Below are 112,650 nucleotides of genomic sequence, written 5' to 3' on the forward strand. Positions count from 1 at the left end.
GATGTTGGGGACTTCACGCACCAGCCCCAGCGATTCGCGGGCCAGAAAAGACGTTCCCCACAAGCTGGCGCCGGCGACCACGGGGCCAAGCGTCAGCACCGCCCAATACACCAGGGCCCGCTGCGATAGCGGCCGCTGCCGCGTGACGTGCCAGATGTCGTTGAACGTCTTGTCGATCGTCATGATCAGCAGGATCGACGTCACCAGCAAGAGCCCCCCGCCTATCGCCGTCAGGCGGCTGGCCTGGCGTGCGAACTGGTTCAGGTAATTCATGATGTTGTCCGACACCGCCGGCGGCATCAGGCTGTGCGTCAGGAAATCTTCCAAGGCAACGCGGAATTCCTGGAACACCGGAAAGGCGGTGAATAGCGAGAGCACCACGGCCAGCATGGGCACGATGGCCAGGACGGTGGTGAAAGTCAGGCTGGAGGCGACCTGGAGCAACTGCTCCTCGCCGGCGCGGTGCGAGGCAAAACGCAGCACCTTCGCCACCCGGCTGAGCCACGAGGCGCGGTAGTTCTGGGATTCCGGCGCCGAGTCCGCGGCGGCCGTATCGACGAGCGGTTTCATGCGGCGATAATAGCAGTATGGAAATTGAACTCAACCGTAACCTTCGCCTGGCTTGCGTCATCACGCTGCTCGCTCTCACGCTGCTTTGCGTGCTGTGGGAAACCGTACTGGCTCCCGTCCGGCCGGGCGGTTCCTGGCTCTTTCTGAAAGCCTTGCCGCTGGCCTTTCCCCTACGGGGCATATTGCGCGGCAATCTATATACCTACCAGTGGGCTTCCATGCTGAGCCTCTTGTATGTGATGGAGGGCGCGGTGCGGGTCATGTCGGATACCCGACCCTTGTCGGCGATGCTCGCCGGCGTGGAACTTGCGTTGTCGCTGCTGTTTTTCGCCTGCGCGATCCTGTACGTGCGGCCCGCCAAACAGGCCGCGCGCCGCCGCCGGTCCTCGGCAACCTGAACGCCCGCCAGGGCAGGAACTATGTCAGCCGTCTCCGGAACGTCCCCGCTCACCCCGCCGGCCTCTACGCTGGCGGAACTGCCGATGAGCAATTCCTTCGCCGCATTGCCGCCGGCCTTCTACACGCGCTTATCGCCGCAAGGCCTGAATGCCCCGCGGCTGCTGCATGCGAACGAAGACGCCGCTGCCCTGATCGGCCTGGCGCCTGAAGTCCTGTACACCCAGGCTTTCCTGGATGTGTTTTCGGGACGGGCGCCGTTGCCGGGCGGCGATACGCTGGCGGCGGTGTATAGCGGCCACCAGTTCGGTATCTGGGCCGGCCAGCTCGGCGATGGCCGGGCGCACTTGCTCGGCGAGGTCGACGGCCCATCAGGACCCTGGGAATTGCAGCTGAAGGGGGCGGGGATGACGCCCTATTCACGCATGGGAGACGGGCGCGCCGTGCTGCGTTCGTCCGTCCGTGAATACCTGGCCAGCGAGGCCATGCATGGGCTGCGCATTCCCACGACGCGCGCGCTGGCGCTGGTGGCGTCGGACGATCCTGTCATGCGCGAAACGGTGGAGACCGCGGCCATCGTGACGCGCATGTCGCCCAGCTTCGTGCGTTTCGGGTCCTTCGAACACTGGGCCGCGCGCCGGCAGCCGGAAATGGTGCAGACGCTGGCAGACTACATCATCGACCACTTCTATCCGGAATGCCGCGGCCCGCGGCCTGGCGAAAAAGACGCCCCGCATGCACCCCTGGTACGCCTGCTGGATGCCGTGACCGCGCGCACCGCCAGGCTGATGGCCGACTGGCAATGCGTGGGCTTTTGCCATGGGGTGATGAACACGGACAACATGTCCATCCTGGGCTTGACCCTGGACTACGGCCCCTACGGTTTCATGGATGGCTTCCGGCTGGATCACGTCTGCAACCACTCGGATACCGAAGGGCGCTATGCCTGGAACCGGCAGCCCTCGGTAGCGCTGTGGAATCTTTACCGCCTGGCGGGCAGCCTGAACAGCGTCGTGCAGGATGCCGACGCCTTGAAGGCCGTACTGGACGGGTACGAAGGCATTTTTACCCGTGCGTTCCACGACGGCATGGCGGCCAAGCTTGGCCTGGAGGCCTGGCGCGCGGAAGACGAGGGGCTGCTGGACGACCTGTTGAAACTCATGCACGAGCAGCGCGCGGACTTCACCCTGGCGTTTCGCCGCCTGTCCTCCGCCGTGCGTGGGGCCTCCCAGCCATTCCTGGATATGTTCATCGACCGCGAGGCGGCCCGGGCCTGGCTGCAGCGGCTGCTGCAACGGCACGAGGCCGTGCCGCGCGACGCAGCGCTGCGCGCCGGGGCCATGGACAAGGTCAACCCTTTGTACGTGCTACGCAACCACCTGGCCGAACTGGCCATACGGGCAGCGTCGCAAGGCGATGCCGCGGTGATCGATGACCTGCTGCGGGTCCTGCGGGATCCTTATACCGAACGACCGGAATACGCGCGGTATGCCGGCCTGCCCCCGGATTGGGCGAGCGACCTGGAGGTGAGCTGCTCATCCTGAAACGCGGCACGCACGCGACGTAATCCGCACAAAGCGCCCAGGCGGGGACAGGGAATGTATCGTTTGTTGCAATGTGTGGAAATTTGGTGCATCCTCGCCCCGTGGGAAACTACGGCAACTATGAGATAGGAATCCTTATATTTGCTGTATTTTGGGGCCGCTTTCGCATTGTTACCAATGATAGAATTGCGCCGCTGCCTGGGCAGCGTCATGCCAGTTCACAGCGGTTAGGACACTGAGCCGACCAGGGGCCAGGGCCGATTTCCGGGGAAATATCGTGCAAACGCAAGCAGCAGACGGCGTGTTATGTATCGGTCTGTTAGAAGATGATGCGGACTTTCGAGAAGAACTCAAGCTCGGATTGGGCGGCTACGGCTTTCGCGTCAACTTCGCGTGCGCCAGTGCCCCAGATTTCTATCGCCACATGGAAAGCCAGCCTTGCGACGTGGTTATCCTGGACGCCAATGTGCAGGGCAGCGAGGACGGCTTTTCGGTAGCCACGCGCCTGCGGGCCCTGCACGCCGTGGGCATCGTCATGCTGACAGGGCGTGGGGCCCTGGAAGATCGCGTGCGCGGCCTGGAAGGGGGCGCCGATATCTACATCACCAAGCCGGTCGACCTGCTCGAATTGAGTTCCGTGATCCGCAGCCTGGCGCGGCGCATGCGGTTGTCGCGCAGTCCCGCCCCGCAACTGGCCGCCGATCGTGGCACCCAGAACTGGAGCTTGCAGGATGGCGGTTGGATTTTGGTCTCGCCCGACGGCAGCAGCCTGCATCTCAGCGCGCAGGAACGCGTCTTCCTGAATGCCCTGATCGAGGCCAGCGGCAATGTCGTCAGCCGCCAGGCGCTGTCCGAATTGTTCAGTCCGGCGAATCCCAGCGAATTCGAACTTCGGCGTATCGACGTGCTGGTCAGCCGCCTGCGCGCGAAGGCACAATCCAGCGGCATGAAGTTGCCTGTGCTGTCGGTGCGTGGGCAGGGCTACGTTTTCGCCGCCTAGCGGACTTTGCTCACGGGCAGCGCGATCGTGAAACGCGCTCCCTCGCCCGGTTCGCTTTCGACCGTGAGCGTGCCACCCTGGCGTTCGCAGATCTTGCGTACCAGGAAGAGACCCAGTCCCAATCCCTTGGTTTCGCGGTGCGCGGCCTGGCGGAAATGCGGGTCGAAGATCCGCGCCTGATCTTCCTTTGCGATACCCGGCCCGCGGTCGGCCACCGCGATCCATGCCGTGCGCTCGCCCGGCGCGGTCAATGTGCCGACCTGGATCACGATGGGCTGGTCGGCCGGTGAATATTTCACCGCGTTGTGGATCACGTTGCGCAGCACCACGCCGGTAAGGGGGCCGTCGCACCAGGCCGGCGAGGGCTCAGGCGCTTCCAGCTGCAGCCGATGGGCCACGTCATGCTGGATGGAGGCCACCACGTCGGCGGCCAGGCGGGCCAGGTCCACCACTTCATGACGCGGCGCCAGTGCCTCGTCGTAGGTGCTTTCCTGGACCAGCAACTGGTCCATCAACTCGTTGATCCGGGCGACGGCGCGTCCAATGCGTTGCAGGCGACTGTCGACTTGCTCGTCGCTGCCTTCCAGCACCATCTGCAGCGATTGGACCGCGGCGCTGATGGTCGCCACCGGTGAGCGCATTTCGTGCGACAGCAGTGCGTTCATTTGACGCTGTCGTTCCAGTACCTCGTTCAGCATGGACAGCCGCGCTTCGATCTCCCGCTGGCCGGAAGCCAGCGCGGCGGGGGCCAACTGGGCCCTCGCGCGGGCGGCGGCGCGCCTGGACTGGCTCGGCGCGACATTTCCCAGCGCCAGGCGACGCGCCGGCGTGGCGGCCTCCGTCAGCAAAACCAGGAACGCAATGCCGCCGGATATGGTCGCGACCACCGCGAGCAATGGCACGAGGCTGGCCGCGTCGACACCCGCGTGCAGCGCCAGCCTGTCGCCCGCCACCGCGATGGCGCACGACACGATGGCCGCCAGCCATGCCGCCAGGCGAAAAAATGCCGCCCATGCCGCCGCGCGCCGGCGGCGCAGCGCGCCGCCCGCCATCCACAGCACCGCACTGGCGCCCAGGCCCAGGAGTCCCGCCGATACGCCCGCTTGCGCGGCAGCCGGCACCCACGGCGCCAGCGCGCCCGTGAGGAGCGCGGCCCGCGCCGCCTGGGACATCAGCAGCAATAGCGCGGCAAGCCCGGGAAACCCGGTGCGGCGCCGGGCCGCGGCCAGCAGGAGGATGACCAGGATGGCGGCAGCCAGGCCAGCCACGCTGGCCCGGAAGGAGTGCAATAACGCGCTAGTGGCGATCGGATACCAGAGGTCGGGATTCATGCAGACAACAATTAAGCCGATGCGCCACGCGGGCGGCGTGGCGAGGGTACGTGGAGGTGCCCCGGCGATACGTTGCGCGGAAGTATAGCGGCATGGCTGCGCCAGTGCGCCGCGGCAGGGGCGATGGCGACGCAGGCATGCGCCGCCGCGCAGATGTCAGGCCTGCAGCGCTTCGGCGGAATAGCCCACGGCGGCGATGCCCACGCGTTCCAGGAACGCACCGGTTTGCGCGTCCGTGGGCCCATCCGCGTAGACCTCGACACCCAATCCCTTGGCGGTTTCCCGCACCGAGGCGGCCAGGTGGCGGCTGCCCGGGCTGCGTCCCATGGCGTCGACGAAGGCCTCGCCCAGCTTGACGTAGGCAATGGGCAGTTCGTGCAGGCGCGTCATGGCGCTGAAGTCGTCGGCCAGCCGGCGTACGCCGATCCCTGCGCCCGCGTCGCAGACCACTTCGCATAGGGAACGCACGTTGACGAAGTTCTCCACCAGCCCGCGGGCGTCGACCTCGAATACCATCCGGCCGGCCTGCGCGGGCCGGTCGCGCAGCATCTGGCCCAGCCGCGGCAGGAAATTGGAATGGCCCAGCGACGGCAGGGCGACGGTGACGGCCAGCTTGCCCCCATGCGAGACCAGCCAGTCCAGGGCCAGCCGGACGGCCTGGATATCGCATTCGGACGACATGCCCAGGCGGACCGCGGCTGGCATGAAAACCGGCGCCGGGATGGGCGCCTGTGCCTCCGCATCGTGCAGCATCAGCATCGCTTCCGCGCGCAGCACCTCGCCGCTCGGGCTCTGCAATGCACGGGCGGACAGGGAAAAACGGTGCTGTTCCAGCGCCATTACCAGGGTATCTCGCCACTGCAGCTCCCCGGCCGCCTCCGAGGTGCCGGGCGCTTCCGCGCGCACCGGGGCATCCGTATCGGCGCTTTCCGCGCGCATCAGGGCGTGATCGAGCAGGGCGAGGAGTTCGCTGGCGTGGTCGCCGCGCGAGTACGGCCCCAGCGCCAGCGCCCAGCGGCACCACCGGTCTTCCCCGAGCGATACGCGCAGTGCCCGCAGCTCGTGGCGCAGCTGTTCGGCCAGCGCATCGGCCTGCGCGGCAGGCACGCCATGCAGCAGCAGGGCGAAATCCGAGCCGTTGAGCCGCGCCAGCAGAAACGCGGGGATATGGCGCCGGCCCAGCTTCTGGTCCAGCCGCAGGGCCACGGAACGCAGCCATTGGTCCGTGAATTCACGCGGCATATGGCGGTTGATGGTCGCCAGATCGCGTTGGCGGAACATCAGGACGTGGCCGGACTCCCCTTCCGATTCCTGCGTCCCGCTGTTCAGCGCGCGCCGCAGCTCGTTGAAGAAGTATTTGCGATTGGGCAACCGCGTCACGGCATCCAGGTTCAGTTCCAGCTGCAGCGATTCGATCCGGGCATTTGCCTCCTCGGCCGTCATGCGCAGGCGTTCACGCGCTTCGGCCAGGGCATGCGCGACGTCGGCGATCTCGGGCCACGGCGGCAGCGCGGCGGGGGGATCCGCGTCGTTCTGCGCCAGCGCGCGCACTTGGGCGCTGATGCCTTGCAATAGCCGCTTTTGCAGCCAGCGCACCAGGCCGCCCGTGTAGATCAGCCAACAGATCCCCGCGCCGGCCACCAGCAGCGCCAGCCCGACGGAGTGCCGCCAAAGCGCCTGCACGGCCGCCGTGTCGTCGGCGACGGCCGTGACCGTGCCTTGCATGCCGTGCGCCGCCTGGAACGGCCGCACGGCCGCGGGCGGCGTCAAAGCGATCAGCGAAACGAACCAGGCAGGCGCGGCGTCGCTCCCGCCTCCCTTGTGGAAGTCGAAGGCCAGGCTGCCCTGGACATCGATTCGGCGAAACGCGCCGCTGGCGAAGACGTCCTGGGCCACGGCGCGCCAGGCGGCCGCATCGGGGGCGGGATCGCGCGCGTAGACCGCGGCCAGGGTGGCCGCGGCGGTTTCTCCGCGTGTTCGCAGTTCCTCGTTCAGGTAGCGGCGGGCCGTATCGATGTTCAGCATCTGCGAGCCGATCAGAAGCAGGATCGTGACCACGGCGACGCTGACGAGCAGTTGGCGCAATAGGGACATAGGCAGGTAGGCTGCGTGTTCCATTGTGGGCGGGCCGGCCCGTACCGGCCGCCGTACCGCGTTGCTGTGAAAAGGCGCGCATAGTTTATGGCGTTTTGGCCACTTGCTGGCCATGCATCGCGCCTGGAGGGGACGGTCCGGGTCCCGGCGCGGGCCGTCATGCAGGAATAAGGGTGGCCTTATTGCGCGATTTCTTCGCGTTCGCGCCCGTAGACTTCGACGCGGTTGCGGCTGCCGCTCTTGGCCCGGTACAGCGCCATGTCGGCGCGCATCAGCAGTGTATCGAGCGATACGCCCGGCTCGTGCATCGCCAGGCCCAGCGAAATCGTCATGCTCAGAGGACCGCCTTCCAGCAGGCCGATCTTCATGCCGGCGACGGCCTGGCGCAGCCGTTCGGCCGCCACCAGGGCCGCCGGCAAGTCGGTGTGGGGCATCAGAACGGCGAATTCCTCGCCGCCGAAGCGGCCGATGATGTCGCTGTCGCGCAGGGTGTTGGTGATGGTGTCCGTCACGCGGCGGATTGCCTGGTCGCCGACGTGATGCCCATAGCGGTCGTTGATGGACTTGAAATGGTCGATGTCGATCAGCAGGGCGGCCAGCGGGTGCGGATAGCGCCGGCATTGCAGGATCTGCGCCTCCGCGGTTTCCATGAAGGCGCGCCGGTTCTTCAGGCCCGTCAGCGGGTCCGTGTTGGCCAGCCAGACCAATTGGCGCGTGCGGTGGGCCACGGCCGACTCCAGGCGGGCGTTCGCCTGTGCCATGCGCTGGTTGAAATGGCGCGCATGGCGATTCAGCACCAGCAGCCATATCGCCAGGATCCCGCTGCAGGCCAGCAAGCCGACGAAGGCCCACTGCAGCCGTCGGAAGCCTTCGGCGACGGCCGTATTGTGCTGGGCGGTGTCGCCGCGTTGGGCCTGGTGGACGGCCCCGCCCAGCCGGTCCGCCAGCAGGCGGGCCTCGTCCGCGTGATCGGCCAGGTCCCGCGCGGCCGCCCGTATGCGCGCGGCGTCGGCGGTGTCCGCGGCCTCGCGCCACGTCCGCAGGCGATCATCCAGCATCTGCACGTCGACGCGCGCCGCCGGCAGGGAACGCACCAGGGCCACGCCCGGCGCGCTTTCCGCCGTTCCCGGATTGACGAAGGTAGAAAGGGCCTGCAGGTCCCGGACGAATTGCTTGTGGTCACCACCGGCCGCGGTTTTCTGCGCGTCGGCGATGAGGCGGTTCATTTGCGAGACCAGGCGATAGCTGTACAGCCCGATGTCGGCCCCCGCGGGCTGGGATACCACCCGCGACTGGGTGAACAGCGTCGCGCCTGTCACCAGTGCCAGCAGCGCCATGGCCACCAGCAGCGTGATCAGCGCGGCCGCGAGCCCGCGCCGCCGGGGGGCCGGGGGCGCGGCGTGCCAGGTCTCGTCCTGCGGAAGGTCGGACGCTTTGGCGGTCGCGGGGTGGGGGGGCGTCATGTCGGGATGATGCGGGGCGGTCAGCCCAGCGCGGGGCGCGGGCCAACAGGGTGCACCGTCCGGCATGGGCCTGCGGTCATGGCTGCGCCGGCTACTATGTCAGGCTGCGCGGGCAAACGATCGTACATGCGGTCTCTCTCCTGCCTGGATGGTCAGCGCAGCGTAACGAAACGGCTCGACACCGGCTATGGATGACGCCGGTATGGGGGCTACGCATGCGAAAAGACATGGATGCGGGACGTTAGAGGGCGCAACGAAGGCCACCTGATACAAAAAGCATCCGGGATTTTCAGCGGGTTAACATTTTGGATCCGCCGTGCCGATGCATCAACAACGAAGAATCGCGTTGCATTGCCGAATATCCAGATTTTATTGCCGTCCGTCTCTTTGTATGCAGCGTCTATCGCTGTTTAACCGCTGGGCGGTGAAAGGCTGCGCCATGCGCCACCGGTGTCATAATCCGCTTCGGCTCCTTCGCTCCCATTCCACGCGCCCTGTGTAGAACATCATGTCCGGCAACACCTTAGGCAAGCTTTTCACTGTCACCAATTTCGGCGAGTCGCATGGCCCTGCCATCGGCTGCGTGGTCGACGGCTGCCCGCCGGGCTTGCCGCTGGCGGCGCAGGACATACAGGCCGAGCTGGACCGCCGCCGCCCCGGTACCTCGCGCCATGTTACCCAGCGCCAGGAAGCCGACCAGGTAGAGATCCTGTCCGGCGTCTTCGAAGGGGCGACCACCGGCACGCCCATCGGCCTGCTCATCCGCAACACCGATGCGCGCAGCAAGGACTACGCCAATCTGGTCGATACCTTCCGGCCGGGGCACGCGGACTATACCTACTTCCAGAAATACGGCGTGCGCGATCCCCGCGGCGGTGGGCGGTCCTCCGCCCGCCTGACGGCACCCACGGTGGCGGCCGGGGCCATCGCCAAGAAATGGTTGGCCCAGACCCACGGCGTGCGCGTACGTGGATACATGAGCCAGCTAGGACCGATCCCTATCCCCTTCGACAACTGGGACGCGGTGCCGCAGAACGCCTTTTTTGCCCCCAACGCCGGCATCGTGCCTCAGCTGGAAGCCTTCATGGACGAACTGCGCCGCGACGGCGACTCCGTCGGCGCGCGCATCGAAGTCGTGGCCGAGAACACGCCGGCGGGCTGGGGCGAACCGCTGTACGACCGTCTGGACGCCGACATTGCCCACGCGATGATGGGCCTGAACGCGGTGAAGGGCGTTTCCATAGGCGCGGGTTTCGACAGCGTGGCCCAGCGCGGGTCGGTGCACGGCGATGAAATCACGCCGGACGGATTCCTCAGCAACCATGCCGGCGGCGTGCTGGGGGGCATTTCGACGGGCCAGGACATCACCGTCTCGCTGGCGATCAAGCCGACGTCCAGCATCCGCATCGAACGCCGTTCCGTCGACCGTGCCGGCCGGCCGACCATGGTGCAGACCCTGGGCCGCCACGATCCCTGCGTCGGCATCAGGGCGACGCCCATCGCCGAGGCGCTGCTGGCGCTGGTGCTGATGGATCATGCGCTGCGCCATCGGGGGCAATGCGGTTGACCGGCGGCGGCAGCGCCGCGTTGTCATTCATGGAGACCAGACATGATTGATCACAAAAATCATGGGCGGCGCCGACGGGTTTCGCTGCTGGGCGCCGGTGTGCTGTCGCTGGCCATGCTGGCGAGCTGCGCCAACGTGCAAACCACGCAGGGTGGCACGGTAGGGGTGGACCGCGCGCAATACATGACCAGCCTGGTGTCGTCCCAAGACCTGCAACAGGAAGCCGACCAGCAATACGCCACCATCCTCGCCCAGGCCAAGGCGAAGAACCTGCTGGACGTGGATCCGCAGCAGGTCGCGCGGGTGCGCACCATTGCCCAGCGCCTGATCGCCCAGGTGGGGGTATTCCGTCCCGATGCCACGTCCTGGGCATGGGAAGTCCACGTCCTGTCCACCCAGGAAATCAATGCCTGGTGCATGCCCGGCGGCAAGATGGCCGTCTACACGGGTCTGCTGACGCAGATCAAACCCACCGACGACGAATTGGCGGCCGTCATGGGCCACGAGATTTCGCATGCGCTGCGCGAGCATGCGCGGGAACGGGTTTCCCAGCAGATGGCCACCAGCGTGGGCCTGTCGGTGCTGTCCGTCGTGACGGGCTCGCCCGCCGTGTCGGACCTGGGCGGCAAGCTTTCCGATGTCATGTTCACCTTGCCGAACAGCCGCACCCACGAGGCGGAGGCCGATCGCATGGGCGTGGAGCTCGCGGCGCGGGCCGGCTACGACCCCTCGGCCGCCATCTCGCTGTGGCGCAAGATGGCGCAGGCCTCCGAGGGCAAGGAGCAGCCGGAAATCCTGTCCACGCATCCGTCGGCCGAATCGCGCATCGCCGATTTGCAGGCCGCATCGCAGCAGGTCATGCCGCTGTACCAGAAGGCCAAGAACGCGAAATAGCGGCTCGCGGGACGCCAGCATGGTACTGCTTGTACCAGTATGTCTGGTGCCGTTGTACTAGGTTCAGCGGCGGCGCATAATTCCTGTTCCCGGTCGGATGTTCCCGCCGGCCCCTATCTTGCGGTTTCCCTGTTCGGTGAGTTTTCATGGCCCAAACCCTTTACGACAAGCTCTGGGACGCGCACGTCGTCCACCAAGAATCCGACGGCACCTGTTTGCTCTATATCGACCGGCACCTGGTCCATGAAGTCACCAGCCCGCAGGCCTTCGAAGGCCTGGCGCTCGCCGGCCGCAAGCCCTGGCGTCTGGACGCCAACCTGGCGGTCGCCGACCACAACGTGCCCACCATCAACCGCGAGCAGGGCATCAGCGATCCGGTGTCGCGCCTGCAGGTGGATACGCTGGACGACAACTGTGCCAAGTATGGGATCACCGAGTTCCGGATGAACGACCTGCGCCAGGGTATCGTTCACGTCATCGGACCGGAGCAGGGCGCGACGCTGCCCGGCATGACGGTGGTTTGCGGCGATTCGCACACCAGCACCCATGGCGCCGTCGGCACGCTGGCCTTCGGCATCGGCACGTCCGAAGTCGAACACGTGCTGGCCACGCAGACGCTGCTGATGAAGAAAAGCAAAAGCATGCTGATCAAGGTGGAAGGCGAGTTGCCGTTCGGCTGTACCGCCAAGGACCTGGTGCTGCATATCATCGGCGTCATCGGCACCGCGGGGGGCACCGGCCACGCCATCGAATTCGGTGGTTCGACGATCCGTTCGCTGTCGGTGGAAGGCCGCATGACGGTGTGCAATATGGCCATCGAAGCCGGTGCGCGGTCTGGCATGGTCGCCGTCGACGACAAGACCATCGAATACTTCCGTGGCCGTCCTTTCGCGCCGGTCGGCCCGCTGTGGGACCAGGCCGTGCAGTATTGGCGTACCTTGCATTCCGATCCGGGCGCCACGTTTGACCGCGTCGTTGAAATCGACGCGCGCCAGATCAAGCCGCAAGTCACGTGGGGCACCTCGCCCGAAATGGTGCTGTCCGTGGACAGCCGCGTGCCCGATCCCGATCGCGAAAAAGACGACGTGCGACGCAGCGGCATGGAGCGCGCGCTGGACTACATGGGCCTCAAGCCCAATACCCCCATCACGGATATCCGCGTGGACCGCGTCTTCATCGGCTCCTGCACGAATTCGCGCATCGAGGACCTGCGTGCCGCCGCCGCGGTGGCGCGCGGCAAGCGTGTCGCCTCCAACGTGAAGCAGGCCATGGTGGTGCCGGGCTCCGGCCTGGTCAAGCAGCAGGCCGAACGCGAAGGACTGGACAGGATCTTCCGCGAAGCGGGATTCGAGTGGCGCGAGCCGGGCTGTTCGATGTGCCTGGCCATGAACGCCGACCGGCTGGAGCCCGGCGAACGCTGCGCGTCCACGTCCAATCGCAATTTCGAAGGCAGGCAGGGGCAGGGTGGGCGTACCCATCTGGTCAGCCCCGCCATGGCGGCCGCCGCGGCCATCGCCGGCCATTTCGTTGACGTCAGGAATTTCCGCTAAAGATCATGCAAGCATTCACCCATCACGAGGGCCTGGTGGCCCCGCTCGACCGCGAAAACGTCGACACCGACCTGATCATTCCGAAACAGTTCCTGAAGTCCATCAAGCGTTCCGGTTTCGGTCCCAACCTCTTCGACGAGATCCGCTATCTGGATCACGGCGAACCCGGCATGGACAACAGCAAGCGGCCGCTGAATCCCGATTTCGTGCTGAACCAGCCGCGCTACCAGGGCGCCTCGATACTGCTGGGGCGCAAGAACTTCGGCTGCGGCTCCAGCCGCGAGCATGCGCCATGGGCGCTGCAGCAGTATGGTTTCCGCGCCATCATCGCGCCGTCGTACGCCGATATCTTCTTCAACAACAGCTTCAAGAACGGGCTGCTGCCTATCGTTCTGTCGGAACTCGACGTCGCGCGCCTGTTCGACGAAGTCAAGGCGTTTCCGGGCTACAAGCTGCGCATCGATCTGGAACAGCAGGTTGTCATGACGCCGGAAGGGCGGGGCATTCCCTTCGATGTCGAACCGTTCCGCAAGTACTGCCTGGTCAACGGCTTTGACGATATCGCCCTGACGCTGCGGCAGTCGGACAAGATTCGTGCGTTCGAAGCCGAGCGCCTGGCACGCCATCCGTGGCTGCAAAGCCGTCCGTTGGCATAATCCGCGGCGCTGATTTTTTGCCACAGTGCCGCCTCGAGAGAAATCACCTCGTGTGCGGCAGCAAGCCGGTTCGCCGGCGCGGCATGGTTTTTTTGGAATGCATAAATGACACACAAGATTGCGGTCCTTCCTGGCGATGGCATCGGCCCCGAGATCGTCGACCAGGCCTTGCGCGTTCTGGGCGCGCTGAAGCTGGACCTGGTTACCGAACAGGCCGCCGTCGGCGGCGCGGCGTTCGATAAATTCGAGCACCCCTTGCCGCCCGCCACGCTGCAGCTTGCGCAATCCGCGCGCGCCGTGCTGTTCGGCGCCGTCGGGGACTGGAAGTACGACAGCCTGCCGCGCGAATTCCGTCCTGAGCAGGCCATCCTCGGCCTGCGCAAGTCGCTGGCCCTGTTCGCCAACCTGCGTCCCGCCATTCTGTATCCGGAACTGGCCAACGCATCGTCGCTGAAGCCCGAAGTCGTTTCCGGCCTGGACATCCTTATCGTGCGCGAGCTGACCGGGGATATTTACTTCGGCACCCCGCGCGGCGTACGCAGCGCGCCGGACGGCAACTTTGCCGGCGAACGCGAGGGCTACGACACCATGCGCTACAGCGAACCGGAAGTCCGCCGCATCGCGCGCATCGGCTTCGAGGCCGCGCGCAAGCGCAACCGCAAGCTGTGCAGCGTGGACAAGGCCAACGTGCTGGAGACTTCCCAGTTCTGGCGCGAAATCGTCATCGAGGTGGCGCGCGAGTACCCCGATGTGGCGCTGTCCCATATGTACGTGGACAACGCCGCCATGCAGCTGGTGCGGGCGCCGCGCGAGTTCGACGTTATCGTCACGGGCAATCTGTTCGGCGACATCCTGTCCGACGAGGCCGCGATGCTCACCGGCTCGATCGGCATGCTGCCGTCGGCCTCGCTGAACGCCAGCGGCCAGGGCCTGTACGAACCCAGCCATGGTTCGGCCCCCGACATCGCCGGCAAGGGCGTGGCCAATCCCCTGGCCACCATCCTGTCCGCCGCCATGATGCTGCGTTACTCGCTGGACCTGCCGGCACAGGCCGATCGCATCGAAAGCGCCGTTCGTGCCGTGTTGGCGCAGGGCCTGCGTACCGCCGACATCCACGAACCGGGCACGACCAAGGTCGGTACGGCCGAGATGGGTGACGCGGTCCTGAAAGCGCTGGCGTCGTAAATAGCCTTCATTGTGTATCGGGGACGCCCTCTCCCCTCCGTGCAAGGAGGGGAGAGGGCGCGCTTTCTGATAAATTGTTGGTTTTGTCCAGCGAAAAAGCGTCATTCCGGACGCCTCTCGCTATTTTTCTTCTTTTCTCCGTTTATCCCTGACATCAAGAGCGTACGAAATGAGCAATGCTGTGGGCCTCGTCGGTTGGCGTGGCATGGTCGGATCGGTACTCATGCAACGCATGCGCGAAGAAAACGACTTCGCGCTGTTCGAGCCGGTCTTTTTCTCGACTAGCAACGCCGGCGCGGCGGCCCCCAAATGGGCCGAAGGCGCGGGCGCCCTGCAAGATGCCTACGATATCGACGCGCTCAAGAAACTGCCCATTATCGTGACGGCCCAAGGCGGCGACTACACCAGCGCGGTCTATCCGAAACTGCGCGGCGCGGGCTGGAAAGGCCTGTGGATCGACGCCGCCAGTACGCTGCGCATGTCCGAGGACGCCATCATCGTGTTGGATCCGGTGAACCGCCCGGTCATCGACGCGGCGCTCAAGCGCGGCGTGCGCAATTTCATCGGCGGCAATTGCACGGTCAGCTGCATGCTGATGGGGCTGGCGGGCCTGTTCAACAACGACCTGATCGAATGGATGACGTCCATGACCTACCAGGCGGCATCCGGCGGCGGCGCGCAGCACATGCGCGAACTGCTGACGCAGTTCGGCCTGTTGAATCAATCGGTCAAGTCCCAGCTGGAAGATCCGGCCTCGGCCATCCTGGATATCGATCGCGGCGTGCTGGCCAAGCAGAAGGATGCGGCCCTGCCGCGCGAGCATTTCGGCGTACCGCTGGCGGGCAGCTTGATTCCGTGGATCGACAAGGACCTGGGCAATGGCGTCTCGCGCGAGGAATGGAAGGGCGGGGCCGAAACCAACAAGATCCTGGGACGCGGCGAAGGCTTCGGCACGCCGGCCACGCCGGTGGACGGCCTGTGCGTGCGCATCGGCGCGATGCGTTGCCACAGCCAGGCCCTGACCATCAAGCTGAAGCGCGACGTGCCCCTGGACGAGATCAACGACATCATCGCCAGCGGCACGCAATGGGCCAAGGTCATCCCGAACACCAAGGAAGCCACTGTCGAGGCCCTGACGCCGGTAGCCGTTACCGGCACGCTGGACATCCCGGTGGGCCGCTTGCGCAAGCTGTCCATGGGTTCCGAGTACCTGGGCGCCTTCACCGTCGGCGATCAGTTGCTGTGGGGCGCGGCCGAACCCCTGCGCCGCATGCTGCGCATCGCGCTGGCCGAAGCTTGAATGCATGAGCCGCCGCGGGTCGGCGGCGTGCAGCCATCAAGGGCACCCGGGGTGCCCTTGTCGTTTCAGGAAACCCCGTAGGTAAGTTACACTTTTGAATGCGGCACTGCCCGCTTTTGCGGAAAACAGGCTTATGACGCTACGCTCGCTGCGCCCCACGTCCATTTCGAGCCGATACGCAACGCGCCTCGCGGTCGCGCTCACGCTTGGGTGCGCGGCCAGCGCTCCCGCGTACGCGCTTCGCCTTGCGCACAGCCGCATCGTATCGACGCCCAATGCCCCGCTTCAGGTCATCGTCGGCATCGCGGAGCTCACCCCGGACGAACAACGCACGCTGATGGCTACGCTGGCGGATCCCGCGGCCTGGCAGCAGGCGGGGGTGACGCCGCCTGTGCCGCTGTCCAGCATGACTTTGCGCCTGGAAGGCGGCGGCAACCCGACGCGCCGGAACCTGCGCATTTCCTCGACCGAAGCCGCGCAGGGGCCTGTCGTGGACCTGCTGCTGAAGCTGGGTACCAGCGAAGGGCAGCGGCAGGTGCAGGTCAGCATGACGCAGAGCAGCGGCGGTTTCCCCGGGCTGACGTCACAGGCCCAGGTGGGTAGCGGTGCCCGAACCGCGCGCGGCGCCGGCGCAGTGGCGGTGCGGCCAGGCGATACGCTTTACGGCATCGCGCAAAGCAACGCGGTGGCCGATGCGACGCTGTACCAGATGCTGGTGGCTTTGTGGCGTGCCAATCCACGCGCGTTCATCCAGAACAATATGAACCTCGTGAAGGCGGGCGTGACGCTGGTCGTGCCCGACGCCGCGACGGTGCGCGCCATCGACCCGGCCGAGGCCCGCCGCATCTTCATCCAGCAACAAGAGGCCTACGCGCGCTATCGCGCCAGCCTGGCGGGCGCGGCGGCGGCAGGCGCGGCGGCAACGGCGGGGTCTGCCACCGCGGGCCAGCTGGGTGGCGCGCCATCGACCGCGGTGCCTGAAACTCCGCCGCAGGACCGGCTGCGCCTGTCCAGTGGACAGCCGGGCGAGGGCGGCGCCGACGCCCAGGCGCAGGCCGATGCGCAGACCTCCATAGCCAAGGCAACCGAGGACGCCCAGCAGCGGGTCGACCAGCTCGAACGCAACGTCAAGGAACTGAACGACGCCCTGGCCGCGCGTGCGGCGCAGGGTAGCGGCCCCGGCGCCGGGCGGGAGGGCAGCGGTGCCGCCGCGGGTGCCGATCGCCAAGGCGGCGGATTGGCGGTGCCGGGTCTGGGCGGCGCAGACGGCGCTGCCGCGCCGGCCGCCAATGGCGGAAGCGCCGCGTCCGCGCCCCGAAGCGCGCTCGCGCAGGCAGGTCCCCCTTCGCCATCGGCCGGCGCCGCCCCGCAAGGCGCTGCGGGATCGTCATCGGCAGGTGCGGCGCAGGGTGGCGCGTCTCAGCCCGGTGTCGCCTCGCAATCGGGTATCCCGCAAGGTGGCGCGTCGCAGCCCGGTGTCGCCTCGCAGTCGGGCGCCCCGCAACCGGGCGCCGCATCTCAACCCGCTGCCGGCGCGCCGCAAGGCGCGACGCCACCGGCTGGTACGGCAGCTGGCTCTGCCGGCGACGCGGCGCTTGGCGGGTCGCAGAATGGCGGCCAGGCCGGCGCCTCGACCACCGATATGGCCAAGCCGGGCATATCCGGCGACGCATCCGCCCTGGGCGGAACATCCGGAACCAGCGGAACGCCAGGCTCGCCGGGCGCCACCACGGGCGGTGCGTCCGCCCAGGCCGGGGGCGCGGCGGGCGGTACGGGACTTTCACCGTCCGGCGCGGGAAGCGCTGCCTCGCCTTCGAACGCAGGAAGCGCCGCCTCCGCATCGGGGCCAGGAAACGCCGCATCGGCCTCGGGCCCATCGGCCAACCCGGACCAGTCCGTGGCCAAACCCGAGGGCGCTGCGGTGGTCAGCCCCGGCGCCACCGACGACACCGGCACAGGCGCCAAGACACCGGACACCTCCGGGCTGCCTTCGTGGCTATCCGACAACCTGTTGATCATCCTGACCGCCGTCCTCGCCGTCGTGGCCTTCGTCATCGCATGGTTGCTGCGCCGTGCCGCTGTGCGGCGCGACGAAGACCAGGACGATCTCGACGACGAACTCTATATGTCGGAGATCGACCAGAGCGCCATCGATCGCCGGCTTGACGGCATCAACCTGGATCTGGACGAGCCCCCCGCGGAAGCCGATCGGCCCCGTCCCGGCCCGGTGCGGACCTGAGCGATGCCGCGTGTGGCCCTCGGGCTGGCATATGAGGGGTCGGCCTGGCAGGGGTGGCAGACCCAGCCGCATCGCCAGACCGTCCAGGACACCCTGGAATCCGCCCTGCGTCAGTTCCTTGCCGCCCCCACAGCGACCCTATGCGCGGGGCGCACCGATGCGGGCGTGCATGCCGCCATGCAGGTCGTGCATCTGGACAGCGACGTCCAGCGGCGCCCCGAATCCTGGGTGCGCGGCCTGAACGCGTTATTGCCGCCCAGCATCGCCGTACGGTGGGCGCAGCCCGTTCCGGAGACTTTCCACGCCCGGTTTTCCGCCTTGTCGCGCACCTATACCTACCTGTTGTGGAACGACCGCGTCCGCCCCGCGCTCTGGGCGGGCCGCGCGGGCTGGTGCTTCCAGCCGCTGGATGTAGACGCCATGCGCACGGCCGCCGTCGCGCTGATGGGCGAGCACGATTTCAGCAGCTTCCGTTCTTCCCAATGCCAGGCGCGCCATCCTGTGCGTACGCTGCATCAGCTCGATATCGCGGCGCAGGGCCGCTTCCTGGTATTCACCTTGAGGGCGAACGCCTTCCTGCACCACATGGTGCGCAACATCATGGGCGCCCTGCTGCAAGTCGGGCAGGGCCGGCAGCCGGCTTCATGGATGCAGGATCTGCTGGCCGCGCGCGACCGTACCCAGGGCGCGCCCACCTTCATGCCGGACGGCCTGTATCTGTCTGCCCTCGAGTACGCGCCCGAATTCGGCCTGGACGACCTGGACGGGCGCAGGCATCTGCTTTCGCCCTTCGCCTGAACGCGCGCGGATCTGCGCAGAACGGGAAGGCAGGCGTGGTGCTAGATACATCGGGGAAGATGCTCGGCCAAGTTGATGCACCCGCAAGGGGATGCGCGGCGAGGGGATAGACGGCGGGCAGATGCAATGCAGGTGCATGCATGGCAAGGGCTGCACTGCAAGTAGATGCCAGGCGCCTGCCTGCGCCGCAGTGGCGCCGACGGCGGGTTACACTGGGTGCTTGTCTGTCGGCGCCCAACGGCGCGCCATTCTGATCTTCACCATGCGCACGCGCGTCAAAATCTGCGGGATGACCCGCCCTGAAGACATCGCCGCCGCCGTCGATGCGGGCGCCGATGCGGTCGGCTTGATCTTCTATCCCAAGAGCAAGCGCTATGTCTCCCTGGAACTCGCGGCACGGCTACGGCGCGACGTGCCCGCGTTCGTCGATGTGGTCGCGCTCTTCGTCAACGCCGACGACGACACGGTAAGGCAAGTGCTCGACGTCGTGGGCCCCGACCTGCTCCAGTTCCATGGCGATGAAACGCCGGATGCCTGCGAACGCCACGGCCGGCGCTATATGAAAGCCTTTCGCGTCGGTGGCCCCGGCGCCGAGACGGCAGGGCAGTTGGCGCGCACCTGCGCTGCCTATCGCGGCGCCGCGGGCTGGTTGTTCGACAGCTATTCCGCCGGTTACGGCGGCAGCGGCCTCGCCTTCGAGCATGCCTTGCTGCAGGACGTGCGCGCGGACAGCCAAGGCGCCCCGGTCATCCTCTCCGGAGGTCTCTCGCCCGACAACATCCAGGCGGCGATCACCACGCTGCGCCCCTACGCCGTGGACGTCAGCAGCGGGGTCGAGGAGTCACCCGGCATCAAGGCAGCCATGCGCATCCGCGCTTTCCTGCAAGCCGTCCGCCGCGCCGACGATGCGGCAATCTAAGGCGTTGCCCACGTCGCCAAAGCGCGAAATCAGGCATCGCCGGCACGGCCCCCAAGGGGCAGCCGGCTTACCGAAATGCGGCCACGAAGGTGCCATGCGCACGTTCAGCAAGACGGGTTGGCGATTTGACTCGGCTTATACATCTCTATATAATTTTTCTTCTTCGCAGGCGGTTAGCTCAGCTGGTTAGAGCGCTACGTTGACATCGTAGAGGTCGTTGGTTCGATTCCAATACCGCCTACCACCGAACCTGGCATGCGTGCCAGGCACCGTGCAAAAAACAAATCTGAATGAACCCGCGTAAGCAATCAGGCACGCGGGTTTTTTGTCGTCCAGCATTGGGCAATCTGCACGGTTTTCGAATCACCACGGCAACGCGCACATCGCCTCGGATCTGAACTTGAAGCCGTTGAAAGCGCTGCGAACCTTTATAGGCACGCACAGCTCCTGATGGAATACTAAGGGTAGACGCATCACGCGACGTTGGCTCGCTCGTACCTGCAAGGCGGGGAAGGCCGTCGCTATTTGCTTTACGGGTTGGATGAATGTGAGCATCCCGCAATAGCGGGCTGTCCAATACATTACCTGTGTAGAGGGTCCCCGCAAGCGGCGGCGAGTTCGCGAGCCAAGTTGCTTGGTCTTGGCTAGTGGGGGGTTGTTCTCCCGCCAACCGCCGGCCCATCTCCCTTACATGGAACCGCATCATGAGAATCCTTCGATCAACTTTGTCGCTCATCCTGCTGTCTGCCGCGGGCATGTCGCTCGCTTCTTGCGCGGATATGCCCTCCCGGCGCTACGGCCCGGATGCAGCAGAACCCACCAACCCGGCAGCGAATGACGATCGCGGTGCTTCCAAGCCGGCCCTTACCATCCAGGCCGGCGAGGGTGAGAAACTGAATCTCCCGTGGTTCGTCAGGGATGTGCGTGACTGGGTGAATGAGGGTAGCGGCCCCGCCACGGGTGATCGCCCACCGGGCGGATCATGAGTACGGTTCTTTCAACGGAACCGGCGCACGCCGGACCCGGGCAACCCGGAGGGGGCCGGGATACGGTAAGGTCTTCCGGCAGTTGCCCTATGCGAGCCGTTTCTCGTTAATCAGCGACTTCCGTGAATTGAATATAAGGAAGCTCAGTGCTTTCTTTCTGTGTCGGACCGGCGATGCAGCTTCTCAACCTGAGGTTGCTCGTCTCGCCCGTCGTAGTTCCGCTTACGCACCGCGGCGGCTGCCGCGATAACGCCGTATTCGCGGAGTCATATTCCGCGGCCACGTGCGTTACCAGCGAAGAACCGGGGTTGAAAGAAACCTTGTCGCCGTTGTCCGTGCCGAATACGCGGGTACATAGACCGCATTTGCTGCGGCACCTTCCGTTTTCAGGCAGGTGCTGCCGTCGCCGGACCATCCGTCGGGACACGTTTTTCCGCCGTAATTGTTTATCCAATATACGATGAACATCCGGGCTGAACCCGGGCCAAACAAATCCGATTGATAGCCAAACTGCTGCCAGATCTGGCAGCCTTTGCGCCCGGTGCAAAGCGGTGTCGGCGGGTCGGTGAAGTAGTTGGTGTTCAGCTGCAATGAATAACTATCCAGTCCATCGTTTTCTCCATCCGTCGATTTTGCCCATTTCACCCCTTTCACCTGCGGAAAAGAACCGATTACTCTCTTGAGGCGAACGCCATCCGGGGCTTTCAATATATAGTCGGCAACAGTGCTCGCGCGTTTTGATCTGCTTTCCTTGAGTTTTGATGGTGGCGGGCTTCCAAGGGCGTGGCAGGGCTCGCTTTGCCATGTCGTGCTGGGATATTTCATGTGAAAGCACCCCTTCAGGGAAGGCGCGCTGTTGATGATTTGCTGGGCCCATGTATGCTGCGCTGCTTCCATGGATCAAGCGCTTGCTTTTGCCGTCCTCGCGGCAGGTTCGGCGCCGGCAAACGCCGCGGAATGGATCGCAAGCGCGAGCGGCCCGGCAAGAAACGCGTATTTCCAGTTTTTGTTGGTGCCCATATTGGTGGGCTTGGTCAACGTTGTCCTGCGTTTCAGGCTCATCATGGTTTGTCTCCTCGAAGCGGCGATGACATTCCCCGTTTGTTGCAGGGGTCAGGCTTGCCCGCATGCGCGGCGAGATATGCCGCGGCCCTATCGGCGGGTAGCAGGGTCCGCATCGGGTATGGGGCCGTGGGGGGCCTTTCGTCGGCAGGATGCGCCCAGGCCATAAAACGCACTTTTATTTTGGTGGCGAACGCTTTTGCATTCGTGGTCGACAGGCAGCGGCGTGGTGCTGGGCGATACGCGAGACGAGCCAAAAGGAAATGCCGCGCGCATTGCGGCTCCATGGGGAGCGGCAAGCGAAAAACCACGCATTCCACCGTTACGAACGCATACAACTGGCGCCCGCCCCGGCCCCTAAACTCTGCGTCCTCATCAACCCTTGGGCTGACCCATATGAAGCTTCTGCTCGGTTTGCTGTTCGTTGCTACCTTCGCCACCATGTTGAGCGCTTGCGCCGTCTATACGCCCAGCGGGGCGGTGGTGGTCGATCCTCATGGCGGCGGTGGCGGCGGCGGCGGGTTCTGCCCTCCGGGACAAGCCAAAAAGGGAAATTGCTAAGCCCACGCCTCTCACTACGACACGGTGAATAGGTCCGCTTTTTAGTTCGCTACCCTGCGGCACGCGCGGCGGCCTATTCAGAATCCCAAGTCTACGTCCCGCGATCGGCCGTTCCGTCGGCCGATATCGCGGGCGTTTCACTGTCCCGAAGTGAGAGGCTTATCCGTGCATCGTTCGGCGCAGCGCGCGCGCTTTACCCTGTGGCACATGGTGTACCTGCTCCTGGCTGTCGCGCTGCCGTTTCTGCTGGCAATACCGGTGATCCATCACCAGGCCGAACGTCGCGCGCAGGACCAGTTGCGCATCGTCGAAAACCTGGTCATTTCCCAGTCGGAAAACATCGTCGCGCATGCCATCCAGGTCGCCTCCGAGATCGATCCCCTGGCCGGCAAGCCGTGCAAGACCATCGCGGATGTCCTGCGCGAAGCCGGTTCCTTGCGTCCATACTTCCGCACGCTGGCCGTCATCGATCGCAATACGCTTTACTGTTCGTCTGTCAGCGGCGCGCTGGACCGCCCGTTGGCGCAGGTCGTGCCCGGCATGATCAAGCTACCGCCTGGCGTGACACTGTATGTCGTGCCCGGAACGCCGCTGGTCCCGAACAGGGCCGCCTTGTTTGTCTTTCTCGGCATCGACGATGGGCGCGGCGTACTTGCCAGCGTGGATGGCCAATACCTGCATGACCTGATCGCGGCCGTGGACCAAGAAGGGCATTACTCCGTCCAGTTGCGCATCGGTACCGGGTACGCGCTGAATGCCGCCGGAATACACGACTGGATTGCCGCGCCGGCCAGAAACGACGGTGGCCTTACCGACGAGGGCGTTACCGTCACCAGACGGTCCGCGCTGTATCCCATCGAGGTCAGCGCGACGCTCAGTCAAGCGCGGCTGGTCGCGTATCACCATGCCCTGTGGCTGCAATACATTCCCTTCCTGGCGATAGCATCCGCGTTGCTGGCGTACCTGGCGCATCGCCTGAACACTCGCCGGATCGCCATGGCCACCGAAATCCGCCGCGGCATGCGCCGTAGGGAGTTCTGTGTGCTGTACCAACCCATCGTGGACCTGTCCACGGGGGCCTGCGTGGGCGCCGAGGCCTTGCTGCGGTGGCGCCATCCGATCTACGGGACCGTGCCGCCTGAATTGTTCTATCCCCTGGTGGGCGAAAGCGCGCTGGCCATGCGCCTGACGCGGCACCTGCTGTGCCTGATACAGCGCGATCTGGGCGCGGCATCCTTGCCGGAAGGCTTTCACTTGAACATCAACCTCAACGCCGAACATCTGTGCCGGCGGGAACTCGTGGGCGACGTCGAGCGTTTTCTGCATGGGTTCAAGGCGGCCAATCCGCGACTGATATTCGAGTTGACGGAACGTAAAGGCTTCCCGGACACCGCGGCCGTATTGAGCAATATGCGCGCCTTGCGCGCCATCGGCGTCGCCTTCGCCATCGACGATTTCGGCACGGGCCATAGTTCCCTGGCCTGTCTTGAGAAAATCACCGTGGATTATCTGAAGATCGCGAAAGGCTTTGTGTCGGTCATCGATACGGACGCCGTCAACGCGCCCGTGCTGGAACTGATCATTTCCCTGGGCGGACGGTTGGGGGTGGCCTTGATCGGGGAAGGGATCGAAACCGAAACCCAGGCTGCCTATCTGCGCGCGAAGGGCGTCAACCTGGCGCAGGGCGGGCTTTTTTCTCCGCCGGTCCCGGCGATTTCCCTGCTGGCAGGGTTGTAGCGCAGGCCGGGGTGCCTAATCCGCCTGGATCTCCTGTTCAATCGCGGATTCCAGCGCCATGAGGTGGCTCAGGGCGGTGGCCAGTGTGTCCTGCGCCACCGTAGCCAGGCCTTTCCTGGCCGCCTGTTCCAGAGGCACCAGTATGGCGGCACATTGTTCAGGGTCGCCCGTGAGGAACGCCGCCGAACCCTGAAGGCGATGGGCGAGTTCGCCAGCCTCTGCATAAGCGTGGCGCTCAAGCGTATCCCGCAAGGCCTGGCGGTCTTCCCGCATGATTTCCAGCGCGCGCTGAAGGAATTGGCGGCGTCCTTCGCGCCCGGGATACAGCTCGGTCAGCGTGGAAAGGTCAAGCAGCATGGGCATGTGCGTTTATTCGTCCGGGGGTGGGGGAGCGGCCGAGGGCAGATAGCCCGTGCGCCGCAAGGCTTCCTGCAGCTTGGCGCGCGTCGTCGGCTTGGGCACGTAATCGTCCATGCCCGCGGCCAGACAGGCGCGGGCATCCGACTGGGTGGCGTTGGCGCTGAAGCCGATCAGGGTCGTGCGAGGCCAGCCATGGATCATCTCGTGGGTGCGGATACGCCTGGCCAGTTCGTACCCATCCAGTTTCGGCATGTGGCAGTCCACCAGCATGGCGCGCGGCCGCCTGGCAAGCCATGCCGTCAGGCCGGCTTCGCCGTCATCCGCGGAATGGGCGCTGATTCCCAGCAATGCGAGTTGCCTCAGCGTGATGTCGCGGTTGATTTCGTTGTCTTCCACCAGCAGGACGTCCGCCGCGGTGTCCGCCGGGGTGATGTCATCGCCAGGCGGGCGGTACGGTGCCCGTTGCACGGAGGTCAGCGGGGCCACGCCGGAATCCGTGGTGACATCCGCGGGACGATCCAGGCTGCGTTCGGGTGGCCCGATATCGCGGATGGGCCTCCACAGCGTTTCCAGCGTGCGCAGGAACGGATACACCGAATGCATGGGACCGCAACGCGTGGTGGCTGTCGCTACCCAGAAGCCGTCGCCGCCGTCGGTCAGGATACGTATATCGGCGGGCGCGTCGGGCGGCAACACGTGTAGGCGGGACTTGCTACACCACGCGCGCAGCATGGGAAGCATCTCGGGATTCGACACATGTATGGTGGCGGTGCGTCCGGGGTAGCAGGGCCAGGTGAAGGCATGGGGTTGCCAATGCGCGGGTATGCGCACGCAGGCGGACGTGCCCACGCCGCGCTGGCTGCGTATCGTGATGAGGCCACCCATGCGTTCCACCAGGTGCTTGACGATGGACAGGCCCAGTCCCGTGCCGCCATGGCGCCGCGTGGTGGACGTGTCTTCCTGGTGAAACGGCGCGAATAGGCGCTGTTGGTACTCCTCCGACATACCGGCGCCCGTATCGCAGACGGATATCTCCAGTTCGTCGCCGTGGCGCGCAAGCCGCCGCCGCGCCGACAGCGTGACGACCCCGCGGTCCGTGAATGCGATGGCGTTGCTGAGAAGGTTGGCGACGACCTGGCTTATCCGGATCTCGTCACCCACCAGCCGCCTATCGAAGTGCGGCATGATGGCCACGGTCAGCGTCAGCCCTTTGCGGCGAGCCAGGGGCAGGTACAGCTCGGCCATGTTCTCCATGGCGCGGTAGAAGTCGTAGGGGGCGTTGCACAGTGGCAAGGCCCCCGATTCGATCTTGGCGTAGTCCAGGATATCGTTGATGACGCGAAGCAGCAGGCGCGCCGACTGCATGGCGGTGCCCAGGTAACGCTGCTGCTCCGCGCTGAGGTCCGTATCCTGCAAGATATCCAGTACACCGATGACGCCGTTCATCGGTGTCCGGATTTCATGGCTGACCGTGGCAAGAAAGGCCGATTTGGCGGAATCCGCCGCTTCGGCCCTTTCCCTCGCTAGTATGGCTTCCGCGCGGGCTTTTTCAGCGGTGTGCCGCACGATACGCATGCGCCGCTGAGTCCACAACAAAATGCCTATGGCAAAAATCGTCAGAAGGACGCCAAGCACAGCCAGGAGTATCGGGATGCTTCTATCCGGTATCACTGGCGGAAATCCATCATGGAAGAACTCAGTCGCCTATCGACTGTTCGAACTTTTCTTTCAGGTAGAGCGCCAGCGCGAGGTCGTCAGCCAGCTCCAGCTTTTTCATCGCCCGGCGCTTGTGGGTGCTGATGGTTTTCTTGCTGCGCAGCAGCTTGGCCGCGATCTGCGTTACCGACAGCCCCAGCGCGATATTGCGCAGGATTTCCAGTTCGGCGTTGGTGAGCCGTTCCTCCGGCCGTTTGGGACGGCAATCGCGCACGTGGCCCTCGCTACAAGAGTAGAAGGCGCGGGGCGTATTGACCGCCAATCGGATCATGTCCGCCAGGAAGGGAAGACGTTCTCCCTTGGGCACGTAGCCGTTGGCGCCGGCCTTGAACGCCGCGTATTCGGTATCCATGATCTTGCCCGCGGAAAACGTGATGATGATGAGTTCCGGGTGCAGGCGCCGTATGCGCTTGATGAAATGGATGCCTTCCCACGGCTGGCGCGGCAGGTAGAAATCCACGATCACGACGTCGCACGGAACTTTCTTCAGGCTTTCGAGGAACCGTACGGCCGAGGTTTCGGTATGGACGACTTCGAAATCCGCTTGGTGCTGCAGAAACGAGGCCATGCCGAGCGCGATGACGGGGTGGTCGTCCAGCACCGATACGCGGATGCGGTGACGGGGGCGCGAGGTAAGCAGATAGCGCCGTACGGAGGGTTCACCGGAGATCAGCATCTGCGAGGCGCCGGGGGGCGGGGAGGGAAGGCTGGGAGCGAGCGGCATGCATTTCCTTGCTTGCAGGGCGCGCGCCGGCCGCAGGCGCGGCGCGGCGGCTTGCCAGTGGATAAAAGCGGGACACTGGCGGCGGGTCGTTACGCAGTTTATGGAGGGCATTCCCATATCAGCCATTCCTTGGACGAAAATAAGACCGGCCTGAGGAGTGCGGATACAGTCGCTTTCATGGCCGGGATAGGTGCGGTGTCCGTAACCCGTTCGGCCGTTTTGCTCCCGAAGGGTGATACAATCAGAAAATTCCAATTCGTTTATCCTCCCGAGTACCACTGGATAACCCCCGCTGGATAACACCCGCCTGGATAACCCATGCACGCGCAATACCCTGTTCCGGCAGCACGAACGCCGACGCGAACCGCGACCTGGAGTCATCGCCCGTTACCGCGTTGAACGCCGTTTCGTGTTTCGCCCGTCGATCGGGATCGCAGCACCAAGCAAAAACACCAAACGCGGCCGAAAGCCGCGTTTTTATTTTCAGGAAGACTCAGATGGTACAAATCACCTTGCCCGATGGCTCCCGACGCGAATTCCCGGGCCCTGTCACGGTGGCGGAAGTTGCCCAGTCGATCGGGGCGGGGCTGGCGCGCGCCGCGCTGGGCGGGAAGGTGACGGTGGACGGCGAACCCGCCCGCTTGGTGGACACGAGTTTCCGCATTGAACGCGATGCGCGGCTGGGCATCGTCACGGCCAAGGATGCCGAAGGCCTGGACCTGATCCGGCACTCCACGGCGCATTTGCTCGCCTATGCCGTGAAAAGCCTGTTTCCAGACGCCCAGGTCACCATCGGTCCGGTCATCGACAACGGCTTTTATTACGACTTCTCGTACAAGCGTCCCTTCACGCCGGAGGACCTCCAAGCCATAGAAAAGAAAATGGCGGAGCTGGCCAAGAAGGACGAACCGGTCACGCGCGAAGAATGGAAGCGGGATGATGCCGTTGCGTTCTTCAATGGCATCGGGGAAAAGTACAAGGCCGAAATCATCGCTTCCATCCCGTCCAACGAGACACTCAGCCTGTATCGGGAAGGCGATTTCATCGACCTGTGCCGGGGCCCGCACGTGCCGTCCACCGGCAAGCTGAAGGTCTTCAAGCTGATGAAGGTGGCGGGTGCTTATTGGCGCGGCGACAGCAAGAATGAGATGCTGCAGCGCATCTACGGCACGGCGTGGGCCACGAAGGAAGAGCAGGACGCCTATCTCCATATGCTGGAGGAAGCGGAAAAGCGCGATCACCGCAAGCTGGGCCGGGAACTGGACTTGTTCCACTTCCAGGACGAGGCGCCGGGGCTGATCTTCTGGCATCCCAAGGGCTGGCAGCTGTGGCAGCAGGTAGAGCAGTACATGCGCGCCGTCTATCGGGACAACGGCTACCACGAAGTCAAGGCGCCTCAGATCCTGGACCTGTCGCTATGGAAGAAAACGGGGCACTGGGACAACTACCGCGAGAACATGTTCACGACGGAGTCCGAAAACCGCGTCTATGGCCTGAAGCCCATGAACTGCCCCGGCCACGTGCAGATCTTCAACGCGGGATTGCATTCCTATCGCGATTTGCCCTTGCGCTATGGCGAGTTCGGGCAGTGCCACCGCAATGAGCCCTCGGGTTCCCTGCACGGGATGATGCGGGTGCGCGGCTTTACCCAGGACGACGGCCATATTTTCTGCACGGAAGACCAGATGCAGGATGAATGCGCGGCGTTCACGGCCTTGTTGCAGAAGGTCTACCGCGATTTCGGATTCGAGCACGTGCTCTACAAGGTCGCCACCCGTCCCGAGAAGCGCATCGGCGACGATGCGACCTGGGACGCGGCGGAACAGGCCCTGATGGACAGCCTGAAACGTACCGGTTGCGAATTCGAGATTTCCCCCGGCGAGGGCGCGTTCTATGGCCCCAAAATCGAGTACACGCTGAAGGACGCCATCGGTCGCCATTGGCAGTGCGGCACCCTGCAGGTGGACTTCTCGATGCCGGTGCGCCTGGGTGCGGAATACGTGGACGCCGACGACCAGCGCCGCCCGCCCGTCATGCTGCACCGGGCAATACTCGGTTCGCTGGAGCGTTTCATCGGCATGCTGATCGAAAACCACGCCGGCGCGATGCCTGTCTGGCTCTCGCCCGTGCAGGCCGTTGTCTGCTGTATTTCGGAGCCATCCGCCGACTATGCGGCGCAAATCACGCAAACCCTGAAAAAACAAGGCTTTAGGGTTGCATCGGATTTGCGCGGGGAAAAAATCACTTATAAAATTAGAGAGCACAGCCTGCAAAAGGTCCCGTACATCCTTGTCGTGGGTGACAAAGAACGGGAAGCCGGGTCGGTTGCCGTCCGCGCGCGCGGGGGGCTGGACCTGGGAACACTCGGATTGGACGACTTTGTCGCCCGTCTGACGGACGAAGTCACGCAACGCCGCGATATCGGACGCCCCGAGCAGGTTTCGTAAACGTTTTAGGAGTCGTCAACATCGCCACTGAAAAAGCCAACCGCATCAACGGTGAAATTCGTGTTCCCGAGGTGCGTCTGATAGGTCTGGACGGAGAACAGCTCGGTATCGTCAAAACCCCCGATGCGCTTCGTCTGTCCGAACAAGCCGACGTCGATCTGGTGGAAATCGCGCCCAATGCCGAACCCCCGGTCTGCCGCCTGATGGATTACGGCAAGTTCAAGTACCAGGAACAGAAGCGCCAGTCGGAGGCGCGTGCCAAGCAGAAGGTCATCCAGGTCAAGGAAGTCAAATTCCGGCCAGCGACCGATGAAGGCGATTACCAGGTCAAGCTGCGCAATCTGCGGCGCTTCCTCGAAGAGGGTGACAAGGCCAAAGTGACGCTGCGTTTCCGTGGACGCGAAATGGCGCACCAGGAACTGGGTATGCGGGTGCTTGAACGGGTACGCGACGACCTGACGGAACTGGCCATGGTGGAATCCATGCCCAAACTGGAAGGTCGCCAGATGATCATGGTGTTGGCGCCGCGCAAGAAAGCGACGCAGGGTAAGGAAGCGGCGGGCGCCTGAAGGCCGGCCAGTCCGTCGTCAAACTCGCCGCCCTCCTGACGGAGGGCGGTGCACGTTCCGGGTGTCGCAATGCATGTCTTGTTCATTATCGATCCCTTGCCGCTGCTGAAGGCGTACAAGGATAGTTCCGTCGCCATGATGCAGGGCCTGACGGCCCGGGGCCATACGCTGAGCGTCGCGCTGCAGGGCGATCTCTACATCGACGAAGGCAAAGTGCTGGCCAGGTCGACCCCCATCGCCCTGGTGCAGGGAGCCGACCTGCACGAGCACGCGTGGTGGCGCGAAACAGGCGCGGCGGTCGAGCAGCCGCTTTCGGCCTTCGGGGCGGTGCTGATGCGCAAGGATCCGCCGTTCGACATGGAATACGTCTACGCGACCCACCTGCTGGAATACGCGCAGGCGCAGGGCGCGAAGGTGTACAACCAGGGCGGCGCCATCCGCAACCATCCCGAAAAACTGGCCATCACGGAATTCTCCGAATTCACCGCGCCCACGCTCGTCACGCGCGACATGGCGCGCATCAAGGCCTTTCATGGGCGGTATCACGACGTCATCGTCAAGCCGCTGGATGGCATGGGCGGGACCGGCATCTTCCGCCTGCGCCAGGAGGAGCCCAACCTGAACGCGATCCTGGAAACGCTGACCGATAACGGCACGCGAACCATCATGGCGCAGCGCTATATCCCGGATATCGCCAAGGGCGACAAGCGCGTGCTGCTGATAGGCGGCGAGCCGGTACCTTATTCGCTGGCGCGCATCCCCCAGGCGGGCGAGACGCGCGGCAATCTGGCGGCCGGCGGCCGCGGGGTGGCGCAGCCGCTGTCCGATCGCGATCGGCAACTGGCAGCAGCGCTGGGGCCGCGCCTTGCAGCGCGCGGTTTGCTGTTGGTGGGGCTGGACGTGATTGGCGACTACGTGACCGAAATCAACGTCACGAGCCCGACCTGCTTTGTCGAGATCACCGAACAGACGGGTTTCGACGTGCCGGGCATGTTCGTCGACGCGCTTGAACGCGCCGTCGGCGCGTAAGCGTATCTCCATGACCGGCATCGTCATCGTCGTCCATACGCCGCTGGGCTCGGCGATGATGGACTGCGCCAGTCATGTGATGGGCAAGGTCAAGGAGGTCGCGGTGCATGATATCCGCGCCGACGATATGCCGGAGGCCATGATCCCCGGCGTCGTGGCCGATATCCTGCGGCAGGGACAGGATGGCAACGGGGTGCTGGTGTTGACCGACCTGGTAGGCGCCACGCCCGCGAATATCGCCAAGCAGGCCGTCATCGAAGCGCAGGCCCAAGGCGTCCAGTGCGCCGTGCTGGCCGGGCTGAATACCCCCATGCTGCTGCGGGCCTTGACCTATCGGAGCCTGCCACTGACGGAAACCCGGGAAAAGGCGCTGGCCGGCGGGGTGCAAGGTGTCTTGCGTGTAGACTGAAGGAAAATTTATCCTATCATGTCACCTGGTATCTTCAGCCCCATCGCCAGCGATTCCGCGCTCGATTCCCCTTATGCCTATCTCCGAAATCACGATCAGCAATAAACTCGGCCTGCACGCGCGCGCAGCGGCCAAGCTGACCCAGCTGGCCAGCAAATTCAATAGCGATATCTATATTTCCCGGGGCGCGCAACGCGTGAACGCGAAAAGCATCATGGGGGTCATGATGCTGGCCGCTGGCCTGGGTGTGACGGTGAAGCTGGACGCGTCGGGTCCGGATGCGGAACATGCGCTGAAGGAAATCGAATCCTTGTTCGACAGCAAATTCGGTGAGCTCGAATAACTCGATCCTCGTGCAAGGCCTGCCCGAACCCGCGCGGACGCGGGTTCGACGGGCTGCTGCCGCCCGGCGGGACGGCGACGCGGACCAGCCCAACAGCGTCATTTGCCTGTACGGCCAGGGTGTGGCGCGCGGCTACGCGATCGGCCGCGCGGTCGTCATGGGCGCGGCGGCCTTGGAGGTCGCGCACTATCGCATTGCGCCGGAAGAGGTGCAGGCAGAGTGCGAACGCCTGACGGCGGCCTTGACGGCCGCGCAGGCGGATCTGCTGCAGATGGCCGACACGCTGCCGGACGATGCGCCGCGGGAACTGGGCGCCATGCTGAACGTCCATCGCCTGCTCCTGGCCGATCCCTTGCTGGCCGAACAGGCCTTGTTGCTGATCAAGGAACGGCACTACAACGCCGAATGGGCGCTGACCATGCAGGGCCAGCTGCTGGGCGAGCAGTTCGACGCGATGGAAGACGACTACCTGCGCGAACGTGGCGCGGACGTTCGCCAGGTCATCGAGCGGGCTTTGCACGTGCTGGCCGGCACGTCCGGACTGCGCGATCCCGACGAGCTGGACGGCGACGATCCGCTGGTCGTGGTGGCGCATGATATTTCCCCCGCCGACATGCTGCGCTTGCGCGGCGGCCGGTTCCTGGCTTTCGTCACGGACCTGGGTGGGGCCACTTCGCACACAGCCATCGTGGCGCGCAGCATGGGCGTGCCCGCCGTGGTGGCGCTGGGCAACGTGCGGGAACTGGTGCGCGACGGCGACATGCTGGTGGTGGACGGCGCGACCGGCGCGGTGATCGTCAATCCATCGCCGGCGATTCTTGCTGAATTCCGCGAGCGTCAGCGCGCCTATGCCAGCGAGCGCGCGGAACTGGAACTGCTGCGGGACGAACCTGCCATTACCCTGGACGGCATAGGCATCGTACTGCACGCCAATATCGAATTGCCTGACGAGGCCGAGCCCGCGCTGGCCGCCGGCGCGGAAGGCATCGGCTTGTTCCGTAGCGAGTTCCTGTTCATGGGACGGCCGGGCCTGCCCGGCGAGGAAGAGCAGTACCAGGCGTATTCGTCGGTGGTGAAGGTCATGGCCGGCCGCCCGGTCACGATCCGTACGCTGGATATCGGCGCCGACAAGACGCTGGACGATGAAGCCACGGTGGCCACCAATCCGGCCCTGGGGCAGCGCGCGATCCGCTACTGCCTGGCGCATCCCGAGATGTTCGCCACGCAGCTGCGCGCCATTCTTCGGGCGTCCGCGCACGGGCCGGTGCGCGTGCTCATTCCCATGATCGCGCACATGCATGAAGTCGAGGCCACCCGCCTGGCCCTGGACGCCGCGCGGCGCGAACTGGATGCACGTGGCCAGCCGTATGCGGCCCACATCGAACTTGGCGCGATGGTGGAGGTGCCGGCCATCGCCATCGCCATCGAACCCTTCGCCCAGGCGCTGGATTTCCTGTCCATCGGCACGAACGATCTCATCCAGTACACGTTGGCCATCGACCGCGGCGACGGCCAGGTCGCGTCGCTGTACGATCCCCTGCATCCGGCCGTGCTGCGGCTGGTGGCGCATACCATCAATGCGGGAGAGCGCGCCGGCAAGCCTGTCGCCGTCTGCGGCGAAATGGCGGGCGACGCCAATCTGACACGGCTGCTGCTCGGCCTGGGGCTGACGGAATTCTCCATGCATGCGCAGCAGCTGCTGGATGTGAAGCGCGAGGTCCGCCGTGCGCATTCGAACGCGCTGCGCGTGAAAGTGGCCTCGGTGCTCAACCGCGCGCTGCCCGTCGATCTGGCGACACTCAATCAGCCCTGAGGACCGGCACGCCGGCAACGGATGGCTGCACCTCAGCGGGATAAAGATGGCAGGCGACGCACGCCTGTCCTCGCGCCACCAGCGCCGGCCGCTGCTCCCTGCAGATGGGCATGGCGTGGCTGCAACGAGGATGGAAGGGGCAGCCGGCAGGTGGGTTGACCGGGTCGGGAAACGATAGGCCCAAGCCCATGTCCGGGATGCCCAGGCCGGGTTCCGGCGTCAGGACAGAGGCCAGCAGCGCCTGCGTGTACGGGTGGCGGGGCTCGCGGAAGATCCGGGCCGCGGGACCGGACTCGACGATTCTTCCCAGGTACATTACCGCCACTTCGGTCGCGATATGTTCGACCACGGCCAGGTTGTGGCTGATGAAGATATAGGTCAGGTTGAATTCCCTGCGCAGGTCCATGAGCAAGTTCATGATCTGCGCTTGCACCGAGACATCGAGCGCGGACGTGGGTTCGTCGCAGATGACGACTTCCGGCCGCATCACCAGGGCGCGCGCGATCGCGACACGCTGGCGCTGGCCGCCCGACAATTGGCCGGGCGTGTTGTCCGCAAGTCGGGCCGGCAGGCCGACACGTTCCAGCATATCGATGGCCTTGCGCTGTCGCGGATTGTCCACGCCGTGTACCTCCAGCGGCAGGGACACGATGGAAGCGATGGAGCGGCGCGGATTCAAGGACGAATAGGGATCCTGGAACACCGGTTGGACGCGCCGCGCCAGGCGTCGCCGTGGCATGTCGCGGATATCCTCGCCGTCCATCATGATGGTGCCGCTGCTGGGTGCGATCAATCCCAGCAGCATGCGGGCCAGCGTGGACTTGCCGCAGCCGGATTCGCCGACGATGCCCAGTACGCCGCCGCGCGGCACGGACAGGTCGACGCCGTTGACCGCGTGGAGGGTGCGCCGGGGCTTGAAGATGCCCGCCTGCACGGAAAAGCTGCGGGTGACGGCCTGGGCCTGGATCAGGGGTGGTCTCATGGCGACACCAAGGCGCTTTCCGCCTGCAGGACGCAGCGCCAGGCATGCTGGTCGATCTTGCGGACCGGCACGTGATGGGCGCAGGCGGGCATGGCGTAGGGGCAGCGGTCGCGGAAGGCGCAGCCGTGCAGGTCCCCCGTCAGGGCGGGCACGACGCCCGGTATCGTGCCCAGTGGCTCGCCCGGCGGCGTGCGGCCGGGGACGGGAATACAGGCGAGCAGTCCCTGGGTGTAGGGGTGTCCGGGTTGCGCGAAGATGGCCTGCACGGGGCCTTCCTCCACGATCTGTCCGGCATACATGACGGCCACCTTGCGGGCGATGCGCGCCACCACCCCGAGGTCATGCGTGATCAGCACCATGGCGATGCCCAGCTCGGCCTGCAGGTCGGCCAGCAGCCGCAGGATCTGCGCCTGGATGGTCACGTCCAGCGCCGTGCTGGGTTCGTCGGCGATGAGCAGTTCCGGCCCGCACATCAGCGCCATGGCAATCATCACGCGCTGGCGCAGGCCACCGGATAGCTGGTGCGGGTACTGGCCCAGCCGTTCGCCGGCCGCGGCGATGCCGACTTTTTCCAGGAGTTCGACGGCGCGATCGCGGGCCTGGGCGGCGTCGGCGCGGCGGTGATGCCTGTAGTGTTCCGTCAACTGGTCGCCGATCGTGTAGGCGGGGTTGAGGGCAGTCATCGGCTCCTGGAAGATCATGGCCATCTTGCTGCCGCGCAAGGCATTCAGCTGGCGGGCGGGCATGGCGGCGACATCCTGGCCCAGCACCGCCAGGCGTCGCGCGCGGCGGCGTGCCGTCTTGGGCAGCAGCCCCATGATGGCCAGCGACGTCATGGATTTGCCGCAGCCGGATTCACCGACCAGGCAAAGCGTGTCGCCGCGCGCCACCTGGAACGACACGTCGCGTACCGCGTGCAGGGGCCCGCGCGGGGTGTCGATGTCCACATGCAGTCCCTGGACATCCAGCACGATATCGCCATGGGTCGCCATGTCAGTCCCGGTCCTGCGGCGTGAGCAGCTGATGCAGGCCATCGCCCGCCAGGTTGATCGCGAAGATCAGCAGCGCGAGCGCACTGCCGGGGATGGCGATCAGCCAGAATGAAAAAAACATATAGGCCTTGGCTTCGGAGATCATCAGCCCCCAGGACGGCGTGGGCGGTTGCACGCCCAGGCCCAGGAAGGACAGCGCGGCTTCCAGCATGATGGCGCTGGCCGCTTCCAGGGTGGCAATGACGATGAGGTGGGGAATGACATTGGGCAGGACTTCGCCGCGCACGATGCGCCAGGTGGAGGCGCCGGCCGCCTGGGCCGCGGCCACGTATTCGAGGGCGCGTACCTGCTGCGTGGCGCTGCGCATGACCACGGCGAAGCGGTCCCATTTGAGCAGGCCCAGCACCACGATGATGACCCACAGGGAGCCGCCCAGGAGCGCCACCGTGGCCAGCGCCACCAGGATCACCGGCATGGCCAGGCGGGTCGAGATCAGGAAGGACACCGCCATGTCCGTCTTGCCGCCGAAGTAGCCGGCCGCCATGCCGAGGGCCGTTCCGATCAGCCCCGATATGCCGGCCACGCACACGCCGATCAGCAGCGAGATGCGCGCGCCGAAGAACAGGCGCGACAGGTAGTCGCGGCCCAGCGGGTCGGTACCGAAGGGATGCAGCCACGAACCCTTGGCGTACCACACCGGCGGGATGTTGCGCGCTGCCAGGTTTTGCGCGTAGGGATCGTGCGGCGCCAGCCAGGGGGCCAACAGCGCGACCAGCACGATGGCCAGCAGGATGCCGCCGCCGGTCAGCAGGGCGGTGTTGCGGCGGAGGCGCCGCCACCCCGGCCAGGTGCCGGCCGGGTCGACCGCCGTGGGCGGGACTTGCGCAACCACATGGAGCGTGGGCGTGGCCATGGTCAGGACACCCGGATGCGTGGATCCAGCCACGCGTTGGCGATGTCGGCCGCCAGCGTCAACAGGACGTAGATGACGGACAGCAGCAGCACGATGAGCTGCATGACGGGGAAGTCCTTGAACGTGATGCTCTGGTAGGCCAGGTAGCCCAGGCCGTCGAGCGCGAAGATGGTTTCGATCACGACCGAACCGCCCAGCAGATAGCCCAGCTGTACCGCCGCCAGCGCCACGACCGGGACGATGGCATTGCGCAGCGCGTGCTTGAAAATGACCTTGCCGGCCGGCAGGCCCTTGGCGCGCGCGGTGCGGATGTAGTCCGCGCCCAGGACTTCTATCATGCCCGCGCGGATGAGCCGCATGAACGCCGGCGCCACGTAATAGCCCAGCGCGATGGCGGGCATGACGAAGTGCTTCCAGGTGCCGCTGCCCGATACCGGCAGCACGCGCAGCGTCAGCGAGAACAGCATGATCAGCAGCAGCGCGAAGAAGAAGTTCGGCAGTGCCTGGCCCAGGACCGCCAGGGCCAGGCAGAGGCGGTCGACCACGCTGTGCTTGTACAACGCGGCCAGCACGCCGAAGGGTACCGAGATCAGCAAGGCCACGCCGAGCGAGTACAAGCCCAGCAGCAGCGTGGTCTTCAACTTGGACAGGATGAGCGGCCCGGCGTCGGTCTTGAAATACACCGACGTACCGAAGTGCCCCCGCAGGACATCCCACAGCCAGCTCATGTACTGCACCGCGATGGGCCGGTCCAGGCCGTAGGCCTTGCGGATCATGTCGATGTCGGCTTGGCGCGCGCCTTCGCCGGCCAGCGCGACGGCGGGATCGCCGGACAGGTGCAGCAGCATGAAGGCCAGGATGGAAACCGTCAGCGCCACCAGTATGGCCAGTCCCAGCCGGCGGATCGTGAACCCCAGCATCTCGTCTCCCCAAATCCGGCGGATCGCGGGTCGGCCGCGCGCGCCGTGCACTCCGCGACCGCCTGTCGCGGCATCCCTGTCGTTGCCGCCGCGCGGGGCGGCGGCGGTGCTATTTCCAGCTCATCTCCCAGAAACGGACGAGTTCGTCCGGATAGGGCTTGAAGTTCACGTCCTGGCCGGCGACGTAGTAGACCGGTAGCGACCATAGCGGGACGGCATAGGCGTGAGCCGAGATCAGGTCCAGCGCCTTCTGGTAAATATCGTCGCGCTTCTGCGGGTCGATGGTGCGGTCGCCTTCGTCCAGCAATTCCTTGACTTGCGGATCGCGGTTGACGTCGTCCGAGCCGAAGGCGTAGTAGACGGGCGTCGATGCCGACACATCGTTCACCAGGTTCGAGCCCCAGGTCTGGTGCGTCAGCGACGCCTTGCCGGCGCGGATCATTTCGCGCATCGCGGCGTATTGCAGGAAGTTCAGCTTGGCGCGGATGCCTACCGCGCGCAGGTAGTTGATGATTGCCTCGGTCTGGTTGCGTTCGCGATACGCCACGATGTCGATGTCGAAGCCGTTGGGATAGCCGGCCTCTGCCAGCAGCTTCCTGGCCTGTGCCGGATCGTAGTTGTAGACGGTCGCTCCCTTGTCCGTGCAGCCTACCTGCGATGGCGTGCAGATGGTGTTCAGGATCTTCGCGTCTCCGCCGACGATGTTCTTGATGATGGATTCGCGATCGATGGCGTGGTTGATCGCCTTGCGGACGCGCTCGTCCTTCAGTTGCGGCGCCGGCGTATTCGGCAAGGAGTTCATCTGCATGAACACGATGCGCATGGTGTTGCCGCTGACCACCTGCAGGTTGGGCACGCCGGCAAGCTGCTCCGCCTGGTCCTTGGGCACGCTCATGATGAAGTCTTCCTGGCCCGACATCACTTCCGCCACCTGGGTCTGGCGATCGGGGATGAAGCGGATCACCACCTTGCCGATTCGGGGCTGGCGCTTGGGAGAATCCTTGAAGTAGTCGGCGTTGCGCTCCAGCGTGATGGATTTGCCGGGCTGGTAGTCGGTCACCTTGTACGGCCCCGATCCCACCGGCTTGGCATTCATGCCGGCCGGGCCGACTTCCTGGTAGTACTTGGCGGGATGGATCGCGACGGTCGTGGACAGGTATTCCTTCGCGGCCGGAAAGGGCTCCTTGGTATGGATGCGCACCGTGTACGGGTCGATCTTTTCGACGTGGTCTATCCACTGCACGTTCTGCTGCGTCGTGGCCTTGTTCTTCGGGTCCGCGACGAAGTTCAGCGTGTAGACCACCGAATCGGCATCGAAATGTTCGCCGTTGTGGAAACGGACGTCCTTGCGCAGCTTGAATTCCAGCGTCTTGTCGTCGATCTGCTTCCAGCTTTCGGCGAGCTGACCCTTGTACTCGTTGGTGAGCGGATCGCGGTAGAGCAGGGTGTCCCAGACGTTGGCCGCGATGATGACGCCGATGCGGACGTTGTTGAAATACGGATCGACGCTTTCCGGTGCCTGGTCGTAGGCCATGCGCAGCGTATCGTCCTGCTTGGCAGCCCAGGCCGGCGCTGCCACGCACAGCGCGATGGCGGCAGCGACCGCGGCCACGGCACGGACGAGCGACGCAATGGACAGGGCGGACGGCAGGACAACCGGAACAGCGCGACGAGCGGCCATATTGGCTCCTATCAGGATCACGAACGGTTGCGGCAAGATGCCGCGGTGCTGCGTGTATCGATTTCGTTGCTGCATGTCCCGGGAGGGGCCGCCTTCCATGCGCCTGAGCATGGGGAATGCCCTAAATCACCGTGCCCGGAGTATGGGATAGAGTGACTTTGTATAACAGAGCGTACGCCAGCCCCATCCATGTTTTCCCTGAACAGGGCTCCGGCGCCCACGCTGCCTCCATCATCCCGCGGATATCTCCATGACCAACGCGCTCATGCAAAACGCCATTCAATTCGCCGAAGAACACGAATCCGCATGGGACCGTACGGTCGACGGCGTCTGGGGGGTACATCAGAACGATCCGCCGCCCTGGAACCGGCTGCTCGGGCCGGTGCACGACCGCGGGCCGGTCTCGGGCACGGTGGTCGTGGACGGCAGGACCGTGGCGTCGTGGGGCGAACCGCGGCGGGCGGACCTGACGTTCAGCGTGGCCAAGATGTACCTCGCGCTGCTGGCCGGTGTGGCGCATGACCGGGGCCTGCTGCCGGACGTGGATGAGCCGGTGCGTGCGCGCGTGCCGGGCATCGGCTTCGACGAAGGGCGGAACGCCCGGATTACGTGGCGCCAGCTCCTGCAGCAGACCAGCGAGTGGGAAGGGGAGCGCTTCGGCGTTCCGGACCAGGTGGACCGCTATCGCGCCGTCACCTTCGGCGATCCGCCGGGCGGCAAGAAGGGCGATGCGCGGCCGCTGCGCGAGCCGGGCACGTACTGGGAGTACAACGACGTACGCATCAACCAACTGTCGTTCGCCTTGCTGCACCTGTTTCGCCGGCCCTTGCCCGAGCTGTTCCGCGAAGCCATTACGCGCCCTGTCGGCGCCAGCGAGGACTGGCAGTGGGTGGGCTATGACAATGCCTGGGTCGACATCGACGGCCAGCGCATGCAGTCGGTGCCCGGCGGCTCACACTGGGGCGGCGGGATGTCGATCAGCAGCGTGGACCAGGCGCTCATCGGCCGCATGCTGCTGGACGGCGGCCGGGCGAATGGCAGGCAGGTGCTGTCGGCGGAATGGATACAGGCCATGCGCACGCCTTGCGCCATCGCGCCTTACTACGGTTTCCTGATCTGGCTGAACCACGAACGGCGGGTATTTCCCAGCGTGCCGGCGTCGAGCTTCTTCGGCGTGGGTGCCGGCAGCTCCTTTACCTGGATGGAGCCGGAGCGGCGCATGGTGGTCGTGGTGCGCTGGCTGAATTCCACATACGCCGATGCCTTCTTCGGCAAGGTGCTGCAGGCGGTCGATGCGGCATGAGCGCCGCCGCGCGGCCGCGCGGCCGCCCGAAGGCGGCGCGCCCAGGAGGGTACCTCAGTGAGGCGCCTGGCGCGACGGGCAAGGGCGCCCCGCGCCGGGTGTCGTCCGTCGCAGCGCCGCCGCCAGTCGCCTGTCGGCGCGCTGCATCGATCGCGTGGCGCTGACCAAGGACGCGAAGGCGGGCGCGGGCGGGGCCGAGGGGGTGCCGTCCGATACGCGCGGCGATGCGGCGCCGTCATGCGCCGCATCGGTGAAGGTGTCACCGCCCAGCGTCCGGTCCGCCAGCGCCGCGCCATCGCGGCAAGCGGCGGGCAGGGGCGCGCCGCCCTGTGAGCGGCGCCATTGGGCCAGCGCGGCCACGGCGGCGATCATCAGATTGCACGCGGCCAGCCACATGCCGATCTCCGCGGTGAAACGCCGCTTGGCCGGCGGTTCCTGCGCCATGCGCTGATGCGACGCCGCCAGTGTGCGGACGGCGCCCAGGGCGTCGCGGCGGGCCAGGCGATAGCGCGACATCTCGAAGTCGTCCGCGAACACCGCGGCGGCGTAGGCGCGGCAGGCTTGCCGGGCCGCGGCGAGCCTGGCATCCAGACCCTGGTGTTCCCATGCGGGCAGCACGAAGGCGCCCAGGGCGCCGATGACGCCGCCGATGAAGGTATCCACGCCGCGCTGCTCGATCATGGACCAGCCGGGCACCAGCAAGTGGTAAAGCAGCAGCACGGCGATCGTGCCGAAGAAAACGCTGGCGGGATAGCTTGCCGGCCGGGCCAGCGCGAAGCAGACGCCGTAGCAGATGACGATCAAGGTAGCGAGCAGCCATGGCGCCTGTACGCCGCACCACAGAAGCACCGCCGCGGCCAGGCAGCCCAGCAGCGTGCCGGCGATGCGCTGGCGGCTGCGCTGCTGGCTGGCGCCGAACGTGGGGCTCATCACGATCATGATGGTCAGGATCACCCATGTGCCGTGGCCGCCTATCCATTTTGCGACGAGGGTTCCCACGGCAATGGCGGCGCTCAGGCGCATGGCGTAGCGCAGCGCATCGGGCGAGCCGCGCAGCGCTTGCCATGGCATCAGCCATTTGCCTGCGCGGTTCCAGGCCTGCACGGCAAGCGGGATGTCGGACGGCCACGAGGCGGCTGGCGCCGCAGGCGGCGCTCCCCGCTTGCCGGCACCCGCATTGGCTACGCTGGCCAGCCCGGCCAGCGTGTCGGCCAGCACGGCGAGTCGCGCCTTGAAGGCCTGCGCCGGCCCGGTATCGAGTCCGCCGTCATCCAGGCGGGCGGCGACCGGCGGCCCGACGGGCCTACCCAGGACGTAACGGGGTACCAGGTCCTCGATCCATTGCGCCATCTCGCGGATCGTATCGTGGACCTGGCGTGCCCCCTGGCTTTGCGCGCCGCCGCCGCGCAGCGTCGTGAAATCGCCATGCAGGGCCAGCGAGACATCGTGGATGTCGATCGCGCCGACGAGCATGGCGAACAGCCGGGCCTGGCGCGGGTCATGGCGGCGGCTGGCGGCCAGTTCGCGCAGCACGACATCCCGCGCGACCTTCTGCGCGTCGATCACCGCGGATTGCGCCTCGGCGAGATGGCGGTGGCATTGATCCAGGGGAATCCCCGGGACGAAACAGTCGGCGCGCCGCCGCAGGTGCGCGGCGGCCGCCATCAGTGATTCGCCGACCGCGCGTTTGGCGATCTGGCGCGGGAACAGCGCGCATACCGCCGTGGCGAAGGCGGCATACCAGAGGCCACCGCCCACCATCCAGCCCAGGAAAGGCCATGGCGCGCCCCCCGCATCGTGCTGCGCCAGCATGAGATCCACCCCGATCAACGCGCATATGCCGATCAGCGTGCCGGCCGGACCATACGCCACGGCCAAGCCTGCGCAAAACGCGACGGCCAGCAGCACCAGCCACATGGCCAGCGGATGGTGCATGACCAGCGCGATCGACGCCGCCGCGCAGGCCAGCACCAGCGTGGCCGCCAACATGCGCCTGGGTTTGCGGGGGAGGGCCTCCGGGATGTCGGCCAGGGAGACGCAGAAGGCGCCCAGCGCCAGGCCGATGGCCACCTCCATGTTGCCGTACAGGGCCAGCGCACAACCAGCGGGCAGGACGACGCCAAGCAGCGTTCGCAAGGCGGTGAACGCGTGCTGGCCATGGAGGAACGGCGTGATGATCGGGGCGGCGGGCATGGACAGGCGACGAAGCCGGGAGGCTGGATGGCAACTGTACCGCGCGGCCGGACGCGGGCGTGTACAAATCATGAAACAACAAAAAAGCGCCCTTGCGGGCGCTCGTGGACACGGCAGGTGGACGTATCAGCTGTGATACGCGGATTCGCCGTGGCAGGTGGTGTCCAGTCCTTCGCGTTCGATGTCTTCCGGCACGCGCAGCCCGCAGACCATGTCGGCGATCTTGTAGGCGATCCAGGCGACCACGCCGGACCATACGAGCGTCAGCACGACGCCTTCGAATTGCACCCACAGCTGGCCGCCGATTTCACCGGCGGTCTTCAGGCCGGGGCCGCCCAGCACCTGGGCGTTGAACACGCCGGTCAGCAGGGCGCCGGTGATGCCGCCCAGGCCGTGCACGCCGAAGACGTCCAGCGCGTCATCGGCCTTGAGCATACGCTTCAAGCCGTTCACGCCCCACACGCAGAGGGTGCCGCCGACGATGCCGATGATGAACGCACCGACCATGCCGACCAAGCCCGCCGCGGGGGTGATCGCCACCAGGCCGGCAACCGCGCCCGAGGCCGCGCCCAGCATGGACGGCTTGCCCTTGAGCGCCCATTCCGTGAACAGCCAGGACAGCACGGCGGCCGCGGTGGCGATCATGGTGTTGAAGAAAGCAAGCGTGGCCTGCTCGTTGGACATCAGCGCCGAGCCCGCATTGAAGCCGAACCAGCCCGTCCACAGCAGCGAGGCGCCGATCATGACCATGGGCAGGTTGTGCGGCTGCATGGCCTCGCGGCCGTAGCCGACGCGCTTGCCGATGACATAGGCACCGACCAGGCCGGCGATACCGGCGTTAATGTGCACCACCGTGCCGCCCGCGAAGTCCAGGGCGCCCTTGGCGTTCATCAGGCCGGGCGCGGTGGGCGAGGCGAACCACACCATGTGCGCGATGGGTACGTAGGCGAAGGTGAACCAGATGACGGTGAACAACAGCACCGCGGAAAAGCGCGCGCGTTCGGCGAAGCTGCCCACGATGAGCGCGCAGGTGATGCCGGCGAACGTCGCCTGGAAGGACGCGAACAGAAGCTCCGTCAGCGATCCCGTCATGGCGTACTTGCCGTCGGCCGGCGAGAACATGCCGGAAAAGAAGACGCGGGAGAAGCCACCGATGAAGGCATTGCCCTCGGTGAAGGCAAGCGAATAGCCGTAGATGAACCACAACACCAGGCCGACGACGAAGGTGCCCATGACCTGCATCAGCACCGACAATACGTTCTTGCTTCGTACCAGTCCGCCGTAGAAGAGGGCGAGGCCCGGCACTGCCATCATCAACACCAGCAGTGTCGAGACCAGCATCCACGAGATATCTGCTTTATCCATTTGTTATGGCTCCAGTAGCGTCTTTATTGGTGTTCACAATGCCGCTTCGCCGGCTTCGCCCGTACGAATGCGTATGACCTGTTCCAGCGCGGCGACAAAAATCTTGCCGTCGCCGATCTTGCCGGTACGTGCCGCGTGTTCGATGGTCTCGATGGCCTGTTCGACCAGGCTGTCCGGCACGGCGGCTTCCACGCGCAGCTTGGGTAGGAAGTCCACGGCATATTCAGCGCCGCGATAGAGTTCGGTGTGGCCCTTCTGCCGGCCGAAGCCCTTGACTTCCGTCACCGTCAGTCCCTGGACACCGATACCGGACAAAGCCACACGCACCTCGTCGAGCTTGAACGGCTTGATGATGGCGATGATGAGTTTCATGGCGGGTTCCTTTCATGGTTGCACCTTGGCCCTGCGGTTAAAGCAAAATCGATGCCATATTTGCTTGCTGGGCTGCGGAGCCTGCGCCGCCGTACGAGGTCGCGAGCCGGGCCGGCGGGCACCGATGCGGTGCGCGCCGCCGGGCGGCGTGCGCGATCCTGGTGCATTTCCGGGTGCGGCAAGGGGCGCCCCTACGTCCCTTTTTTTGCCGGCGCGGCGGTCTGCCCGGCTGGCGTCATTCGCGCCATGCAGCGCAACGCTCTACACTGGGAGCTGTCGAAGTTTCGGTGTGAGGAAGCCATGAACGCCACGCAATGGATGGAAGACCTGCAGAAGAACATTTCCGATCTCATCGCGCGCAGTCCCGCCGCGGACCTGGAGCGCAATGTGCGGGCCATGATGGCGCAGGGATTTTCGCGTCTGGACCTGGTGACCCGCGAGGAATTCGACGTGCAGGCCGACCTGCTCGCGCGCACCCTTGCCCGGGCTGACCAATTGGCTGCTCAGGTGAGCCAGCTGGAAGCGCGCATCAATATGCTGGAAGCGGGGCAGGGCAAGGCGGCGGGGGCGCCGACCGAACTGTAAACCGGCCTAGGGGCTGTTAACGCGAGTTAACAAGCCCTAGCGGCCGTCATTCGCCTGGCGCGTCAGGAACTGCCGCGTCAGGAACTCCAGCAGCGTGCGCGCCGATGCCGACAGGGTGTCCTCGGACCGGTAGGCAATCAGGATGCGCTTGTTCGCCCAGGCGTCCGAGAGCGGCACCGCGGCGATATTCAGGATGTCCGCGTACATATCGGCCAGCTGCTTGAGCACGAAGGAAATGCCCAGGCCCGCGTGGACCATGCGGCACAGCGCGTCGAAGCTGTTGACGCGGACCTTCATGTGTATTTCCTTGCCGATCAGCGCGGCCTGTTGTGCCAGCTTGGCGTTGTAGGCGCTTTCCGCGTGCAGCCCGATCAGCGGTTCGTCCAGCACGTCGGCAAACCGCAGCGTGTGCCGCCGCGCCATGGGATGCGTACGGGGAAAGATGGCGACCAGGCTGTCTTCCCGATAAGGCCGGCTGACCGCGGCGGCTTCGCCCAGGTACCAGTCATTGCCGATGCCGAGATCCGCGGTGCCGTCTTCCACGCACTTGAGGATTTCTCCGCCGCGCTTTTCCTCCAGTTCGATGCTGACGTCCGGATAGGTCTGCGAGAAGGCCGCGAGATCCTCGGGCAGGTACTGGTCGATAGAAGAGATATTGGCGACGACGCGCACCGTGCCCTGCAGGCCGGAAACGAAGCGCTCCAGCGCCGTGCCCATGTGCTGCAGTTCCGCCAGCGCGGCCGAGGCATACCGCAGCACGGTCTCGCCGGCCGCGGTGGGCGTTATCCCGCGCGGCGAACGGTAGAGCAGCGGCACGCCCACCGACTTTTCCAGGTCCGAGATCCGGCGGCTGACGGCGGACGGCACGATGCAGGCCCGCGCGGCCGCCGCCGCGATGCTGCGCGTTTCACAGGCATCGACGAAGAGCCGCAGGGAGGTCAGGTCCAGCCTGCGCATCAAGGGATCCATCGTCCCGCCCGCCAGCGGCATGCCGTGTGGGTCCATGTTTGCTCCTCTCGTCTGCATGGCCCGGGAAGTGTCATGCCGAACCGGCATGTCCCCCCTCTCGAATGATCGCTTGCCGCGCGGCGCTCCAGGAACGAAAGTGCGAGGCTGCCGCGCGACCAGCCGACATCATTCCACAAAATCCGCGGGAGGTAGACACATGGCGAACGAAGTACGGATGGTTTCCGCGAGCGGGATCCTGGGTTATGGATTCCCCGAGGCCTCGCTGGCGACGGCTTTGAAGGCGCGCCCGCATATGATCGGCGTCGACGGGGGCAGTTCGGACCCCGGTCCTCACTACCTGGGTTCGGGCAAGACGCTGAATTCCCCGCTGCAGATGAAGCGCGATATGCGGCTGCTGCTGCGCGGGGCGATCGCGCTGGACATCCCGATGATGATCGGTACCTGCGGCGGTGCCGGCGGCGAGCCGCACCTGCAGGCCTGCGCGGCGCTGGTGCGCGAGATCGCCCGCGAAGAAGGCATGCACTTCAAGATGGCCTTGATCCATGCCGAACAGGACAAGGAAAGCCTGAAGGCCGGCATCCGCGCCGGCCGTGTGCGGCCGCTGGGCAAGGCCGCGCCCTTGAGCGAGGAAACCGTCGATCGCGCGGAACGTATCGTCGGCATGATGGGGCCCGAGCCGCACCTGGCGGCGCTGCGCGCCGGCGCGCAGGTCATCCTGGCCGGCCGTGGCACCGATCCCGCGCCTTGGGTAGCGCTGGCCGCCCACCATGGCATACCGCCCGCGCCCGCGTGGTATGCGGGCAAGCTGCTGGAGTGCGCCTGCAACGCCGCCTTGCCCAAGAAGCACGATTGCCTGATCGCCACGGTCGGATCCGATTACGTGGAAGTGGAACCCGCGAATCCCGAACTGCGGTGCACGCCGCTGTCGGTGTCCGTGCAGGCGCTGCATGAAAGCGCCAGTCCTATCGTGCGCTACGAACCCGGTGGCGTGCTGGATACGAGCGCCTGCGTGATGCACGCCGTTTCAGACCGGCGCGTGCGGATATCCGGCATGCAATGGACCCCGGCGCCTTACACCATCAAGCTGGAAGGCGCGGCCTGCTCGGGCTACAGCGCGATCGCCTTCGCCGGCACGCGCGATCCGGGGCTGATCGGCCAGCTGGACAGCTTCATTGCTGCCGTGACCGAGTCCTCGCACACCAAGATAGCGGCGCTCGGCATTGCGCGGGACCGCTACCGCATCGTTATCCGCCTGTACGGCAAGGACGGCGTGATGGGGGAATGGGAGCCTCTGCACGGCGCGCGCAGCCACGAAATCGGCATCCTGGCGGAAGTGGTGGGGGAAAACCAGGAAATCGCCAATGCCGCGCTGGCGCTGACGCGCGTGACGCTGCTGCACAGCGACTTTCCCGGCCGGCTGTGCCGGGAGGGCAATATGGCTTTCCCGTTCTCGCCTTCCGACATCGAACGGGGCGCGGTGTACGAGTTCACCCTGCAGCACGTCATTCGCACCGATGATCCGCTGGCGATGTTCCCTATCGAGTACGAAACCGTTTAACGCCACGCGGCCGCCCGCCTGCGCCGGCGAAAGTCGCGCGGCGGCGGTACGGCCATCCACGGAGGGAGTCCGCAATGATCAAACTGAGAGATATCGCGAAGGCCTGCAAGAGCAAGAATGCCGGGCCCTTCGAACTGACGCTGGACATCATGTTCGACAGCGAGGAAATGTTCGAAAAGGTGCGCCGCACGGGCGTGATCACGCGCGAGCGCATCGCCGCCCTGTACGGCGTTGCGCCGGCCGACGTCCTGTTCACGGAATATCCTCCGGCGCTGGCCTACAAGGCCACCTTGCCGCGGCGCATCGTATCGGGCGCCATCGGCGACACCGATGTCTACGGCGCCCAGCAGCATGCCCCGCTGCTGGACCTGGAGTTGCCGCTGTAGCCCACGGGCCCGCGCCCGGCGCAAGAAAAGGAGACCGCCATGTATGCCGCACCGCCGGTCATGAAGACCGAGGTTTTTACCCGCATTCCCGATCGATACCGCAAGGCCGGCCAGCTGTCGGAAGAGCGCCTGCGCGCCGGCAAGGGCACGCGCGCCACCGACAGCTACATCGAAGGCCCGTCGTTCGACAAGGACGGCAACCTCTACCTGGTCGACATCGCCTTCGGCCTGATCTTCCGGGTGTCCCCATCCGGCGAGGTGACGCAGCTGATCGAATACGACGGCGAGCCCAACGGCCTGAAGATCCATCGCGACGGCCGCATCTTCGTCGCCGATCACAAGAACGGCATCCTGCTGCTGGATCCGGATGCCGGGCGCGTGGCCCCGTACATCCGCCGGGCGCGCACCGAAGGCTTCAAGGGTCCCAACGACCTGTTCTTCGCGTCCAACGGCGATCTGTATTTCACCGACCAGGGCCAGACCGGCCTGCAGGACCCGTCGGGACGCGTGTACCGGCAGGGCGCCGACGGCTACCTGGAATGCCTGCTCGATAACGTGCCAAGTCCCAACGGCATCGTCATGAACCCGGCCGAGAACATGCTCTATGTGGCGGCCACGCGTGGCAACTGCGTGTGGCGCGCGATGGTGCTGCCCGACCGCTCGCTGACGCGGGTGGGGCTGTTCGTGCAGATGTCGGGCGGCAGCGGGCCGGATGGCATGGCGGTGGACCAGGCGGGCAACCTGTACGTCGCCCATGCCGGCATGGGGGCCGTGTGGAAGTTTTCGCCGCGCGGCGAACCGCTGCTGCGCATCGACTCCTGCATGGGACACATGACCACCAATATCGCCTTCGGCGGCGCGGACAACCGCGACCTGTACATCACCGAATCCGAGAGCGGCTGCGTCCTGGTCGCCCGCATGGATGTCCCGGGACAGCCCATGTATTCGCACGCCGCATGACGCGCAACTTCACAGGAATATCCATGGAAGACACTCTTTCCCCCCAGCCGGGCGCACAAGGCCTGGACCCCGCACGGGTGCGCGCACTGGCCGCGGCCGTCTACGAAAGCGCCGGGGTCCCGGCCGAAGATGCCTTGCTGGCGGCCGATACGCTGGTGCAGGCCGACCTGTGGGGCCACCAGTCGCATGGCATGCTGCGCCTGGGCTGGTACTACGCCCGGCTGCGTTCGGGCGCCATGAAGGCGGTGACCGAGACCCGCATTGCCGTGGACGCGGGCGCGATCGCCGTCATGGATGGCGGCGACGGCGTGGGCCAGGTGGTGGCGCGTCGCGCGGTGGACGAAGCGGTGGGACGCGCGCGCAAGCATGGCGTGGGGGTGGTGTCCATCCGCAACTCGAATCACTTCGGCACCTGCATGTATTACACCCGCATCGGCGCGCAGCAAGGCTGCGTGATGATGCTGATGAGCAACGCGGGGCCGAATATGGCGCCATGGGGCGGCCTGAAGAAGAAGATCGGCACCAACCCTTGGTCGATCGCCACGCCCGGCGGCAGCCATCCGCCGGTGGTCATGGACATGGCCAATTCCGGTGTCGCGCGCGGCAAGATCTATCTGGCCAACAAGCGTCGCGAGCCCATTCCGCCGCATTGGGCGATCGATGCGCAGGGCAACCCGACCACCGACCCGAAGGCGGCGCTGGAAGGCTTCATCCTGCCGATGGCCGGCCACAAGGGCTATGTCATGGGCGTGATGGTGGATGTGTTGTCCGGCGTGCTGTCGGGCAGCCAGTTCCTGGACGGCGTGCATGGGCCCTACGACCCGGTCAACCGCAGCGGCGCCGGCCATCTGATGATCGCCCTGAACGTGGCGGCGTTCCAGCCCATCGAGGAATTCAATTCCCGCATCGACGCCTATATCGCGTCGCTCAAGGACGTGCCGGTGGCGCCGGGCCATCGCCAGGTCTATTACCCCGGCGAGATGGAAGTCCAGGCGGATGCGGAGAACCGCGCGCATGGCCTGCTGCTTCCCGCCGATACGCTGGCCGACGTCGAGCGCGTCGCCCGCGAGGCCGGCGTGCCGTTTCCATTCTGATTTCTGGCCGCGCGAGCGGCCGCCACGCGCTAGGCCGGGGCGCGGGCCCCGGCAAGAGAGGAGACCTTCAAATGAACCGCAAATTGATCATCCAGGCCGGCGTTGCCCTGTGCGCGCAGGCCATCCTTGCATCGGCATCGGCGCAGAGCGCGCATGAGTTTCCGACCAGGACGGTGCGCGTCGTTTCCGGCCTGGCGGCCGGCAGCAGCATGGATCTGGTCGCGCGAACCATCAGCCCCAAGCTGGCCGAGCTCTGGGGCCAGGCCGTCATCGTCGAGAATCGCGCCGGCGCGGCAGGCAATATCGCCGCCGAACACGTGGCGCGTGCGGACGACGGGCACACGCTGCTGATCGCGCAGAACGCGATCACCGTCAGCGCCTCCCTGTATCCGCGGTTGAAATACAGCCTGCGCAAGGACCTGAAGGCGGTCTCGCAGGTGACGGCAATGCCGCATGTGGTGGTGGTGACGCCCAGCCTGCCGGTCAAGAACCTGCAGGACTTCATCAACCTGGCGAAGTCCAAGCCCAACCAATTGAATTTCAGCAGTGCCGGCATCGGCAACGCCGACGACATGGCCGCGGAGCTGTTCGCCACCATGGCGCACCTGCAGATGATGCATGTGCCTTACACCGGCGGCTCGCAGGCCCTGACGGCCGCCGCGGCGGGCGATGTGCAGCTGTACTTCCCGGGGCTGCCCGTCAGTCTTCCGCTGGTGAAGGCAGGCAAGGTGCACGCGCTGGCGGTGACCAGCAAGACGCGCTCGCCCGCCTTGCCGGACGTGCCCACCATGGAAGAGGCTGGCCTGCCCGGCTATGAAACGGTGTTGTGGTATGGGCTGTATGCGCCCGCGTCCATGCCCGATGCGACAGTCAAGCGTATTTCGGCCGATATCCAGAAGGTCCTGCAGATGCCGGACGTGAAGGAAAAACTGGGTGGCGCCGGCATCGACGTGGTGGGCAGCACGCCGGAGCAATTCCAGGCGTTCACCAACGCGGAGATCGATCGTTGGGCCACCATCGTGCGCGAGCGCAACCTGAAGGTGGATTGATCGGCGCGAGCGTATGCCCGGCCGTCCCCGGTGCGATGGCGGGGCGCGCTACAGCACGGCTTCCGCGACCAGGCGGAACGCCGGGGCCAGCTTGACCGAGGCCTCCGGACGCTCGAGCGCGTAGTCCAGGTTCATCTGGGCGATCTGCACGTGCTCGGATGCGATGGCCTGGGCCCGCGTGCCCTCGCCGCGTTCCATGGCCTGCACCAGGCTGTGGTGCTGCCGGTGGGCGATATACAGCCACTGGCGGCCTTCTCCTATCGTCGACTGCATCGGCAGCATGGCGCTTGCGGCGGCAAAGGGAAGGCGATTGTTGACCTCGATGGCCCGTATCAAGGCCGCGTTTCCCGACGCTTCCACGACCAGCTGGTGGAAGCGCGTGTTCATGTCGGTGTAGGCGGCGTAGTCGTCCAGGTCGAGTTCCGGTTTGTTCAACGCGCGATCCCCGGCCTTCAGGCATTCGTGCAGGCCCAGCGCCAGTTGCCGGGACACCCCGTGTTCGGCCACCAGCCGGGCCGCCATGCCTTCCAGGTGGCCCCGTACCGCGATCGCGTCGGCGATCTCCGCCGCCGTCAGGCGCCGCATGACGTAGCCGCCCGCCGGGGACGGCTCGACCAGCCCCTCCTGTTCCAGCGTCGTCAGCGCCAGCCGCACCGGTGTGCGCGAGGCCTTCAAGCGCTCGGCCAGCGCCACTTCCCCCAGCCGTTCGCCCGGCGAAAACTCGCCTTTCAGGATGAGGTCGCGCAGTTGCACCAGGACGCGTTCCTGTTGCGATTCCATGTGGGTTCTCCGGGACGGTGGGTCGTCGATATGCCCACCATTCTAGTGCCTGGCGGTGTCGTGGCGTAGGCGTCGACCAAAATATGTTCGTCGATGTATGCAACATAGGTCTGTGGTGCGCCTTTCACCTAGGATTTTCCCTTAGTCATGCATCCCCGTTTTATCAAATAAATCAAGCAAAAACAACGATATAACCACTATTTCTCACCTGCGGTCGCAGTAGGTCAACGCGAGGTGCTGCATACATCGATTGAAAAACTGAATTCACTCCTTTAACGTTGCATGCAAGGACGGAAGGCGTGCATACGCGCCCGCAGCGTCTGCATCCTGGAGGAGTAGCGATCATGATGAGCGCCCAGCAAAACGAATTGATTACCCGCGTCGGGCCCGGCACGCCGGCCGGCCGCCTGCTGCGGAACTATTGGCAACCTGTTGCCCTGGTGGAGGAACTGCCGTCCATCCGGCCGCTGAAGGCGGTTCGCCTGATGGGGCAGGACTTCGTGGTGTTCCGCGACGAGGACGGCCGCTACGGCATGCTGGACCGCGACTGTCCGCACCGGGGCGCGGACCTGGCCGGCGGGCGCCTGGAGAACGGCGGCCTGCGCTGCGCGTTCCATGGCTGGCTCTTCGACGTCAAGGGATCGTGCCTGGCCACGCCGGGAGAGCCGGCGGGCAGCACCTTGTGCAAGAAGATCCGCCAGCGCGCCTATCCGGTCGTCGAACGCAGCGGCATTCTGTTCGCCTACATCGGCGAAGGCGAGCCCCCGGCGTTTCCCCATTTCGATTGCTTCGCGGCGCCGGGCGAATACACCTTCGCGTTCAAGGGGCTGTTCGAATGCAATTGGCTGCAGGCCCTGGAGGTGGGCATCGACCCCGCGCATGCTTCCTACCTGCATCGCTTTTTCGAGGACGAGGACACCGGGGCCAGCTACGGCAAGCAGTTCCGCGGGGCCTCGGCGAATTCCGAGATGCCGATCACCAAGGTGCTGCGCGAGTATGAAGCGCCCGAAATCCTGGTGAACCCGACGGAATATGGGCTGCGGCTGATCGCCAAGCGGCCCCTGGACGAAGCGCAAACCCATGTGCGGGTGACGAACCTGGTGTTTCCACAGGCCTTCGTCATACCGATGAGCGCCGAGATGACCATCACCCAATGGCATGTCCCGGTGGACGACCGGAACTGCTACTGGTATGCCGTCTTCACCAGCTTCACCACGCCCACGGACAAGGTCAAGATGCGCGCGCAGCGGTTGGAGCTGTACGAGCTTCCCGACTATACGTCGCGCCGGAACAAGCGCAACAACTACGGATTCGACCCGCAGGAACAGCAGACCCAGACCTACACCGGCATGGGCTTCGACATCAATGTGCACGATCAATGGGCCGTCGAGTCGCAGGGCGACATCCAGGACAGGACCCGCGAGCATCTGGGCACCACCGACAAGGGCATCATCGCATACCGGCGCCTGCTGGTGGACGCCATTGAAAAAGCGCAGGCGGGGCAGAAGACCCTGATGGTGATCGACGAGGCGCAGGCATCGCAGATGACGGGGCCGGCATCGATAGACGGCATCGGCCCGGCGGACCGCTGGGACGACTATTGGAAGGAGTCGGATGCGGCGCGGCGCGAACGCGCGCCCTGGTGCGCCAAGTAAGGTCCAGACCCTTTCCCGATATCCTGAGGAGGCGCGTCCACGGCGATACCGTCGCCGGCACGGCGCGATAACACCATGTCCTTCGTCGAAATCCACGGACTGTGGAATGCCGAGCAGCATGCCGCCCATGCGGCGCATCTGGAACGCCTGAAAGGCAGCGGCGTCCAACTTGTGCGTTTTTCGTTTCCCGACCAGCACGGGCTCTTGCGCGGCAAGACCCTGGTGCTGGACGAGGCCATCAAGGCTTTCAAGAGCGGCGTCACCTGCACGACGACGCTGTTTGCCAAGGACACGTCCCACCGGACTGTCTTTCCCGTTTTTTCCCATGGCGGCGGCTTCGACATGCCCGAGATGCAAGGCGCCTGCGACACCTTGCTGGTGGCGGACCCGCTGACGTTCCGGGTGCTGCCCTGGGCGCCGCACACGGGCTGGGTCCTGTGCGACGTCTATTTCGCCAATGGCAAACCGGTGCCCTTCGCCACACGCCATCTGTACGGACGCGCCCTGGCGGAGCTGGACCAGCGCGGCTATGAATTCATCTCGGGCCTGGAGGTGGAGTTCCATGTATTCAAGGTGAACGACGCCCGCATGAAGCCCGAGCACGCGGGCCAGCCTGGGGAGCCGCCGGACGTCGACGTGCTGACGCATGGCTATCAATACCTGACGGAGCTGCGCTACGACGCGGTGGATTCGGTCATCGAGATGATCCGCCGCGGCATCGACGGGCTGGAGCTGCCGGTGCGCACGCTGGAGGTCGAGTACGGGCCCAGCCAGCTGGAGTTCACCTTCGCCCCGTCGGGCGGGATCCGCAGCGCGGACGACATGGTCCTGTTCCGCAGCGCGGTCAAGCAGATCTGCCAGCGCAACGGCTATCACGCGACCTTCATGTGCCGCCCGCGGATTCCCAATGTGGTGTCCAGCGGCTGGCACCTGCATCAGTCGCTGGTGCGCAAGTCCGATGGCAAGAATGCCTTCATGCCGTCGGCAGAGGGGCCGATGCTGTCGGAAGTCGGCCAGCACTACCTGGCCGGCCTGCTCGCGCATGCCCAGGCGGCGACCGCCCTGTCCACGCCCACCATCAACGGCTACAAGCGATATCGGCCGTATTCGAACGCGCCCGACCGGGCAAGCTGGGGCAGGGACAATCGCGGCGTCATGGCGCGCGTGCTGGGCGGCAGGAACGATCCCGCCACGCGGATAGAAAACCGCGTGGGCGAGCCGGCGGCCAACCCCTATCTATACCTTGGTTCGCAGATCCTGTCCGGCATGGATGGCATGGACCGGAAACTGGCGCTGGGCCCGTCGGCGGATGTGCCTTACGAAGCCGAGGCGCCGGCGCTGCCCCATACCCTGGCGGACGCGATCGAGGCGCTGCGCGGCGATGCTTGCCTGCGCCGCGGCCTGGGGTCGCAGTTCATCGACTATTTCTGCAAGTTGAAGGAAGCGGAAATCCAACGCTTCAACCTCGAAGTCACCGAGTGGGAACACCGCGAGTATTTCGGGACCTTCTGACGGCGCGTCGCCGTTCATCCCTGTGCGGAGCTGAATCATGCCTATCATCACTTACATCCTGCGCGACGGCGCCCGCCGAGAGGTCGACGTGCCCGAAGGCACGAGCGTCATGGAGGCCGCCGTACGCGAGAACATACGGGGCATCGACGCCGAATGCGGCGGATGCCTGTCCTGTGCGACCTGCCATGTCTATATCGATGCTTCTTCCACCGGCGCGATTCCCGATCCCGAGGACGAAGAGACCGAACTCCTGGAAGGCGTCGCCGCCGAACGCCGCCCGGAAAGCCGGCTCAGCTGCCAGATCATCGTGACGCAGGCTGCCGCCGGGCTGGTCGTGCGTATCCCGGACCACCAGGGGTGATGCCATGCAAGCGAACCTAGTGGTGATAGGGGCGTCCTATGCCGGCGTGCAGATCGCGGCATCGGTGCGCGAGCAGGGTCATGAAGGGCGCGTCGTCATGGTCGGCGACGAGCATGCCGAGCCCTACCATCGTCCGCCGCTGTCCAAGGCCTTCCTGGCCGGCAACTACGACCCCGGCCGGCTGCAGCTGCGGTCGCCGGCCTTCTTCGAGGAGGCGCGCATCGAACTGCGGTCCGGCGTGCGCGCCGTGCGGGTGGACCGCGCTGCGCACACCGTCGAACTGGACGACGGCAGCCGGCTGCCCTACGACAAGCTGGCGTTCGCGACGGGTGCCCGGCCACGCAGGCTGGACTGCGACGGCGCCGGGCTGCGGGGCGTGCATTATCTGCGCAGCCTGCGCGACGCCGCCGAGCTTGCCATCGAGATGCTGTCGGCGCGTAGCGCGGTCGTGGTGGGCGGCGGGTATATCGGCCTGGAAGTCGCCGCCTCGCTGGTCAAGGCCGGCGTCGCCGTGACGGTGGTGGAGGCCGCCGAGCGCGTACTGGCGCGCGTGTCCTCGCCCTGGATGTCCGCGTTCGTGGACCAGGTGCACCGGGACCAGGGTGTCCGGTTCGCGCTGGGACGCAAGGTCGCCGCCGTGCGTGGAGAACAGGGGCAGGTGCGCGGCGTCGAACTGGATGACGGCACGTTGCTGGCGTGCGACCTGGTCGTTGCCGGCATCGGCATCGAACCCAATGTGGAGCTTGCGGCGGATTGCGGCCTGGCCGTGCAAGGCGGTATCCTCGTCGACCAAATGGCCCGCACCAGCGATCCCGATATCGTGGCTGCCGGGGACTGCGCGTCTTTCCGGTGCGTCTGGATGCCCCCCGGCACGCCGGCGTGCCGGATCGAATCGGTGCAGAACGCGAACGACATGGCAAGGACCGCGGCGGCCACGCTGGTGGGCCGCACGGAGCCCCATGTGTCGCTGCCCTGGTTCTGGTCCGACCAGTACGACCTGAAACTGCAGATGGCGGGCCTGAGCGCGGGCGCCACGGAATATGCCGTGCGGGGCTCCGTCGAGCAGCGCAAGTTCTCGGTCTTCTATTTCCGCGGCGAGCATCTGGCCGCCGTGGACAGCGTCAACCGTCCACAGGACCATATGCTGGCCCGCAAGCTGCTGGCCGCCCGCGTCCCCGTGGAACCGGCGCAGGCGCGCGACGCCGGCTTTGACTTGAAATCGCTGCTGGCTAGCACGGCGGAGGCGCGGTGAACACACAGGATACGCGGCGCCCCATCGTGGGCGTGGTGTGCGACAGGTTCTACGTGGGCGAGCATGACCTGCATAGCGCCAAGCACAGCTATATCGACGCCTTGATATCGGTGGCCGGCGTCGCTCCCGTGCTGATTCCCGCGACGGATCAGCTGGCGGATGTGGCGCCCTACCTGGACGCCGTCAGCGGCCTGCTCTTTCCGGGCGGGGCGTCGAACGTCGAGCCGGCCAGGTACGGCGGGCCCGCGCGTCCCGATATGCTGCTGGATCGGGACCGCGACCATGTGGCCATCGCCTTGATGCAGGGCGCGGCCTCGCGCGACATGCCCATCCTGGCGATATGCCGGGGCTTCCAGGAGCTGAACGTGGCGTTCGGCGGCACGCTCAGCCCCGACATATACACCGATGGCTACGCCGACTACCATCGCGAGGATCCGCGCGAACCGCTGGAGGCGCGCTACCGGTTCAAGCACCCGATCGCGCTGACGGAGGGCGGTAAGCTGGAGGCCTTGGCGGGTGCCGGCACCGTCACCGTGAACTCGCTGCACATGCAAGGGGTGGGCTCGCTCGCGTCGCCGTTGGCGGTCGAGGCGGCGGCGCCGGATGGATTGGTCGAGGCCATACGGCTGCGCCGGCATGCCTTCGCGATAGGCGTGCAATGGCACCCGGAAACCAGCGCGCGGACCGACGGTTTTTCGCGCGCCTTGTTCGAGGCGTTCGGCGCCGCCTGTCGGCGCCATGCGGCAATGCAGTCCCAACCTGCCTATAACGAATGACCGCGTCCGGGGCGGCATGCGCCGCGCCCGGAACGCGTTCCAGGACCGGAGGAAGACATGAGTGGTAAAGACGTAATCGACGTGCAGCGTTTCCTGAACGAGCATCCGTTCTCGCGCCTGCAGTGGCTGATATTCGCCATGTGTTTTGTGATCGTCGTGCTGGACGGTTTCGATACGGCGGCGGTGGGCTTCATCGCACCGTCGCTCATCGCCGAGTGGCACGTGCAAAAGTCCAGCCTGGGGCCGGTGCTGAGCGCCGCGCTGTTCGGCCTGGCCTTCGGCGCCATCGTTTCGGGACCGCTGTCGGATCGGTGGGGGCGGCGCGGCTTGCTGATCGGCTCGGTCGCGTTGTTTGGCGTGGCGTCGCTGGCCTGCGTGCTGGCGGGTAGCCTGACGCAGCTGACCGTACTGCGATTCGTGACCGGCGTCGGCCTGGGCGCGGCGATGCCCAACGCCGTCACGCTGGTAGGCGAGTATTGTCCGGATCGCCGCCGCGCCACCTTGGTGAACCTGATGTTCTGCGGCTTCCCGCTGGGGGCCGCGGTAGGCGGCTTTCTTGCCGCCTGGATGATTCCGCAATTCGGCTGGCGCAGCGTGCTGGTGCTGGGCGGCGTGGTTCCGCTGGTATTGGCGGCGATCCTGCTGGCCGTGCTGCCGGAATCCGTGCGCTACCTCGTCGCCAAGGGCAAGCCCGCCGAACGGATACGCGATGTGTTGCGCCGGATTTCCCCGGACGCCGCCACGATCCAGGCCTTCACGCTGCGCGAAGCGGCGGCGGGTCCCGCGCGCAAGAGCGATATGCGGCTCGTGCTGAGCGGTTCCTATATCGTGGGGTCGCTGATGCTGTGGATCACCTACTTCATGGGCCTGGTGATTTTCTACGGCCTGATCAACTGGATGCCCGTCCTGTTCAAGGAAGCGGGGTTCAGCGCCGGGCAATCGACCTTGCTGTCGGCCTTGTTTCCACTAGGAGGCGTGGGCGCCGTCGTGTGCGGCATGCTGATGGACCGCTTCAACGCGACCAAGGTCGTCGCCGGCTGCTATGCCCTGACGGCGCTGAGCGTGTACGCCATCGGCCAGTCGCTGGGCAGCGTAGGGGCGCTCATCGGCGCGATCCTCGTCGCGGGCGTGTTGATGAATACGGCGCAGTGCTCCATGCCCGCGCTCGCGGCGGCGTTCTACCCCACGCAGGGACGCGCCACCGGGGTCGCCTGGATGCTGGGCGTGGGGCGCTTCGGCGGCATCGCGGGATCGTTCCTGGTCGCGGAGCTGAGCTTGCGCCACCTCAGCCTGGAAGGGATCTTCAGCGTGGTGGCCGTCGCCGGCGTGATCTCCTGCGTGGCCTTGCTGGTAAAGGTGGCCGCGTGCCGCGACATCCCTGTCGTGCAGCCGGTGGAGGGCGAGCCCGTCCATCCGGGGCACTAGGCCGTCAACGCCCGAAGGTGCACTCGCCCTGCGGCCAGGGCGAGACTGCTTCCAGCGTTAACAGGCCCTGGCATCATCAGGCGCCGGGCCGCGACATATCGGTCACCCCCGGCGCCAAGTGGCGGCGGGTCCCGCCATACTGGCCCTTTCCGACATCACGGGGGGCCGGATGAGTCTTGCCGTCTTGAACAGCCGGGCGCTGGTGGGGCTGCGTGCCGCGCCGGTGCGGGTGGAAGTGCATGTGGCCGCGGGCCTGCCGTCGTTCACGGTGGTGGGCCTGGCGGACGTGGCGGTGCGCGAAAGCCGCGAGCGCGTGCGCGCCGCCATGCAGAACAGCGGTTTCGAGTTTCCGGCCGGACGCCTCACCGTCAGTCTGTCGCCGGCCGATCTGCGCAAGGAGTCCGCGCGTTTCGACTTGCCCATCGCCGTGGGCGTGCTGCTGGCGTCCGGGCAGATCGCGATGCCCGAACTTCGGGGGCGTGGGGCGGGGCCCTCATCCCTTGCCGACCTGGTGTTCGCCGGCGAACTTTCGCTGACCGGCGTACTGGTCCCGGTGGCCGCGCCCTTGGCGATCGCCCTGGGCGTGGCGCGAGACAATCCGTGCGCCACGCTGGTGCTGCCCAAGGCCAGCGCGGCGCAGGCGGCCCACGTTCCCGGCGTGAGCGTGCTGGCCGCCGGCACGCTTGCGGAGGTGGTCGCGCACCTGGGCGGGGCCGCGCCGCTCGCGCCCGCCGCGCCATCACCCTGGCCGGCCGTGCCGGATGGGCCCTGCCTGTCGGAAGTGCGCGGGCAGGGTGGGGCGCGCCGGGCGCTGGAGCTCGCGGCCGCCGGCGGCCACAGCCTGCTGATGGTGGGGCCGCCCGGCGCCGGCAAGAGCATGCTGGCGCACCGGCTGCCCGGTTTGCTGCCGCCCTTGTCCCACATGCAGGCGCTGGAGGTTGCGGCCATCGCGGGGCTGGCGGCCGGCGATGCGCCGTTCAGCCTGCAGCCGCCGTTTCGGGCACCGCATCATTGCGCCACCGCCGCCGCGCTGGCGGGTGGCGGGGCGAAGCCTCGTCCGGGCGAGATCAGCCTGGCGCATCATGGCGTGCTGTTCCTGGACGAACTGCCGGAATTCGATCGCCGTGCGCTGGAGTCGCTGCGCGAACCCCTGGAAACGGGGCGCGTGGCGATCGCCCGTGCCGCGCACACCCTGGAATATCCGGCCCGCTTCCAACTGATCGCCGCCATGAACCCCTGTCCATGCGGATGGCGCGGCCATCCCCGCGTCCCTTGCCGGTGCACGCCCGAGCAGGCGGAGCGCTATCGCAGCCGGCTGTCCGGCCCGCTGCTGGATCGCATCGACCTGCAGGTCGAACTACCGCCACCCGATCCGGACTGGATGGACGCGCCGCCGGGCGAGGCTTCCGCACAGGTGCGGGCGCGCGTGCAGGCCTGCCGGGAGCGTCAGCACGCCCGGCAGGCCAAGCTGAATGCGCATCTGGATGCGCGCGAACTGCAGGCGCATTGTTCGCTGGACGACGACGCCCGGGCGTTGCTGCGGCAGGCGATCATGAGGCTGAACGCCACGGGCCGCGCCACCCACCGCATGCTGAGGGTGGCCAGGACGGCGGCGGATCTCGAAGGACGGGACATCGTCGAAGCGCGGCATATCGCCGAGGGTGTGCAATTGCGGCAGCCGCTTTGAGTAGGGCGCGACCTTTGAGCAGGGCGCGACTTCCGGCGATGCGTGGCGTCGGATTCCGTGGCTGACAAAGTACTGGCAGGCAATCGAGGGCCGGCGCGCCGGGGCGATGCCGCCCCGGCGCGCCGGCCGGTCCTGCCACAGCGCGCAACAGCCTATCAAAAGCCGTCGGGCAGCCCCAGGGCCGGATCGCTCACGGAATGGCGGCCCGTCTCGATGCGGCCGGCCAGGCGGCGCACGAAGCCGGGATCCGAATCCGCCGTCACCTGCAAGTCGTACCAGTTGCCGCTGTCGCGTAGGGATAAAGTCATCTGCGCCTTGTGGCCCGGACGCACATTGGCCGTCCAGGAACCGTCCGGTCCCAGCTCGAAATCGCCGCCGCGCGCCTGCAGGCTACCGTAGGCCTGGTTGGACTTGACGCTGCAAGCCACCGCGCGGTCGCCCTCGTTGCGCACGATCAGCCGTACGTTGCCGCTCTTGCCGTCCGGCTCGAACTCGACTTCCGGCGCGGCCGCATCGCGGCCTTCCAGGCGATTCAGGTCGCCGGCGAAATGGCGGTGGAAGCCGTTGGGACCCAGTACCCACAGGTCGTACTTGCCGCCATCGTCCGTACCGGCCGCCCAGCTGCCTTGCAGCGAGCGCCGCGCCTCTACCGCATAGCGGCGCGGTACGCGGTCCAGGTGCAGCTTGTCGTACACGTGGAACACCGCGCCGGCATCGCCGGTGTTGGCGAACTTCAGCTTGACCGTGCCGCTTCGTGCGTCCGTGTCGATGACGGCGTCCAGTTCGTACGGCAGCGCGCGCGACGGCCGCACGCCGGTGGCCTGCGCCGGCATGCTGGGCGTGGTGGGCGGCGTGATCTTGGGCGCGTTCTGCTGCGCCGCCGTCAAGGCGTCGACCTGGGTCTTGGTCGACGTGCCGTTCAGCGTGGGCAGCGGCTCGTTGTTGGGATTCTCGAAGTTGAACGCGCTGGTCAGGTCGCCGCATACCGTACGGCGGTACTGGCTGATCTGCGGCTCCTTCACGCCAAAGCGCTTTTCCAGGAACATCAGGGTGGAGGTGTGATCGAAGACCTGCGAATTCACCCAGCCGCCACGGCTCCAGGGCGATACCACCCACATCGGCACGCGGGGGCCGGGGCCGTAGGGGCGGCCGTCCTTGGCGGGCTGGCTGGAGGTCGCCGGCGTGTAGTTGTGGTATTCCACCGCCATGTCGTCGTCCTTCAGCGTATAGCCGCCGGCCAGGCTGCCGTCCGGATTGTGCGAAGGCGCGGTGGGCGGCGGCAGGTGGTCGAAGAAACCGTCGTTTTCGTCGTAGTTGATCAGCAGGACGGTCTTGCTCCAGACCTCCGGATTGGCCGTCAGCGCATCCAGCACTTCCTGGATGTACCAGCCGCCCTTGGCGGGGCTGGACGGCCCGGGGTGTTCGCTATACGCGGACGGCGCGATGATCCACGACACTTCCGGCAGCTTGCCGGCCTGGATGTCGGCGCGGAAGGTCTCCAGGAAGCCTTGCGGCATGGTGTTGGCGAAACCCTTGGCCAGCGGGCTGAGCGGATCGTCGATCAGCGGGTCGTAGACCGGGCCGGCCAGGCCGACGTCCTGCGTGATGTCCGTCTTGGGCACATAGACCGGGCGGCGCGACGCCGGCATTTTCTCGATTTCCGCGCGCCAGTGGCGGAAGCTCATCATCTCGTTGCAGCCGTAGTTGTCGATCAGGCTCTGGTAAACCTTCCAATGTACGCCGGCCTGTTGCAGGCGGTCCGCGTACGTCGTCCAGGTCCAGCCTTCGGTGGACGGGCCGATGTCGTTGCCGCCGTTGTACTGGTTGTTCAGCACCGCCACGTTCACCGGGCCGCCTTCGGAGGGATCGCGCCCGTTGGGGCCGTTGGTGCCGGTCCAATAGAACAGGCGGTTGGCGATGGTGCCGGTGTGCATGCCGCAGTGATAGTGGTCACAGACGGTGAAGGCCTCGGCCAGTGCGCGCTGGAGCGGCACTTCGGCTTCCTCGTAGTAGCCCATGGACAGCGGGTTCTTGGAATCCGGCCAGTGGGCCATTCGGCCCTGGTCCCAGGCGGCCTGCGTATCGGCCCACGCATGGGGCGTGCTGCCTGCGCGCTGCGCGTTGCCCTGGTTTCCGTCCAGGTGGTACGGCGCATAGGTGGTGGGTGGATTGGTCTTGGTATAGCTCTGGTAGAAGATGTTCTGGCCGTTGGCGGCCGGCACCGCGAAACGGTCGCCGTAGCCGCGCACGCCCTTGTACGTGCCGAAGTAGCTGTCGAACGAGCGGTTTTCCATCATCAGCAGAACGACGTGCTTGACGTCCTGGATGGTGCCGGTGTCGTGGTGCGCGGGAATGGCCAGCGCGCGGCGGATGCCGGGCGGGAAGGTGGCCAACGCGGCGGCAGACAGGCCGGAACCGGCGACGCTCTGCAGGAATTTGCGGCGGGAAGTCATCGTATGCGTGTCCTTGGCATAGGGTGCGAGGCCGCCAGAATCGGCGACGCACAGAGGCTAGAGACCGCGTATGACCGCCAATGGATGGGCAGGGCCGGCGAGGGGCGGCACGGGGGCGGCGCCGGGGAGGGCGCAACATTCGTAACTATTGTTAACTAACCTGTCCCCGGCTCAACCGCCCCTTTGCGGTGTCGTGGGTGGTTGCGGGCGGGCATCGGGTAAAAGATGTTTCGAAGATGCAAACACCGGCGGCCGGGGCGGCGGCGTCGCGGCCCCGCGACACCGCAGGGGAGGGCGCATGGTGCCCCCTGTCCAGAACGGTTCGACAAGTGGGCTAAAAAAGCCATATAATCAAAGGCTTTCCGGCGTCAGTGCCTCGGCGCGGCGGGAAAACCGTAGTACCCCGCGTACCGCTGGTAGTACCAGGTAGTACAGGTAGTACGTATTAGGTATCAAGATCAAGCACGCCCTTGTACCAAGAGCGTAGTACCGCCAGAGCAATACCCCAAGCAGTACCCACAAATGGTCCGGGTGGCCCAAGGCCCTCGAAGCCTTGCGCGTGGTGAGTGTCGCGGCCTGAAGGCTTGCGATGCGTCATTCACGGGCAAGCACCTGCGTGACCATGATGTTAATCAACCTGCGTCCGGCAACGGACGGCACTCCGAAAGGAAGCAAGGGACTATCATGCCCAAGATGAAGACCAAGAAAAGCGCTGCCAAGCGCTTTCAGGTTCGCGGCAGCGGATCGATCAAGCGGGGTCAGGCGTTCAAGCGCCATATCCTGACCAAGAAAACCACCAAGAACAAGCGCCAGCTGCGCGGTTCGGCCGCGGTTCACGAGACGAATGTCGCCTCGGTCAAGGCCATGATGCCTTTCGCTTGATAGATTACGGAGATCCACTATGCCTCGCGTCAAACGCGGCGTTACCGCCCGCGCCCGTCACAAGAAAGTCCTCAACGCCGCCAAGGGTTATCGCGGCCGCCGCGGCAATGTATTCCGCATCGCCAAGCAGGCGGTCATGCGCGCCGGGCAATACGCCTATCGCGACCGCCGCAACAAGAAGCGCACCTTCCGCGCCCTGTGGATCACGCGTATCAATGCCGCGGTGCGTGAGCACGGCGTCACCTACAGCGTGTTCATGGCCGGCCTGAAGAAGGCGTCCATCGACCTGGACCGCAAGGTGCTGGCCGACCTGGCCGTGCGCGACAAGGCCGGCTTTGCCGCCGTGGTCCAACAGGCCAAGGCTGCCCTGTCCGCCTGATCGTTTTTCGACGTATCGCGCATTGCTGCAAACGGGGCTGTCATGGCCCTGTTTGCGTTTTTGACGGCCGCGTTTCGCGCCGCGCTTCCTAGGCTGATGCCATGACACTGTTGGTCGATGACCTGATCGCTCAGGCGAAAGAACGATTCGCGGCCGCGCCCGACGCCGCCGCCCTGGAAAACACCAAGGCGCGATTTCTCGGCAAGGAAGGCGCGCTGACCGTCATGCTGCGCGGATTGGCGCAGCTCGACGCCGAACAGAAACGCGAAATGGGCGCGCGCGTGAACCGCGCCAAGCAGCAGATCGAGGAATTGCTGAACCAGCGCCGCGCCGAACTGGCGCAGGCCGAGCTGGACCAGCGCCTGGCGTCCGAAACCATCGACGTGACCCTGGCCGGCCGTGGCCGCGGCGTGGGTGGCATCCATCCGGTGATACGCACCTGGGAGCGCGTGGAGGCCATCTTCCGTTCCATCGGTTTCGACGTGGCCGATGGGCCCGAGATCGAGAACGACTGGACCAATTTCACGGCGCTGAACAATCCGGAAAACCATCCCGCGCGTTCCATGCAGGACACGTTCTACGTGGATATGAAGGATGCGCAGGGCTTGCCGCTATTGCTGCGCACGCATACCAGCCCGATGCAGGTGCGTTATGCGCGCATGAACAAGCCGCCCATCAAGGTGATCGCGCCCGGCCGTACGTACCGCGTCGACAGCGATGCCACGCATTCGCCGATGTTCCACCAGGTCGAAGGCCTGTGGATCGCCGAGGACGTCTCCTTTGCGGACCTGAAGGGCGTCTATACCGACTTCCTGCGCTGCTTTTTCGAAAGCGACGACCTGGTGGTGCGTTTCCGCCCGTCCTTCTTCCCCTTCACGGAACCGTCGGCCGAGATCGACATGATGTTCACCAGCGGTCCCAACCGCGGACGCTGGCTGGAGATCTCCGGGGCGGGGCAGGTCCATCCCGTCGTCGTGCGCAATTTCGGGCTGGACCCGGAGCGCTACATCGGCTTTGCGTTCGGCTCGGGCCTGGAGCGCCTGACGATGCTGCGCTATGGCGTGAACGACCTGCGCCAATTCTACGAAGGCGATCTGCGCTTCCTTCGCCAGTTCAACGAATAACCTACGGCTGATCATGCAATTTCCCGAATCCTGGCTGCGCGCGCTGGTCAACCCGGCCATCGACACCGAAGAACTGGCGCATCGCCTGACGATGGCCGGTCTGGAAGTCGAAGACCTGCAAACGGCCGCGCCGCCGTTCTCCGGCGTGGTGGTGGCTCACATCGTCGAGATCGCCCCGCATCCGAACGCGGACAAGCTGCGCGTGTGCCAGGTCGACGACGGCTCCGGCGAGCCCCTGCAGATCGTCTGCGGCGCGCCCAACGCGGCGGCCGGCCTGAAGGTCCCGCTGGCGCGTATCGGCGCCCAGCTGCCGGGTGACATCAACATCAGCCGGGCCAAGATGCGCGGCATCGAATCCGCCGGCATGCTGTGTTCGGCGCGCGAGCTGGGCCTGTCGCAGGATCACGCGGGCCTGCTGGAGCTGCCGGCCGACAGCGTTCCCGGCACGTCGTTGCGCGAGCTTCTGGACCTGGACGACACGCTGTTCACGCTGAAGCTCACGCCCAATCGCGCCGATTGCCTGTCCATCCTGGGTGTGGGCCGCGAGGTGGCCGCCTTGACCGGCTCGCCCCTGCGGGCGCCCGGCGCCGAACCCGTGCGGGTTGCCCTTGCCGATGTACTGCCCGTGGAGGTCCAGGCGCCCGACCTGTGCGGCCGCTTTGCGGGCCGCGTCATCCGCGGCGTGAACGCCCGCGCGGCCACGCCGCCGTGGATGAAAACCCGCCTGGAGCGTGCAGGACAGCGTTCGGTATCGGCCTTGGTGGATATTTCCAACTACGTCATGCTCGAGCTGGGCCGGCCCACCCACGTCTTTGACCTGGACAAGATATCCGGCGGCTTGGCGGTGCGCTGGGCCAGGCCCGGCGAATCGCTGACCCTGCTGAACGGCCAGACCGTGGCCCTGGACCAGGACGTCGGCGTGATCAGCGCCGGCGATACGGTGGAAAGCCTGGCGGGCATCATGGGCGGCGATGCCACCGCCGTCACGCTGGACACGCGCGATATCTATGTCGAGGCCGCGTTCTGGTGGCCCGAGGCCATCGCGGGCCGCGCGCGGCGCTACAAGTTCAGCTCCGAGGCCAGCCATCGCTTCGAGCGCGGCGTCGATTACCAGAACATTCCCGAGCACCTGGAAATCATCACCCGCTTGATCCTGGATATCTGCGGCGGCGAATGCGGTCCCATCGACGACAAGATCGTCAATCTGCCGCGGCGCGAGCTGGTGCGCATGCGCCTGTCGCGCTGCGAACGCGTGCTCGGGATCAAGATCCCGCGCGATGAAGTGGCCGGCATCTTCACGCGCCTGGGACTGGCACACACCATCCAGGACGATATCGTCGTCGTGGAGCCGCCGTCGTATCGCTTCGATCTCTTCATCGAAGAAGACCTGATCGAAGAAATCGCGCGCATCCATGGCTTCGAACGCATTCCCGACCAGCCGCCCATGGCCCTGGCCAAGATGCGCGTGCCCCCTGAGGCGCGGCGCAGCCCGCACGCGGTGCGTCGCCACATGGCCGCGCTGGACTACCAGGAAGTCGTCAACTTCAGCTTCGTCGAAGCCGATTGGGAACGCGACTACGCGGGCAATGCCGATCCCATCAAGCTGCTGAATCCCATCGCCAGCCAACTGGCGGTGATGCGCTCCAGCCTGCTCGGCGGCCTGGTGGCCAATATCGTGCACAACGCCAATCGAAAACAGTCGCGAGTGCGGGTGTTCGAGCTCGGCCGCGTGTTCTTCCGCGATGCGGCCACGCAGGATGGCGAACTGTCCGTGGCCGGCGTGCGCCAGCCCTTGATGCTGGCCGGCGCGGCCTGGGGCCCGCATGTGGAAGAACAGTGGGGCACGCCGACGCGCCAGGTCGACTTCTACGACGTCAAGATGGACGTGCAGGCGCTGTTCGGCGCGCGCGGCGGCGATCTGCGTTTCGATGCCGCCACGCATCCGGCCTTGCATCCCGGACGCGGCGCCCGCATTTCGCTGGACGGCAAGCCCATCGGTTGGCTGGGCGAGCTGCATCCGCGCTGGGCGCAGAAGGCCGAGCTAGCCCACGCCCCGGTGCTGTTCGAAGTCGATGTAGAGGCTGTGCTGGACGGCCGCCTGCCGCAGGTGCGCGAGTTGTCGCGCCAGCCCGTGGTCGTGCGCGACCTGGCCCTGTGGGTGGATGCCGCGCTGCCCGCGCAGGCCATGCTGGACACCATCGCACAGGCCATTGCGCAGGATCCTCAACTGGCCATCGTGCAGGACGCAAAGCTCTTCGACGTCTGGCGAGAAAAGACGCAAGTCGATGATTCTGCTAAAGAAAAAAGCCTTGCTTTCCGCTTCTGGCTACAGGACACTGACGCAACGCTGGACGAGGCGCGGGTTGCCGATTGCCTGGGACGCCTGCGGGACAGGCTGGTCCAGGCCCACGGCGCACGCCAGCGCGCCTGAGGCGCGCGGTACAAGAGGGGATTACAAAGCATGCTTTCCGAGCCACGCACATTGACCAAGGCCGAACTCGCGGAGCTTCTGTTCGAACGAGTGGGTTTGAACAAGCGCGAGGCCAAGGACATCGTCGACACTTTCTTCGAGGAAATCCGCGACGCGCTCGCGCGCGGAGACTCCGTCAAGCTGTCTGGTTTCGGCAATTTCCAGGTGCGTGACAAGCCGCCCCGGCCTGGGCGCAATCCCAAGACGGGGGAAACCATCCCCATCGCGGCTCGCCGCGTGGTGACCTTCCACGCCAGCCAGAAGTTAAAGAGCATCGTCGAAAACACCGCGACGCCCGCCGAGCCATCGGCGGCCGACTAGGCGCCACGTCGCCGCCGTGATGCGTCCCGGGCCACACAGGCCATGCCGCTAACGTTCCCACCATGACTCGACCAGAACCTGCCGTTGTCCTGCCCCCGATCCCGGCCAAGCGTTACTTCACCATAGGCGAAGTCAGCGAACTATGCGGCGTCAAGCCGCATGTGCTGCGGTACTGGGAGCAGGAATTCACCCAATTGAAGCCGGTCAAGCGGCGCGGTAACCGGCGCTATTACCAGCACCATGAAGTGCTGCTGATACGCCGCATCCGCTCGCTGCTTTACGAGCAGGGCTTCACCATTAGCGGCGCGCGCAACCGCCTGGGCGATACGCGCGACGCGCCTCCCCACGACCACGACGCGGCCGTGCGTTTCACCGGCGCGGAAATGCAGGCGCTGCGCACGGAACTGAGCGGCGTGTCGTCCGTACTGGCCGAGGCTTTGGGCGGCATCAAGCAGGACGCTGCGGGTGCAAGCATGAACGATCACAGTGCAAAGGGTCGGCATGCCAGTGGCGCGAGCACGGGTGGCGAGACGGCGAACGGCACGAGCACGAACCAACGAGGCACGGACGAAGATGGCACGGAAGGCAAGCGCGGGGATGACATCCCCTCCATTTCCAAGCGCGGTGCGGACTGAGCGTCGCACGCGTTCATAACATCTGATATACTTTCGGTCTTTCGGGGCGTAGCGCAGCCTGGTAGCGCACTTGCATGGGGTGCAAGGGGTCGCGAGTTCGAATCCCGCCGTCCCGACCAGTAAAAACAAAGGCTTAGATGAGCGATCATCTAAGCCTTTGTCCTTTGGTGGACATTCAAGTTGCGGAATCCTCCGGCACCAGATGGCCCACGGCGCGCGGCCGGCTGTCCAGCCACTGGGATCAAGGCCGGCCTAAGCCGGGGCAAAGGCGCCTGCAGACGCCCAAGGGGATGAAGCCCACTTCGGCGTCGCGTGCAGGAAATCGGCACGCGGCAAGGGCATATACCGTGCGGTCGGTATGCGCCCTTGCCCGATCAGAAGATATGCCGGATACCGGTCGCCACGCCAAGCTGACTGGAGCCGCTGGCGATTTCTGCGGTCGACGCGTCGTAGACGTGGTTGAAATCCACGGTGCCGTAAAGCTGCGTGCGCTTGGACAGCGCGTATTCGGCCAGGGCGACCAACGCATAGCGCTTGCCCTTGTCGCCTTCCTGGATCACGTTCTTGCTGGTATCGAAGTACGCCGCGCCGGTGAAGGTCCATGGCGTGGCCATCGGCTGCCAGGTCACGCCGGCGTAGTAGCCGTTGTCCTTGCGCTGCAGGCCGTTGTCCGGCACGTCGGCGATGCCCATCACGGTATTCACGAAACCGGTCTGGTCGCGGCCGTTGAAGTAGCCGGCGAAGAGGCGGGTATTGTCGAAAACGCGATACGCGGCGTTCAGGTTCCAGACGCGCTGCGTATAGGCGGCGTTGGTATCCGCGCGGGTGAACTGGTAGCCGCCGCCCACGGTGAGCGGTCCCGTGGTGTAGGTGAGCGTGCCGCCATATTGCTGGCCCAGCTTGTGGTCTTCGAACGAGTCGCCGAAGGCATACGACAGGATCAAGTCGAAGCCGCCCAGCTTGTTATTGCGGTAGCGCACGGAATCGGAGCTGCGCGCGCGGGACATGGCTACGGGCAACCAGGAGTTCTGCTCGTAGTTGCCCACGGTGAGCGGATCGAATGTGTCGCCCAGGATCGTGAACAGCGGCGTGTCCTGCCGTCCCAGCGAAATGGCGCCGATGTCGCCGCCGTCCAGCCCGACGTAGGATTGCCGGTTGAACATGCGGCCCGGGTCGCTCTGCTTGCCGTCCTGCACGTTGAAGCCGCTTTCCAGGCGGAAAAACGCGGTATTGCCATTGCCCAGGTCTTCCGTGCCCTTCAAGCCCCAGCGGCTGTTGGTGACGGCGCCGTTTTCCATCGAGATGCGGCTATTGTCTGGCTGGTAGCCCGCGCCGGTACTCAGGTAGCGGACGCTGACATCGGCGATGCCGTACAGCTGGACATTGGTTTCGGCGGCGTGCGCGGTAGCGGCTGCCATGCCCGCGGTAGCGAGGCCCAGCGCGGCTTTCTTCGACAGGAAGCTATTCATCGACTTGCATCTCCTCTCCCAGGCAGCGGCGCGTGTTCGCGCCTGCCTCCAGAACCGTGACGCCGTGCGGCGGATAGCCGGGGCGTCAGCGTTGTTGCCATCCAGATCAGGCGCGGTAAGGGCGGCGCGCCGAGTCGGATGAGGACTTGCCGCCGCCTCGCTCTGTCGCGATGCGCGAGACGAAACAAATGGGCGGCCGGCGCAGTATAGGTGAAACAGTCTTGCTCACCCTTTAGGGATAATCCTGCTTTGTGTCGATATCGATGCAAACGGAGCCGGTATCGCGTGGAAAATTCAACGCCCAGCCCGCCCGCCAATACTCAATGCTTGGGCAGCAGGCGGGCCACCTCGGCGAGCAGCAGCCGGGGGTCGAAGGGCTTGTCCACCACGACGCTGAACAGGCTGGGGCTCTGGCGTGCGAGCAGGCCTTGCGCGCCGGTGACGAGGATGACCGGCAGTTCGCGCATGTCGCCGTCCGAGCGTATGGCCTCGGCCAGTTCCAGTCCCGTCATCAGCGGCATCATGAAGTCGGTGATGACGAGGTCTGGACGCCGGCTTTGCATGACCTCGAGCGCGGCCTTGCCATGGGGGACCGTGAGCACCTCGTGCCCGGCGTCCTCCAGGAGATCGGCCAGCATCTCGGCAAGCAGAATCTCGTCGTCGGCGACGAGGATCAACGCCATGGCGAGGGGCCTCCCGACGCTTTACCCGTCATCGTCAGGATCCGCCAAGATTTTCCGCCGACGGATTCGTCTCGGCGGGCGCTCCCAACTTGGGGCCGACACGGAGCCCTTTGCTGGTGATTTCCAGAAGGCGCGTATTGGCCACAAACGCGCTGTCGCGCATTTTCTGGATGGTGATCGTGCGCTTGAGGTCATGATCCTGCACGATTTGCCGCAGCAGGATGACGTTATCGAACATGGCGGACAGCTGGTCCGTCGGGGCGACCACGCTTTCGTCGATGATCTCGCGCATCTCCCAGGTAAAGATGGAGGTCACGCCGATGGCGCGTAGGCGATTCGTGAGCGTGGTGAAGAATTCCACCAATCTGGGGCGGTGCGTGGCGGCGCGTTCGAACCCGCCGATGCCGTCCACGAAGAGTCGGGTCACGCCGTGGTGGCAGACCTGATCCAGCAGCTCGTGTCCGAGCTTGTCCAGCAGGTTTTCCGCCATGGGCGTCCAGAGCACGTTCAGGTGGTCCAGCGGCAAGGTGATATTGAGCGTGGTCGCCTTGCGCTGCAATAGCGTGGAGGTTTCGAAAAAACCGAAGTGCAAGGCGGGCTCTTCCGGCCCGCCGCCGCTAAGGAAATGCAGGCCAAGCGTCGTCTTGCCCGTCCCGGTGGGCCCCGCCAGCAGCGTGACGGAACCCCGTGGCAGGCCGCCGCCGATCAACGCGTCGACGCCTTCGTTCCCGCTGGTGACGCGTTGCGCCAGTATCGCGGGCGATGGGGGCACCTGGGGCCAGGAGACGGCTTCCAGCCGGGGATAGATGGTGACCCCCGCTTGCGTGATCTCGTATTGGTGCAAGCCGCCGACCGCGGCGCTGCCGCGCGATTTGCGGACCTGCAACTGGCGGACGGTACGAACGCCGAAGATTTCGTCGCTCAGGTCTATGACCCCGTCGACCATGGTGTGCTCGGGGCTGCTGTCGTCCAGCCGCGTGCTGGTCAGGAACAGCACCGTGCATCCGACGAAGCCCGCCTGCCCCTGGACTTCGGCCACGAAGGTCTTGACGTCCAGGTCGGTTTCGGCGCGTTCGCGGGCGTTGAGCAGGCCGTCGAAGACCAGCAGGGTGGCGTTGTGCCGCTTGGTTTCCTGCCGCAGCAGTTTGACCACCGCGCCCAGTCCTTCTTCGCGCAAGGCATGGAAGACGCTGACGTAGGCGATCTCCTGTCCCAGCTTTTCCTTTTTGAAGAAGTCCAGTGTGGACATCGCGTGGAACAGCCGTTCATGGCTTTCCGCCAGCAAGGTCACATACAGCACTTTGCCGCCGTTGGCGGCATGCGCGAATGCGATCTGGTTGGAGAGAATGGTTTTACCCGCCCCCGGGCGGCCCTGGATGATATAGGAAGCGCCTTCGACAAATCCGCCGTTCAATATGCGGTCGAGTCCGTCGATACCACTCGCCATGCGTGCGAGATGCTGCACCACCAATTCCTCCGTTCCTGCCGTCGCACCCGTGACGGTTCGCGCGAAAGTGTCCCGCATGTTGGATTTACGCGTCAAGTGAAAACATTAATCCGAAAGGGCGATGCATGGGCACCGGCGTTGGTGAGTCTGCGAGTGCAGTTACGCCGATGCGGCAGGGCAGAACCGCGTCAACGTCGATACGCGAGCATGCAGCGTGCCTGGATGCCGGCGGCATTCCCCTGATGAGTGGCTGCACCGTAGGCGGCGCGCGGGCGGCGGCGTGATCGGCCATGAGACCACGCACAGCACGGCGGTACGGTCGGCGGCGCGGCGGTCGGTGGCGTGATAGGCCACGAACTCGGCAAGGATTAAGGCCTATCGCGGCGGCTCGTAGCGGTGCATACGGTCTACGCGCCGTGACTGCGCCCCGGCCCGAAGGGGGAAGGGCGGCGGTGGCACCCCAGGCGTGCGCCATTCGAGCGCATGACGCGGGTGGGGACTAAAGCAGGTCGGTACTCAAACTTACGGTCGCATACGTAAGGTGGAGGGCCGCCGGCCCTGCCGTCCTGCCGCACCATGCGGCTTGCTCCCCGCGTACTCCGGCTTTTGCGCAGTGACGGCGCCACGTCGCGGGCTTGGGGCGCGCGTCTAGGCAAAAGGACACCGTCCCCGGCCCGGCCCCACCGGATCGCGGCCCATCCGTGGCCCTCGTCCTATCCGTCAAGCTTGCTTGCATTTGCAAGCGATACCGCGCTTGGCGAAGGTCCTCATGCAGTGCGATAGTACGGGGCGCGCATTTAGCGTATTCAGTTTCAGATGGGACCGGCGTATGGGCGGGGTGGACGCCGGTGTTTGTGGCATGGGTTGCGGGGAAGCGCTTCCCGCGCGAGCCGCACGCGGTTCCGGCGCCATGCCGCTTGCCCCCTGGCATGTTCGGAGCGAGCCCATGATCCAGTACAAAAACTTCATCATCGAATGCGGGGTGGAAGCGCTGAAGGACGGGCTCTATCAGACGCGCATCTTCATTTCCATGCTCGAGGGCGGCCACCCGGTGAACGGCTTTGCCTTCCCGCCGTACCCCGGGGCATGCATACGGACGGAAAGCCTGGCGCGCGAAGGCGCGGAGCAATGGGCGCGCGAATGGATCGATGAGAACTTCTAGCGCGCCGGCGCCCGGTCGCCCTTGCCGTCTTCTTCGGCCTTTTTCGGCTGCGGGATGGGCTCGCAATTGAAGGTGACGTAGGTTTCCGGCCGCATCAATCCCGTTGCGTGATTGGACGAGACGTCGGGGTGGGTCATCTTCAATCCCTGCGATACGCAATAGTCCTTCGCCCGATCCAGCGCCTGGCTCTTGAGCTGCACCCATGATGTCGTCAGCCCGCCGGAGCGGCTGGTCAAGGTGTATTGGCCCGGCTGTCCCGTGGGGATGATCGGCCCGGTGGCGGCGGTACATGCCGCCAGCGCGGCCAGAGAGCTCAGGAGAAGGGCGGCTCCCATGCCGCGCCGACTGCCTCGGCCGGTTGATCCCCAAGGGGAAATACGAAAACGCATGAATCCTCCGATGCGGCGTGTGGGCGCTATTTTATGCATTCAGTACGGACCGTGCTGCGCGGGCGCGTGCCGCGGGCCGCGTTCGAAGCGGGCGGCCAGCGATTCGGCGGCGCGGGCCAGCAGCGTGGCATCGATCCCCACCGCGACGAAGGTCGCGCCCAGCGCCAGGTAGTGCCTGGCGCGGTCCGGGTCGGTGTGCAGGATGCCGGCCGATTTGCCCGATGCCACGATGCGGCGGATGGCATCGTCGATGGCGGCCGTCACATCGGGATGGCCCGGGTTGTCCAGGTGGCCCATGTTGGCGGACAAGTCCGCCGGTCCGATGAACACGCCGTCCACGCCGTCGACTTCAAGGATCGCATCGAGTTGCGCCAGGCCGGCCGGCGTTTCGATCTGCAGCAGCACGCACATTTCGTCATTGGCGCGTGCGAGGTAGTTGGGGATGCGGTTCCAGCGCGAGGAGCGGGCCAGCATGCTGCCCACGCCGCGGATGCCGGCCGGGGGATAACGGACGGCCGCGATGGCCGCCGCGGCTTCATCGGCTGACTGGATCATCGGAATCAGCAGGTTCTGCGCGCCGATGTCCAGGATCTGCTTGATGCGCACGAAATCGTTCCATGGCGGCCGCACGATAGGCGCGACCGGATAGGCGGCCACGGATTGCAATTGCGCGAGCGTGCTCTGGAGTTCGTTGGGGGCATGTTCGCCGTCGATGACCAGGCAGTCGAAACCGGCGCCGGCGCAGATTTCCGCGGCATAGGGATGCGCCAGCGCCGCCCACAATGCGATCTGCGGCTTGCCCGCGCGCAGCGCCTGCTTGAACGTATTGGTGAGGATGTCCATGCCTGGTCTTGATGAGGGGGGTGGAAGGAGATGGACGATAATAGGGCATTCCGCCGGCATGGCGGCAGGGAGGGCAGCCGCATGGCGTTGCATCAATTCAAACAGGGCGAGCTGGCCTACTGGCTGGGGGTTATCGCCGACGGCAAGGCGGACACGGCAGAACCCGTTCCCCAGCGCTTCATCGACGCGCTGGTGATCCTGCGCTGCATCGAACTCGATGCATCCGGGACACCCGTCGTCACGGACAAGGGCCGGCTGGCGCTGCACATGGGATCGACCGGGCCGTATTCCGCATCATGACGGCCGCGCGAAACGGGGCCGATGACGCCGACCTGGCGGCCATCGTGGCGCGGCTGCGGGCGCACTACGACGAGGTCGTGCTGCCCCTGTGGCTGACGCAGGGCTTCAACGCCGCGCTCGCGCTGCCATACGAATCCCTGGCCAGCGCGGATGGGCGGCCCTTGCCGCCGCAGCGCTACCGCACCATGGCCTGCGCGCGACAGCTGTTCGTCTTCTCCGTGAGCGACGCGCCGGATTCGTCCGCGCATGCGCAGCGCCTGTTCGAGTCCCTGCTGCGGCGCTTCCGGCATCCGGCCGGCGGCTGGGTCTACAGCATCGGGCCGGATGCGGCGCTGTTGGAGACGCATCACGACCTGTACACCTATGCCTTCGTGGTGTTTGCCTGTGCGGCGTATTACCGGCGATCCCACGATGTACGCGCGCTGCAGGCCATGGGCGATACGGCGGCGCTGATCGAAGCGCGCTTCGGCCGGGGTGGCGGCCTGTATGTGGCGCAGTTGGATGACGATGGCTCGACGCCCCGGCAGGGCCCGTTGCAAAACCCCATCATGCACCTGACGGAGGCCTACCTGGCTGCTCGCGCGGCGAGCGATGCGGCCTGGTACGAGGACGCGCTGCGACGCATCGCGGACGGCATGTCGCTGCATTTCACGGATACGGCTACCCAGTGCATATGCGAACTGCCGACGCGCGAGCCGGCCAACCGCATCGAGCCCGGACACCAGTTCGAATGGTATGCGCTGGTGCGCGGCGGCCTGGATGTCTTCCAGGACACCCCGCTGGCGACGTCGGTGGTGCACGCCGTGGATTACGCACAGCGGCATGGCGTGGCGCCGGGCGTGGAAGGCGTCTGCGCCAGCCTGGACCTGCAGGGCGCGGTGCTCGACGCCACGCAACGGATCTGGGCGCAGACGGAGTACGCGCGCTGCCTGGCCCTGCGCGGCGACGAAGCGTCCCTGCGCCGCCTGGCGAGGCAATTGGGCCACTTCCGCGATCGCTTCCTGCATGCGGGCGGTTGGTACGAGTGCCTGGATGCGCAAGGCCAGGTGGCCCGCGCCGATATGCCGTCCACCACGCCCTATCACCTGGCGGCCTGCTATGCGGCCTTGCCGGGTGGCGTCGTCCCGGGTGCGATGTCCGGGACTGAAGGGACGATCGCCCGCCGCGGGCGCTAGGTCGAAGGCGGAGACTGGACACGGACTTCCGGCACGCACCACCCGGGACGCGCATGCGTCCCTCTATGTTTCTATTTATTCTCAATTCTTGCGAAATATATAAAATTCTGCGATGCTGCGCGCCATCGCCGGCGCCAGCCGGCTCCCCTACAAGGAGCGCAGCGGTGACTCCCAGGTTGATCAACGGTTATAGCGTGTACGCGTACTCCATCCCGCCGCAGGGACGCGAACCTGCCCGGGCCTTCATGGAAACGCGCAGGGAAGGAGAAGAGGGCGAAGCCCAGACCTTCGAGATCTATTTGTCGCGCCGTTTCCGCAGCGGCGTGGAGGCCATGTCCGCCGCGCGCAACGCCTTGGCGACCGTGAAGGCCGTGGACGAGAACGGCATTCCGGATCACTTGCCGGAATAAGCGGCGCGCGCCGGCGGAGGCCGTGGGACCGTCAGCGCACCACCGGCCGCGCCCGGGAGCGGCGCCGTCAGGCCCGCTCCCGCCGCGCGCCGTTCAGGTGGCGCGCAACTGGTCGCCGATCGGCAGCGTGCGGATGCGCGTGCCGGTGGCGGCAAAAATGGCATTGCACAAGGCCGGAGCGAACGGCGGCAGGAAAGGTTCCCCGACACCGCCCAGCGGCACGTCATAGCCATGCGGGACCAGATGGACGCGGATGTCGATGTTGGTCTCCGGCATGCGCGCCACCTGGTACTGGTGGAAGTTGGTCTGCTCCGTCTGGCCGTTCTTGAACGTGATCGCGCCCTGCGTGGCCAGGCTCAAGCCCATGATGCATGCGCCTTCCGCTTGCGCGCGGATGCGGTCCGGCTGGACTTGCGGGCCGCAATCGCCGGCGATGTCCACGCGCTTGACGCTGAGCTGGCCATCCTTGCCCACGGCCACTTCCACCACCATGGCGACGTAGGTAACGAAGCTGTATGCGTAGGCCAGTCCCAGCCCATGGCCGGGTGGCAGCTTGCGGCTGCCCCAGCCTGCTTCGCGCGTGGCCAGTTCGATGACCCGGCGGATGCGGCCGGTGTCCACGGGATAGCGGTCGGGCGATTCGCCGTAGTTGGTGTCGTCGGAGAGCGCGCGCGGCGATACCTTGCGCGGCGGGCCGATCAGCTCCAGCAGGAAGTCGCGGTGGTCGCGTCCGGCTTCGTGCGCCATTTCGGCGATGAAGGACTGCACGGCGTAGGCGTGGGGAATGTTGGACACGGAGCGGAACCAGCCGATACGCGTGTGCGCCTCGGTTTCCGGCGCCTCGACCCGCATGTTGCGGATATCGAAGGGCTGGTTGACGGCGGACATATTCAGTTCCGACGGTTGTTCGCCCTTGGCCTGCAACGAGAAGGTGGATGCGATCGGGGGCGCGGCGCTGCGATGCAGCCAGGCCACGACCTTGCCGCTGGCATCCAGGCCGCCTTCCAGGTGCTCGTACGAGACCGTGTGGAAATAATCGTTGCGCAGGTCGTCCTCGCGCGTCCAGGTGACCTTGACGGGCTTGCCGTCCATGGCCTGCGACAGCAGCGCGGCTTCGGCCGCGAAGTCCGGCTTGGATTTGCGGCCGAAGCCGCCGCCCAGCAGGGTGATGTTCACCTTGACGTCTTCGGGCTTGATCTTCAGGTGCTGGGCGACGATGTCGGCGGTCGCCTGTGGGGCCTGCACGCAGGCCCAGACCTCGCACTTGCCGTCCTGGATGCGGGCCACCGCGGCGGGGGGCTCCATGGTGGCGTGCGCGAGATGGGGCAGGTAGTACTCGGCCTGCACGCGCCTGGGCGCGGAGGCCAGGGCCGCCATGGCATCGCCGTCGTTGCGCGCCACCTTGCCGGGCTTTTGCACCAGGTCGCGCAGGTGGGCTTTGTAGGCTTCGGAATCGTAGCTGCCGTTGGGGCCGTCGTCCCATTCGATCTGCAAGGCTGCACGGCCCTTGATCGCGGCCCAGGTGTTGGAGGCGATGACGGCGATGCCGCCCAGGGGGTGGAACTGCGCGGGCAGCGGCGTCGGGGCGATCTCCACCACCTTGATGACGCCGGGCACCTTCAGCGCGGCGTCGGCGCTGTAGTGCCGGACCTTGCCGCCCAGCACGCCGGGGCGCGCGATGACGGCGTACACCATGCCATCCAGCCGCGTGTCGATGCCGTAGTGCGTGTTCCCCGTGGCGATATCGCGTCCATCGATATTGCGCACCTCGGGCTTGCCGATATAGCGGAACTGCGCCGGCGATTTCAGGCGTACCGCGTCACCCTTGGGCACGGGCATGCCGGCGGCGGCCTGCGCCAGCTCGCCATAGCCCAGCTTGCGGCCGGTCTTCGCATGCACGACCTGGTGGTTGTGGGCCTGGACCTCTTGCACCGGCACCTTCCACGTACTGGCCGCGGCGGCTTCCAGCATGCCGCGCGCGGCCGCGCCGACGCGCCGCATCGGGGCGAAGAAGTGGCGCGTGCTGCGCGAGCCGTCGGTGTTCTGGTTGCCGTATTTGCCTTGGTCGCCGGGGGCCTGCACGACGCGGACGTGGTTCCAGTCCGCCTCCATCTCGTCGGCGATGACGACGGGCAGGCCGGTACGCACGCCCTGGCCCATCTCGGGGCGCAGCGCCATGATGGTGACGATGCCGTCGGTGCCGATGTGGACAAAGACGGTGGGATCGTCGACGGCGCCGCCGGGAAAACCGTCGACGCCGTATTTGCGGGTATCGGCTGCCAGTACGTCGCCCGACGGGCCGCCTATCAGCGCCAGGCCGGCGGCGGCGCCCGCGGCTTTCAGCAGGGCGCGGCGGCCCGGCGACAGGAGGGATGACGGCGGCACGGCGGTGCGGGGATGCGCGCTCATTGGACGGTCCTCCCCTTGTCGTGATCCTGGTCCGCCATGGCCAGCGCCTGGCTTTCGGCGGCCGGCGCGGATGCGTGGGCGGGCGCCGGGGCCGTTCCGCCGGCCGCCTGCTTGATGGCGGCCCGGATGCGGGTGTACGTGCCGCAGCGGCAGATGTTGCCGCTCATCGCGCTGTCGATGTCCGCATCGCTGGGCGCGGGCGTGGCCTTCAACAGGGCCGTGGCGGACATGATCTGCCCCGCCTGGCAATAGCCGCATTGCGGCACGCCGATGGCGACCCAGGCGTCCTGGACCTTCTTGCCGACGGCGTCGGCGGCCATGCCTTCGATGGTGGTGATCTGCTTGCCGATGGCCGAGGACACCGGTGTGACACAGGACCGGATGGGCTCGCCGTCCAGATGCACCGTACAGGCGCCGCACAGCGCCATGCCGCAGCCGAACTTGGTGCCGGTCAGCCCCACGACGTCGCGCAAGGTCCAGAGTATGGGTGTGTCGTCGGGGACATCGACGCTATGCTGTTTACCGTTGATCGTCAGTGTTGCCATGGATGATGGACCTCACGGGATAGGCGGCCTGCGTGGCGCAGGCAGATGAACGACTGGATGAGTACACTGCGCGGATGAGCATAGTACCGATCGAGCGCTTGGGAAACGGGTTTGTGGGAATTTTGTTGGCGGCGGGGCGCGGCGAGCGGTTTCGCGCGTCGGCGGGGCATGCCGAGGCTGACAAATTACTGTCCGTATTGCCCGATGGGCGTACCGTGGCGCAGGCCTCCGCCGGCGCGCTTCGGCAGGCCTTGCCCGCGGTGATCGCGGTGGTGCGCGCCGGCACGCCGGTGTTGCGGCAGGTGCTGGAGTCGTCCGGCTGCGTGTTGCTGGAGACGGCCGATGCGGCGCGCGGCATGGGCGCCAGCCTCGCGTGTGCCGCGCGCGAAGTAATGCGCGCATGGGATGGCGCGCGATGGACGCCCGGCGGCGTGGCGATGCCGCCGCCGCGCGGCTGCCTGGTGGCGCTGGCCGATATGCCGTGGGTCACGCAGGAAACCTTGCGGGCCGTGCAGGAGGCCGCGCGCACGCGGCGCATCGCGGCACCGGTCCACGACGGACGCCGGGGCCACCCGGTGGCTTTCGCGTGGGACTTGTTGCCCGAGCTGGCGGCGCTGGACGGCGACGAAGGCGCCCGCGCGCTGCTCAAGCGGCATGGCGTGTACGAGTTGCCGTGCGCGGATCCCGGTGTGCTGCGCGACATCGATACGGTGCAAGACCTGCCCTGACCGTTCGGCCGGATCAGGCGGCTGGCTCCGTATCGGCCGTATCGGCGTCCGCCTCCAGCTTGCCGGCTTCGCGCGCGGCGCTGCGCTGCTGCCGGTGCCACATGCCGGCGTAGATGCCGTCGCGCGCCAGCAGCGCGGCATGCGTGCCGCGTTCGACCACGCGGCCATCGCCCAGCACGATGATTTCGTCCGCGTCGACGATGGTGGACAAGCGGTGCGCGATGATCAGCGTGGTGCGGCCGATGCTGACCTCGCGCAGGTTGGCCTGGATTTCGCGCTCCGTGTGGGTGTCCAGCGCGCTCGTGGCTTCGTCGAACACGAACAGGGCGGGCCGCTTGAGCAGGGTGCGGGCAATGGCCACGCGCTGCTTCTCCCCTCCGGAAAGCTTCAAGCCACGCTCGCCGACCACGGTGTCGTAGCCGTCGGGCATGTTCATCACCAGCGTATGCACGTGCGCCATGCGCGCGGCCGCTTCGACCTCCGCATCGCTGGCGCCGGGACGGCCATAGGCGATGTTGTAGCGGATGGTGTCGTTGAACAGCACCGTGTCCTGCGGCACGATGCCGATGGCGGCGCGCACGCTGGCCTGGGTGACCTGGCGGATATCCTGGCCGTCGATCAGGATGGCGCCGCCGCCGACATCGTAGAAGCGGAACAGCAAGCGCGCCAGCGTCGATTTGCCGGCGCCGGACGGGCCCACCACCGCCAGCGTCTTGCCCGCGGGGATGGTGAAGTCCACGCCTTTCAGGATGGCGCGGCGGGCGTCGTAGCCGAAGGTCACGCCCCGGAATTCCACCTGACCGCCCGCGATGCGCAGGGCAGGCGCGCCGGGTGGATCCTGGATCTCCCGGTCTTCTCCCATCAGTTCGAACATGCGCTCCATGTCGATCAGCGACTGCTTGACCTCGCGATAGATGAAGCCGAAGAAACTGAGCGGATCGTAGAGCTGCAGGAGATAGGTATTGACCAGCACGAAGTCGCCCAGCGTGTACTGTCCGCGCGTGATGCCGCGCGCGGCCATCCACATGACCAGCGTCAGGCCCACCGAAATGATGACGGCCTGGCCGATATTGAGCAGCGACAGGCTGACCTGGCTGCTCACCGCCGCGCGCTGGTACTGCTTGAGCGACACGTCGTAGCGGTGTGCCTCGTGTTCCTCGTTGCCGAAGTACTTGACCGTTTCATAGTTGAGCAGGCTTTCGACGGCCTTGGTGTTCGCCTCGGAATCGGTTTCGTTCATGCGGCGGCGGAACTTGATGCGCCACTCCGTGATCGCCAGCGTATACGCCAGGTACAGCACCACGGTCACGGCCGTCGCCAACGCCAGCCAGACGTCGAACATGCGCCACAGCAGCACGCAGACCAGCGCGATCTCGAACAGGGTGGGCAGCACGTTGAACAGCAGGTACTGCAGCAGGGTCTGGATGCCGCGCGTGCCGCGTTCGATGGCCCGCGTCAGGCCGCCGGTATGGCGGCCCAGGTGAAAGCGCAGGGCCAGCGCGTGCACATGGCGGAAGACCTGCAGGCCGACTTCACGAACGGCATGCTGGCCGACGCGCGCGAAGATGGCGTCGCGCAGTTCGGAGAACAGCAGCGACAGGATGCGCGCCGCCCCATAGGCGAGGATCAGCCCCACCGGCAGGGCGGCGGGACCACCGCCGGCGCCGTGGTTCAGCGCGTCGATGGCGGATTTGTACAGGATGGGGATATAGACCGTGGCGGCCTTGGCCACGAACAGGCACACGACGGCCGCGATGACGCGAAACTTGAGGTCGTTGCGACCCGCGGGCCAAAGATAGGGGCCCAGCGCGCGCAGCGTGGCAATGCTGCCGCGCGGCGTCAGGGAAGGGCGCGCGGACGTGGACGAAGAGGGGGAAGACATGGAATGCCGGCGGGGCAGCGATGGGAAGCTGCCATTATCGTCCAACGGCACTATGATGCGGTTCGTTCTGGACGATGGATAACCCTGCGGCCCGCACAGGTATACCCCGTGGCGGTGCGGTGATAGGAGCGATGCGATGGAATACGTGCGTTTGGGCAAAACGGGATTGCAGGTGTCGCGCCTGTGCCTGGGGTGCATGACCTACGGTGTGCCGGATCGCGGCACGCACCCATGGACGCTGGACGAGGCCGAGGCCCGCCCGCTGATCCGCCAGGCGCTGGACGCCGGCATCAATTTCTTCGATACGGCCAACAGCTATTCCGACGGCACCAGCGAGGAGATCGTCGGCCGCGCCTTGCGCGAATTCGCCGACCGCGACGATGTGGTCATCGCCACCAAGGTGTACTACCCGATGCGCAAGGGGCCCAATGGCGGGGGCCTGTCGCGCAAGAACCTGATGCGGGAAATCGACGACAGCCTGCGCCGCCTGGGCACGGATTACGTCGACCTGTACCAGATCCATCGCTGGGACGACCACACGCCCATCGAGGAAACGCTGCAGGCGCTGCACGACATCGTCAAGGCCGGGAAGGCCCGCTATATCGGCGCCTCGTCGATGTACGCCTGGCAGTTCGCCAAGGCCTTGTACACGGCCGACCTGCATGGCTGGACGCGCTTCGCCAGCATGCAGAACCACTACAACCTGCTGTACCGCGAAGAAGAAAACGAGATGCTGCGCCTGTGCGCGGCCGAGGGCATCGGCGTGGTGCCCTGGAGTCCGATGGCGCGCGGCCTGCTGACGCGCGACTGGCAGGAGGGCACCTCGCGCACGGAAAGCGACAAGACGATGGCCCGCCTGTATGGCGATACGCAGGACGCCGATCGGCGCGTGGTCCAGGCGGTGGGCGAAGTGGCCGCCGGGCGCGGCGTGCCGCGCGCGCAGGTCGCGCTGGCCTGGCTGTTGCAGCGGCCCATGGTGACCGCGCCCATCATCGGGGCGTCCCGGCCGCAGCACCTGGTGGACGCCGTGGCGGCGCTGGACCTGAAACTGTCACCGGATGAAGTGCGCCGCCTGGAAGAAGCCTACGTGCCGCATCGCGCGGCCAATTTCGGCTAGGGCGCCACGCCGATGTCCAACGCGTCCAACCCGGATAACCGGATCGACCCGCGCCGTGCCCGCCAGGCCTTGCAGGCCATCGCCGCGCGGGATGGCGAGATACAGGCCTTTGTGTGGCATGTCGACCCCGCGTCGTTGGCACGCGATGGCGATGGCCACGGCGACCGTGCCGGCAACGGCGGCGTGCTGCGGGGCATGCCCTTCGGCGTCAAGGACATCATCGATGTCGCCGGCATGCCGACCCGCTGCGGCGCGCAGGCGATGGAAGGCGACCTGAAGGTATTCGATGCGGCCTGCGTCGCGCAGCTGCGCGACGCGGGCGCGGTTCCCGTCGGCAAGACGGTGACCGCCGAATTCGCCTCCACCGTGCCCGGGGCCACGCGCAATCCGCACCGGCCCGCGCATACGCCGGGGGGCTCCTCCAGCGGATCCGCCGCGGCGGTTGGCGCGGGCATGGTGGACATGGCCCTGGGCACCCAGACCGGGGGATCCGTCATCCGTCCCGCCGCCTTCTGCGGAGTGGTGGGCTACAAGCCCACGTTCGGACGCGTGCATCGCGCCGGCATGCAGGTCCTTTGCGAGTCGCTCGATACGATAGGGTGGTTCACGCGGACCGTCGCGGAAACGATCGCCGTCGCCTCGGTATTGATGCCGGGCGCCCAGCCGGCCGCGGTGGCGGGCCGCGGCCCCAGGGTGGCGCTGCTCGGCTGCGAGACGCTGGGCAGGCTGAGCCCGGCCGCGCAGGCGGCGCTGCACGACTGTATCTCCGGCCTGGAAGCCCATGGCGCCACGATCGTGCGTCCGGACCTGGATGCGGACATGCGCGTGCTGCTCGACGTGCATGCCAAGGTCATGCGCTACGAGATGGCGCGCGGCATGCTGCCCATCGTGCGGACGCGCGCGCAGCGGGTCAGCGAGACGATGCGCGAGGCGGTACGCGCGGGCCTGGCCATCGACCACGATACCTACGTCGGCCAGCAGCACCTGCGTGCGCGGCTGGCATCGCGCTGGCTGGCCGAACTGGCCGACGTGGACTTCATCGTTGCGCCCAGCGCGCCGGGCGAGGCGCCGGCGGGCCTGGCCAGCACGGGCTCATCGGTTTTCAACCGGATATGGTCGCTGCTGGGCTGGCCCTGTCTCCATCTGCCCACCGCCGCCGGCGAACTGGGCTTGCCCGTGGGCGTGCAGTGGATAGGCCGCCCGGATACCGACGCGGCCTTGCTGCAATGGGCGGCCGCCTTGCACCGTCATGTGGATACGCGGGGCGCCTGAGCCGGCGACGGGCGGGATTCCTGCGCAAGAAAGGCGCTGAGGGCGTCGATATCCGCACGGCCCGCGCCATCGTCGCGGGCCAGCCTTTCGTACAGGCGCGCGGCGCTTTCGAAGAAGCGCTGGCCGCATTCGTCGGGTGCCAGGAATGCGGCGATTTCTTCCATTTCGGCCACCCAGCGATAGGCCTTGCCGAACATGTCCGGCACGGTGCGCGAGAAATGCTTCAGCAGATGCGGCTGGCTTTCAGCCAGTTCTTCGTACAGCGCCTGCGCGGTGCCGTTGCGCGATGCGCCCAGCATCATCGTCGATGCCAGCGCCACCAGTCCTTTGGTAATGCCGGCATAGGACATCTTCAGCGCGGACGCGGCACTGAGTTCTTCCGACAGCACGCGGACGCGCAAGCTGCCCTCGCGCAGCGCGGTGACGGCCGCCGCGGCCGGGCCCGAACAATACAGGGCAGGGCCGGGCGTCGCCGGACGCGGCGGGCCGCCGATGATGCCGCCGTCGACAAAGGCCGCACCGCTGTCCAGGACGATGTGCGCGATCTCTTCCGCGGTACGCGGATTGACGGCGTTGCAGTCAACGTAGACCGGCGCGCGGCCGTGCTCCTTGAACAGGGGGGCGAAACGCCGGGCCAGACCGATGGCCTCGGCCGGCGGGACGATGGACAGGAAGATGTCCGCGTGCGCCAATTCCCCATCGGGACGATGATGCATGCCGCATCGTCGTGCGCGCTGCACGCTGGCATCGCTGCGGCCGATCAGGGACGTCAGCACGTGGAATCCGTGTTCGTTCAGCCGATGGCCGATGGCGCTGCCCATGGCGCCGGGCGCGACGATTGCGACGCGTGGCTTCATATCGGGTCTCCTGTAAGGGAACTGCGCGTGTGGCGACCACTTTACACGTACCCGGTAAGATTGCTGTGTCGGAATGCTCCACCGTCCGGATCGCCGTGTCGGGATGCGGGAAAGACCATGGCATTTCGCAGTACGGAATATCGTCATGCCTATCGATGTCGAGCGTTACGCAAGGAATACCGTAGGCCGGGACTGGGCCGTCGGGGATATCCACGGCCATTTTTCACGCCTGCGCGCGGCGCTAGACGCCGTGCGCTTCGACCCGGAACGCGACCGCCTGTTTTCGGTGGGCGACCTGACCGATCGCGGGCCGGAATGCCGCGAGGCGCCGCGTTGGCTGGCGCAGCCCTGGTTTCACGCCGTGCAGGGCAATCATGAGGACTATGCCGTGCGCTATGTGCGCACCGGACTGGTCGATACGGAGAACTGGCGCGTCAACGGCGGAGGCTGGTTTCTGGAGATGTCGCCGGAAGACCAGCGCACGCATGCGGAAGCCTACGCGCGGATGCCGTTGGTGATCGAAGTCGAAACCGAAGGCGGCGTCGTCGGCATCGTGCACGCGGACTGCCCGGTGCGCGATTGGGACAAGCTGGAACGCTATCTGCGCGACCGGTTCAAGCGGGCGCGCGCCATCTGCCAGTGGTCGCGCGAGCGGCTGTCGCGTGGCGATGCGTCAGGCGTGCGGGGCGTGCGCGCGGTGGTCGTGGGTCATACGCCGCTGATGGCACCCACGATCCTGGGCAACGTCTACCACATCGATACGGGCGGCTGGATGGCCGGCGGGTATTTCACCTTGCTGGACCTGGCCAGCTTGCGCACGACGCCGCGCGGCGCGGTGCACGGCATGCCCTTCGGTTAACAGGGCCTGGGGCACCGCGCACCGCGCGGATCACGGATGCACGGCCATCGCCGTGGCGGGTTGGGGCGCGTCGGCACGGGGCACCGGGATGGACGGAACGGCGGGCAGTGCGCGCGGGGGCGCCGTCCCGATGGCGGGCGCCGGGCGCGGCGGGCGGCCTTCGTCCGCCTGCGGGACAGGGATGGGCGGGAAGGCCGGGTTGGACGGCGCCGGTCCCGGCGGCGGGTTGCCCGGCGGCGGCGCGTTGTTCATCATGGGCACGCCGCCCGTACTGCCGCGATTCAGGAAATCGCCCAGGGGATCGTCCGTGGGCAGGTCCAGGGACGCAACCGCCTGCCCAGGCGGGAATTCCGACAGATAGTATTCGCCGTTGACGGTCACGATGTCGGGCGGCATCGGCCGCTTGGGCGCGACCGGGATGCCCTTGAGCGCCGTCTGCATGTACTGCAGCCAGGCCGACAGGGTAAGCCCTGCGCCGAACTCGTTGTTGCCCAGCGATTTAGGCTGGTCGAAGCCCATCCAGACAGTGGTGGTCAGCGCCGGCGTATAGCCGGAAAACCATACGTCCACCGAATCGTTGGTGGTGCCGGTCTTGCCCGCGACGTCGTCGCGCTTGAGGACCTGGCGCGCGCGCGCGGCGGTGCCGTAGGTGGCCACGCCGCGCAGCATGTCGTCCATGATCCACGCCACGCGCGGGTCCACCACGCGGTCGGCTTCGTCGCCAGCCTGCTGCGGCTGCGACTGCATGAGCACCTTGCCGCTGCTGTCGGTGACCTTGTCGATGAGGAAGGGCGTGACGCGATAGCCGCCATTGGCCCAGACCGAATAGGCGTTGGCCACCTGCAGCGGCGTGGCCGAGCCCGCGCCCAGCGCGATGGGCAGCACGGCCGGCCAGCGGTTTTTCTCGAAGCCGAAGCGCGTCAGGAATTCCTGCCCGTATGCCGGCGTAATGGCCTGCAGGATACGGATGGACACCATGTTCTTGGACTTGTACAGCGCCTGCCGCAGCGTGATCATGGGCTCGTAGGCGTTGCCGTCGTTCTTCGGCGCCCAGGCCTTGGACCCGGTCTGTTCCGCGGTCAGCGAGAACGGCATGTCCGATATCTGGGTGGCGGGCGTCAGGCCGCGTTCCAGCGCCGCGGAATAGATGAAGGGCTTGATGTTGGAGCCCGGCTGCCGCCACGCCTGCACCGCGCGGTTGAAACTGCCGTGGTAGAAATCGAAACCGCCGATCATGGCGCGGATGGCGCCGTCGCCGGGGACTTCCGACACCAGCGCACCTTGCAGCGCCGGCATGTTCAGCACTTCCCAGCTGTCGCCGTTCTTGTGCACGTACACCACTGAGCCGCGGCGCAGGCGTTCGTCGTCCTTGGCCTTGGGGTTCAGGGCGCGGGCGACGATGGCCAGCGCTTTCTTGTCGTCGATGGTGATGATGTCATGCGACCCGCGTGCCACGGTGATGGAGGTCGGGCTGGCCGCAAGCACCACGCCCAGGTACAGATCGCCGCTGTCGGGGTATTTGTCCTGCAGGCCGTCGATCAGGTCGTCCAGGGCCTGGGGATCCTTCTCGATATCGTCGGGCAGGTCGATCTGGTCCTCGGGCCCGGGATAGCGGGCGCGGCGCGTGTAGTCCAGGATGCTGGCGCGCACCGCCTGGTAGGCCGCTTCCTGGTCCTTGGAATTGATGGTGGTGTAGACGTTCAGGCCGCGCGAATACGTTTCGTCGCCAAAGATGCCGTACATCAGCTGGCGCGCCAGTTCGGCCGGGTATTCGCCATGCACGCGGAAGGCGTTGCTGCCGGCGTCCGCCATGCCGCGGATGGTCAGCGGCTGCGCCAGGGCGGCCTGGTACTGCGCGTCGTCCAGGTAGTTCAGCGCGCGCATGCGGCCCAGCACGTAGTGCTGGCGGATTTCCGCGCGCTGCAGATTGGTGATGGGGTTGTAGCGCGAAGGCGCCTTCGGTATGCCGGCCAGGACGGCCGCTTCCGCCGCCGTGACGTCGGCCAGCGGCTTGCCGAAATAGGTGCGCGCCGCCGCCGAGAAACCATAGGCGCGATGACCCAGATAGATCTGGTTCATGTACAGCTCCAGGATCTGGTCCTTGGTGAGCGCGGATTCGATCTTGAAGGTCAGCAGCAGTTCGTACAGCTTGCGCGTGTAGGTCTTTTCGGACGACAGGTAGAAGTTGCGCGCCACCTGCATGGTGATCGTGCTGGCGCCCTGCGACTTCGACAGGCTGAGCGCGTTGGTCAGCATCGCGCGCAGCACGCCCGTCCAGTCCACGCCGCCGTGCTGGTAGAAGCGGTCGTCTTCCGCCGCCAGCACCGCGTGCTTCATCACGTCGGGGATTTCGTCGAAGCGCAGCACGTTGCGGTGTTCTTCGCCGAACTCGCCGATCAGCACATTGTCCGAGGTATAGACGCGCAGCGGAATGCGCGGCCGGTAGTCCGTCATCGCGTGCAGATCCGGCAGGCTGGGCCAGGCCAGCGCGATGGCCAGACACAAGGCGATCAAGCCGCAGGCGCCCAGCCCGGCCACGATGATGGCGGCCTTGACGGCGAGCCTGGACAGGCTGAAGCCGGATTTGTCGCTGGGCTGGGCTTGCTGGGGTTGCGGTGGGTTGGTCATTCGCTCGCGAATCTGGGGCAGAGCTGCATAGACCCGGCCTCGTCGATGAAGGTTTCAACAGCGTGCATTATCGCAGGCCGGCGCGGGCTGCCGGTGTACCGGGGACGGATCGCGCTTTCCACACTGGTCCCGCGTCGTACTGACATCAGCCTGAAAGCGGCCGGTTCAGGTACACATTGGGCGCCGTTCCCATGGCGCGCCGGAACATGGCCGCGAAGGCGCTGGGGCTGCGGTAGCCCAGGTCCGTCGCGATGCGCGCGACGGGCTGACCCAGCGACAACCGTCCCACCGCGTCGGCCAGGCGCACCTGCTGCACCCATTGCCGGAAGTTCAGGCCCAGCTCGGCGCGGAACAGGCGGATCAGCGTGCGTCCGCTGGCGCCGACCTCCTCGCCCCATTCGTCCACGGTCCGGTCCAGGCCAGGGTGCGCCAGGATGGCGCGGCAGACGGCCTGCAGCCGGCGGTCGCTGGGCCAGGGAATGTGGATGGGCAGTACCTTGGCCTGGGCCAGTTCGGACAGCGTCAGGGCGGCGATCTGCCCCGCACGGCCGGACAGCGGGTATTCGATCGGCAAGGCCATCAGGGCCAGGATCAGTTCCCGCAGCAGGCCGTTGACTTCGATGACGCAGCAGTCCGGCCACAGGGCCCGCGCGGCATCGGGCGCGACGTACAGGGTGCGCATGGATACCGGGCTGACCATCTCGACCTGGTGCTCGATGCCTGCCGGGACCCAGAAGGCGCGCAGGGGCGGCAGCGCCCACATGCCCTGCGCGGCGGTCACACGCATGACGCCCTCCACGGCATACAGCAGTTGCCCGCGGGGATGGCTGTGGGGGCCGGTGGTGGCGCCGGCCGTGAACTCCTTGGCCATGGCCGTGACGGCGCGGGGCACGCCCTGGTAGTCATCGGCGTCGATGCTGCGCGAGGGAAAGGCGGCGGGCGGATGGGGGGGCATGAGCGTGTGCGGAAGAACACCGCAGTGTCACTTATTCGACGAAGATTGTCACTCCGACGCGTGCATGACTTATTACACTCCGATCTTGCTACCTCGGTTCATTTTCATTTCTTCTTAGACAGGCCATGAACGCTCCCTTGCCCCATATCGCGCCGGCGGGCGCCCCTGCGGCGGCGCCGGCCGCGGCTGTTGCCGCCTCCGATGCCACTGCCTTCAAGGTACTGGGCGCCATCAGCGTGGCGCACCTGATGAACGACATGATCCAGTCGATCCTGCTCGCCATCTATCCCATGCTGAAGGATTCGTTTTCGCTGAGTTTCAGCCAGATCGGCTTCATCACGCTGACCTACCAGATCGCCGCCTCGCTGCTGCAGCCTTGCATCGGCCTGTATACCGACAGGCGGCCTTTACCGTATTCGCTGCCGGTGGGCATGGGTTTCACCCTGGTGGGCCTGTTGCTGCTGTCCGTGGCGCCGTCGTATCCCTTCATCCTGCTGGCGGCCATCCTGGTCGGCACGGGCTCCTCGGTATTCCACCCGGAATCCTCGCGCGTGGCGCGCATGGCCTCCGGCGGCCGGCACGGCCTGGCGCAGTCGCTGTTCCAGGTGGGCGGCAACGTCGGCTCGGCGATGGGCCCGCTGCTGGCGGCGCTGGTGATCATTCCGCACGGACAGGGCAGCGTGGCATGGTTCTCGCTGGCGGCGCTGTTCGGCATGCTGGTGCTGGTCGGGGTGGGCCGCTGGTACGCCGGCAACCGCTGGCGCCTGAAGCCCAAGGCCCGCGCCGCGAGCGGCCAACCGGTGTTGAGCCGCGGGCGGGTGGCCGCGACGCTGGGCGTGCTGGCGGTGCTGATTTTCTCCAAGTACTTCTACCTGGCCAGCCTGAACAGCTACTTCACTTTCTACCTGATGGACAAGTTCGATCTGCCGGTGCGCAGCGCCCAGCTTTACCTGTTCATCTTCCTGGCCGCGGTGGCGGTGGGCACGGTGGTGGGCGGTCCCGTCGGCGACCGCGTGGGGCGCAAGGCGGTGATCTGGACGTCCATCCTGGGGGTGACGCCGTTCACGCTGGCGCTGCCTTATGCCAACCTGTTCTGGACCGGCGTGCTGGTCGCGATCATCGGCCTGGTGCTGGCCTCCGCCTTCGCGGCCATCGTGGTGTATGCGCAGGAACTGGTGCCCGGCAAGGTGGGCACCATCGCCGGCCTGTTCTTCGGCTTCGCCTTCGGCATGGGCGGCGTGGGCGCGGCCGTGCTGGGACATATCGCCGACATCACCAGCATCGGCTTCGTCTACAAGCTCTGCTCTTTCCTGCCCTTCCTCGGCATGATGGCGGTGTTCCTGCCGGACATGGAGCGTTCGCGGCCGGCGAAGGCCTGACGGCAGGGCCCCGGCGCGTTCGGCGCCGGGACCTGCTCCCGGCCTTAAGGCTTGAGGTGCTGCGCCAAGAACTTTTCCATGGCGTCGTAGAACGCGAACTTGTTCTCGTCGTTATGGAAGCCGTGCCCTTCGTTGTCTTTCACCATGTACTGGACTTCGACGCCGCGCGCCCGCAGGGCCTGCACGACCTGGTCGCTTTCGGCCTTGTTGACGCGCGGGTCCTGGGCGCCTTGCGCGATGAACAGCGGCGTCTTGATGCGGTCCACATGCAAGGCGGGAGACGTCGCCGCCAGGCGGTCCTTGTCTTTTTCCGGATGTCCGACCATGTCGTACATCTTTTCCAGCAGCGGTTTCCAGTAGGGCGGGATCGTGTTCATGAAGGTGAACAGGTTGGACACGCCGACATAGTCGACCGCCGCGGCGTAAAGATCGGGCGTGAAGGTGATGCCCGCCAGCGTCGCATAGCCGCCGTAGCTGCCGCCGTAGATGCCGATGCGCTTGGGATCCGCGATGCCTTGCGAGATCAGCCAGTGCACGCCGTCCGTGATGTCGTCCTGCATCCCCAGGCCCCACTGGCCGAAGCTGGCTTCCCAGAACTTGCGCCCATACCCGGTCGAGCCGCGGAAATTGACCTGCAGCACGCCGAAGCCGCGGTTGGCCAGGAACTGCGTTTCCGCGTTGTAGCCCCAGCTGTCGCGCGCCCAGGGGCCGCCGTGTGGGTTCACGATGATGGGCAGGTTGCGCGGGGGGCGCCCGACCGGCAGCGTCAGGTAGCCGTGCAGCGTCAGCCCGTCGCGGCTCTGGTAGCTGACCGGCTGGACCGGCGCCATGTCGGCCTCCGGCAAGGCCGGGTTGATGTCGGCCAGCTTGACCAGCGTGTCGCTTTTCACGTCGTACAGGTAGCGCGAACCCGGTGTGCGGTCGTTGTAGGCGGCGACGATGAACTTGTCTTCTTCGCGCGTTTCGCCCTGCAGGGCGAATTCATAGCCTTGCAGGCGATCCGCCAGCTTGCGGTAGATGCCTTCGACCTGCATGTCGAAGAACTTGCGCTGCGGCTTGTCGGTTTCGTAGGTGGCGACGGTCAGTACCTTGCGCCGGCGCGAATAGCCCACGCCGCCGAGGTCCGCCTTGCGCGGGTCGTAGAGCATTTCCTCGGCATCGGGCTGGGCGGGATCGATGCGGACCAGGGCCAGGGTGTCGCGCCCGCGGTTGCTCAGCGCGTACAGCTGCTTGTCGTCGAAGGTGAACAGGATGGGGCTGACGTGCGTGCGGTAGTCGGTGGTGATCAGCGGGCGGAACGGCTGTCCTTCGTCGTCGCGGTACAGCAGGGTGGTGTTCAGCCCGTCGCTGGTGACGGCCGCGCGCACCTTGCCGGCGTGGTCCGTCTGCCAGCCGATCACATTGCCCGGGTTCTGCGCCACCTGCACGGACTCGCCGGTGTGCACGTTGACGCGATAGACGTCGAAGACCTGGGGGTCGCGCTGGTTGTGGCCGATCAGGATGTTGTCCGGATCGTCCTCCAGGTCGTCCTCGATGCTTGCGCGCACGTGTTCGTAGGGCGTCAGGTCCACGACTTTTCCGCTATGCACGTTGACGGCCAGGACGTGGAAGTTTTCGTCGCCGCCGAAATCCTTGGCATAGAGGATGGTGTCCGAGCCCTTCCAGACATAGCTGCTGATGTCGCGCGCGGTTTCGCTGGTGAGCTTGCGCGGCTCGCCCACCGGCGTCGCGCCGTGCACGGACTGGACGAAGATATTCATGCGCGGCGGCTGGCCGTCCACGCTGACCGGCCGCATGAAGGCCAGCATGGCGCCGTCGTCGGAAAGGCGGAAAAAGCCGCGATCCGGATTGCGGAAGAAGTCCTTCAGGGGATACTGGCGCGGCGCGGCTGCGGGCGCGCCGGAAGCCGCGCCGATGAGGGTTGCCGCCAGCAGGGTGCGCGTCATGAACTTGAACAATGCGGTCTCCTTGTGAGTCGCCGTGTGATGCGGTCGCGCGGTGGGCGCGGGGTCCGCTCGATAATGCCACGCGGCGCCCGGTCGTGTCGAACGGCCCCGCGGCCAGGCTGCCTCGCGCTGCCGTGCCGCACCGTGGAATCGCCCCGGCGGCGCCGGATGGAGGATAATTGCGCCTCCTTGATCGGAGGATTTATGTTCAGGATATTCGCCGCGGCCGCCACGCTGGCCCTCGGCCTGGCCGGATGCACATTCGGTATCGCGCCCGGCCGCAACTCACCGTCCGGCGATTACAAAATCGCGGTCAACTATCAATCCGCTTACGGCGTCGCCCGCGAGCAGGCGGAACAATGCCTGACCGGCAAGTCCGCCTACCGCGTGGTCGGCAACCTGGATACCGTCGGCCGCAAGGGGCAGGTGAAGGTGCTGGCGCCGTTCACCGACAACAACATCGCCCTGGTGAACCTGTCCGCGATCGACGACCGCAATACCGATGTGCACATCGAAATGTGGGGCGAAGGGATCTGGAACGCCGACGCGGTGACCGCGATGCGGGACGCCATCCGGTTCCAGATTCCGGCGTGCGTGTCGTACATGCCCAGCGATTCGGTGCCCAAGGCCAAGCGCGCGCGCTAGCGCCGGCCGTGCCGCCAGCAGCCATCCCCGGCGCGAACATGCCCGCGACGCCCACGATGCATCGCGCCAGGGCCCGCCCCCGCGGCGGGCGGGCCTTATTCGGCCGCGCCGGGCTTGGGGCGGACGATGCGGAACGTGCCGGAGGCCTTGCAGACGAGCTCGCCGTGGGCGTTGCGGATTTCGCCTTCGCAGAAGGCGATGGACCGGCCCCGTTTCAGGCAGCGCGCCTCGATGTGCAGCTCGCCGTTGGCGGGCGCGAAAAAGCTGGTCGTCATGTCGATGGTGGCCATGCTGACGCCGGGGTCCAGGTCGGCGCGGCCGGCCGCGCTCAGGGTAAAGTCCAGCACGCTCATCAGCGTGCCGCCATGCACGTCGCCCCGGCTATTGGTAAGCTGCACCCGCCAGGGCAGGCGGGTTCGCGCCAGCCCCGGTTCGATATGTTCGGGCACCAGGCCCAGGTAATCCATCAATGGGATGTGGGCGCCGAAGTAATCCGTTTTGACGGGCAGGGTATCGAGGTGCATCGTGTCCATGGGCGTTCGGGTTGCGGCGGGCGCGGGGTTTTTCCGGGGATGTACGGGCGGCGGCGGCCGCGTTGACCAATCATCATGCGCAAAATCGTACACGTCGACATGGACGCGTTCTACGCTTCGGTCGAGCAGCGCGACGATCCCAAGCTGCAGGGCCTGCCCGTGGTGGTGGCCTGGAAAGGGCCGCGCTCGGTCGTATGCGCGGCCTCGTACGAGGCTCGCCGGTACGGGGTGCATTCGGCGATGTCGGTGGCGCGGGCGCTGCGCCTGTGCCCCCAGGCCATCTACGTCGCGCCGGATTTTACGCGGTATCGCGACGTGTCGCGGCAGGTGCGGGAAATCTTCGTCCGGCACACGGACATCGTCGAGCCGCTGTCGCTGGACGAAGCCTATCTGGATGTCACCGCCAACAAGATGGCGCTGCCGTCGGCGACCGAGGTCGCGCGGACGATACGCCGCCAGATACGCGAGGAAACCGGCCTGACCGCCTCGGCGGGTGTCGCGCCCAATAAATTCCTGGCGAAGATCGCCTCGGACTGGAACAAGCCGGACGGCCTGTTCGTGGTGCGCCCGCGCGACGTCATGGCTTTCCTGCGGCCGCTGCCGGTGCGCAAGGTGCCTGGCGTCGGCAAGGTGACGCAGGCCAGGCTGGAAGAACTGGGCATCCAGACGGTGGGCGACCTGGAACTGCGGGCGGTGGACGAACTGGAGCACCATTTCGGCCGCTACGGTCGCCGCCTGCATGAACTGGCGCATGGCATCGACGACCGCGCCGTGGAGGCGGACCAGGTGGCGCAGCAGGTCAGCGCCGAGACCACGTTCGAGACGGATCTGCGGCTGGAGGAGCTGGGCGATGCCATCGGGCGGCTGGCCGAACGCGTTTGGGAACAGGCCTCACGCAAACGCGGCATCGGGCGCACGATCACGCTGAAACTGAAGACTGACCGCTTTCGCCTGTTGACCCGCAGCCATACGCTGACCGCGGCGCCAGGCTCGGCCGCCGCGCTGGCCGAGATGGCGCGCCAGCTGCGCGGCAGGGTGGATCTGCCCGCCGCCACCCTGTACCGGCTGGTGGGGGTGGGAATGAGCAACTTCCCGGACGGCGAAGACATCGCCCGGCAGGTGGAATTGTTCGGCATGGACCAGCCCTATTGACCCAGGCCGCTTGGCGATGCGCCGCGCGGGCGCGCCATGGCCCGGCGTCAGGCCAGCCGGCTCTTCACCTGCTGCGACACCGCGGACATATCGGCCTTGCCGGCCAGCGCCGGCTTCAGGATGGCCATGATCTTGCCCATGGCGGCAGGCCCGGTGACGCCTTGTTTGTGCACTTCCTCGACGGCGGCCGCGATGGCGGCCTCGATTTCCGCCGGCGTGGCGGCCTGCGGCAGGAACTCCTGCAGCACGGCCAGTTCGGCCTTTTCCTGTTCGGCGCTTTCGGTGCGGCCGGCCTGCTCGAAGGCGGCGATGGATTCACGCCGCTGCTTGACCTGTTTTTCGATGATCGCGGTGATCTCCGCGTCGCCGAGTTCGCGACGTTCGTCGACTTCTTTCTGCTTTACCGCTGCCGAGAGGAAGCGCAATGTCGCGAGCCGCGCGGCGGCCTTGGCGCGCATGGCGTCCTTGATGGCCGCGGACAGCGTGTCTTTGAGCGTGGTATTGCTCATGGGTAAACCTCGTGCGTGACGGGAAAGGCAAGGAATGGCCGTTTAGTGCGCGTCAACGCTGGAATGAGCCTTCTTCCAACGTTGACGCGCCCTAGTGTAAACCGGCCATCTCCGGTGAGCGCGTGGCGGGCAATGCCGCGACCGCGCGCGGCACGGCATGCGGCGACGCTTATTTGACGATCGCCAGGTCGCCCTTGAGCGCGACGCCGGCGATGACCGCGCCGGCATGGCATTCGTACTGGGCGGGATCGCGCGTTTCATTCTTCTTGTAGTAGCTAACGATGTTGATCACCGCGTTGGCGCCGGCCTTCTTGGCGGCTTCCTGTAGCGAGACCAGGGCAGATTGCGCGGCCCAGTCGCAGGATTTGTCGTCGCTCTTGCCGAAGGCATTGGTCTTGCGGTTGGTGACGACGTTGGCTTCCACCACCTTGCCGGACGGGGCCTTGGCGCCCGCCAGGTAGAATTTCACGCTGCCGTCCAGTTTGCCGGCGTCGGTGGCATTCTTGACTGCTTCCTGGAACGATTGCATCACGGTACGGTCGGCCGCGTGCGCGGCGGGCGCGCAGGCAAGGGCCAGGGTCAGGATGGCCAGGGATTTCAGGCTCGGGGACATCGGGAAAGCTCCTTTGCGGTTGAGGAAAAAAGGTCAACGCCAGCGGCGGAAGATCAGCGACGTATTGATGCCGCCGAAAGCGAAGTTGTTATTCATGACGTACTCGTTGACCAGGGGCCGGCCTGCGTCGCGCAGGTAATCCAGCTTGCCGCAGCGCGGGTCCACATTTTCCAGATTGAGGGTGGGGGCATACCAGTCGCTGTTCAGCATTTCGATGCTGAACCAGGATTCGAGCGCGCCGCAGGCGCCCAGAGTGTGCCCCAGATAGCTCTTCTGCGAACTGATCGCCATGCCTTCGCCGAAGACCGCTTCGGTGGCCAGGGTTTCCGCGATGTCGCCTTGTTCGGTGGCCGTGCCGTGTCCGTTCACATAGCCCACGGCCGAGGGCGGCAGGCCGGCGTCGCGCAGCGCCATTTCCATGGCCACGCGCATGGTGGCCGCTTCGGGACGCGTGATGTGCGTGCCGTCCGAATTGCAGCCGAAGCCGACCACCTCGGCATGGATGCGCGCGCCGCGCGCCACGGCATGGTCCAGGTCTTCCAGCACCAGCATGCCGGCGCCTTCGCCGATCACCAGGCCATCGCGGGCGACATCGTAGGGGCGGGGCGAGCGTTCGGGTGCGTCGTTCTGCTGGCTGGTGGCGTACAGCGCATCGAAGACCAGCGCCTCGCTGGGGCAGAGTTCTTCCGCGCCGCCGGCCAGCATGAGCGCCTGGCGGCCGTAGCGGATGGACTCGAAAGCGTAGCCGATGCCCTGGCTGCCCGAGGTGCAGGCGCTGGAAGTGGGAATGATGCGGCCCTTCAGCCCGAAGAAAATACCGATGTTGGCCGCGGTGGTATGCGGCATCATGCGCACATAGGAATTGGCGCTGAGGTCGTCGGTGACGCCGTTCAGCAGCATGTTGCCGAAGGCCTTGATCTCGGCCGTGCTGCCGGTGGAGGAACCGCAGGCCACGCCCATGCGGCCGTCCGCGATGTCGGGATCGCCCAGCAGGCCGGCGTCGGCCAGCGCCATTTCGGCGCTGCGCACCGACAGCTGGGACACCCGGCCCATGCTGCGCAATTGCTTGCGCGTCCAGTGCGCGGGCGGCGCGAAATCCAGCACCGGGCCGGCCAGACGCGTGCCCATTTCGGCATAGCGCTCCCATTCCGGCATGTACTGGATGGCGTTGCGGCCGTTATCGAATGCCGCGCGCACGGTGGCCCAGTCGCGGCCCAGTGCACAGATGCCGGCCATGCCGGTGACGACGACGCGTTTCATCAGCACAGTCCTCCGTTCACGCCCAGCACCTGGCGCGTGATGTAGGCGGCCGCCGGCGACAGGAAAAACGCCACCGCGGCGGCGACCTCGTCGGGCGTGCCCATGCGCGCTGCCGGGACGGCCTTGAGGATCTCTTCCACGGGGACGTCGTCGCCGATCATGTCGGTGTCGATCAGCCCTGGCGCCACGCAGTTGACCGTGATGCGGCGCTTGGCCAGTTCCACGGCCAGGGCCTTGGCCGCGCCGATCAGCCCCGCCTTGGAGGCGCTGTAGTTGACCTGCCCGCGATTGCCGATGATTCCGGAAACCGATGTCAGGCAGACGATGCGCCCAGGCGCGCGACGGCGGATCATCGGCATGACCACGGGATGCATGACGTTGTAGAAGCCGTCCAGGTTGGTGCGCAGGACGTCGTCCCAGTCCTCGCCGCTGAGCGCCGGGAAAGCCCCGTCGCGGGTCAGGCCCGCGTTCAGTACGACGCCGTAGTAGGCGCCGTGCGCCTCCATGTCGGTGTTCAGCGCATCGGCCGCGGCGGCGCGGTCGCGCACGTCGAATTGCAGCACCCGCGCCGGGCGGCCCAGTTCGCGCACCGCGTCGCGCACGGCCTCGGCTTCCTCGCGCCTGGCGCGGCAGTGGATGATGGGCGTATAGCCCGCCCGCGCCAGCGTCAGCGCGATGGCGCGGCCGATGCCCCGGCTGGATCCTGTCACGAGTACCGGCAGGGAAGGGGGCGGCGCGTTCGCGGCGTCGGTGTATTCGGTCTTTGTCATGGCGAGACCTTGCGGGTCTTCAAGTAAGTGTCGGTCGGCGTGCATGGGGCGGCCGGCGTGGCATCCGCGCCGTCATCGGCGGGCGCCGCTTCGCGCGTGAAGGCGGTCGCGTCGGCGGGCCGGTAGACGTTCAGCCGCGCGAAGGCCAGCAGTTCGTCGCCGTCGCGCAGCTCGCATTCGAAGACCCCCATGCCCGCGGCGTCCTGCAGCGACTGCACGGCGCGCACGGACAGGCGGGTACCTGCCGGGAAGCACGCCACATGGCATCCGTAGCGGCGCGTACCCAGGAGGAAACCCAGGCCGACTTCCCGATCCTGGTCGAGCGCCTGGCAGCCGGCCCAGGCGCCGATGGCCTGCGCCATGATTTCCAGTCCCATCCAGGGCGGCAGGCTGCCGTCGGCGCTGCCGTACAGGCCGCCGGGCTTGACCACGGCGGTGGCGCGCAGCGATTCGCTGTCCCAGTCGTCCACCGTGTCGATCAGAATGGCGTCGCCGGAGTGCGGGAGAAGCCGCGCCACGGGCCAGGGGCAGGCCGTCATGGCTGCGCTCCGAAGATCAGGCTGGCGTTGCTGCCGCCGAAAGCGAAGGAGTTGCTCATGGCCACGCGTGGCGCGTTCGCGGGCAGGCGGCGGCCCGGCGCCGTCAGGTCCAGGGGCGGCAGGGCGGGGTCGGCGGCGCCGTCCCAGCGCTGCGGCGGCAGGCGGCCGGCCAGGCGCGCGTCGTCGATCACCGCCCAGCACAGCGCGGCTTCGATGGCGCCCGCGGCGGCCAGGGTATGGCCGGTCAGGGGCTTGGTGGAGGCGCAGGCCACGCCGTGCGGAAACACGGCGTGCACCGCCTGGCTTTCCATCGCATCGTTGTGCTGCGTAGCCGTGCCGTGCAGGTTCACCCAGCCGATGTCGCGGGCCGCGAGGCCCGCGTCGGCCAGGGCGGCGCGCATGGCCTGCGCCGCGCCGGCTCCGGTGGGGTCCGGTGCCGACATATGCCATGCGTCGCTGCTGCCGCCGCCGCCCAGCAGGGCCACGGCCGTATCACCGGGGCGGTCGCGCTGCATCAGGAACAGGGCGGCGCCCTCGCCGATGTTGATGCCGTCGCGATGCGCGGAGAAGGGATTGCACAGTCCGCGGGACAGCGCTTCCAGTGCCGCGAAGCCATTGATGGTCAGCGGACACAGGGTATCGACGCCGCCGCAGATCACCGCGTCGCAGGCGCCGCGGGCAAGCAGGCGCCGGGCCGTCAGCAGCGCGCGGGCGCCCGATGTGCAAGCGGTGGACAGCGTGTAGGCCGGCCCCGCCACGCCCAGCCAGTCGGCCAGGAAGGACGCGGGCGAGGCCAGGGCCTGGCGACGGTAGTCGTAATCGGGCGGCCACGCGCCGTCCTGTTCCAGCGCGCGGTAGCCGTATGCGTTTTCGTTGACGCCGGAAGTACTGGTGCCCAGCACGATGCCGACGCGCAGCGGGCCGTATCCCGCGATGGCGCCGCGCAGCGCGCTTTCGATCTGCATCGCGGCATCCAGCAGCAGGCGGTTGTTGCGGCTGTCGTAGTGGCGCGGCATATCCGCCGGCAGGTCCGGCAGTTCGGCCGGCGCGACGCCCAGCACGATGCTGCGGTCCGGAATCCACCCTGCCCGCGCCTGCATGCCGGACGTGTCGCCGCGCAGCGCCGCATCGGCCACGGCGTCGATGCCGCGGCCCAGCGCACAGACGATGCCGGGCGTGCCCACCCAGGCCGTCATGGCGACTCCTTGAGCGGTTCCACGCGCCAGGTCGTGCCGCCGCCGGTGGTGATGGCGAAGGTATCCGCGGGCGCGCCGGCTTGCCAGACCACGCGCCAGCGCACGTTGCAATCGTCGTTCATCACCCGTTCGCGGCCGCCGTCCGCGGTGGCGTTCTGGCGCCAGTCCTTGCCGGCATAGGCGGACGGCAGCGCGGCCGCGGGCGTCCAGGCGAAGAGGATGGCGGAAAACATCTCGCTGGCCTGTCCGTTCGGCCGCATGAAGCCGTCATTGCGCCATTTGCCGTCCTGCAGGATCTGCCGCGCCATGGGCATGCCCAAGGGATCGAACATCGACCAGCGCGTGGCATCCGGTCCTTCGGCCTGCACGACCAGCAGTGCGTCCTGTCGCGGCTGCCCGGCGGCCTGCATGCTGACGTGGAGGCGGCGCGGCAGCGCCATGTCGGCCTGGGCCAGGGGGGTGGGCGGCACGCCGGCACAACCGGCCAGCCAGAGCGCGCCCAGCACGGGCAGGGCGGCAAGCAGGCGTCGGCGGATGGATGAAGGGGAAGGCATCATGCGAAAAAGAAAAAGCAAAGGCAGCGGTCGGCGGTGCGAGCCTCAGGCCGCGGGTTCCAGGCGGCCCGATACCGGCGCGGGGACGCCGGCGGACCCGCCCGAAATGGCGCAGATTTCCGCCAGCGTGCGCAGGCGCCGCGCGTGTTCGGCGACGAAGGGATTGTTCCTGTCCCAGGCATAGCCGGCCAGGATGGAAGAGATCATGCGGCGGATTTCCGGCTGGGCGCGTTCGTAGAATACGACGTCGCGGAAGGCGCCGGTGTACCAGCCTTCGACATAGGTGCGGAACGTTTCCACGCCCACCATCAACGGGTCGGCGAACTCGCGCTGCCAGTCCACGGCCTGGCCGCCCAGCTGCCGGTGCAGCGCGTCGGCGGCCAGCTTGGACGAGTGCAGGGCGATGGTCACGCCGGACGAGAACACCGGATCCAGGAATTCGGCGGCGTTTCCGAGCAGTGCATAGCCGGGGCCGTGCAGGGAGGTGACGCTGGCCGAATAACCGCCTATCGCATTGGCGGGCGTATCCCAGACGGCATGCGCCAGCAGGCGCTTCAGGTTCGGCGTGCCGTCGACCAGCTCGCGCAGGCGCGCCATGAGGTCAGGCGCCTCGCCGATCAAGTCGGCGCCGCCCACGACGCCCAGCGAGCAGCGTCCCCCGGAAAAGGGTATGGTCCAGAACCACACGCTGGGATGCTCGGGATGCACGCTGATCAGGATTTTCTGGCGGTCGAACGACGGGTCCTGGATGCGGTCCTCGATATGCGTGAACAACGCCCTGCGCGGCGGCAGGCCGCTGGGCCGTTCCAGATCGAGCAGGCGCGCCAGGACCCGGCCGTAGCCGCTCGCGTCGAGGACGAAGCGCGCGGCGATTTGCCGCACCGGCGCATCGGGCACGCCGGCGGGGCGCACCGACAGCAGCGGGTGGTCGCCGGAGAAATCCGCCGCCACCACTTCCTGTTCATAGCGCACGTCCGCCCCCTGGCGCGCCGCTTCGTCGGCCAGGATCTGGTCGAAGCGCGAGCGCAGTACCTGGAAGGTCGTCCCAGGACCGGGAGAAAACTTGTCGCGGAAATCGAAGGCCGTGTAGCGGTCGCCCCAGGCGAAGGCCGCGCCGTTCTTTTCCTGGAAGCCCGCCGCTTGCACCGCGGGCAGCATGCCTGCTTCCTCGATGAATTCGATGCAATGGGCCAGCAGGCTTTCACCGATGGAAAAGCGCGGAAAGCGCTGGCGTTCCAGCACCATGACTTCATGTCCGCGGCGGCGCAGCAGCCCGGCGGCGACCGCGCCGGCGGGCCCCGCTCCGATGATGACGACTTCGTGCTTTTCCACGTTGTTATGGCTTCCAGGTGTTGTTGGGGGAAAGCGGCGGCATGGCGTCGCCGGCGGGGTGCACCCAGGGCGCCCAGAGCACGCAGAACGCCACGCCGATGCCGACGGACAGGCCGAAGTTGGAAATGGCCGGCGTGCTGCTGAAGGCCAGCAGCCCGAAGGACAGGACGGTCGTGGCCGCGGCCAGTACGATGCCGACGAAGCTGGCCGTCGCGCCGGCCACGCGTTCGTACATCACGATGGCGTAGTCCAGTCCGATGGCCGACACGAGCAACAGGCCGAACAGGCTGAACAGCGTCAGCGGCTGCCCCAGCAGGCCCAGGGCCGCCAGGGTGCAGGCGGTGGCGGCCAGGGGCACGGCCAGCAGGCGCCACGTCGCCGACCGTCCCAGCGTCAGCCAGAGCAGCGCGCCGGCCACAACATAGGACAGGAGCTTCAGTTCCGCCGCGCGCACACGCGTCTGGGTGAAGGTTTCATTCAACTGCCCGCTGCGGTCAACGTAGGACACGCCGTCCAGGCCTTGCGCGGCGGCCGCGGCCGCCGCCGTATCGTGCAGCCCTTGCAGCGCCACCATCGCCGCCACCTGCCCGTGATCCTGCCCCAGCCACAGCATGCGGCGGGTCTGGCCCAACGGGCCCTGCAGTACCTTCTCCATCGGGACGGGTTCCTGGGCGGCCAGGGCTTCGACCTGCTGCAGGACGGCCTGGCCCGGGATGCCGATGGCCTCGAAGGAAGGTGTCAGGCGCGCGCGCCAATTCGGATCGCGCAGCGCATCGAGCATGGCCTGCTGCGCGCCTTCGGGCGCGACCAGCTGGTTCAGGGAAAGATAGCTGTCCAGCGCCTTGGCCTTGACCAGGCCGTCCAGCCGGCTGTCCAGCGCATTCTGGCGTTCCCATAGCGCGTTGGCGTCCGCGGCGCGTACCAGGTAGTACTGGCTGGTGGGCTGGATGCCCGTGATGCGGCCGATCTGCTGCGCCTGCGCCAGCAGCGGCGCCGGCAGCGACAGCCATTGGCGCAGATCATCCTGGACGCGCAGGTGCGAGATGCCGCCGATGCAAACGAGTACCACGCCCGCGCCCAGCCAGGGCAGCGTGGCGCGCCGGGCGGTCCACCGCCCCAGCCGGTGTAGCAGGCCCTGGGCCAGGGCCTGTAGCGGCGGCAGCGGCCGCGGCTGCCAGCCGCGCAGCCAGTTCGGCAGTTCGCACACCGTGCAGGCGTAGGCGCCGAGCAGGCCGGCGGCGGAAAAGACGGCTGTTTGCGTCAAGGCCGGAAAGGGCGTGAACACCAGCGCCAGATAGCCGACCAGCGTGACCGCCAGGCTGATGGTCAAGCCCGGAAGCACCCGGTGCAGGGCCGGCCAGGCCTGCCAATCCGGCATGCCGTAGCGCTTGGCCAGCAGGTGCATGGGGAAATCGATGGCGATGCCGATCAGGCTGGCGCCGACCACCAGCGTCAGTACATGGATGGTGCCGAACACCGCGACGCAGGCGACGGCGCCGCACAGCAGGCCCACCGCCACCGGCACGAAGGCCAGCAGGGATCGCCAGCCCCGCAGGGTCAGCAGCAGGACGGCGATGATGCCCAGTACGGCCATGGCGCTGATCCAGCCGCTTTCGCCGACGGCGCGGGCGCGGCCTTGCGCCGCGTACAGCGGCCCGCCCGCCACCAGCATCTGGCCGCCATCCTTGATGACGGAAGCGCGCGTTTCATCGACCAGGCGGGCGACCTGCGCCGGCGATGCGCCGTCGAAGGCATCGCCGCTGGTCTGGGCGCGCACCAGTACCCAGTCCTTGCCGCCGTCGTGGGCGATCAACGTGCCGCTGACCATGTCCAGCTGCACGGCGCCCGGCGTGCGCAGCGCGCGTTCGGCGGCGTGCGACAGGCCGAGCAGGTCGTCGTTGGCGGGCACCAGCCCGGTGGAGGAAAACGGATCGGCCAGTTCGCGCACCCGCCGCGCGGCGTAGGCGGCCGGATCGTGGATCAGCGTGTCGCGGGCGCGCGGCGGCAGCAGCGCCAGCGGCTGCGAGAGCAGCTGTTTGCGCACGGTGTCGACATCGACGTCGACATCGACCTGCACGTCGGCGAACAGCCCGCTGTGGCGCCATGCATGGCCCATGCCGCGCGCCAGTTCGACCGCGCGCTCGCGGTCTCCCGCGCTGACCAGCGCGATGAGCTGGCGCTGCAGCGGTTCCTGTATGCGGTCGTCCGCGCGCTGGCGCAGGGCGTCGCCCTGCACGGCCGGCACCAAATCCAGGATGCTGGACGATACCGGCCAGCCGTGGCGGCACTCCCAAAGCCCCACGCAGACGACCAGCGCCAGCACGATGCGGAACAGGACGGTCAGGCGCCGTTCGCGCGCCACGCGGCGGTCAGGTGTTGAAATCGCGGCGCTCATCATCGCTCAGCTTGGTGTCGGCACGCGTGCTCTTCATTTCCATGACGGTCTTGTCGCCCTGGGTTTCGCGCAGTTCGATGCGCTGGACCAGCTTGCCGCCGGAAATGCGGATGTCGGTGAAGATCTGTTTGAGTAGGGCGGACTTGGGCCTCATGACCAATTGCCAGTCGCCGGCGGAGCCGCTCAGCGCAGTGTCGAAGTTGTCCTGCAGCGACTTCGTATCGCCGCTGAGCACGGTCAGGAACATGCGGGTTTCGCGGCCGGCGCCCACGGCCTGCGGCAGCGCCTGCCACTTGCCGCCGTCGTCGCGGCGGAAGATGGCGCTGGGCGTCAGCAGCAGATCCTGGTGCAGCGGCGCGCGCAGTTCCCACAGCAGGCCGTTTTCGGACGACAGCGTGAACAGGCCGGTGCTGGTGAGCGGCTGCGGCAGCGAGCGCAGGTACTTCTGCTGCACGAACTGCCCGCGCACCACGGGCGCTTCGCGCAACTGCGCCTGCAGGTCGTTCAAGTCGAACGCCCATGCCGGCGCGGCGCAGGCGCCCAGCAGCAGGGCGGCGGCGATGCGCCCGGTCCAGGTTTTGCCGCGCGCCATCATTCGAGCACCTTGCGCACGGCGTCCAGCAGAACGGCCGGCGACACCAGCTGCATTTCACGATTGTCCATGCGCACGGCGACTTGCACGGAACTGGCCCGCGTCAGGCGCGTGCCGCTGTCGGCGTCGGTAATGAGGTAATGGATTTTCAAGCGATTCTCCCACTCCACCAGTTCGGCGCGCACGATCACGCGCTGGCCGAATATGGCGGGGTTCATATAGCGCAATTGCAGGTCGATGACGGGCCAGGCATAGCCCGAGGCAAACATGGCCGCATACCCGTAGCCGAGGGCGTTCAGCAGTTCGCAGCGCGCCAGTTCCAGGTATTTGACGTAGTGGCCATGCCACACCACGTTCATCGAGTCCACATCGAAAAAGGGTACCGTCACGGCCGTTTCCACGGCGAATACACCGCGCTTACGCATGACGGCTCCAGAAGGAATAGAAATTGAACCACTGCTGCGGCGCGTCGCGGCATTCGCGCGCGAGGCGATCGGCGTATCGCTGCGCCCATTGGCGCACGCCTTGTTCGCGCCGGCCACGCGGCAGCTCGACGCGATCGGCCAGGCGCTCCATCGTGATGCGGTAGCGGCCGTCGATCTTGGTGCAGAACAGCAGGTTCGCCGGACATTTGAGCAGCGCCGCCAGCAGCCAGGGGCCTTGCGGAAAGGCCGCGGGCGCGCCGAGGAAATCGGCGTGGACGACGCGGCTGCCCCGTACCGGCACGCGGTCGCCCGCAATGGCCAGCCACTCGCCGCGCTCGATGCGTTCGTTCAGTTGCAGCATGATCGCGGCATCCAGTTCGCTCACCTGGATCAGGCGCAGGCGGCTGGCGCCGGCCTGCGCCAGGATGCGGTTGAAGGCCTCGGCGTGGCGGGTATGCACCAGCACGTTCAGCGTCAATTGGCCGCCGCGCTCCACCAGCGCGCGGCACACTTCCAGGTTGCCCAGGTGCGAGCCGACAAGGATCTGTCCGCGCCCCGCGCGCATCTGCGCATGCAGGTCGTGAGGATCCAGAACGACGACGTCGGCGGCCGTCAGGCGGCCCTGCCACACGTCCAGCTTGTCCAGGATGGCGTCGGCGAAGGCCTGGAACTGGCCGTACACCGGCCGGCGCGCGGGCAGCGCCTGCGCCGCGCCAGACTGGCGCAGGCGCTGCTGGTATTCGGCGACGCTGCGGCGCGCGGACGGGCTGAAGCAGTAGAAATAAAGGACGATCGTCGCCACCAGCGGACGCATGGCGCGCCGGCCGAAGGCGCGCGCCGCCCATGCCGTCAGGCGCATCAGGAAGGGCGCGCCGCGTTCGCGTTCGGCGGCCCAGTGGCGGGCGGGCGGAGGACTCGTCATGCCTGAAATTTTTGATTTTTGAACTTGCGGGCGATCAAGCCCGGCGCACGTGGCAGCATGCCAAAAAACAGGCGCGCGTGCATGGCGCTGATACGTGCATTGTCGCGCAGGCCCTGGAAGTGCGACACGCCGCCGGCCGGATAGACGACCCGCGTGGGGCGCCACACCATCGGCACGCCGCGCCAATACAGCAGCACCAGCACGGCGATATCGAAGTCCATGCGGTGTCCCGGGTCGCGGCGTTTCAGCAGCGCGATCGTCGGCGCGAGCGGGTACACGCGAAAACCGCACATCGCGTCCGGTATGTCCGTGGACAGCGTGTTGATCCATACCCACAGGCGCGTCAGCCAGCGCCCGTACAGCCGGCTGCGCGGCGCGTCGTCGCCGTAGGCCGGCGCGCCGCCCACCAGCGCGGCGGGATGGGCGCGGGATGCCCGCGCCATCTCGGGAATATCGTCCAGCGCGTGCTGGCCGTCGGCATCGATCTGCAAGGCATGCGTATAGCCCTGGCTGGCGGCGTGGCGCAGGCCGTCCTGCACGGCGCGGCCCTTGCCGCCGTTGTGCGCGCGGCGTACCAGCGTCGCCTTGCCGGCGGCCGCCAGCGCGTCCAGCCGGGCGGCGCAGGCGGGCGCCGATCCGTCATCGACCAGGATGCAGGGGATGCCGTGCGCCCGCACGCGGTCGACCACGCCGCCGACCGTATCGCCGTGGTTGTAGACCGGGATGACGGCGCACAGCCGGTGCGCGGTCATGATGGCATCGCCGCCGTGCCCACAGCGGTGAGGATGCGGCCGGAGGAACAGGGCTCATCAGAGGACCGGTACGCGAAATACAGTTTCGCGCGCGCGGGATGCCAGGTCAGCGTCAGGTCCAGCGGATCGCCCGGCCGGGCCAGGCGCTGGAACTTGAGGGCTTCCATGCCCTGGAAGCCCAGGTCCGCGCCCAGATGGCGGCGCGCCAGGTCCATGGCCCATTCGATTTGCGCGACGCCCGGCACGACCGGCATGTCGGCGAAGTGGCCGTTGAAATGCACCAGGTCCAGCGGGACTTCCATGCGCAGCTGGATTTCGTGGATGCCGTCCGCGGATACGCTGGTGGACCGCAGTTGCGCGGCGGGGGCGCGTGGACGCACCGCGGCCGCGGCGAAGCTGTCCTGCGTCAGCTTGCCTTGCGCGTTCCAGGGCAGATCGCGCATCAGGCGCCAATGGCGCGGCACGCCCAGCGGCTCGACCGCGCCCGCCATATGCGCGCGCAGGCCGTCGACCACGGCCTTGCGGCCCTGGTTGCGCAGCGCATGTATCCCGGCTGGCGTCAGCGCAACCAGGGCCGTCAGCCTGGGCGAGCCGGCGACGCCCAGGCGCGCTTCACGGACATGGGGGTGTTGCGTCAGGCAGGCTTCCAGCGCCGGCAGCGCGATGCGCTTTTCCTCCAGCTTGACGATGCGGTCCAGCCGGCCTTGCAGGCGGAAGCCCGCGCCATCCAGCGTGGCGGCGTCCATCGTCAGGAAGCGCTCGCCGCTGTCCAGCCACGCGGATCTCACCCATAGCGCGCCGTCCTCGATACCGGTGTTCACGCCGGGCAGCGGTTGCCACGCATCGCCACCGCGGCGCCACGCGACGGCGCCGGTTTCCGAGCTGCCATAGATTTCCGTGGGGCGGCAGCCCAGCCGCTGGTCCAGCATATCGGAGACCGTGTCCGGCAGTGGGCCGCCGGCGGAAAATATCTGCGTCATTCCCGCGGCCAGGTCCGGCCATTCCAGTTGCGTGCCCAGGCGCTTGAGCAGCGCGGGGCTGGCGATCCACACGAAGGAGGCGCCCGCGCCGCGCCCGTGGGGCGGTTCGCCCGCCCCGGTGGTGGCCGCGTCGCCTTGAGGCGGCCCGGCGGCGAAGCGGGCCGCGTGCGCCAGGCTGGCCTGCTGCAAGGCTTCCGGAAAGACAAGCTGCGCCCGGCCGATAAGACGGCCCGAGGCCAGCGGCCACAGCACGCGGAAAGGCAGCCCGTACATATGCTGGGCGCTGACGCTGCCCAGCACGCAGGCCGGCGTGGCCGACCACGACCATACTCGTTCGAGGGCGGTGATCTCGGCGATGAGTTGCGCCCATTGCTTGCGTATCTGCTTGGGACGCCCGCTGGAGCCGGAGGTGCACAGCACCACGCCCCCCTGGCGCGGGTCCAGCACGCAGGGCGTGAGCGGCGGCGCGCTGCCCTCCAGGCCGGCCAGCGTATGGCGGCGGCCGGCCGGCACGGGCAGCGCGGGCTGGTCCGTCAGCCATAGGTCCACCTGGCCGTCCACTTCAGCGCATGACGCCGGCCGCGCATCCGCGGCCAGCACGGCCACGACCCCGGCGCGCCAGCATGCGAACAGCGCTATCGCCAGCAGCGCGGCGTCCTCGAACCACAGGCCGGCATGGCTGGCGCCGCGAGCGTTCAAGGCCCCGGCCGCGCACAGGGCGCCACGCACGAATTCATCATGGGAAAGCGTGGGTTCGTGCGCGTAGCGCACATCCGGACGTTCGGCCGCCAGCAATCCAGCAAGGTCCATCCAGGCCATGGTGCGCCCTTTCAACCGCCGTCCCGCGCAGTCGCGCGTTCGCCGATGCCGGATGCGGGGCGCGGCATATGCCCGGCGGCCGTGCCCATCGCGGGTCGCAGGGCCGCGGGCGTTTTTCCCGGCGCCGGGCGTACCAGCCATTCACCCGCCATCAGCAGGCCGATCAGGACGTAGCTGATCACGCCGTTGTACAGCGTCCACCAATGCCAGGGCGCCCACAGCGACAGCGTCGCGGACACCAGCCCGTTGAACGCGAAAAAGCCGGCCCACACCTGCGTGACGCGGCGGGTATACGCGACGGCATGCGGCGGCAGGTCCGGATGGCGCAGGCGCGCGAAGCGTTCCACCACAGGCATGCCGCGCCACAGGCTGGACGCGAAAACGGCCAGCATGGCGACGTTGACCAGGACCGGATAGCCGCGCAGCCAGCGCCCGTCATCGGACCACGCGATCAGCGCGCAGAACGCCACCACGATCGCCGGGAGCAGCCAGCCGCCCGCGGCCCGCTGCCTGTCCACCAGCGCGCGCGCCAGCCACAATGCCGCCAGCGGCAGCAGGATCCATCGCGCCGTGCCGTTTTCCAGGCTGGCATGCGCGACGAAGGGGTAGGCCACGCCGGCCAGGGCCAGGGCGATCGCCAGGACGGCCCGCGTCATGCGGCCGGTTCCCGCTGCTGCAGCTGTTTCTGTTGTTCCCACACGGCGTCGACCACGTCCTGCACCGTGCGCACGGTACGGAAGTTCTCGGCCGCGAGTTTGTAGCCGGTTTCACGCTTGATGTGATCAAGCAGGTCGATGGCGTCGATGCTGTCGATTTCCAGGTCGGTGTACAGATGCGCCGATGGCACGACGCGATCGGCCGGGATTTCGAACAATTCCACCAGGGCTTCGCGCAGGACGCTGAAGATGTCTTCCCGGGTTTGCATAACACTAGCTCCAGTTGCTCAGGCGCCCCGCTGGGCGGACACGAATTTGCTCAGGTTGGCCACCGTGGCGAAGTGGTCGCGCATATTACGCGTTTCCGGATCGATGGCGATGCCGTAGCGCTTCTGCAAGGCAAGCCCCAATTCCAGCGCATCGACCGAATCCAGGCCCAGGCCGTCGCCGAACAGGTCCGCATCGCTGTCGATGTCCGCGGGCGCGATGTCTTCCAGGCCCAACGCATCGATGATGAGTTGCTTGATTTCACTTTCCAGCTGTTCCATCCAGGCCTAGCTCCGTTTTGAAATAGTGATGTAGATGATCGTTCATGCGCCGGCCCGCGATGGGGGCGGGATGCTGTTCGGTCCATAGGCGGGGATCGATGTCCGCCCCGACCTCGAAGACGTAATGCATGCGGCGGTGGGGGATGCGGTACCAGGGTTCGCCCTTGGTCAGGCTGCGCGTGTTCATGGTGATGACCACCGGCGTGACGACCCGCGCGCCGCGGATGGCGATGGCGCAGGCGCCCCGGTGGAATCGCGGTGGCGCATCCACCGGCGTGCGCGTGCCTTCCGGAAAGACGATCAGCGTTTCGCCGTCGCGCAATACCTGCGCGGCGCGTTCCAGCATGTCCAGGCTCTCGTCATTGCTGATGTAGCCGGCGTTGCGTATCGGCCCCGCGGTGAACGGGTTCTTCACCAGGCTGTGCTTGACCACGCAATTCGCGTGGGGCACGTGCGCGATCAGGAAAACGACGTCCAGCAGCGAAGGGTGGTTGGCCACGATCATCTGGTGCGGCCGGCCCAGGCGCTCGATGCCGCGGAATTCGTAGGTCAGGACGCCCATGCGCACCAACAGCCGCACGAAGCGGTGGAAGGTCAAGGTGATGACGGCGCGCGATCGCCGATGGCGCCGTGCCGGCTGCATGATCAGCAGCCGCTGCGCCGGGAAGATCACCAGGCGCAGGAACAGGCCGCCCAGGCCGAACAGGGCGAACGCCACCGCCGTGGCGATCAGGCGCAGCAGCCAGGCGTCCTGGCGCGCCGTGCTGGCGGGCAAGGCGCTCATGATGCGCGCCGCCATTGCCAGTACGCCGCGCGCCCGGGATGCCGCCATTGCGGCGTGCCCAGGATCAGGTGGCGCAGCAGGTTGAGCGGATGCGGCCAGCAGGGCGACGTATGGGCGTCGCCGGGGCCGCCAGCCGCGCGGCTGCCGTCGTCGCGATCGGTACCCTTGTCGACATGGGCCTGCGCGCAAAGGCCGGCATCGCTGCCGGCTTGCGCCTGCGTGCTCAGCCGCAGCTGGAAAGCATCGCCCTTGCCGATCCGCAGGGCCAGCGCATAGGAGAAAGGCACATCGTCGATCCAGGGCCGGTAGCCGGCCGGCGGCGTTTCTTCCGCCAGGATCACCAGCACCTCTTCGTGGCCGGCATCCAGCAACAGGCAGGCTTCGGCAATGGCGCTTTCCAGTCCATCGCCGGCCGCGGACAGCGCAACCGATTCGACGGTTTCCTTGCGCAGGATGGACCACAGCCCAGCAGTGGCGTTGTGTACGGACAGGCTGAAGGACGTCGGCGATAGCGCTTCGTCGCGCGCCAGGCATTGCAGCAGGTCGAAGCTGCGCGTGGTTTCGCCGTGGTGCGAGGCATAGACCAGCGGCATCGCCGGGCGCCCGTCCGCCAGCGGCCAGGCGCAGGCGACCGCCATCCGCGCCAGCGGGCTGAGCCGGCGGCGCTGCAGCGGAGGCAGGAATCCCAGGGTAGGGGGAGTGGCGGCGACGGTAGGGCAGTACGGCGTGCGTGCCCATGTTTCCCAGGCGGGAAGATCCTCCATGCCCGGCGCCCAGGCGTGCCATGCGGATATTGCAAAGTCGAACATGCGCGAAAGTGTACCGGTCCACCGGAATCGATAGGGGCTTTGTTGTTATTGTTCAAACCATGTTCATGCCGCTTATTCGCGCAATTCCAACGTTTTTTCAGCGAATTGTCAGCTCACCCGCTGGGATTTCCCAATGACGGCCACCTTGACGCTGTGGTGGGGAGATCCCGGCCTGGCGGGGCAGTATCGCGCCGATCTGTTGCAGGCTGCCGACAGGCAGCGTGCCGGCCATGCGCGCGCGCCGCGGGCCGAGCTGGACTGGCGCGTCAGCCGGGCATTGTTGCAGCAGGTGCGCGCGGCCTGGCCGGCCGGCGCGTCGCCCGCGCTGTCGCTCAGCCATGCCCGCGGCCACGCGCTGGTCGCCGCGGCACCGGCCGGCTGGCGCGTCGGCGTGGACCTGGAAGCCTTGCGCGCCCGCGACACGGCCGCGCTGGCGCAGTGGTGCTGCACCGGCGACGAACGGGCCGCCTTGGCCGCTTGCGACGGCGAAGCGCGCCGCCGGGCGTTCTACCAGCTGTGGACCCTGAAGGAGTCCTTCATCAAGGCGGCCGGCCTGGATTTTCCGGCGGACATGCGGTCCGTGGGCCTGGCGCCCGGCCCACGGGCGCCGTCGGGGCCGGGGCCAGGGTCGGAAGGCGCGCCATGGCGGGGCTGGCGGCTGCGCGCGCCGGGGTCTGGCTGGCATGCCTGGTCGGCGGTGCTGGACCAGGCATGGGCGGCGTCGATTGTCTGGTGCCAACCGGACATCGCGGACAGCCGCGCGCCGGATAACGCCGCCGCCGATGGTCCGTGCGGTCCCGATGGCGTCCATGGTGCCAATGTCGCGGGCGCCACCGATGACGCCCGCGCCCCCCATTGCCTCGCGCCGGCCTGGCGCACGGCAGAGGGCGTCATCGCGCCGCGCATCCTGCCGGCGGGGCGGTGGCGCTGATCAGGGCGACAGCGCCTGCGCGACTTCCGCGCATGCCAGCCGCAGGCAATTCACGAAGCCATGATGCAGCGCCGACATGGGATCGTCCGCGTGCACCAGGGCGCCGATCTGGAAATGCACCGGCGGGTCCAGCCGGCGGATGGACAGGCCGGGGCGCGAGATCCCGTGCGCGCTGTAGGCATC

The 112,650-nt window shown here is 66.7% G+C and carries 104 protein-coding genes, 2 tRNA genes and 1 pseudogene (2 of these 107 cut by a window edge); 54 read left to right on the forward strand and 53 right to left on the reverse strand.

Annotation, left to right across the window (positions count from 1 at the left end; all coding sequences use genetic code 11):
* On the reverse strand, window positions 1-570 hold the beginning of the coding sequence (locus AKI39_RS09035; RefSeq protein ID WP_066634621.1) for a YihY family inner membrane protein. Its footprint begins 741 nt before the window's first position; 570 of the gene's 1,311 nt are visible here — the first part of the coding sequence; it begins with the start codon at window positions 568-570; its stop codon lies beyond the left edge, outside the window.
* 17 nt (window positions 571-587) lie between these two features.
* Here AKI39_RS09035 and AKI39_RS09040 point away from each other — a divergent pair, with 17 nt between their 5' ends.
* From AKI39_RS09040 to AKI39_RS09050, 3 genes are all read left to right on the forward strand, one after another.
* Complete coding sequence (locus AKI39_RS09040) at window positions 588-968, forward strand: DUF2069 domain-containing protein (protein WP_066634622.1); 381 nt, start codon at window positions 588-590, stop codon at window positions 966-968.
* 84 nt (window positions 969-1,052) lie between these two features.
* Window positions 1,053-2,510: a protein adenylyltransferase SelO gene (locus tag AKI39_RS09045; protein ID WP_443103338.1), complete on the forward strand. Its 1,458-nt coding sequence runs from the start codon at window positions 1,053-1,055 to the stop codon at window positions 2,508-2,510.
* 277 nt (window positions 2,511-2,787) lie between these two features.
* Window positions 2,788-3,510: a response regulator transcription factor gene (locus AKI39_RS09050; protein ID WP_066634624.1), complete on the forward strand. Its 723-nt coding sequence runs from the start codon at window positions 2,788-2,790 to the stop codon at window positions 3,508-3,510.
* On the opposite strand, the gene AKI39_RS09055 is transcribed toward AKI39_RS09050, so the two are convergent.
* The 3 genes from AKI39_RS09055 to AKI39_RS25135 form a co-directional block, all read right to left on the reverse strand.
* Complete coding sequence (locus tag AKI39_RS09055) at window positions 3,507-4,841, reverse strand: sensor histidine kinase (RefSeq protein ID WP_066634628.1); 1,335 nt, start codon at window positions 4,839-4,841, stop codon at window positions 3,507-3,509. The two genes, AKI39_RS09050 and AKI39_RS09055, sit on opposite strands and share 4 nt — an antisense overlap.
* A 156-nt stretch (window positions 4,842-4,997) precedes the next feature.
* A complete protein-coding gene (locus AKI39_RS09060; protein ID WP_066634629.1) occupies window positions 4,998-6,935 on the reverse strand; it encodes an EAL domain-containing protein in 1,938 nt (645 codons plus the stop codon).
* 179 nt (window positions 6,936-7,114) lie between these two features.
* Window positions 7,115-8,398, reverse strand: a complete 1,284-nt coding sequence (locus tag AKI39_RS25135) for a GGDEF domain-containing protein (protein WP_158515163.1) — start codon at window positions 8,396-8,398, stop codon at window positions 7,115-7,117.
* Window positions 8,399-8,906: 508 nt separating this feature from the next.
* Between AKI39_RS25135 and aroC the strand changes: the two genes are divergently transcribed.
* The 10 genes from aroC (at window position 8,907) to AKI39_RS09115 (ending at window position 19,750) form a co-directional block, all read left to right on the forward strand.
* Window positions 8,907-9,965, forward strand: coding sequence for a chorismate synthase (gene aroC / locus AKI39_RS09070; RefSeq protein ID WP_066634630.1), 1,059 nt, complete (start codon window positions 8,907-8,909; stop codon window positions 9,963-9,965).
* Window positions 9,966-10,007: 42 nt separating this feature from the next.
* A complete protein-coding gene (locus tag AKI39_RS09075) occupies window positions 10,008-10,859 on the forward strand; it encodes a M48 family metallopeptidase (protein WP_066634632.1) in 852 nt (283 codons plus the stop codon).
* A gap of 146 nt (window positions 10,860-11,005) precedes the next feature.
* Complete coding sequence (gene leuC, locus AKI39_RS09080) at window positions 11,006-12,409, forward strand: 3-isopropylmalate dehydratase large subunit (protein ID WP_066634633.1); 1,404 nt, start codon at window positions 11,006-11,008, stop codon at window positions 12,407-12,409.
* 5 nt (window positions 12,410-12,414) lie between these two features.
* Window positions 12,415-13,065 carry a 3-isopropylmalate dehydratase small subunit gene (leuD, locus tag AKI39_RS09085; RefSeq protein WP_066634634.1) on the forward strand — a complete coding sequence of 217 codons (651 nt, stop codon included), beginning with the start codon at window positions 12,415-12,417 and terminating at the stop codon, window positions 13,063-13,065.
* A 105-nt stretch (window positions 13,066-13,170) separates the two neighbouring features.
* Window positions 13,171-14,250 (forward strand): 3-isopropylmalate dehydrogenase, encoded by a 1,080-nt coding sequence (gene leuB, locus AKI39_RS09090; protein WP_066634636.1) that lies wholly within the window; start codon window positions 13,171-13,173, stop codon window positions 14,248-14,250.
* Between the two features lie 169 nt (window positions 14,251-14,419).
* Window positions 14,420-15,550: an aspartate-semialdehyde dehydrogenase gene (gene asd, locus AKI39_RS09095; protein WP_066634637.1), complete on the forward strand. Its 1,131-nt coding sequence runs from the start codon at window positions 14,420-14,422 to the stop codon at window positions 15,548-15,550.
* Window positions 15,551-15,683: 133 nt separating this feature from the next.
* Window positions 15,684-17,789 carry a FimV/HubP family polar landmark protein gene (locus AKI39_RS09100; protein WP_066634638.1) on the forward strand — a complete coding sequence of 702 codons (2,106 nt, stop codon included), beginning with the start codon at window positions 15,684-15,686 and terminating at the stop codon, window positions 17,787-17,789.
* 3 nt (window positions 17,790-17,792) lie between these two features.
* Entirely contained in the window at window positions 17,793-18,587 is a 795-nt protein-coding gene (truA, locus tag AKI39_RS09105; protein ID WP_066634640.1) for a tRNA pseudouridine(38-40) synthase TruA, read from the forward strand.
* 262 nt (window positions 18,588-18,849) lie between these two features.
* Window positions 18,850-19,506 (forward strand): phosphoribosylanthranilate isomerase, encoded by a 657-nt coding sequence (locus AKI39_RS09110; RefSeq protein WP_066642558.1) that lies wholly within the window; start codon window positions 18,850-18,852, stop codon window positions 19,504-19,506.
* Between the two features lie 167 nt (window positions 19,507-19,673).
* Window positions 19,674-19,750: transfer RNA gene (locus AKI39_RS09115), tRNA-Val, on the forward strand.
* 1,030 nt (window positions 19,751-20,780) lie between these two features.
* Here the strand turns inward: AKI39_RS09115 and AKI39_RS25475 are convergent.
* Together AKI39_RS25475 and AKI39_RS25725 are read right to left on the reverse strand one after the other, a co-directional pair.
* Window positions 20,781-21,389 carry a hypothetical protein gene (locus AKI39_RS25475; protein WP_145925232.1) on the reverse strand — a complete coding sequence of 203 codons (609 nt, stop codon included), beginning with the start codon at window positions 21,387-21,389 and terminating at the stop codon, window positions 20,781-20,783.
* Window positions 21,390-21,392: 3 nt separating this feature from the next.
* Complete coding sequence (locus tag AKI39_RS25725; RefSeq protein WP_158515164.1) at window positions 21,393-21,557, reverse strand: hypothetical protein; 165 nt, start codon at window positions 21,555-21,557, stop codon at window positions 21,393-21,395.
* Window positions 21,558-21,950: 393 nt separating this feature from the next.
* On the opposite strand from AKI39_RS25725, the gene AKI39_RS25880 reads away from it, so the two are divergent.
* Together AKI39_RS25880 and AKI39_RS09125 are read left to right on the forward strand one after the other, a co-directional pair.
* The gene (locus AKI39_RS25880) at window positions 21,951-22,115 is read left to right on the forward strand and encodes a hypothetical protein (protein WP_201258557.1); all 165 of its coding nucleotides are present in this window, start codon (window positions 21,951-21,953) and stop codon (window positions 22,113-22,115) included.
* Between the two features lie 165 nt (window positions 22,116-22,280).
* Complete coding sequence (locus AKI39_RS09125) at window positions 22,281-23,852, forward strand: EAL domain-containing protein (protein WP_066634648.1); 1,572 nt, start codon at window positions 22,281-22,283, stop codon at window positions 23,850-23,852.
* 15 nt (window positions 23,853-23,867) lie between these two features.
* Here the strand turns inward: AKI39_RS09125 and AKI39_RS09130 are convergent, their stop codons facing one another.
* The 3 genes from AKI39_RS09130 to AKI39_RS09140 all read right to left on the reverse strand — a co-directional run bounded on the left by AKI39_RS09130 (window position 23,868) and on the right by AKI39_RS09140 (window position 26,604).
* Window positions 23,868-24,215: a hypothetical protein gene (locus AKI39_RS09130; RefSeq protein ID WP_066634649.1), complete on the reverse strand. Its 348-nt coding sequence runs from the start codon at window positions 24,213-24,215 to the stop codon at window positions 23,868-23,870.
* A gap of 6 nt (window positions 24,216-24,221) precedes the next feature.
* Window positions 24,222-25,658 carry an ATP-binding protein gene (locus AKI39_RS09135; protein ID WP_235610776.1) on the reverse strand — a complete coding sequence of 479 codons (1,437 nt, stop codon included), beginning with the start codon at window positions 25,656-25,658 and terminating at the stop codon, window positions 24,222-24,224.
* A gap of 250 nt (window positions 25,659-25,908) precedes the next feature.
* The gene (locus tag AKI39_RS09140; protein WP_066642561.1) at window positions 25,909-26,604 is read right to left on the reverse strand and encodes a response regulator transcription factor; all 696 of its coding nucleotides are present in this window, start codon (window positions 26,602-26,604) and stop codon (window positions 25,909-25,911) included.
* A 545-nt stretch (window positions 26,605-27,149) separates the two neighbouring features.
* On the opposite strand from AKI39_RS09140, the gene thrS reads away from it, so the two are divergent.
* The 6 genes from thrS (at window position 27,150) to ptsP (ending at window position 33,262) form a co-directional block, all read left to right on the forward strand.
* On the forward strand, window positions 27,150-29,099 hold the full coding sequence (gene thrS, locus AKI39_RS09145; RefSeq protein WP_066634660.1) for a threonine--tRNA ligase: 1,950 nt from the start codon (window positions 27,150-27,152) through the stop codon (window positions 29,097-29,099).
* A gap of 20 nt (window positions 29,100-29,119) precedes the next feature.
* On the forward strand, window positions 29,120-29,668 hold the full coding sequence (gene infC / locus AKI39_RS09150; protein WP_076879680.1) for a translation initiation factor IF-3: 549 nt from the start codon (window positions 29,120-29,122) through the stop codon (window positions 29,666-29,668).
* Window positions 29,669-29,737: 69 nt separating this feature from the next.
* Window positions 29,738-30,697, forward strand: a complete 960-nt coding sequence (gene gshB / locus AKI39_RS09155; RefSeq protein WP_066634667.1) for a glutathione synthase — start codon at window positions 29,738-29,740, stop codon at window positions 30,695-30,697.
* Between the two features lie 10 nt (window positions 30,698-30,707).
* Complete coding sequence (locus tag AKI39_RS09160) at window positions 30,708-31,106, forward strand: PTS sugar transporter subunit IIA (protein ID WP_066634668.1); 399 nt, start codon at window positions 30,708-30,710, stop codon at window positions 31,104-31,106.
* A 73-nt stretch (window positions 31,107-31,179) separates the two neighbouring features.
* Window positions 31,180-31,449: an HPr family phosphocarrier protein gene (locus AKI39_RS09165; protein WP_066634672.1), complete on the forward strand. Its 270-nt coding sequence runs from the start codon at window positions 31,180-31,182 to the stop codon at window positions 31,447-31,449.
* 121 nt (window positions 31,450-31,570) lie between these two features.
* Complete coding sequence (ptsP, locus tag AKI39_RS09170; protein ID WP_066642563.1) at window positions 31,571-33,262, forward strand: phosphoenolpyruvate--protein phosphotransferase; 1,692 nt, start codon at window positions 31,571-31,573, stop codon at window positions 33,260-33,262.
* On the opposite strand, the gene AKI39_RS09175 is transcribed toward ptsP, so the two are convergent.
* The 5 genes from AKI39_RS09175 to AKI39_RS09195 all read right to left on the reverse strand — a co-directional run bounded on the left by AKI39_RS09175 (window position 33,249) and on the right by AKI39_RS09195 (window position 38,750).
* Window positions 33,249-34,244, reverse strand: a complete 996-nt coding sequence (locus AKI39_RS09175) for an ABC transporter ATP-binding protein (RefSeq protein ID WP_066634674.1) — start codon at window positions 34,242-34,244, stop codon at window positions 33,249-33,251. The two genes, ptsP and AKI39_RS09175, sit on opposite strands and share 14 nt — an antisense overlap.
* Window positions 34,241-35,236 carry an ABC transporter ATP-binding protein gene (locus AKI39_RS09180; protein WP_066634675.1) on the reverse strand — a complete coding sequence of 332 codons (996 nt, stop codon included), beginning with the start codon at window positions 35,234-35,236 and terminating at the stop codon, window positions 34,241-34,243. Before AKI39_RS09180 ends, AKI39_RS09175 begins: the two co-directional genes overlap by 4 nt.
* Window position 35,237: 1 nt before the next feature.
* Entirely contained in the window at window positions 35,238-36,149 is a 912-nt protein-coding gene (locus AKI39_RS09185) for an ABC transporter permease (RefSeq protein ID WP_066634676.1), read from the reverse strand.
* 2 nt (window positions 36,150-36,151) lie between these two features.
* The gene (locus AKI39_RS09190) at window positions 36,152-37,069 is read right to left on the reverse strand and encodes an ABC transporter permease (protein WP_066634677.1); all 918 of its coding nucleotides are present in this window, start codon (window positions 37,067-37,069) and stop codon (window positions 36,152-36,154) included.
* A gap of 109 nt (window positions 37,070-37,178) precedes the next feature.
* Window positions 37,179-38,750: an ABC transporter substrate-binding protein gene (locus tag AKI39_RS09195; RefSeq protein WP_066642565.1), complete on the reverse strand. Its 1,572-nt coding sequence runs from the start codon at window positions 38,748-38,750 to the stop codon at window positions 37,179-37,181.
* 250 nt (window positions 38,751-39,000) lie between these two features.
* On the opposite strand from AKI39_RS09195, the gene AKI39_RS09200 reads away from it, so the two are divergent.
* Window positions 39,001-40,053 (forward strand): serine hydrolase domain-containing protein, encoded by a 1,053-nt coding sequence (locus AKI39_RS09200; RefSeq protein ID WP_066634680.1) that lies wholly within the window; start codon window positions 39,001-39,003, stop codon window positions 40,051-40,053.
* Window positions 40,054-40,107: 54 nt separating this feature from the next.
* Here the strand turns inward: AKI39_RS09200 and AKI39_RS09205 are convergent, their stop codons facing one another.
* The 3 genes from AKI39_RS09205 to AKI39_RS09215 form a co-directional block, all read right to left on the reverse strand.
* The gene (locus AKI39_RS09205) at window positions 40,108-42,246 is read right to left on the reverse strand and encodes an FUSC family protein (protein ID WP_066634682.1); all 2,139 of its coding nucleotides are present in this window, start codon (window positions 42,244-42,246) and stop codon (window positions 40,108-40,110) included.
* Between the two features lie 126 nt (window positions 42,247-42,372).
* On the reverse strand, window positions 42,373-43,611 hold the full coding sequence (gene amt, locus AKI39_RS09210; RefSeq protein WP_066634685.1) for an ammonium transporter: 1,239 nt from the start codon (window positions 43,609-43,611) through the stop codon (window positions 42,373-42,375).
* Between the two features lie 33 nt (window positions 43,612-43,644).
* Window positions 43,645-43,983: a P-II family nitrogen regulator gene (locus tag AKI39_RS09215; RefSeq protein WP_066634690.1), complete on the reverse strand. Its 339-nt coding sequence runs from the start codon at window positions 43,981-43,983 to the stop codon at window positions 43,645-43,647.
* 300 nt (window positions 43,984-44,283) lie between these two features.
* On the opposite strand from AKI39_RS09215, the gene AKI39_RS09220 reads away from it, so the two are divergent.
* Complete coding sequence (locus AKI39_RS09220; RefSeq protein WP_066634697.1) at window positions 44,284-44,568, forward strand: accessory factor UbiK family protein; 285 nt, start codon at window positions 44,284-44,286, stop codon at window positions 44,566-44,568.
* A 36-nt stretch (window positions 44,569-44,604) separates the two neighbouring features.
* Here AKI39_RS09220 and AKI39_RS09225 read toward each other — a convergent pair whose 3' ends face one another.
* Complete coding sequence (locus tag AKI39_RS09225; protein WP_158515165.1) at window positions 44,605-45,573, reverse strand: LysR family transcriptional regulator; 969 nt, start codon at window positions 45,571-45,573, stop codon at window positions 44,605-44,607.
* A gap of 160 nt (window positions 45,574-45,733) precedes the next feature.
* Between AKI39_RS09225 and AKI39_RS09230 the strand changes: the two genes are divergently transcribed.
* From AKI39_RS09230 to AKI39_RS09250, 5 genes are all read left to right on the forward strand, one after another.
* Window positions 45,734-47,095, forward strand: coding sequence for an acyclic terpene utilization AtuA family protein (locus AKI39_RS09230; protein WP_066634698.1), 1,362 nt, complete (start codon window positions 45,734-45,736; stop codon window positions 47,093-47,095).
* Between the two features lie 74 nt (window positions 47,096-47,169).
* Window positions 47,170-47,481, forward strand: coding sequence for a DUF4387 domain-containing protein (locus tag AKI39_RS09235; protein WP_066634708.1), 312 nt, complete (start codon window positions 47,170-47,172; stop codon window positions 47,479-47,481).
* Between the two features lie 39 nt (window positions 47,482-47,520).
* Window positions 47,521-48,441, forward strand: coding sequence for an SMP-30/gluconolactonase/LRE family protein (locus AKI39_RS09240; RefSeq protein WP_066634710.1), 921 nt, complete (start codon window positions 47,521-47,523; stop codon window positions 48,439-48,441).
* 23 nt (window positions 48,442-48,464) lie between these two features.
* Entirely contained in the window at window positions 48,465-49,535 is a 1,071-nt protein-coding gene (locus tag AKI39_RS09245; RefSeq protein WP_066634713.1) for an Ldh family oxidoreductase, read from the forward strand.
* A 71-nt stretch (window positions 49,536-49,606) separates the two neighbouring features.
* Window positions 49,607-50,584, forward strand: a complete 978-nt coding sequence (locus tag AKI39_RS09250) for a Bug family tripartite tricarboxylate transporter substrate binding protein (RefSeq protein ID WP_066634715.1) — start codon at window positions 49,607-49,609, stop codon at window positions 50,582-50,584.
* A gap of 48 nt (window positions 50,585-50,632) precedes the next feature.
* Here AKI39_RS09250 and AKI39_RS09255 read toward each other — a convergent pair whose 3' ends face one another.
* A complete protein-coding gene (locus AKI39_RS09255; RefSeq protein ID WP_066634716.1) occupies window positions 50,633-51,364 on the reverse strand; it encodes a GntR family transcriptional regulator in 732 nt (243 codons plus the stop codon).
* A gap of 344 nt (window positions 51,365-51,708) precedes the next feature.
* Here AKI39_RS09255 and AKI39_RS09260 point away from each other — a divergent pair, with 344 nt between their 5' ends.
* The 7 genes from AKI39_RS09260 to AKI39_RS09290 all read left to right on the forward strand — a co-directional run bounded on the left by AKI39_RS09260 (window position 51,709) and on the right by AKI39_RS09290 (window position 60,032).
* Window positions 51,709-53,019, forward strand: coding sequence for an aromatic ring-hydroxylating dioxygenase subunit alpha (locus AKI39_RS09260; RefSeq protein WP_066634720.1), 1,311 nt, complete (start codon window positions 51,709-51,711; stop codon window positions 53,017-53,019).
* A 75-nt stretch (window positions 53,020-53,094) separates the two neighbouring features.
* Window positions 53,095-54,531 carry a glutamine synthetase family protein gene (locus AKI39_RS09265; protein ID WP_066634726.1) on the forward strand — a complete coding sequence of 479 codons (1,437 nt, stop codon included), beginning with the start codon at window positions 53,095-53,097 and terminating at the stop codon, window positions 54,529-54,531.
* Between the two features lie 37 nt (window positions 54,532-54,568).
* Complete coding sequence (locus tag AKI39_RS09270; RefSeq protein ID WP_066634728.1) at window positions 54,569-54,892, forward strand: 2Fe-2S iron-sulfur cluster-binding protein; 324 nt, start codon at window positions 54,569-54,571, stop codon at window positions 54,890-54,892.
* Between the two features lie 4 nt (window positions 54,893-54,896).
* A complete protein-coding gene (locus tag AKI39_RS09275) occupies window positions 54,897-56,144 on the forward strand; it encodes an NAD(P)/FAD-dependent oxidoreductase (RefSeq protein WP_201258558.1) in 1,248 nt (415 codons plus the stop codon).
* Window positions 56,141-56,920: a gamma-glutamyl-gamma-aminobutyrate hydrolase family protein gene (locus AKI39_RS09280; RefSeq protein WP_066634732.1), complete on the forward strand. Its 780-nt coding sequence runs from the start codon at window positions 56,141-56,143 to the stop codon at window positions 56,918-56,920. Before AKI39_RS09275 ends, AKI39_RS09280 begins: the two co-directional genes overlap by 4 nt.
* A gap of 57 nt (window positions 56,921-56,977) precedes the next feature.
* Window positions 56,978-58,345: an MFS transporter gene (locus AKI39_RS09285; RefSeq protein WP_066634734.1), complete on the forward strand. Its 1,368-nt coding sequence runs from the start codon at window positions 56,978-56,980 to the stop codon at window positions 58,343-58,345.
* Between the two features lie 169 nt (window positions 58,346-58,514).
* On the forward strand, window positions 58,515-60,032 hold the full coding sequence (locus AKI39_RS09290; RefSeq protein ID WP_066642568.1) for a YifB family Mg chelatase-like AAA ATPase: 1,518 nt from the start codon (window positions 58,515-58,517) through the stop codon (window positions 60,030-60,032).
* 155 nt (window positions 60,033-60,187) lie between these two features.
* Here the strand turns inward: AKI39_RS09290 and AKI39_RS09295 are convergent, their stop codons facing one another.
* Complete coding sequence (locus AKI39_RS09295; RefSeq protein ID WP_066634741.1) at window positions 60,188-62,485, reverse strand: phosphocholine-specific phospholipase C; 2,298 nt, start codon at window positions 62,483-62,485, stop codon at window positions 60,188-60,190.
* A 684-nt stretch (window positions 62,486-63,169) separates the two neighbouring features.
* Between AKI39_RS09295 and rpmI the strand changes: the two genes are divergently transcribed.
* The 7 genes and pseudogenes from rpmI to AKI39_RS09330 all read left to right on the forward strand — a co-directional run bounded on the left by rpmI (window position 63,170) and on the right by AKI39_RS09330 (window position 68,415).
* The gene (gene rpmI, locus AKI39_RS09300; protein ID WP_006387997.1) at window positions 63,170-63,367 is read left to right on the forward strand and encodes a 50S ribosomal protein L35; all 198 of its coding nucleotides are present in this window, start codon (window positions 63,170-63,172) and stop codon (window positions 63,365-63,367) included.
* Window positions 63,368-63,386: 19 nt separating this feature from the next.
* Window positions 63,387-63,746 carry a 50S ribosomal protein L20 gene (rplT, locus tag AKI39_RS09305; protein ID WP_066634744.1) on the forward strand — a complete coding sequence of 120 codons (360 nt, stop codon included), beginning with the start codon at window positions 63,387-63,389 and terminating at the stop codon, window positions 63,744-63,746.
* A 101-nt stretch (window positions 63,747-63,847) separates the two neighbouring features.
* Window positions 63,848-64,870, forward strand: a complete 1,023-nt coding sequence (gene pheS, locus AKI39_RS09310; protein WP_066634747.1) for a phenylalanine--tRNA ligase subunit alpha — start codon at window positions 63,848-63,850, stop codon at window positions 64,868-64,870.
* Between the two features lie 13 nt (window positions 64,871-64,883).
* A complete protein-coding gene (gene pheT / locus AKI39_RS09315; protein ID WP_066634750.1) occupies window positions 64,884-67,301 on the forward strand; it encodes a phenylalanine--tRNA ligase subunit beta in 2,418 nt (805 codons plus the stop codon).
* Window positions 67,302-67,331: 30 nt separating this feature from the next.
* A complete protein-coding gene (locus AKI39_RS09320) occupies window positions 67,332-67,661 on the forward strand; it encodes an integration host factor subunit alpha (RefSeq protein WP_066634751.1) in 330 nt (109 codons plus the stop codon).
* Window positions 67,662-67,723: 62 nt separating this feature from the next.
* Window positions 67,724-68,131, forward strand: a pseudogene (locus AKI39_RS09325) (MerR family transcriptional regulator); the annotation flags it as partial.
* Window positions 68,132-68,338: 207 nt separating this feature from the next.
* Window positions 68,339-68,415 (forward strand) — tRNA-Pro (locus AKI39_RS09330).
* Between the two features lie 255 nt (window positions 68,416-68,670).
* On the opposite strand, the gene AKI39_RS09335 is transcribed toward AKI39_RS09330, so the two are convergent.
* The 3 genes from AKI39_RS09335 to AKI39_RS09345 all read right to left on the reverse strand — a co-directional run bounded on the left by AKI39_RS09335 (window position 68,671) and on the right by AKI39_RS09345 (window position 71,973).
* Window positions 68,671-69,765 (reverse strand): porin, encoded by a 1,095-nt coding sequence (locus AKI39_RS09335; protein WP_066634752.1) that lies wholly within the window; start codon window positions 69,763-69,765, stop codon window positions 68,671-68,673.
* Between the two features lie 320 nt (window positions 69,766-70,085).
* On the reverse strand, window positions 70,086-70,448 hold the full coding sequence (locus AKI39_RS09340; RefSeq protein WP_066634754.1) for a response regulator: 363 nt from the start codon (window positions 70,446-70,448) through the stop codon (window positions 70,086-70,088).
* A 34-nt stretch (window positions 70,449-70,482) separates the two neighbouring features.
* Window positions 70,483-71,973, reverse strand: a complete 1,491-nt coding sequence (locus AKI39_RS09345) for an ATPase domain-containing protein (RefSeq protein ID WP_083228727.1) — start codon at window positions 71,971-71,973, stop codon at window positions 70,483-70,485.
* Between the two features lie 868 nt (window positions 71,974-72,841).
* Between AKI39_RS09345 and AKI39_RS09350 the strand changes: the two genes are divergently transcribed.
* Window positions 72,842-73,057 carry a hypothetical protein gene (locus tag AKI39_RS09350; RefSeq protein WP_066634758.1) on the forward strand — a complete coding sequence of 72 codons (216 nt, stop codon included), beginning with the start codon at window positions 72,842-72,844 and terminating at the stop codon, window positions 73,055-73,057.
* On the opposite strand, the gene AKI39_RS09355 is transcribed toward AKI39_RS09350, so the two are convergent.
* Together AKI39_RS09355 and hpaI are read right to left on the reverse strand one after the other, a co-directional pair.
* Window positions 73,054-73,392: a hypothetical protein gene (locus AKI39_RS09355; protein ID WP_066634760.1), complete on the reverse strand. Its 339-nt coding sequence runs from the start codon at window positions 73,390-73,392 to the stop codon at window positions 73,054-73,056. The two genes, AKI39_RS09350 and AKI39_RS09355, sit on opposite strands and share 4 nt — an antisense overlap.
* 93 nt (window positions 73,393-73,485) lie before the next feature.
* Complete coding sequence (gene hpaI, locus AKI39_RS09360; RefSeq protein WP_066634764.1) at window positions 73,486-74,289, reverse strand: 4-hydroxy-2-oxoheptanedioate aldolase; 804 nt, start codon at window positions 74,287-74,289, stop codon at window positions 73,486-73,488.
* Between the two features lie 81 nt (window positions 74,290-74,370).
* On the opposite strand from hpaI, the gene AKI39_RS09365 reads away from it, so the two are divergent.
* From AKI39_RS09365 to AKI39_RS09375, 3 genes are all read left to right on the forward strand, one after another.
* Window positions 74,371-74,589: a hypothetical protein gene (locus AKI39_RS09365; RefSeq protein ID WP_066642573.1), complete on the forward strand. Its 219-nt coding sequence runs from the start codon at window positions 74,371-74,373 to the stop codon at window positions 74,587-74,589.
* Window positions 74,586-75,764, forward strand: a complete 1,179-nt coding sequence (locus tag AKI39_RS09370) for an AGE family epimerase/isomerase (protein ID WP_066634766.1) — start codon at window positions 74,586-74,588, stop codon at window positions 75,762-75,764. Before AKI39_RS09365 ends, AKI39_RS09370 begins: the two co-directional genes overlap by 4 nt.
* A 164-nt stretch (window positions 75,765-75,928) precedes the next feature.
* Window positions 75,929-76,174, forward strand: coding sequence for a hypothetical protein (locus AKI39_RS09375; protein WP_066634769.1), 246 nt, complete (start codon window positions 75,929-75,931; stop codon window positions 76,172-76,174).
* A 93-nt stretch (window positions 76,175-76,267) separates the two neighbouring features.
* Here AKI39_RS09375 and AKI39_RS09380 read toward each other — a convergent pair whose 3' ends face one another.
* Together AKI39_RS09380 and AKI39_RS09385 are read right to left on the reverse strand one after the other, a co-directional pair.
* On the reverse strand, window positions 76,268-78,583 hold the full coding sequence (locus AKI39_RS09380) for a xanthine dehydrogenase family protein molybdopterin-binding subunit (RefSeq protein ID WP_066634771.1): 2,316 nt from the start codon (window positions 78,581-78,583) through the stop codon (window positions 76,268-76,270).
* The gene (locus tag AKI39_RS09385) at window positions 78,580-79,128 is read right to left on the reverse strand and encodes a (2Fe-2S)-binding protein (RefSeq protein ID WP_083228728.1); all 549 of its coding nucleotides are present in this window, start codon (window positions 79,126-79,128) and stop codon (window positions 78,580-78,582) included. The genes AKI39_RS09380 and AKI39_RS09385 overlap by 4 nt, the downstream gene beginning before the upstream one ends.
* Before the next feature lie 113 nt (window positions 79,129-79,241).
* On the opposite strand from AKI39_RS09385, the gene AKI39_RS09390 reads away from it, so the two are divergent.
* Entirely contained in the window at window positions 79,242-79,856 is a 615-nt protein-coding gene (locus tag AKI39_RS09390) for a nucleotidyltransferase family protein (protein WP_235610778.1), read from the forward strand.
* 13 nt (window positions 79,857-79,869) lie between these two features.
* On the opposite strand, the gene AKI39_RS09395 is transcribed toward AKI39_RS09390, so the two are convergent.
* On the reverse strand, window positions 79,870-81,738 hold the full coding sequence (locus AKI39_RS09395) for an ABCB family ABC transporter ATP-binding protein/permease (RefSeq protein ID WP_066634778.1): 1,869 nt from the start codon (window positions 81,736-81,738) through the stop codon (window positions 79,870-79,872).
* A gap of 136 nt (window positions 81,739-81,874) precedes the next feature.
* Between AKI39_RS09395 and AKI39_RS09400 the strand changes: the two genes are divergently transcribed.
* Together AKI39_RS09400 and AKI39_RS09405 are read left to right on the forward strand one after the other, a co-directional pair.
* A complete protein-coding gene (locus AKI39_RS09400; RefSeq protein ID WP_066634780.1) occupies window positions 81,875-82,855 on the forward strand; it encodes an aldo/keto reductase in 981 nt (326 codons plus the stop codon).
* A 12-nt stretch (window positions 82,856-82,867) separates the two neighbouring features.
* Window positions 82,868-84,127, forward strand: a complete 1,260-nt coding sequence (locus AKI39_RS09405; RefSeq protein ID WP_066634781.1) for an amidase — start codon at window positions 82,868-82,870, stop codon at window positions 84,125-84,127.
* Here AKI39_RS09405 and AKI39_RS09410 read toward each other — a convergent pair.
* A complete protein-coding gene (locus AKI39_RS09410; RefSeq protein WP_066634789.1) occupies window positions 84,103-84,984 on the reverse strand; it encodes an NAD(P)-dependent oxidoreductase in 882 nt (293 codons plus the stop codon). The genes AKI39_RS09405 and AKI39_RS09410 overlap by 25 nt on opposite strands.
* 145 nt (window positions 84,985-85,129) lie before the next feature.
* Between AKI39_RS09410 and AKI39_RS09415 the strand changes: the two genes are divergently transcribed.
* Complete coding sequence (locus AKI39_RS09415; protein WP_066634792.1) at window positions 85,130-85,843, forward strand: metallophosphoesterase; 714 nt, start codon at window positions 85,130-85,132, stop codon at window positions 85,841-85,843.
* A 30-nt stretch (window positions 85,844-85,873) separates the two neighbouring features.
* Here AKI39_RS09415 and AKI39_RS09420 read toward each other — a convergent pair whose 3' ends face one another.
* Complete coding sequence (locus tag AKI39_RS09420) at window positions 85,874-88,471, reverse strand: penicillin-binding protein 1A (RefSeq protein ID WP_066634794.1); 2,598 nt, start codon at window positions 88,469-88,471, stop codon at window positions 85,874-85,876.
* Window positions 88,472-88,616: 145 nt separating this feature from the next.
* Window positions 88,617-89,426, reverse strand: coding sequence for an AraC family transcriptional regulator (locus AKI39_RS09425; protein WP_066634797.1), 810 nt, complete (start codon window positions 89,424-89,426; stop codon window positions 88,617-88,619).
* A 125-nt stretch (window positions 89,427-89,551) separates the two neighbouring features.
* Here AKI39_RS09425 and AKI39_RS09430 point away from each other — a divergent pair, with 125 nt between their 5' ends.
* Entirely contained in the window at window positions 89,552-90,805 is a 1,254-nt protein-coding gene (locus AKI39_RS09430; RefSeq protein ID WP_066634800.1) for an MFS transporter, read from the forward strand.
* Between the two features lie 44 nt (window positions 90,806-90,849).
* On the opposite strand, the gene AKI39_RS09435 is transcribed toward AKI39_RS09430, so the two are convergent.
* Entirely contained in the window at window positions 90,850-92,751 is a 1,902-nt protein-coding gene (locus AKI39_RS09435) for an alpha/beta hydrolase family protein (protein WP_443103604.1), read from the reverse strand.
* A 204-nt stretch (window positions 92,752-92,955) separates the two neighbouring features.
* On the opposite strand from AKI39_RS09435, the gene AKI39_RS09440 reads away from it, so the two are divergent.
* Window positions 92,956-93,396 (forward strand): BPTD_2524 family lipoprotein, encoded by a 441-nt coding sequence (locus AKI39_RS09440; RefSeq protein ID WP_066634806.1) that lies wholly within the window; start codon window positions 92,956-92,958, stop codon window positions 93,394-93,396.
* A gap of 95 nt (window positions 93,397-93,491) precedes the next feature.
* Here AKI39_RS09440 and AKI39_RS09445 read toward each other — a convergent pair whose 3' ends face one another.
* Complete coding sequence (locus AKI39_RS09445) at window positions 93,492-93,929, reverse strand: PaaI family thioesterase (RefSeq protein ID WP_235610779.1); 438 nt, start codon at window positions 93,927-93,929, stop codon at window positions 93,492-93,494.
* 75 nt (window positions 93,930-94,004) lie between these two features.
* Here AKI39_RS09445 and dinB point away from each other — a divergent pair, with 75 nt between their 5' ends.
* Window positions 94,005-95,081 (forward strand): DNA polymerase IV, encoded by a 1,077-nt coding sequence (dinB, locus tag AKI39_RS09450; RefSeq protein ID WP_066634809.1) that lies wholly within the window; start codon window positions 94,005-94,007, stop codon window positions 95,079-95,081.
* Window positions 95,082-95,128: 47 nt separating this feature from the next.
* Here dinB and AKI39_RS09455 read toward each other — a convergent pair whose 3' ends face one another.
* The 19 genes from AKI39_RS09455 to AKI39_RS09545 form a co-directional block, all read right to left on the reverse strand.
* A complete protein-coding gene (locus AKI39_RS09455) occupies window positions 95,129-95,590 on the reverse strand; it encodes a GatB/YqeY domain-containing protein (RefSeq protein WP_066634813.1) in 462 nt (153 codons plus the stop codon).
* Window positions 95,591-95,759: 169 nt separating this feature from the next.
* Window positions 95,760-96,203, reverse strand: a complete 444-nt coding sequence (locus tag AKI39_RS09460; protein WP_145925233.1) for an excinuclease — start codon at window positions 96,201-96,203, stop codon at window positions 95,760-95,762.
* 33 nt (window positions 96,204-96,236) lie between these two features.
* Entirely contained in the window at window positions 96,237-97,463 is a 1,227-nt protein-coding gene (locus tag AKI39_RS09465; protein ID WP_066634817.1) for a beta-ketoacyl-ACP synthase, read from the reverse strand.
* Window positions 97,463-98,233, reverse strand: coding sequence for a 3-oxoacyl-ACP reductase FabG (fabG, locus tag AKI39_RS09470; RefSeq protein ID WP_066634820.1), 771 nt, complete (start codon window positions 98,231-98,233; stop codon window positions 97,463-97,465). Before fabG ends, AKI39_RS09465 begins: the two co-directional genes overlap by 1 nt.
* Window positions 98,230-98,772: an ApeP family dehydratase gene (locus tag AKI39_RS09475; protein WP_066634825.1), complete on the reverse strand. Its 543-nt coding sequence runs from the start codon at window positions 98,770-98,772 to the stop codon at window positions 98,230-98,232. Before AKI39_RS09475 ends, fabG begins: the two co-directional genes overlap by 4 nt.
* Window positions 98,769-99,968: a beta-ketoacyl-ACP synthase gene (locus AKI39_RS09480; RefSeq protein WP_066634831.1), complete on the reverse strand. Its 1,200-nt coding sequence runs from the start codon at window positions 99,966-99,968 to the stop codon at window positions 98,769-98,771. The genes AKI39_RS09475 and AKI39_RS09480 overlap by 4 nt, the downstream gene beginning before the upstream one ends.
* Window positions 99,965-100,525, reverse strand: coding sequence for a hypothetical protein (locus AKI39_RS09485; protein WP_083228729.1), 561 nt, complete (start codon window positions 100,523-100,525; stop codon window positions 99,965-99,967). The genes AKI39_RS09480 and AKI39_RS09485 overlap by 4 nt, the downstream gene beginning before the upstream one ends.
* Before the next feature lie 42 nt (window positions 100,526-100,567).
* A complete protein-coding gene (locus AKI39_RS09490; RefSeq protein ID WP_066634833.1) occupies window positions 100,568-101,854 on the reverse strand; it encodes an NAD(P)/FAD-dependent oxidoreductase in 1,287 nt (428 codons plus the stop codon).
* Between the two features lie 4 nt (window positions 101,855-101,858).
* Window positions 101,859-104,249 carry an MMPL family transporter gene (locus tag AKI39_RS09495; protein ID WP_066642584.1) on the reverse strand — a complete coding sequence of 797 codons (2,391 nt, stop codon included), beginning with the start codon at window positions 104,247-104,249 and terminating at the stop codon, window positions 101,859-101,861.
* Window positions 104,224-104,844: an outer membrane lipoprotein carrier protein LolA gene (locus AKI39_RS09500; RefSeq protein ID WP_235610780.1), complete on the reverse strand. Its 621-nt coding sequence runs from the start codon at window positions 104,842-104,844 to the stop codon at window positions 104,224-104,226. The genes AKI39_RS09495 and AKI39_RS09500 overlap by 26 nt, the downstream gene beginning before the upstream one ends.
* The gene (locus tag AKI39_RS09505) at window positions 104,841-105,266 is read right to left on the reverse strand and encodes an acyl-CoA thioesterase (RefSeq protein WP_066634839.1); all 426 of its coding nucleotides are present in this window, start codon (window positions 105,264-105,266) and stop codon (window positions 104,841-104,843) included. The genes AKI39_RS09500 and AKI39_RS09505 overlap by 4 nt, the downstream gene beginning before the upstream one ends.
* On the reverse strand, window positions 105,259-106,188 hold the full coding sequence (locus AKI39_RS09510; protein ID WP_066634843.1) for an LpxL/LpxP family acyltransferase: 930 nt from the start codon (window positions 106,186-106,188) through the stop codon (window positions 105,259-105,261). The genes AKI39_RS09505 and AKI39_RS09510 overlap by 8 nt, the downstream gene beginning before the upstream one ends.
* On the reverse strand, window positions 106,185-106,940 hold the full coding sequence (locus AKI39_RS09515) for a glycosyltransferase family 2 protein (protein ID WP_066634847.1): 756 nt from the start codon (window positions 106,938-106,940) through the stop codon (window positions 106,185-106,187). The genes AKI39_RS09510 and AKI39_RS09515 overlap by 4 nt, the downstream gene beginning before the upstream one ends.
* The gene (locus tag AKI39_RS09520; protein ID WP_066634850.1) at window positions 106,937-108,739 is read right to left on the reverse strand and encodes an AMP-binding protein; all 1,803 of its coding nucleotides are present in this window, start codon (window positions 108,737-108,739) and stop codon (window positions 106,937-106,939) included. The genes AKI39_RS09515 and AKI39_RS09520 overlap by 4 nt, the downstream gene beginning before the upstream one ends.
* 11 nt (window positions 108,740-108,750) lie before the next feature.
* Entirely contained in the window at window positions 108,751-109,395 is a 645-nt protein-coding gene (locus tag AKI39_RS09525; RefSeq protein ID WP_066634852.1) for a hypothetical protein, read from the reverse strand.
* On the reverse strand, window positions 109,392-109,664 hold the full coding sequence (locus AKI39_RS09530; protein ID WP_066634857.1) for an acyl carrier protein: 273 nt from the start codon (window positions 109,662-109,664) through the stop codon (window positions 109,392-109,394). The genes AKI39_RS09525 and AKI39_RS09530 overlap by 4 nt, the downstream gene beginning before the upstream one ends.
* Window positions 109,665-109,682: 18 nt before the next feature.
* A complete protein-coding gene (locus tag AKI39_RS09535) occupies window positions 109,683-109,943 on the reverse strand; it encodes a phosphopantetheine-binding protein (RefSeq protein ID WP_066634863.1) in 261 nt (86 codons plus the stop codon).
* Window positions 109,924-110,727: a lysophospholipid acyltransferase family protein gene (locus tag AKI39_RS09540; protein ID WP_066642587.1), complete on the reverse strand. Its 804-nt coding sequence runs from the start codon at window positions 110,725-110,727 to the stop codon at window positions 109,924-109,926. The genes AKI39_RS09535 and AKI39_RS09540 overlap by 20 nt, the downstream gene beginning before the upstream one ends.
* Window positions 110,724-111,491: a beta-ketoacyl synthase chain length factor gene (locus AKI39_RS09545; protein ID WP_235610781.1), complete on the reverse strand. Its 768-nt coding sequence runs from the start codon at window positions 111,489-111,491 to the stop codon at window positions 110,724-110,726. The genes AKI39_RS09540 and AKI39_RS09545 overlap by 4 nt, the downstream gene beginning before the upstream one ends.
* A 178-nt stretch (window positions 111,492-111,669) precedes the next feature.
* Here AKI39_RS09545 and AKI39_RS09550 point away from each other — a divergent pair, with 178 nt between their 5' ends.
* Window positions 111,670-112,467 carry a 4'-phosphopantetheinyl transferase family protein gene (locus AKI39_RS09550; RefSeq protein WP_066634871.1) on the forward strand — a complete coding sequence of 266 codons (798 nt, stop codon included), beginning with the start codon at window positions 111,670-111,672 and terminating at the stop codon, window positions 112,465-112,467.
* Here AKI39_RS09550 and AKI39_RS09555 read toward each other — a convergent pair whose 3' ends face one another.
* Window positions 112,468-112,650 carry the 3' end of a LysR family transcriptional regulator gene (locus tag AKI39_RS09555; RefSeq protein WP_066634873.1) on the reverse strand. The gene runs 708 nt beyond the window's last position, so the window shows 183 of its 891 coding nt (coding positions 709-891); the start codon falls outside the window, past its right edge; its stop codon occupies window positions 112,468-112,470.

This window comes from Bordetella sp. H567 (genome assembly GCF_001704295.1).
Lineage (GTDB): Bacteria > Pseudomonadota > Gammaproteobacteria > Burkholderiales > Burkholderiaceae_B > Bordetella_C.

Coding starts and splice junctions, on each gene's coding strand:
- AKI39_RS09040 (WP_066634622.1), top strand. CDS start 588: ATGGAAATTGAACTCAACCGTAACCTTCGCCTGGCTTGCGTCATCACG.
- AKI39_RS09045 (WP_443103338.1), top strand. CDS start 1,053: ATGAGCAATTCCTTCGCCGCATTGCCGCCGGCCTTCTACACGCGCTTA.
- AKI39_RS09055 (WP_066634628.1), bottom strand. CDS start 4,841: ATGAATCCCGACCTCTGGTATCCGATCGCCACTAGCGCGTTATTGCAC.
- AKI39_RS09060 (WP_066634629.1), bottom strand. CDS start 6,935: ATGTCCCTATTGCGCCAACTGCTCGTCAGCGTCGCCGTGGTCACGATC.
- AKI39_RS25135 (WP_158515163.1), bottom strand. CDS start 8,398: ATGACGCCCCCCCACCCCGCGACCGCCAAAGCGTCCGACCTTCCGCAG.
- aroC (WP_066634630.1), top strand. CDS start 8,907: ATGTCCGGCAACACCTTAGGCAAGCTTTTCACTGTCACCAATTTCGGC.
- AKI39_RS09075 (WP_066634632.1), top strand. CDS start 10,008: ATGATTGATCACAAAAATCATGGGCGGCGCCGACGGGTTTCGCTGCTG.
- leuC (WP_066634633.1), top strand. CDS start 11,006: ATGGCCCAAACCCTTTACGACAAGCTCTGGGACGCGCACGTCGTCCAC.
- leuD (WP_066634634.1), top strand. CDS start 12,415: ATGCAAGCATTCACCCATCACGAGGGCCTGGTGGCCCCGCTCGACCGC.
- leuB (WP_066634636.1), top strand. CDS start 13,171: ATGACACACAAGATTGCGGTCCTTCCTGGCGATGGCATCGGCCCCGAG.
- asd (WP_066634637.1), top strand. CDS start 14,420: ATGAGCAATGCTGTGGGCCTCGTCGGTTGGCGTGGCATGGTCGGATCG.
- AKI39_RS09100 (WP_066634638.1), top strand. CDS start 15,684: ATGACGCTACGCTCGCTGCGCCCCACGTCCATTTCGAGCCGATACGCA.
- truA (WP_066634640.1), top strand. CDS start 17,793: ATGCCGCGTGTGGCCCTCGGGCTGGCATATGAGGGGTCGGCCTGGCAG.
- AKI39_RS09110 (WP_066642558.1), top strand. CDS start 18,850: ATGCGCACGCGCGTCAAAATCTGCGGGATGACCCGCCCTGAAGACATC.
- AKI39_RS25475 (WP_145925232.1), bottom strand. CDS start 21,389: ATGGAAGCAGCGCAGCATACATGGGCCCAGCAAATCATCAACAGCGCG.
- AKI39_RS25725 (WP_158515164.1), bottom strand. CDS start 21,557: ATGATGAGCCTGAAACGCAGGACAACGTTGACCAAGCCCACCAATATG.
- AKI39_RS25880 (WP_201258557.1), top strand. CDS start 21,951: ATGAAGCTTCTGCTCGGTTTGCTGTTCGTTGCTACCTTCGCCACCATG.
- AKI39_RS09130 (WP_066634649.1), bottom strand. CDS start 24,215: ATGCCCATGCTGCTTGACCTTTCCACGCTGACCGAGCTGTATCCCGGG.
- AKI39_RS09135 (WP_235610776.1), bottom strand. CDS start 25,658: ATGAACGGCGTCATCGGTGTACTGGATATCTTGCAGGATACGGACCTC.
- AKI39_RS09140 (WP_066642561.1), bottom strand. CDS start 26,604: ATGCTGATCTCCGGTGAACCCTCCGTACGGCGCTATCTGCTTACCTCG.
- thrS (WP_066634660.1), top strand. CDS start 27,150: ATGGTACAAATCACCTTGCCCGATGGCTCCCGACGCGAATTCCCGGGC.
- gshB (WP_066634667.1), top strand. CDS start 29,738: ATGCATGTCTTGTTCATTATCGATCCCTTGCCGCTGCTGAAGGCGTAC.
- AKI39_RS09160 (WP_066634668.1), top strand. CDS start 30,708: ATGACCGGCATCGTCATCGTCGTCCATACGCCGCTGGGCTCGGCGATG.
- AKI39_RS09165 (WP_066634672.1), top strand. CDS start 31,180: ATGCCTATCTCCGAAATCACGATCAGCAATAAACTCGGCCTGCACGCG.
- AKI39_RS09175 (WP_066634674.1), bottom strand. CDS start 34,244: ATGAGACCACCCCTGATCCAGGCCCAGGCCGTCACCCGCAGCTTTTCC.
- AKI39_RS09180 (WP_066634675.1), bottom strand. CDS start 35,236: ATGGCGACCCATGGCGATATCGTGCTGGATGTCCAGGGACTGCATGTG.
- AKI39_RS09185 (WP_066634676.1), bottom strand. CDS start 36,149: ATGGCCACGCCCACGCTCCATGTGGTTGCGCAAGTCCCGCCCACGGCG.
- AKI39_RS09190 (WP_066634677.1), bottom strand. CDS start 37,069: ATGCTGGGGTTCACGATCCGCCGGCTGGGACTGGCCATACTGGTGGCG.
- AKI39_RS09195 (WP_066642565.1), bottom strand. CDS start 38,750: ATGGCCGCTCGTCGCGCTGTTCCGGTTGTCCTGCCGTCCGCCCTGTCC.
- AKI39_RS09200 (WP_066634680.1), top strand. CDS start 39,001: ATGACCAACGCGCTCATGCAAAACGCCATTCAATTCGCCGAAGAACAC.
- AKI39_RS09205 (WP_066634682.1), bottom strand. CDS start 42,246: ATGCCCGCCGCCCCGATCATCACGCCGTTCCTCCATGGCCAGCACGCG.
- amt (WP_066634685.1), bottom strand. CDS start 43,611: ATGGATAAAGCAGATATCTCGTGGATGCTGGTCTCGACACTGCTGGTG.
- AKI39_RS09215 (WP_066634690.1), bottom strand. CDS start 43,983: ATGAAACTCATCATCGCCATCATCAAGCCGTTCAAGCTCGACGAGGTG.
- AKI39_RS09220 (WP_066634697.1), top strand. CDS start 44,284: ATGAACGCCACGCAATGGATGGAAGACCTGCAGAAGAACATTTCCGAT.
- AKI39_RS09225 (WP_158515165.1), bottom strand. CDS start 45,573: ATGGACCCACACGGCATGCCGCTGGCGGGCGGGACGATGGATCCCTTG.
- AKI39_RS09230 (WP_066634698.1), top strand. CDS start 45,734: ATGGCGAACGAAGTACGGATGGTTTCCGCGAGCGGGATCCTGGGTTAT.
- AKI39_RS09235 (WP_066634708.1), top strand. CDS start 47,170: ATGATCAAACTGAGAGATATCGCGAAGGCCTGCAAGAGCAAGAATGCC.
- AKI39_RS09240 (WP_066634710.1), top strand. CDS start 47,521: ATGTATGCCGCACCGCCGGTCATGAAGACCGAGGTTTTTACCCGCATT.
- AKI39_RS09245 (WP_066634713.1), top strand. CDS start 48,465: ATGGAAGACACTCTTTCCCCCCAGCCGGGCGCACAAGGCCTGGACCCC.
- AKI39_RS09250 (WP_066634715.1), top strand. CDS start 49,607: ATGAACCGCAAATTGATCATCCAGGCCGGCGTTGCCCTGTGCGCGCAG.
- AKI39_RS09255 (WP_066634716.1), bottom strand. CDS start 51,364: ATGGAATCGCAACAGGAACGCGTCCTGGTGCAACTGCGCGACCTCATC.
- AKI39_RS09260 (WP_066634720.1), top strand. CDS start 51,709: ATGATGAGCGCCCAGCAAAACGAATTGATTACCCGCGTCGGGCCCGGC.
- AKI39_RS09265 (WP_066634726.1), top strand. CDS start 53,095: ATGTCCTTCGTCGAAATCCACGGACTGTGGAATGCCGAGCAGCATGCC.
- AKI39_RS09270 (WP_066634728.1), top strand. CDS start 54,569: ATGCCTATCATCACTTACATCCTGCGCGACGGCGCCCGCCGAGAGGTC.
- AKI39_RS09275 (WP_201258558.1), top strand. CDS start 54,897: ATGCAAGCGAACCTAGTGGTGATAGGGGCGTCCTATGCCGGCGTGCAG.
- AKI39_RS09285 (WP_066634734.1), top strand. CDS start 56,978: ATGAGTGGTAAAGACGTAATCGACGTGCAGCGTTTCCTGAACGAGCAT.
- AKI39_RS09290 (WP_066642568.1), top strand. CDS start 58,515: ATGAGTCTTGCCGTCTTGAACAGCCGGGCGCTGGTGGGGCTGCGTGCC.
- AKI39_RS09295 (WP_066634741.1), bottom strand. CDS start 62,485: ATGACTTCCCGCCGCAAATTCCTGCAGAGCGTCGCCGGTTCCGGCCTG.
- rpmI (WP_006387997.1), top strand. CDS start 63,170: ATGCCCAAGATGAAGACCAAGAAAAGCGCTGCCAAGCGCTTTCAGGTT.
- rplT (WP_066634744.1), top strand. CDS start 63,387: ATGCCTCGCGTCAAACGCGGCGTTACCGCCCGCGCCCGTCACAAGAAA.
- pheS (WP_066634747.1), top strand. CDS start 63,848: ATGACACTGTTGGTCGATGACCTGATCGCTCAGGCGAAAGAACGATTC.
- pheT (WP_066634750.1), top strand. CDS start 64,884: ATGCAATTTCCCGAATCCTGGCTGCGCGCGCTGGTCAACCCGGCCATC.
- AKI39_RS09320 (WP_066634751.1), top strand. CDS start 67,332: ATGCTTTCCGAGCCACGCACATTGACCAAGGCCGAACTCGCGGAGCTT.
- AKI39_RS09335 (WP_066634752.1), bottom strand. CDS start 69,765: ATGAATAGCTTCCTGTCGAAGAAAGCCGCGCTGGGCCTCGCTACCGCG.
- AKI39_RS09340 (WP_066634754.1), bottom strand. CDS start 70,448: ATGGCGTTGATCCTCGTCGCCGACGACGAGATTCTGCTTGCCGAGATG.
- AKI39_RS09345 (WP_083228727.1), bottom strand. CDS start 71,973: ATGCGGGACACTTTCGCGCGAACCGTCACGGGTGCGACGGCAGGAACG.
- AKI39_RS09350 (WP_066634758.1), top strand. CDS start 72,842: ATGATCCAGTACAAAAACTTCATCATCGAATGCGGGGTGGAAGCGCTG.
- AKI39_RS09355 (WP_066634760.1), bottom strand. CDS start 73,392: ATGGGAGCCGCCCTTCTCCTGAGCTCTCTGGCCGCGCTGGCGGCATGT.
- hpaI (WP_066634764.1), bottom strand. CDS start 74,289: ATGGACATCCTCACCAATACGTTCAAGCAGGCGCTGCGCGCGGGCAAG.
- AKI39_RS09365 (WP_066642573.1), top strand. CDS start 74,371: ATGGCGTTGCATCAATTCAAACAGGGCGAGCTGGCCTACTGGCTGGGG.
- AKI39_RS09370 (WP_066634766.1), top strand. CDS start 74,586: ATGACGGCCGCGCGAAACGGGGCCGATGACGCCGACCTGGCGGCCATC.
- AKI39_RS09380 (WP_066634771.1), bottom strand. CDS start 78,583: ATGAGCGCGCATCCCCGCACCGCCGTGCCGCCGTCATCCCTCCTGTCG.
- AKI39_RS09385 (WP_083228728.1), bottom strand. CDS start 79,128: ATGGCAACACTGACGATCAACGGTAAACAGCATAGCGTCGATGTCCCC.
- AKI39_RS09395 (WP_066634778.1), bottom strand. CDS start 81,738: ATGTCTTCCCCCTCTTCGTCCACGTCCGCGCGCCCTTCCCTGACGCCG.
- AKI39_RS09400 (WP_066634780.1), top strand. CDS start 81,875: ATGGAATACGTGCGTTTGGGCAAAACGGGATTGCAGGTGTCGCGCCTG.
- AKI39_RS09405 (WP_066634781.1), top strand. CDS start 82,868: ATGTCCAACGCGTCCAACCCGGATAACCGGATCGACCCGCGCCGTGCC.
- AKI39_RS09410 (WP_066634789.1), bottom strand. CDS start 84,984: ATGAAGCCACGCGTCGCAATCGTCGCGCCCGGCGCCATGGGCAGCGCC.
- AKI39_RS09415 (WP_066634792.1), top strand. CDS start 85,130: ATGCCTATCGATGTCGAGCGTTACGCAAGGAATACCGTAGGCCGGGAC.
- AKI39_RS09420 (WP_066634794.1), bottom strand. CDS start 88,471: ATGACCAACCCACCGCAACCCCAGCAAGCCCAGCCCAGCGACAAATCC.
- AKI39_RS09425 (WP_066634797.1), bottom strand. CDS start 89,426: ATGCCCCCCCATCCGCCCGCCGCCTTTCCCTCGCGCAGCATCGACGCC.
- AKI39_RS09430 (WP_066634800.1), top strand. CDS start 89,552: ATGAACGCTCCCTTGCCCCATATCGCGCCGGCGGGCGCCCCTGCGGCG.
- AKI39_RS09435 (WP_443103604.1), bottom strand. CDS start 92,751: ATGACGCGCACCCTGCTGGCGGCAACCCTCATCGGCGCGGCTTCCGGC.
- AKI39_RS09440 (WP_066634806.1), top strand. CDS start 92,956: ATGTTCAGGATATTCGCCGCGGCCGCCACGCTGGCCCTCGGCCTGGCC.
- AKI39_RS09445 (WP_235610779.1), bottom strand. CDS start 93,929: ATGGACACGATGCACCTCGATACCCTGCCCGTCAAAACGGATTACTTC.
- dinB (WP_066634809.1), top strand. CDS start 94,005: ATGCGCAAAATCGTACACGTCGACATGGACGCGTTCTACGCTTCGGTC.
- AKI39_RS09455 (WP_066634813.1), bottom strand. CDS start 95,590: ATGAGCAATACCACGCTCAAAGACACGCTGTCCGCGGCCATCAAGGAC.
- AKI39_RS09460 (WP_145925233.1), bottom strand. CDS start 96,203: ATGTCCCCGAGCCTGAAATCCCTGGCCATCCTGACCCTGGCCCTTGCC.
- AKI39_RS09465 (WP_066634817.1), bottom strand. CDS start 97,463: ATGAAACGCGTCGTCGTCACCGGCATGGCCGGCATCTGTGCACTGGGC.
- fabG (WP_066634820.1), bottom strand. CDS start 98,233: ATGACAAAGACCGAATACACCGACGCCGCGAACGCGCCGCCCCCTTCC.
- AKI39_RS09475 (WP_066634825.1), bottom strand. CDS start 98,772: ATGACGGCCTGCCCCTGGCCCGTGGCGCGGCTTCTCCCGCACTCCGGC.
- AKI39_RS09480 (WP_066634831.1), bottom strand. CDS start 99,968: ATGACGGCCTGGGTGGGCACGCCCGGCATCGTCTGTGCGCTGGGCCGC.
- AKI39_RS09485 (WP_083228729.1), bottom strand. CDS start 100,525: ATGATGCCTTCCCCTTCATCCATCCGCCGACGCCTGCTTGCCGCCCTG.
- AKI39_RS09495 (WP_066642584.1), bottom strand. CDS start 104,249: ATGAGCGCCGCGATTTCAACACCTGACCGCCGCGTGGCGCGCGAACGG.
- AKI39_RS09500 (WP_235610780.1), bottom strand. CDS start 104,844: ATGATGGCGCGCGGCAAAACCTGGACCGGGCGCATCGCCGCCGCCCTG.
- AKI39_RS09505 (WP_066634839.1), bottom strand. CDS start 105,266: ATGCGTAAGCGCGGTGTATTCGCCGTGGAAACGGCCGTGACGGTACCC.
- AKI39_RS09510 (WP_066634843.1), bottom strand. CDS start 106,188: ATGACGAGTCCTCCGCCCGCCCGCCACTGGGCCGCCGAACGCGAACGC.
- AKI39_RS09515 (WP_066634847.1), bottom strand. CDS start 106,940: ATGACCGCGCACCGGCTGTGCGCCGTCATCCCGGTCTACAACCACGGC.
- AKI39_RS09520 (WP_066634850.1), bottom strand. CDS start 108,739: ATGGCCTGGATGGACCTTGCTGGATTGCTGGCGGCCGAACGTCCGGAT.
- AKI39_RS09525 (WP_066634852.1), bottom strand. CDS start 109,395: ATGACGCGGGCCGTCCTGGCGATCGCCCTGGCCCTGGCCGGCGTGGCC.
- AKI39_RS09530 (WP_066634857.1), bottom strand. CDS start 109,664: ATGCAAACCCGGGAAGACATCTTCAGCGTCCTGCGCGAAGCCCTGGTG.
- AKI39_RS09535 (WP_066634863.1), bottom strand. CDS start 109,943: ATGGAACAGCTGGAAAGTGAAATCAAGCAACTCATCATCGATGCGTTG.
- AKI39_RS09540 (WP_066642587.1), bottom strand. CDS start 110,727: ATGAGCGCCTTGCCCGCCAGCACGGCGCGCCAGGACGCCTGGCTGCTG.
- AKI39_RS09545 (WP_235610781.1), bottom strand. CDS start 111,491: ATGGAGGATCTTCCCGCCTGGGAAACATGGGCACGCACGCCGTACTGC.
- AKI39_RS09550 (WP_066634871.1), top strand. CDS start 111,670: ATGACGGCCACCTTGACGCTGTGGTGGGGAGATCCCGGCCTGGCGGGG.